At 35.2% G+C, this 115,343-nt stretch carries 117 protein-coding genes and 2 pseudogenes (2 of these 119 only partly in view); 17 read left to right on the forward strand and 102 right to left on the reverse strand.

From position 1 onward, the window contains the following. On the forward strand, positions 1–130 hold the final stretch of the coding sequence (gene msrA / locus PYW36_RS06525) for a peptide-methionine (S)-S-oxide reductase MsrA (protein ID WP_103158874.1). The gene continues 386 nt to the left of window position 1, outside the view; 130 of the gene's 516 nt are visible here — the last part of the coding sequence; the start codon falls outside the window, past its left edge; it ends in the stop codon at positions 128–130. Positions 131–322: 192 nt separating this feature from the next. Here msrA and mprF read toward each other — a convergent pair whose 3' ends face one another. The 7 genes from mprF to parE form a co-directional block, all read right to left on the reverse strand. Continuing rightward, the gene (gene mprF, locus PYW36_RS06530; RefSeq protein ID WP_103158875.1) at positions 323–2,842 is read right to left on the reverse strand and encodes a bifunctional lysylphosphatidylglycerol flippase/synthetase MprF; all 2,520 of its coding nucleotides are present in this window, start codon (positions 2,840–2,842) and stop codon (positions 323–325) included. Positions 2,843–3,025: 183 nt separating this feature from the next. After that, a complete protein-coding gene (locus PYW36_RS06535; RefSeq protein WP_037573552.1) occupies positions 3,026–4,249 on the reverse strand; it encodes an AI-2E family transporter in 1,224 nt (407 codons plus the stop codon). Positions 4,250–4,458: 209 nt separating this feature from the next. Next, complete coding sequence (ptsG, locus tag PYW36_RS06540) at positions 4,459–6,501, reverse strand: glucose-specific PTS transporter subunit IIBC (protein ID WP_103158876.1); 2,043 nt, start codon at positions 6,499–6,501, stop codon at positions 4,459–4,461. 108 nt (positions 6,502–6,609) lie between these two features. Continuing rightward, positions 6,610–7,461: a glucose PTS transporter transcription antiterminator GlcT gene (glcT, locus tag PYW36_RS06545; RefSeq protein ID WP_037573547.1), complete on the reverse strand. Its 852-nt coding sequence runs from the start codon at positions 7,459–7,461 to the stop codon at positions 6,610–6,612. Positions 7,462–7,624: 163 nt separating this feature from the next. After that, positions 7,625–9,094, reverse strand: coding sequence for a glutamine transporter AlsT (alsT, locus tag PYW36_RS06550; RefSeq protein WP_037573545.1), 1,470 nt, complete (start codon positions 9,092–9,094; stop codon positions 7,625–7,627). Between the two features lie 89 nt (positions 9,095–9,183). Further along, positions 9,184–11,610, reverse strand: coding sequence for a DNA topoisomerase IV subunit A (gene parC, locus PYW36_RS06555; protein WP_103158877.1), 2,427 nt, complete (start codon positions 11,608–11,610; stop codon positions 9,184–9,186). Further along, positions 11,610–13,604, reverse strand: coding sequence for a DNA topoisomerase IV subunit B (gene parE, locus PYW36_RS06560; protein ID WP_103158878.1), 1,995 nt, complete (start codon positions 13,602–13,604; stop codon positions 11,610–11,612). Before parE ends, parC begins: the two co-directional genes overlap by 1 nt. 213 nt (positions 13,605–13,817) lie before the next feature. Here parE and plsY point away from each other — a divergent pair, with 213 nt between their 5' ends. Both plsY and PYW36_RS06570 read left to right on the forward strand, forming a co-directional pair. Beyond that, positions 13,818–14,399: a glycerol-3-phosphate 1-O-acyltransferase PlsY gene (plsY, locus tag PYW36_RS06565; RefSeq protein WP_103158879.1), complete on the forward strand. Its 582-nt coding sequence runs from the start codon at positions 13,818–13,820 to the stop codon at positions 14,397–14,399. 83 nt (positions 14,400–14,482) lie between these two features. Then, positions 14,483–14,782 carry a HesB/YadR/YfhF family protein gene (locus PYW36_RS06570; protein ID WP_103158880.1) on the forward strand — a complete coding sequence of 100 codons (300 nt, stop codon included), beginning with the start codon at positions 14,483–14,485 and terminating at the stop codon, positions 14,780–14,782. A 154-nt stretch (positions 14,783–14,936) separates the two neighbouring features. On the opposite strand, the gene menI is transcribed toward PYW36_RS06570, so the two are convergent. The 3 genes from menI to PYW36_RS06585 form a co-directional block, all read right to left on the reverse strand. Further along, positions 14,937–15,389 carry a 1,4-dihydroxy-2-naphthoyl-CoA hydrolase MenI gene (menI, locus tag PYW36_RS06575; RefSeq protein ID WP_037573533.1) on the reverse strand — a complete coding sequence of 151 codons (453 nt, stop codon included), beginning with the start codon at positions 15,387–15,389 and terminating at the stop codon, positions 14,937–14,939. Between the two features lie 189 nt (positions 15,390–15,578). Beyond that, positions 15,579–18,281 carry an aconitate hydratase AcnA gene (acnA, locus tag PYW36_RS06580; RefSeq protein WP_037573531.1) on the reverse strand — a complete coding sequence of 901 codons (2,703 nt, stop codon included), beginning with the start codon at positions 18,279–18,281 and terminating at the stop codon, positions 15,579–15,581. A gap of 276 nt (positions 18,282–18,557) precedes the next feature. Next, positions 18,558–20,192: a BCCT family transporter gene (locus PYW36_RS06585; RefSeq protein ID WP_103158881.1), complete on the reverse strand. Its 1,635-nt coding sequence runs from the start codon at positions 20,190–20,192 to the stop codon at positions 18,558–18,560. 244 nt (positions 20,193–20,436) lie between these two features. Here PYW36_RS06585 and mscL point away from each other — a divergent pair, with 244 nt between their 5' ends. Continuing rightward, entirely contained in the window at positions 20,437–20,802 is a 366-nt protein-coding gene (gene mscL / locus PYW36_RS06590) for a large conductance mechanosensitive channel protein MscL (protein ID WP_037573524.1), read from the forward strand. A gap of 265 nt (positions 20,803–21,067) precedes the next feature. On the opposite strand, the gene sbcC is transcribed toward mscL, so the two are convergent. The 7 genes from sbcC to sosA form a co-directional block, all read right to left on the reverse strand. Further along, a complete protein-coding gene (sbcC, locus tag PYW36_RS06595) occupies positions 21,068–24,100 on the reverse strand; it encodes an exonuclease subunit SbcC (protein ID WP_103158882.1) in 3,033 nt (1,010 codons plus the stop codon). Between the two features lies 1 nt (position 24,101). Beyond that, entirely contained in the window at positions 24,102–25,220 is a 1,119-nt protein-coding gene (gene sbcD, locus PYW36_RS06600; protein ID WP_037573512.1) for an exonuclease subunit SbcD, read from the reverse strand. Between the two features lie 144 nt (positions 25,221–25,364). Then, positions 25,365–25,838 (reverse strand): CcdC family protein, encoded by a 474-nt coding sequence (locus PYW36_RS06605; RefSeq protein ID WP_037573510.1) that lies wholly within the window; start codon positions 25,836–25,838, stop codon positions 25,365–25,367. A gap of 179 nt (positions 25,839–26,017) precedes the next feature. Beyond that, positions 26,018–26,245: a YneF family protein gene (locus tag PYW36_RS06610; RefSeq protein WP_210433439.1), complete on the reverse strand. Its 228-nt coding sequence runs from the start codon at positions 26,243–26,245 to the stop codon at positions 26,018–26,020. 267 nt (positions 26,246–26,512) lie between these two features. Next, positions 26,513–28,501, reverse strand: a complete 1,989-nt coding sequence (gene tkt / locus PYW36_RS06615) for a transketolase (RefSeq protein ID WP_103158883.1) — start codon at positions 28,499–28,501, stop codon at positions 26,513–26,515. A 79-nt stretch (positions 28,502–28,580) separates the two neighbouring features. Beyond that, entirely contained in the window at positions 28,581–28,820 is a 240-nt protein-coding gene (locus tag PYW36_RS06620; RefSeq protein ID WP_037573504.1) for a DUF896 domain-containing protein, read from the reverse strand. A 228-nt stretch (positions 28,821–29,048) separates the two neighbouring features. Next, positions 29,049–29,273, reverse strand: a complete 225-nt coding sequence (sosA, locus tag PYW36_RS06625; RefSeq protein WP_037573496.1) for a DNA damage-induced cell division inhibitor SosA — start codon at positions 29,271–29,273, stop codon at positions 29,049–29,051. A gap of 143 nt (positions 29,274–29,416) precedes the next feature. On the opposite strand from sosA, the gene lexA reads away from it, so the two are divergent. Further along, the gene (gene lexA / locus PYW36_RS06630) at positions 29,417–30,040 is read left to right on the forward strand and encodes a transcriptional repressor LexA (protein WP_037573494.1); all 624 of its coding nucleotides are present in this window, start codon (positions 29,417–29,419) and stop codon (positions 30,038–30,040) included. Positions 30,041–30,291: 251 nt separating this feature from the next. Here the strand turns inward: lexA and PYW36_RS06635 are convergent, their stop codons facing one another. From PYW36_RS06635 to rpsN, 3 genes are all read right to left on the reverse strand, one after another. Next, positions 30,292–31,224, reverse strand: a complete 933-nt coding sequence (locus PYW36_RS06635; protein WP_103158884.1) for a CAP domain-containing protein — start codon at positions 31,222–31,224, stop codon at positions 30,292–30,294. A gap of 93 nt (positions 31,225–31,317) precedes the next feature. Next, on the reverse strand, positions 31,318–32,295 hold the full coding sequence (gene guaC / locus PYW36_RS06640; protein ID WP_037573492.1) for a GMP reductase: 978 nt from the start codon (positions 32,293–32,295) through the stop codon (positions 31,318–31,320). Between the two features lie 75 nt (positions 32,296–32,370). Continuing rightward, complete coding sequence (rpsN, locus tag PYW36_RS06645) at positions 32,371–32,640, reverse strand: 30S ribosomal protein S14 (RefSeq protein WP_037573490.1); 270 nt, start codon at positions 32,638–32,640, stop codon at positions 32,371–32,373. Between the two features lie 187 nt (positions 32,641–32,827). On the opposite strand from rpsN, the gene rpmG reads away from it, so the two are divergent. Further along, positions 32,828–32,977 (forward strand): 50S ribosomal protein L33, encoded by a 150-nt coding sequence (rpmG, locus tag PYW36_RS06650; RefSeq protein ID WP_014613994.1) that lies wholly within the window; start codon positions 32,828–32,830, stop codon positions 32,975–32,977. 137 nt (positions 32,978–33,114) lie between these two features. Here rpmG and PYW36_RS06655 read toward each other — a convergent pair whose 3' ends face one another. After that, a complete protein-coding gene (locus PYW36_RS06655) occupies positions 33,115–34,611 on the reverse strand; it encodes a catalase (protein WP_037573488.1) in 1,497 nt (498 codons plus the stop codon). Positions 34,612–34,818: 207 nt separating this feature from the next. Here PYW36_RS06655 and PYW36_RS06660 point away from each other — a divergent pair, with 207 nt between their 5' ends. After that, positions 34,819–36,276, forward strand: coding sequence for an amino acid permease (locus PYW36_RS06660; protein ID WP_103158885.1), 1,458 nt, complete (start codon positions 34,819–34,821; stop codon positions 36,274–36,276). Between the two features lie 115 nt (positions 36,277–36,391). Then, the gene (locus PYW36_RS06665) at positions 36,392–36,706 is read left to right on the forward strand and encodes a hypothetical protein (RefSeq protein ID WP_037573482.1); all 315 of its coding nucleotides are present in this window, start codon (positions 36,392–36,394) and stop codon (positions 36,704–36,706) included. A gap of 60 nt (positions 36,707–36,766) precedes the next feature. Here PYW36_RS06665 and PYW36_RS06670 read toward each other — a convergent pair whose 3' ends face one another. The 4 genes from PYW36_RS06670 to PYW36_RS06685 all read right to left on the reverse strand — a co-directional run bounded on the left by PYW36_RS06670 (position 36,767) and on the right by PYW36_RS06685 (position 40,941). Further along, positions 36,767–37,567 carry a Cof-type HAD-IIB family hydrolase gene (locus tag PYW36_RS06670; RefSeq protein WP_037573479.1) on the reverse strand — a complete coding sequence of 267 codons (801 nt, stop codon included), beginning with the start codon at positions 37,565–37,567 and terminating at the stop codon, positions 36,767–36,769. A 103-nt stretch (positions 37,568–37,670) separates the two neighbouring features. Further along, positions 37,671–38,588, reverse strand: coding sequence for a homoserine kinase (gene thrB, locus PYW36_RS06675; RefSeq protein WP_165806224.1), 918 nt, complete (start codon positions 38,586–38,588; stop codon positions 37,671–37,673). Next, entirely contained in the window at positions 38,588–39,652 is a 1,065-nt protein-coding gene (gene thrC, locus PYW36_RS06680) for a threonine synthase (protein ID WP_037573474.1), read from the reverse strand. The genes thrB and thrC overlap by 1 nt, the downstream gene beginning before the upstream one ends. Positions 39,653–39,657: 5 nt before the next feature. After that, positions 39,658–40,941, reverse strand: a complete 1,284-nt coding sequence (locus tag PYW36_RS06685) for a homoserine dehydrogenase (RefSeq protein ID WP_103158886.1) — start codon at positions 40,939–40,941, stop codon at positions 39,658–39,660. Positions 40,942–41,131: 190 nt separating this feature from the next. Between PYW36_RS06685 and PYW36_RS06690 the strand changes: the two genes are divergently transcribed. Beyond that, positions 41,132–42,481, forward strand: coding sequence for an aspartate kinase (locus tag PYW36_RS06690; protein WP_037573465.1), 1,350 nt, complete (start codon positions 41,132–41,134; stop codon positions 42,479–42,481). A gap of 151 nt (positions 42,482–42,632) precedes the next feature. On the opposite strand, the gene PYW36_RS06695 is transcribed toward PYW36_RS06690, so the two are convergent. After that, positions 42,633–43,223, reverse strand: coding sequence for a hypothetical protein (locus PYW36_RS06695; RefSeq protein WP_037573463.1), 591 nt, complete (start codon positions 43,221–43,223; stop codon positions 42,633–42,635). A 511-nt stretch (positions 43,224–43,734) separates the two neighbouring features. Here PYW36_RS06695 and PYW36_RS06700 point away from each other — a divergent pair. After that, a complete protein-coding gene (locus PYW36_RS06700) occupies positions 43,735–44,100 on the forward strand; it encodes a transcriptional regulator, SarA/Rot family (protein WP_037573462.1) in 366 nt (121 codons plus the stop codon). A 205-nt stretch (positions 44,101–44,305) separates the two neighbouring features. Here the strand turns inward: PYW36_RS06700 and nucI are convergent, their stop codons facing one another. Then, positions 44,306–44,812, reverse strand: a complete 507-nt coding sequence (gene nucI, locus PYW36_RS06705; RefSeq protein ID WP_037573459.1) for a thermonuclease NucI — start codon at positions 44,810–44,812, stop codon at positions 44,306–44,308. A 143-nt stretch (positions 44,813–44,955) separates the two neighbouring features. Between nucI and PYW36_RS06710 the strand changes: the two genes are divergently transcribed. After that, the gene (locus PYW36_RS06710) at positions 44,956–45,165 is read left to right on the forward strand and encodes a hypothetical protein (RefSeq protein WP_103159572.1); all 210 of its coding nucleotides are present in this window, start codon (positions 44,956–44,958) and stop codon (positions 45,163–45,165) included. A gap of 101 nt (positions 45,166–45,266) precedes the next feature. On the opposite strand, the gene PYW36_RS06715 is transcribed toward PYW36_RS06710, so the two are convergent. The 5 genes from PYW36_RS06715 to PYW36_RS06735 form a co-directional block, all read right to left on the reverse strand. Then, positions 45,267–45,869 (reverse strand): response regulator transcription factor, encoded by a 603-nt coding sequence (locus tag PYW36_RS06715; RefSeq protein WP_103159573.1) that lies wholly within the window; start codon positions 45,867–45,869, stop codon positions 45,267–45,269. Further along, complete coding sequence (locus PYW36_RS06720) at positions 45,866–46,957, reverse strand: sensor histidine kinase (RefSeq protein ID WP_051604957.1); 1,092 nt, start codon at positions 46,955–46,957, stop codon at positions 45,866–45,868. Before PYW36_RS06720 ends, PYW36_RS06715 begins: the two co-directional genes overlap by 4 nt. Further along, positions 46,947–47,684: an ABC transporter permease gene (locus tag PYW36_RS06725; protein ID WP_103159574.1), complete on the reverse strand. Its 738-nt coding sequence runs from the start codon at positions 47,682–47,684 to the stop codon at positions 46,947–46,949. Before PYW36_RS06725 ends, PYW36_RS06720 begins: the two co-directional genes overlap by 11 nt. 33 nt (positions 47,685–47,717) lie before the next feature. Beyond that, positions 47,718–48,335, reverse strand: a complete 618-nt coding sequence (locus PYW36_RS06730; RefSeq protein ID WP_103159575.1) for an ABC transporter ATP-binding protein — start codon at positions 48,333–48,335, stop codon at positions 47,718–47,720. Positions 48,336–48,518: 183 nt separating this feature from the next. Continuing rightward, positions 48,519–48,731: a Trp family transcriptional regulator gene (locus tag PYW36_RS06735; RefSeq protein ID WP_103159576.1), complete on the reverse strand. Its 213-nt coding sequence runs from the start codon at positions 48,729–48,731 to the stop codon at positions 48,519–48,521. A 218-nt stretch (positions 48,732–48,949) separates the two neighbouring features. On the opposite strand from PYW36_RS06735, the gene PYW36_RS11370 reads away from it, so the two are divergent. Next, a complete protein-coding gene (locus tag PYW36_RS11370) occupies positions 48,950–49,009 on the forward strand; it encodes an epsilon family phenol-soluble modulin (protein WP_105965347.1) in 60 nt (19 codons plus the stop codon). Between the two features lie 1,555 nt (positions 49,010–50,564). Here PYW36_RS11370 and PYW36_RS06740 read toward each other — a convergent pair. The 50 genes and pseudogenes from PYW36_RS06740 to PYW36_RS06985 all read right to left on the reverse strand — a co-directional run bounded on the left by PYW36_RS06740 (position 50,565) and on the right by PYW36_RS06985 (position 88,931). Further along, positions 50,565–50,834, reverse strand: coding sequence for a hypothetical protein (locus PYW36_RS06740; protein ID WP_142382083.1), 270 nt, complete (start codon positions 50,832–50,834; stop codon positions 50,565–50,567). Between the two features lie 509 nt (positions 50,835–51,343). Next, positions 51,344–52,081, reverse strand: a complete 738-nt coding sequence (locus PYW36_RS06745) for a hypothetical protein (protein ID WP_037571949.1) — start codon at positions 52,079–52,081, stop codon at positions 51,344–51,346. Positions 52,082–52,086: 5 nt separating this feature from the next. Next, positions 52,087–52,878 (reverse strand): HipA family kinase, encoded by a 792-nt coding sequence (locus tag PYW36_RS06750; protein WP_037573026.1) that lies wholly within the window; start codon positions 52,876–52,878, stop codon positions 52,087–52,089. A gap of 368 nt (positions 52,879–53,246) precedes the next feature. Then, entirely contained in the window at positions 53,247–53,981 is a 735-nt protein-coding gene (locus PYW36_RS06755) for a halocin C8 precursor-like protein (RefSeq protein WP_103159623.1), read from the reverse strand. A gap of 206 nt (positions 53,982–54,187) precedes the next feature. Next, the gene (locus tag PYW36_RS06760) at positions 54,188–54,865 is read right to left on the reverse strand and encodes a hypothetical protein (RefSeq protein WP_115346995.1); all 678 of its coding nucleotides are present in this window, start codon (positions 54,863–54,865) and stop codon (positions 54,188–54,190) included. 129 nt (positions 54,866–54,994) lie between these two features. After that, positions 54,995–56,464 (reverse strand): SH3 domain-containing protein, encoded by a 1,470-nt coding sequence (locus PYW36_RS06765; protein ID WP_103158797.1) that lies wholly within the window; start codon positions 56,462–56,464, stop codon positions 54,995–54,997. A gap of 1 nt (position 56,465) precedes the next feature. Then, a complete protein-coding gene (locus PYW36_RS06770) occupies positions 56,466–56,714 on the reverse strand; it encodes a phage holin (RefSeq protein ID WP_103158798.1) in 249 nt (82 codons plus the stop codon). Positions 56,715–56,763: 49 nt separating this feature from the next. Beyond that, positions 56,764–57,624, reverse strand: a complete 861-nt coding sequence (locus PYW36_RS06775; protein WP_103158799.1) for a hypothetical protein — start codon at positions 57,622–57,624, stop codon at positions 56,764–56,766. Between the two features lie 124 nt (positions 57,625–57,748). Further along, positions 57,749–58,042 carry a DUF2951 family protein gene (locus PYW36_RS06780; RefSeq protein ID WP_103158800.1) on the reverse strand — a complete coding sequence of 98 codons (294 nt, stop codon included), beginning with the start codon at positions 58,040–58,042 and terminating at the stop codon, positions 57,749–57,751. A gap of 26 nt (positions 58,043–58,068) precedes the next feature. Further along, positions 58,069–58,353 carry a hypothetical protein gene (locus tag PYW36_RS06785; protein ID WP_103158801.1) on the reverse strand — a complete coding sequence of 95 codons (285 nt, stop codon included), beginning with the start codon at positions 58,351–58,353 and terminating at the stop codon, positions 58,069–58,071. Between the two features lie 39 nt (positions 58,354–58,392). Further along, positions 58,393–58,536: a hypothetical protein gene (locus PYW36_RS06790; protein WP_172458440.1), complete on the reverse strand. Its 144-nt coding sequence runs from the start codon at positions 58,534–58,536 to the stop codon at positions 58,393–58,395. Then, positions 58,520–62,485: a phage tail spike protein gene (locus tag PYW36_RS06795; protein WP_103158802.1), complete on the reverse strand. Its 3,966-nt coding sequence runs from the start codon at positions 62,483–62,485 to the stop codon at positions 58,520–58,522. Before PYW36_RS06795 ends, PYW36_RS06790 begins: the two co-directional genes overlap by 17 nt. Before the next feature lie 15 nt (positions 62,486–62,500). Continuing rightward, a complete protein-coding gene (locus PYW36_RS06800) occupies positions 62,501–63,994 on the reverse strand; it encodes a phage distal tail protein (RefSeq protein WP_103158803.1) in 1,494 nt (497 codons plus the stop codon). Then, the gene (locus PYW36_RS06805; RefSeq protein WP_103158804.1) at positions 63,994–68,655 is read right to left on the reverse strand and encodes a phage tail tape measure protein; all 4,662 of its coding nucleotides are present in this window, start codon (positions 68,653–68,655) and stop codon (positions 63,994–63,996) included. Before PYW36_RS06805 ends, PYW36_RS06800 begins: the two co-directional genes overlap by 1 nt. 25 nt (positions 68,656–68,680) lie before the next feature. Then, positions 68,681–68,824: a phage tail assembly chaperone GT gene (gene gpGT / locus PYW36_RS06810; protein WP_172458441.1), complete on the reverse strand. Its 144-nt coding sequence runs from the start codon at positions 68,822–68,824 to the stop codon at positions 68,681–68,683. Between the two features lie 41 nt (positions 68,825–68,865). Beyond that, the gene (locus PYW36_RS06815; RefSeq protein ID WP_103158805.1) at positions 68,866–69,312 is read right to left on the reverse strand and encodes a hypothetical protein; all 447 of its coding nucleotides are present in this window, start codon (positions 69,310–69,312) and stop codon (positions 68,866–68,868) included. Between the two features lie 207 nt (positions 69,313–69,519). Further along, positions 69,520–70,137 (reverse strand): annotated as a pseudogene (locus PYW36_RS06820) (major tail protein); the annotation flags it as partial. A gap of 11 nt (positions 70,138–70,148) precedes the next feature. Beyond that, positions 70,149–70,511 (reverse strand): DUF806 family protein, encoded by a 363-nt coding sequence (locus tag PYW36_RS06825; protein WP_103158807.1) that lies wholly within the window; start codon positions 70,509–70,511, stop codon positions 70,149–70,151. Further along, a complete protein-coding gene (locus PYW36_RS06830; RefSeq protein WP_103158808.1) occupies positions 70,508–70,885 on the reverse strand; it encodes an HK97-gp10 family putative phage morphogenesis protein in 378 nt (125 codons plus the stop codon). Before PYW36_RS06830 ends, PYW36_RS06825 begins: the two co-directional genes overlap by 4 nt. Further along, the gene (locus tag PYW36_RS06835) at positions 70,885–71,217 is read right to left on the reverse strand and encodes a phage head completion protein (RefSeq protein ID WP_103158809.1); all 333 of its coding nucleotides are present in this window, start codon (positions 71,215–71,217) and stop codon (positions 70,885–70,887) included. The genes PYW36_RS06830 and PYW36_RS06835 overlap by 1 nt, the downstream gene beginning before the upstream one ends. After that, a complete protein-coding gene (locus tag PYW36_RS06840) occupies positions 71,198–71,488 on the reverse strand; it encodes a head-tail connector protein (protein WP_103158810.1) in 291 nt (96 codons plus the stop codon). Before PYW36_RS06840 ends, PYW36_RS06835 begins: the two co-directional genes overlap by 20 nt. Positions 71,489–71,497: 9 nt before the next feature. Beyond that, the gene (locus PYW36_RS06845) at positions 71,498–71,656 is read right to left on the reverse strand and encodes a hypothetical protein (RefSeq protein WP_172458442.1); all 159 of its coding nucleotides are present in this window, start codon (positions 71,654–71,656) and stop codon (positions 71,498–71,500) included. A 16-nt stretch (positions 71,657–71,672) separates the two neighbouring features. Beyond that, entirely contained in the window at positions 71,673–72,950 is a 1,278-nt protein-coding gene (locus PYW36_RS06850) for a phage major capsid protein (protein WP_103158811.1), read from the reverse strand. A 70-nt stretch (positions 72,951–73,020) separates the two neighbouring features. Next, positions 73,021–73,620 carry an HK97 family phage prohead protease gene (locus tag PYW36_RS06855; protein WP_103158812.1) on the reverse strand — a complete coding sequence of 200 codons (600 nt, stop codon included), beginning with the start codon at positions 73,618–73,620 and terminating at the stop codon, positions 73,021–73,023. Further along, positions 73,604–74,857, reverse strand: a complete 1,254-nt coding sequence (locus PYW36_RS06860) for a phage portal protein (protein ID WP_172458443.1) — start codon at positions 74,855–74,857, stop codon at positions 73,604–73,606. The genes PYW36_RS06855 and PYW36_RS06860 overlap by 17 nt, the downstream gene beginning before the upstream one ends. A 4-nt stretch (positions 74,858–74,861) precedes the next feature. Beyond that, a complete protein-coding gene (locus PYW36_RS06865) occupies positions 74,862–75,059 on the reverse strand; it encodes a hypothetical protein (protein ID WP_103158813.1) in 198 nt (65 codons plus the stop codon). A 13-nt stretch (positions 75,060–75,072) separates the two neighbouring features. Next, on the reverse strand, positions 75,073–76,776 hold the full coding sequence (locus PYW36_RS06870) for a terminase large subunit (RefSeq protein ID WP_103158814.1): 1,704 nt from the start codon (positions 76,774–76,776) through the stop codon (positions 75,073–75,075). Beyond that, a complete protein-coding gene (locus tag PYW36_RS06875) occupies positions 76,776–77,246 on the reverse strand; it encodes a phage terminase small subunit P27 family (RefSeq protein ID WP_103158815.1) in 471 nt (156 codons plus the stop codon). Before PYW36_RS06875 ends, PYW36_RS06870 begins: the two co-directional genes overlap by 1 nt. A 112-nt stretch (positions 77,247–77,358) precedes the next feature. Further along, positions 77,359–77,706 (reverse strand): annotated as a pseudogene (locus PYW36_RS11310) (HNH endonuclease); the annotation flags it as partial. Between the two features lie 4 nt (positions 77,707–77,710). Next, positions 77,711–78,073 (reverse strand): hypothetical protein, encoded by a 363-nt coding sequence (locus tag PYW36_RS06885; RefSeq protein WP_103158817.1) that lies wholly within the window; start codon positions 78,071–78,073, stop codon positions 77,711–77,713. Between the two features lie 182 nt (positions 78,074–78,255). Beyond that, the gene (locus PYW36_RS06890; RefSeq protein ID WP_103158818.1) at positions 78,256–78,651 is read right to left on the reverse strand and encodes a hypothetical protein; all 396 of its coding nucleotides are present in this window, start codon (positions 78,649–78,651) and stop codon (positions 78,256–78,258) included. A 10-nt stretch (positions 78,652–78,661) separates the two neighbouring features. Then, positions 78,662–78,817, reverse strand: a complete 156-nt coding sequence (locus PYW36_RS06895; protein WP_172458444.1) for a hypothetical protein — start codon at positions 78,815–78,817, stop codon at positions 78,662–78,664. 136 nt (positions 78,818–78,953) lie between these two features. Continuing rightward, positions 78,954–79,253, reverse strand: coding sequence for a MazG-like family protein (locus tag PYW36_RS06900; RefSeq protein WP_103158819.1), 300 nt, complete (start codon positions 79,251–79,253; stop codon positions 78,954–78,956). After that, entirely contained in the window at positions 79,254–79,502 is a 249-nt protein-coding gene (locus PYW36_RS06905) for a hypothetical protein (protein ID WP_103158820.1), read from the reverse strand. Between the two features lie 103 nt (positions 79,503–79,605). Further along, a complete protein-coding gene (locus PYW36_RS06910) occupies positions 79,606–79,923 on the reverse strand; it encodes a hypothetical protein (protein ID WP_209289910.1) in 318 nt (105 codons plus the stop codon). Further along, the gene (locus tag PYW36_RS06915) at positions 79,920–80,324 is read right to left on the reverse strand and encodes a hypothetical protein (protein WP_103158821.1); all 405 of its coding nucleotides are present in this window, start codon (positions 80,322–80,324) and stop codon (positions 79,920–79,922) included. Before PYW36_RS06915 ends, PYW36_RS06910 begins: the two co-directional genes overlap by 4 nt. Beyond that, positions 80,311–80,508: a hypothetical protein gene (locus PYW36_RS06920; RefSeq protein WP_103158822.1), complete on the reverse strand. Its 198-nt coding sequence runs from the start codon at positions 80,506–80,508 to the stop codon at positions 80,311–80,313. Before PYW36_RS06920 ends, PYW36_RS06915 begins: the two co-directional genes overlap by 14 nt. A gap of 51 nt (positions 80,509–80,559) precedes the next feature. Further along, positions 80,560–81,048, reverse strand: coding sequence for a nucleoside 2-deoxyribosyltransferase (locus PYW36_RS06925; protein WP_103158823.1), 489 nt, complete (start codon positions 81,046–81,048; stop codon positions 80,560–80,562). Continuing rightward, positions 81,045–81,455, reverse strand: coding sequence for a DUF3310 domain-containing protein (locus tag PYW36_RS06930; RefSeq protein ID WP_103158824.1), 411 nt, complete (start codon positions 81,453–81,455; stop codon positions 81,045–81,047). The genes PYW36_RS06925 and PYW36_RS06930 overlap by 4 nt, the downstream gene beginning before the upstream one ends. Next, a complete protein-coding gene (locus PYW36_RS06935; RefSeq protein ID WP_103158825.1) occupies positions 81,452–81,871 on the reverse strand; it encodes a hypothetical protein in 420 nt (139 codons plus the stop codon). Before PYW36_RS06935 ends, PYW36_RS06930 begins: the two co-directional genes overlap by 4 nt. A 1-nt stretch (position 81,872) precedes the next feature. Further along, positions 81,873–82,181, reverse strand: a complete 309-nt coding sequence (locus PYW36_RS06940) for a VRR-NUC domain-containing protein (protein ID WP_103158826.1) — start codon at positions 82,179–82,181, stop codon at positions 81,873–81,875. A 278-nt stretch (positions 82,182–82,459) separates the two neighbouring features. Then, positions 82,460–84,778, reverse strand: a complete 2,319-nt coding sequence (locus PYW36_RS06945; protein ID WP_103158827.1) for a phage/plasmid primase, P4 family — start codon at positions 84,776–84,778, stop codon at positions 82,460–82,462. Positions 84,779–84,808: 30 nt separating this feature from the next. After that, positions 84,809–85,306: a DUF669 domain-containing protein gene (locus PYW36_RS06950; protein ID WP_103158828.1), complete on the reverse strand. Its 498-nt coding sequence runs from the start codon at positions 85,304–85,306 to the stop codon at positions 84,809–84,811. Between the two features lie 16 nt (positions 85,307–85,322). Next, positions 85,323–86,657, reverse strand: coding sequence for a DEAD/DEAH box helicase (locus tag PYW36_RS06955; protein ID WP_103158829.1), 1,335 nt, complete (start codon positions 86,655–86,657; stop codon positions 85,323–85,325). Continuing rightward, positions 86,641–87,351, reverse strand: coding sequence for an AAA family ATPase (locus PYW36_RS06960; protein ID WP_103158830.1), 711 nt, complete (start codon positions 87,349–87,351; stop codon positions 86,641–86,643). Before PYW36_RS06960 ends, PYW36_RS06955 begins: the two co-directional genes overlap by 17 nt. Continuing rightward, positions 87,351–87,836, reverse strand: coding sequence for a siphovirus Gp157 family protein (locus tag PYW36_RS06965; RefSeq protein WP_103158831.1), 486 nt, complete (start codon positions 87,834–87,836; stop codon positions 87,351–87,353). The genes PYW36_RS06960 and PYW36_RS06965 overlap by 1 nt, the downstream gene beginning before the upstream one ends. Then, complete coding sequence (locus PYW36_RS06970) at positions 87,829–88,026, reverse strand: hypothetical protein (RefSeq protein ID WP_103158832.1); 198 nt, start codon at positions 88,024–88,026, stop codon at positions 87,829–87,831. The genes PYW36_RS06965 and PYW36_RS06970 overlap by 8 nt, the downstream gene beginning before the upstream one ends. 77 nt (positions 88,027–88,103) lie before the next feature. Beyond that, a complete protein-coding gene (locus tag PYW36_RS06975; RefSeq protein ID WP_172458445.1) occupies positions 88,104–88,256 on the reverse strand; it encodes a hypothetical protein in 153 nt (50 codons plus the stop codon). Positions 88,257–88,281: 25 nt separating this feature from the next. Continuing rightward, complete coding sequence (locus PYW36_RS06980) at positions 88,282–88,557, reverse strand: hypothetical protein (protein ID WP_103158833.1); 276 nt, start codon at positions 88,555–88,557, stop codon at positions 88,282–88,284. 146 nt (positions 88,558–88,703) lie between these two features. Further along, positions 88,704–88,931 carry a helix-turn-helix domain-containing protein gene (locus PYW36_RS06985; RefSeq protein ID WP_103158834.1) on the reverse strand — a complete coding sequence of 76 codons (228 nt, stop codon included), beginning with the start codon at positions 88,929–88,931 and terminating at the stop codon, positions 88,704–88,706. Between the two features lie 174 nt (positions 88,932–89,105). Between PYW36_RS06985 and PYW36_RS06990 the strand changes: the two genes are divergently transcribed. The 4 genes from PYW36_RS06990 (at position 89,106) to PYW36_RS07005 (ending at position 92,210) form a co-directional block, all read left to right on the forward strand. Next, a complete protein-coding gene (locus PYW36_RS06990) occupies positions 89,106–89,441 on the forward strand; it encodes a helix-turn-helix domain-containing protein (RefSeq protein ID WP_103158835.1) in 336 nt (111 codons plus the stop codon). A gap of 29 nt (positions 89,442–89,470) precedes the next feature. Continuing rightward, positions 89,471–89,947: an ImmA/IrrE family metallo-endopeptidase gene (locus PYW36_RS06995; protein WP_103158836.1), complete on the forward strand. Its 477-nt coding sequence runs from the start codon at positions 89,471–89,473 to the stop codon at positions 89,945–89,947. Beyond that, a complete protein-coding gene (locus PYW36_RS07000) occupies positions 89,937–91,013 on the forward strand; it encodes a hypothetical protein (protein WP_229717275.1) in 1,077 nt (358 codons plus the stop codon). The genes PYW36_RS06995 and PYW36_RS07000 overlap by 11 nt, the downstream gene beginning before the upstream one ends. A 66-nt stretch (positions 91,014–91,079) precedes the next feature. Next, positions 91,080–92,210 carry a site-specific integrase gene (locus tag PYW36_RS07005; protein WP_103158837.1) on the forward strand — a complete coding sequence of 377 codons (1,131 nt, stop codon included), beginning with the start codon at positions 91,080–91,082 and terminating at the stop codon, positions 92,208–92,210. A gap of 107 nt (positions 92,211–92,317) precedes the next feature. On the opposite strand, the gene glnA is transcribed toward PYW36_RS07005, so the two are convergent. The 4 genes from glnA to hflX all read right to left on the reverse strand — a co-directional run bounded on the left by glnA (position 92,318) and on the right by hflX (position 96,651). Then, positions 92,318–93,658: a type I glutamate--ammonia ligase gene (gene glnA, locus PYW36_RS07010; RefSeq protein WP_103158838.1), complete on the reverse strand. Its 1,341-nt coding sequence runs from the start codon at positions 93,656–93,658 to the stop codon at positions 92,318–92,320. 22 nt (positions 93,659–93,680) lie between these two features. Beyond that, positions 93,681–94,046 carry a MerR family transcriptional regulator gene (locus PYW36_RS07015; protein ID WP_037573443.1) on the reverse strand — a complete coding sequence of 122 codons (366 nt, stop codon included), beginning with the start codon at positions 94,044–94,046 and terminating at the stop codon, positions 93,681–93,683. Positions 94,047–94,165: 119 nt separating this feature from the next. After that, a complete protein-coding gene (locus tag PYW36_RS07020; protein WP_103158839.1) occupies positions 94,166–95,404 on the reverse strand; it encodes a methionine gamma-lyase family protein in 1,239 nt (412 codons plus the stop codon). Positions 95,405–95,418: 14 nt separating this feature from the next. Then, positions 95,419–96,651 carry a GTPase HflX gene (gene hflX, locus PYW36_RS07025; protein ID WP_103158840.1) on the reverse strand — a complete coding sequence of 411 codons (1,233 nt, stop codon included), beginning with the start codon at positions 96,649–96,651 and terminating at the stop codon, positions 95,419–95,421. A 121-nt stretch (positions 96,652–96,772) separates the two neighbouring features. On the opposite strand from hflX, the gene PYW36_RS07030 reads away from it, so the two are divergent. Next, on the forward strand, positions 96,773–97,246 hold the full coding sequence (locus tag PYW36_RS07030; RefSeq protein ID WP_103158841.1) for a glutathione peroxidase: 474 nt from the start codon (positions 96,773–96,775) through the stop codon (positions 97,244–97,246). A gap of 121 nt (positions 97,247–97,367) precedes the next feature. Here the strand turns inward: PYW36_RS07030 and hfq are convergent, their stop codons facing one another. From hfq to PYW36_RS07110, 16 genes are all read right to left on the reverse strand, one after another. Then, positions 97,368–97,574 carry an RNA chaperone Hfq gene (hfq, locus tag PYW36_RS07035; RefSeq protein ID WP_037573438.1) on the reverse strand — a complete coding sequence of 69 codons (207 nt, stop codon included), beginning with the start codon at positions 97,572–97,574 and terminating at the stop codon, positions 97,368–97,370. Between the two features lie 15 nt (positions 97,575–97,589). Continuing rightward, positions 97,590–98,525: a tRNA (adenosine(37)-N6)-dimethylallyltransferase MiaA gene (miaA, locus tag PYW36_RS07040; protein ID WP_103158855.1), complete on the reverse strand. Its 936-nt coding sequence runs from the start codon at positions 98,523–98,525 to the stop codon at positions 97,590–97,592. Position 98,526: 1 nt separating this feature from the next. Next, positions 98,527–99,462 (reverse strand): alpha/beta hydrolase, encoded by a 936-nt coding sequence (locus PYW36_RS07045; RefSeq protein WP_103158842.1) that lies wholly within the window; start codon positions 99,460–99,462, stop codon positions 98,527–98,529. Positions 99,463–99,750: 288 nt separating this feature from the next. Continuing rightward, the gene (locus PYW36_RS07050; RefSeq protein ID WP_037573436.1) at positions 99,751–101,424 is read right to left on the reverse strand and encodes a glycerol-3-phosphate dehydrogenase/oxidase; all 1,674 of its coding nucleotides are present in this window, start codon (positions 101,422–101,424) and stop codon (positions 99,751–99,753) included. Positions 101,425–101,547: 123 nt separating this feature from the next. After that, positions 101,548–103,050: a glycerol kinase GlpK gene (glpK, locus tag PYW36_RS07055; protein WP_103158843.1), complete on the reverse strand. Its 1,503-nt coding sequence runs from the start codon at positions 103,048–103,050 to the stop codon at positions 101,548–101,550. An 85-nt stretch (positions 103,051–103,135) separates the two neighbouring features. Continuing rightward, positions 103,136–103,951 carry an MIP/aquaporin family protein gene (locus PYW36_RS07060; RefSeq protein ID WP_103158844.1) on the reverse strand — a complete coding sequence of 272 codons (816 nt, stop codon included), beginning with the start codon at positions 103,949–103,951 and terminating at the stop codon, positions 103,136–103,138. A 216-nt stretch (positions 103,952–104,167) separates the two neighbouring features. Continuing rightward, a complete protein-coding gene (locus PYW36_RS07065; protein ID WP_308446699.1) occupies positions 104,168–105,196 on the reverse strand; it encodes a S66 family peptidase in 1,029 nt (342 codons plus the stop codon). 23 nt (positions 105,197–105,219) lie between these two features. Continuing rightward, entirely contained in the window at positions 105,220–105,753 is a 534-nt protein-coding gene (locus tag PYW36_RS07070; RefSeq protein ID WP_103158845.1) for a glycerol-3-phosphate responsive antiterminator, read from the reverse strand. 12 nt (positions 105,754–105,765) lie between these two features. Next, positions 105,766–107,757: a DNA mismatch repair endonuclease MutL gene (mutL, locus tag PYW36_RS07075; protein ID WP_037573425.1), complete on the reverse strand. Its 1,992-nt coding sequence runs from the start codon at positions 107,755–107,757 to the stop codon at positions 105,766–105,768. 16 nt (positions 107,758–107,773) lie between these two features. Then, positions 107,774–110,371: a DNA mismatch repair protein MutS gene (gene mutS, locus PYW36_RS07080; RefSeq protein ID WP_103158846.1), complete on the reverse strand. Its 2,598-nt coding sequence runs from the start codon at positions 110,369–110,371 to the stop codon at positions 107,774–107,776. Between the two features lie 138 nt (positions 110,372–110,509). Further along, the gene (gene thiW / locus PYW36_RS07085; RefSeq protein WP_037573420.1) at positions 110,510–111,019 is read right to left on the reverse strand and encodes an energy coupling factor transporter S component ThiW; all 510 of its coding nucleotides are present in this window, start codon (positions 111,017–111,019) and stop codon (positions 110,510–110,512) included. 4 nt (positions 111,020–111,023) lie between these two features. Next, positions 111,024–111,404, reverse strand: coding sequence for a YlbF family regulator (locus PYW36_RS07090; RefSeq protein ID WP_037573418.1), 381 nt, complete (start codon positions 111,402–111,404; stop codon positions 111,024–111,026). Next, positions 111,404–112,945, reverse strand: coding sequence for a tRNA (N6-isopentenyl adenosine(37)-C2)-methylthiotransferase MiaB (miaB, locus tag PYW36_RS07095; protein WP_103158847.1), 1,542 nt, complete (start codon positions 112,943–112,945; stop codon positions 111,404–111,406). The genes PYW36_RS07090 and miaB overlap by 1 nt, the downstream gene beginning before the upstream one ends. A 138-nt stretch (positions 112,946–113,083) precedes the next feature. Further along, positions 113,084–113,380, reverse strand: coding sequence for a thiamine-binding protein (locus PYW36_RS07100; protein WP_037573414.1), 297 nt, complete (start codon positions 113,378–113,380; stop codon positions 113,084–113,086). Between the two features lie 73 nt (positions 113,381–113,453). After that, positions 113,454–114,320, reverse strand: coding sequence for a 2-oxoacid:ferredoxin oxidoreductase subunit beta (locus PYW36_RS07105; protein WP_037573413.1), 867 nt, complete (start codon positions 114,318–114,320; stop codon positions 113,454–113,456). Beyond that, a protein-coding gene (locus tag PYW36_RS07110) for a 2-oxoacid:acceptor oxidoreductase subunit alpha (protein WP_103158848.1) crosses the window boundary here: on the reverse strand, positions 114,321–115,343 show its 3' portion. The gene runs 735 nt beyond the window's last position; only the last 1,023 of its 1,758 coding nucleotides appear in the window; the start codon falls outside the window, past its right edge — the gene reads right to left on this strand; it ends in the stop codon at positions 114,321–114,323.

Consider the following 115,343-nt stretch of genomic DNA (forward strand, 5'->3'; position numbering starts at 1 on the left):
AAAAGTATTACCCGCTTCTGAATTTTACGAAGCAGAGGCGTATCATCAAGATTTTTATAAAAAGAACCCTGAGCGTTACCAACAAGAAAAAGCCGACCGCGCCCGCTATCAATCTGACTCAATTTCGTAAAGAAAACTCAAGTAAATCTTCTCTTTCAGCTCTCCAGTCATTATGATGCACCGGCATACACATGATTAACAAATAGGCGTCGAGACATAATATCAAGTCTCAACGCCTATTTGTATGTGCCTTCTTTACTGCTTCTCACGTTCCAATACCAAAAGAAGTGAGGTACAAAATACCTCACTCCCATACTTCTATTTATGCATTTTTACGAATGACACGTGTCACCTTAATAAGACTTTCCCAAACATTTTGGCGACGATGATAAACTAAAAAGCGCGATTCCCATTGAGGATTAAACTTACTTTTATATTTACGTAGCCCTTGGAAACTGTATAGCCCATTGAAATGTTCATATAAGCGTCCAGCAAACTTCTCACGCATATGTCCATACGGCATTTGGCCAACGTTCGATAATGTAGCCATACCCATATTGAAATAAGCATATCCTGAATCTTTTGCCCATTGAAGCATATTCAAATATAACGCATCCATAAAAGGCACATCGATCGATTTATCCCAACGAATTAAATCAACAGAGACGACCCTTTCTCCATCTACAGGCATTAATGTAACGAAAGCATCAATGCGCCCTTCTTCAGTCTTTAACACGCCAATAGGTGCTGCATCCAAGTATTCACGTGAAAAATTTCCAACTGAAAAATAAAATTCTTTCTCTTGACCAAGCCAACCGTCACTCACTTCTTTTAAGCGTTTAAACGTCGCTTCATCAACAGGAGACTCAAGTATCTCAAAAGTATATCCCATCGACTCTACTTTATTTAAAGTCGCACGGAAACCACGTCGTTTTTTACCTGAGGTCGTGAACGCTTGTGCATCAATAAGCGCCTCTTCACCTAATTTAAAGAATTGGTTTCCAAAATCATGATAAAGTGATAAATGTTTTTCAGAGACTTGGTAAAATATGACTTCGGCACCTAAATACGTCGCATGCTCATAAAACTTTTCTAAAAGCGAGGCAAAGTGCGCTTCATTTCCGACAGGATCTCCTAACACAATATAAGAATTGCGGTAGTAACGATACATTAAAAAGGCATCCTGTGCTTCATTCACAAACATATTTTTATCGCCACTAAATAAAAGGTGGCTTAAATTATGTCCGCCATATTGATTAATAATATGCTGTCCCACTTCAAAATCTACACTTTCTCGCGGTGTCCGATAATGACGTTCGAAAATATAAATGATAATTCCTACAATTAAGGACATTCCAATAATAGAAAGCCAAAAAGCAGAACGCAAAATGAAATAATCTACTTTAGGCGGTTGCGTATCAATCACTAATAAAAATTCTTTCACTAACACTTGGTTAACAAATAATATCACTGCACTGATAACAATAATATAAATCAATGTCTTTAAACGTAGTGCACGTTTTAACACATGCGCCTTGCGGTATGCGAAAATTAATGGCGCGATTATAAGTGCCGCCGCAATCAACTCAATAGAAATACCGTATACATAGAAATTAGACACAATCAGTATACATAGCGCAACAATGGTAAATAAAATTGCCCGCTGACTCCGATCAAAAATCCCTCTCAGATTTAAAATTAAAATTAAGCTTGCACTCACATTAAAAATATACAAAACAATAAATATTAAATGATGTTTAGAATGTGCTGCATCGACAATAATTCCAAAATTCACTAATAAAAAGATTAAACTTGTCACACCTACTAAAATACTCAAAATAAAAGAAGGTAAGGCATTAATCGCATCTTTTTGAAAAGAGAACACAAATCCCGACACGTCACGTGCAGGTACGAAAAACCGTGAATCGGAAATATAATTTTTGGCATGGGGACCAAATTCGAATATTGTCAAAATTAATGAAATGAAAAGCGGGAAGAAATAATAAGCAAAACGATACACAAGCAGTGCTAACACAATTTTTTCTTCTGAAATGCCAATATATTTCAAACCTAAAAGGACAATTAAATCAAATGCCCCAAATCCACCAGGGATAAATGAAGCTAAACCAGAAATTGCTGCCACGATAAAGACGCTCAAAACGACAGGAAACGATGGGTTAGCCCCTACAATATGTAATGAAAAATAAAGAACGATACTTGCACAAATCCACTCTAAGCTCGAAATTAATGTAAATAATGAACCTAGCCAACGTGCTTTTTGATCAATTGGTGATATTAAAGAAACGATAATAAAGACAGGTAACAATAAAGCAACAATATAAAGAAGGATTTTAATCCAAATAGATGTGTGCTCTAAAAAGCTAACATCTAAAATATGTGTCACGATAAGCAATGATAAAAAGCTTAACCCCGTCAACATCGACGTTAGCATGTAAGAAATAAATTTCACGAGCTTTTTACGTTCATTCGAATAGTTACTATAGAACCATAAACGAACGCCTGCACCAATAAAACCACCAAAACCAATAATGTTATTGAATGCATTAATAATATAGCCTACACGTAACGCTTTAAATTTTGACACTGGGAGTTTAAAACGTGACACTAACACCCAATCAAAAAATGATAACAGTAAAAGTGCAAACGCCCCTAATAAGAATAAACCTAACAGTTCAAATCGGTTAATATGGTTAAAGAGCAAAAATGTTTTCTTAAAATCAATGTGCGATAGCTCTTTCACTAAAACCGTCGTCACGATGACAATGAGCACCATGACAAATGCTATTTTTAAGTACCTCATAATATTTTTATTTAAAGACATACGACACGACCTTTCTGACTGATTGAATACTACTAGGATCAAAGGGTGTAAAGCTTTGATACCTGCAATATTTAAACTGACTGAATTAAACATGCTACAGGATAAACCTAACGTTTGACAAGTACGATAGGCTTATCTCGCAACATATTTAAGCTAATTTTAAGTTCCTTGCATAGAAACACTTTAAAGTGTTTTTTGATTGGATTTTGTCGCCGCATATTCTTCTTCAGGCATTTCATAAAGTCCCGCATCATCAGCGTAGAATTTATTATAACGACGTTTAAATAATAAGAAGATATGCGATACAAGTACTTTCAAAATGGCATAAGCTGGAATACCTAAAATCACACCCACAATTCCTAGTAAGTTACCTGCACTCAACAATACAAAAATAATCGTTAACGGGTGAATTTTTAAAGTTTTTCCCATGACGTTTGGAGAAATAAAATGCCCCTCAATAAATTGTACAGCTGTCCATACAATGATTAATTTAATCAACATAAATGGTGATGTAATGATAGAGATAATAATTGCTGGTGATATGGCAATTGTCGGTCCTAAGTATGGAACAACACTTGTCACTGCAGCTATACTTGCTAATATAAGCGCATAATCAAGTCCAATAATGGAATAACCAATAAATAGTAAAAATCCAATACAAAAAGAAACGATGATTTGGCCTTGAATATAAGATCCTACTTGATGGCTCATTTTGTCTAATAAATCATGTGTATCTTTACGGAATTTAGGCGGGGTAATTTTATTAATAAATCCTTTAAATTTATGGCCATCTTTGAGCATAAAGAACAGTACAAATGGGACTGTGATGAGTACGACGGTCGCATTGACTAATGTTTCAGCAAACGTACGAATTCTAGGTGCGATATTGTCAGACATATTCGGCAAACGCTCTTTTAGGGTGGTCAATGTGCTTTCAATTTGTGTTGAATATTTTTCTAAAAATGGAAAATGCATGACCCGATTTGCAAACTCACTTACTTTTTGAATATAAAAAGGTGCGTTTGAAATAAGACGATCTAATTGGATGGAAACAAGTGGAATTAACAAATTAACGATAATCGTAATAATTCCAGCAATCCCTACAAACAGAATGGTAATCCCCCATATCCGCTTAATATTATAACGTTCCATCAAGTTGATAATCGGATTAAATAAATAGAATAAAATCAACCCAATAATAATCGGTGCAGCTATTGTATTAAATACAATAATAAATGGTTGGAAGACATACGACACTTTATCAAAAATAAAAATTACGATGCCTAATAAGATGAAAATCATTAGTGCAAAAAGTAAATCTTTTCCCCCAAAAAATTTCATAAAACGACTTTCTCGAAAATCAAGGTTTTGACGTTCAAACCCTTGAGATGGTTTGTGTTCCGACATCTAATCCTCACCCTACTTTACTTAAATTAATTATAGTGTATCGTTTTTTTAAATAAATTAAAACATATACCCGCTTCAGGAACATTAAATTTACCTTAGATTTGTTATGAACGATGTGCATTTTATCGTTCAATATACCACAAAAATAAAAGTCGAAACAAAAATACCTATGTAGTCGCTCACGCGGTACATAGGTATGAAATGAATGATTAGGCTTTAAATAAGCTTTCACCGAATTGTAAGGATTGACCTTCTGTTAAATCAACCTCTTGAATATTGCCTTGTGTCACGATGATAGGTGTAATATCACTTTTCGCATTTTCACGAATGTAGTCTAAATCAAATGTTAATAAAACATCACCTGGTTGAATGGTTTGTCCTTCTTCAACGTGCATTGTGAATCCTTCACCATTTAATTTCACAGTATCGAGACCTACATGAATTAAAAGCTCTACACCTTCGTTTGAAACAAGACCAATGGCATGCTTAGTTGGGAAGAACATTTGTACTTTACCACTGAATGGTGCACGGACTTCACCTTTAGAAGGTTGAATCGCAATGCCATCTCCCATCATTTTTTCACGGAACACTTGATCAGGAACTTCAGAAAGTGGAACGTATGTCCCTTCAAGTGGTGCAACAACCTGCGTATGTTTCGATGTTACGGTTTCATCAGCTGAATCTGTGGTTTCAACCACGACAGGTTCATCATCCTGATCGTCTAGAGAAACCGGTCTTACTGCTTTACCATCCATAATATGTTGCATTTCATGTTTAATTTGATCTGATTTCGGTCCAAATATCGCTTGCATATTGTTACCGACTTCTAAGACACCAGAGGCACCTAAATCTTTCAAACGCGCCACATCTACTTTACCTTTATCTGCCACTTCAACACGTAAACGAGTGATACAAGCATCTAAATGTTTGATGTTTTCCTGACCTCCCATAGATTCAAGAACGGCATAAGGTAGTTCACTAGCTTCTACTGAAGAAGTTTCTGCCTTTTTATCTTCACGGCCTGGCGTTTTAAAGTTGAATTTTGTAATTAAGAAGCGGAAGATTGTATAGTAAATGACTGCGTATACTAAACCAACAGGAATCACAAGCCACCAAGCTGTTTTGTTCGGTAAAATTCCAAGTAGTACAAAATCAATAAAACCACCAGAGAATGTATAACCTAAATGTAAATCAAGTAAATATAAAATTACGAATGAGAAACCATCAAGTACCGCATGAATAAAGAATAATAATGGTGCAACGAACAAGAATGAAAATTCTAATGGTTCAGTAATACCTGTTAAAAATGATGTTAAACCTGCTGATATCATTAAACCTGCAACAACTTTTTTATTTTCAGGTTTTGCCGTATGGTAAATGGCTAAAGCTGCAGCTGGTAAACCAAACATCATCACAGGGAATTCCCCTTGCATGAATTTACCTGCTGTTAAATGAGACCCTTCACGAATTTGTTCTAAGAAAATACGTTGGTCCCCTTTGAAAATTTCTCCTGCAGCATTTGTATATGAACCAAATTCAAACCAGAATGGTGCATGGAAAATATGATGCAATCCAAAAGGAATTAATAAACGTTTAATAAAACCAAAGAAAAAGACGGCAAGCCCCGTATTAGAATCCAATAAACCAGAACTAAAAGCATTCAACCCAGTTTGAATCGTTGGCCAAATTAATGCCATTGGAAACGCAAGAATAAATGAGAGTGTCGCCATCATAATCGGCACAAATCGTTTTCCTGCGAAGAAACCTAGATACGTCGGTAATGAAATGTTATAAAACTTGTTATAACACCATGCCGCAAGCGCACCAATGATAATACCTCCAAATACCCCTGTTTGAAGCGTTGGAATCCCAAGCACACTTGCAAAACCTTTATCGGCTTGACCTGCCATCTCAGGTGTCACATGTAAAAAGGCCCCCATCGTTTTGTTGAGAATCACAAATCCAACAAATGCTGCGATGGCTGCAACCCCGTCACCACCAGCAAGACCTATGGCAACCCCCATCGCAAAAATAATCGGCAAGTTATCAAAAATAACACTACCTGCCCCCGTCATCATAGAGGCGACGCTTTGTACACCTTCATTTTGAATGAACGGAAGATAATGTTGTAATGCTTCCCCTTGTAGCGCGACCCCAAATGCTAAAAGCAATCCGGCTGCAGGTAGAATCGCAACAGGTAACATTAATGCTTTACCTATGCGTTGCAACTGTCCAAATAGTTTTTTTCCCACTGTAATACCTCCAATTTTTATGATACCAACACAAAAAAGGCATGAGTAAAAATCTATGAATGGTTTTTCACAGATCTGAACTCATGCCTAATCTCACTTAGTAACACGTTACATATTTGATTGAGAAGTCGTAGAAAGTTGTTGAATATGCATTGTTAAATATGCGATTTCAGCTTGATACACCTCTACGCTACTTTGTGTTTGAATCATTTTTACTATTTTAACAGCTATATTGTAGCATAAAGGATATTGTGATTTCAATAACGTTTCAAAATTTAATTCGACGTGCGCACGCTCTCCATTACGAACACGTTGTAATAAAAAATGGATGTGTCTCACAAAACGTTGATATTGAATCGATTGTACTGGAATTTTAATTTGTAAATCATGTTCAATTATTTTAACTGCAGTTTTAATTAACTTTGGTACTTGTTGCGTTTGTTCGATGTCAATTTGATTCGTCTGTGAAGCAATATGTAAAGCAATAAATCCAACTTCATCATCTGGAAAATCAACATTTAACTGTAAATTGATTCTCGCTACGACACGCTTCGCAATTTTATAGGCTTCAGGGTAACTGTACTTCGTCTCACTTAGAAAGGGATTTTGTATAAATTGGTTTTGTTGATAACGCTTAAGTGCAAAGACAATATGATCTGTGAGCGATACGATAAATGACTCATTTTGACTCAAATCAAAGTGCGCCATGATAAGTTGTACAGATTCTATAACAACTTTAACTACGTCTTCATCTGTATGTTCAAGTACCATTTTATAATGGTCTTGTTCTTGTTTATTTTGTAAAGTGAAAATTTTTTCAATGACTTTGTCTGGTTCAATATACTTTCCTGCTTTTTGATTAAAGCCCAACCCTTTGCCAATGACAATGACTTCTTCTTTACGGTATTCACATATTAAGACATTATTATTGAGTACTTTTTTGATTAAGTATGATGGCATAATTTTTTCTCCTCTATCACTTAATAATGATTATATATGGAATATAAAAATAAATAAAGCCACTTTTAAATGATTCAGCGCTTTGGATATGTGATTTAGAAACGTGAAAAGGAGCTAGAACAAGATAATGTCCTAGCCCCAATAGAAAAGCAATTCACTATGTTTAAAATTTATCATATTGTTTTAATCGTTTTTGTGCATCTCCCCAACATTCAATACCAAACAAATTAATTTCTAATTCTTCTGGTCTAAAGATTGGACGTTTACCTTCTTTACGTTGACGTTGATAGTCTTTTGCAACCGCAAAAGCTACATTTGATAAACCAATAATCGCCACTAAGTTCACAATGGCCATCATTCCCATAAATAGGTCGGCTGCTCCCCAAACTGTTTCAGTTTTAACAACAGCACCCACAAATACTAGTAAAACAACAAAACAACGGAAGATGAAGAGTACAATCTTATTTTCAGACAAAAATTCAATATTAGATTGACCATAGTAATAGTTTCCAATTACAGATGAAAACGCAAATAACGTAATCGCAATAGTTAAGAAAATACCACCTGCTGACCCTAAATGTTCGTTAAGGGCGGATTGTGTAACTGCTACACCTTGGGTAGCCCCTTCACCAAACTCTAGGCCTGAATATAATAAAATCATAATCGCTGTCGCTGTACATACGAGTAATGTATCAAAGAACACCCCTAAAGATTGGATTAATCCTTGTTTTACTGGGTGAGGTACTGCAGCAGTGGCAGCCGCGTTTGGTGCTGAACCCATACCCGCTTCATTAGAGAACAATCCACGTTTAACACCTTGTAAGACTGCAAAACCAACAGCACCACCTGCTGCTTGATTCAAACCAAAAGCACTTTTAATTATGGTCATAATCATCGGCACAATTTGATCGATATGTGTCACTAAAATGAACAATACCATCAAAATGTAAATAATCGCCATAATTGGAACGATGAATGATGAGAGCGTCGCAATACTACGCACACCACCAAATATAATAATTGCTGTAATCACCGCTAAAACAATACCTGTAATCACTGGATTCACATTGTATTGCGTATTTAAAGATTCTGCAATTGTATTTGATTGAACCGTGTTAAAAACAAAAGCGAATGTAATGGTAATTAATATCGCAAATACCACACCAAGCCATTTTTGATTTAAACCTTTAGTAATATAATAAGCCGGTCCACCTCGGAAACCGCCTTCTTTATCAGGAACTTTGTAAACTTGAGCTAAAGTCGCCTCAATAAAGGCACTTGCTGCACCGATAATGGCAATAATCCACATCCAAAATACAGCACCAGGTCCTCCTAAAACAATAGCTGTCGCAACACCGGCAATATTTCCTGTACCTACACGTGATCCCGCACTAATAGCGAAAGCTTGGAAAGGAGAAATACCTTTTTCACCGGAATCCAAAGTTTCTGGCTTCTCCGTTAAGGTCCTAAACATTTCAGGCAGCCACCTAATTTGAATAAACTTAGAGCTAATTGAGAAAAATAGCCCAGCTGTCAATAGTAAACCAATTAAATATTGGGACCAAATTAAGTCATTACCTTCAGTAACAATTGTTTTGAACCAATCCGGAATTAAACTATCAAAATCTTTCACTTTAATCCCTCTTTACTTATCAAATTTTCAATATACTCATTTTAAAAAACAACTAGTATCATTCTATCATTGTTATAGAAAAGTGACTATCAATTTTTTAAATGTGCATCGATTTCAAGATGCTTTATTTCACCAAACGTCGTTACATCAACAACGAAACTACCATTTGTATATTGCTCTGATAAGTGGATATCACTAATTTGACCTTGATAATGTTCATTTTCTGAACATAATGTAAATGTATTATTTTCCGGATGACAGACGCGCGCCGCAACCACGCGATGAGGGTTCTTCTTAAGTTCTTTCAGTAAAGTCATGCCACGTTGTGCACGTTTAGCAGACTGTAATAGTGAGGCTTTAATACGTTTTAAAGCACCTCTTTGCGTAGCGATGAGTATGGTATCTTCATTATTAACCGTATCAACTAAAATCACAACGTCTTCATCTTTAAGATTAATCGCTTTAACACCTGCAGCACGTAACCCAGTATCTGGCAACTCAGAGAGTGGGTATGTTAAAGACATGCCTTTATGTGTTAATAAAGTTATCAACTGTAGATCGTTCGTCGCGTTCACTTTCATCACTGAAACAATTTCATCTCCAGCTTTCACTTTCGATGCGACGAGTGGCTTATTCGTACGTGTGGATTTAAAACCTGAAAGCAAGCTTTTTTTTATCATACCATTTCGCGTTGCTGTCACAATCGCTTCTTCATCTGTGAACTGTGACACGACATAGGCTTGAATCACCGTTTCATCTTCATCAATAGGGACAATTTGAGACACGTGCTGTCCTAAATCTTTCCATTTAATATCTGGTAATTTGTGGACGGAAATAAGTAAATAACGGCCTTTATTCGTAAAGACTAAAGCTGTATCTTGTGTGTTAACTTCTTGAATCGTAAGTATTGCGTCTTTGTCTTTAAGTCCAATTTCTTCTTTGCCACTTGCATTAAAGCTGCGTAATGATGTCCGTTTAATATACCCTTCACGCGTTAAACTCATGACCACCGTCTCACTTGGCACTATCACTTCTTTATCAATTTTGATTTCAGCGATTTCTTTTTCAATGACAGAAAGACGTGGGGATTTGAATTGTGATTTGATCTCACTCAATTCATCTTTAATCACACTAAGTAAAGCGTCATGATCATCTAAAATATGTTTAAGTTCTGCAATGCGTGCTTCCAGTTCTTTATGTTCATCTTGTAAAGCCACAATATCAGTGTTTGTCAAACGATAAAGTTGTAACATGACAATGGCTTCTGCTTGTTCTTGGGTAAAGTCAAACTCAGAAACAAGATTATTTTTAGCATCACTTTTATTCTTAGAATTACGAATAATTGCGATGACTTCATCAAGAATTGATAACGCCTTGATCAAACCTTCAACAATATGCATCCGTGCCTCCGCATGGCTTAAATCAAATTGAGTGCGTCGTGTCACGACTTCAATTTGATGATTTAAATAGCTATCGATCATTGGTTTGATGCCCATCAATTTTGGTCGTCCTTCACTGATGGCAACCATATTGAAGTTATATGCGACTTGTAAATCTGTATTTTTAAATAAGTAATTTAAAATCGCTGTAGCGTTAACATTTTTCTTAAGCTCAATCGCAACACGGAGTCCACTTCGATCCGTTTCATCACGCACTTCGACAATACCATCAACTTTTTTATCTGCACGAAGTTCATCAATTTTTTTAACGAGATTACTTTTATTGACTTCATATGGGATTTCAGTCACCACAATTTGAGAGCGACCATTTCGTAACGATTCTATTTCAGTTTTTGAACGAATAATAATTTTGCCTTTCCCCGTCTCATAAGCCTTTTTAATGCCATCAATTCCTTGAATAATACCTCCTGTAGGAAAATCAGGACCTTTGATGTATTTCATTAATTGACTGACTGAAATTTCAGGTTGGTCAATATATTTTAGAGTTGCAGTAATTACTTCTGCTAAATTATGTGGAGGAATATCTGTGGCGTACCCCGCTGAAATTCCTGTAGATCCATTGACTAGTAGATTCGGAAAACGTGCTGGGAGCACCATAGGTTCCATTTCAGTGTCGTCATAATTCGGTACGAAATCGACCGTTTCTTTATGAATGTCCCGTAGAAGCTGTGCGGATAGTACGCTTAGTTTTGCCTCTGTATAACGCATCGCAGCAGGAGGGTCATTGTCAATACTCCCATTGTTACCATGCATTTCTACGAGCACATGTCGCAATTTCCAATCTTGACTCAAACGTACCATGGCATCATAGACTGATGAATCACCGTGTGGATGAAATTGTCCAATGACATCCCCGACGGTTTTCGCACTTTTACGGAAGTTTTTATCATACGTATTGCCACTGGCATACATCGCATATAATATTCGACGTTGAACAGGTTTTAAACCATCGCGTACATCAGGTAAAGCACGTTCTTGAATAATATATTTACTGTAACGTCCGAAGCGGTCACCAATGACATCTTCTAAAGGTAAACTTTGGATGATTTCAGCCATTATGCATTCTCCTCTTCAGATTCATCATTTAAAATTTGAATTTCATCATTTTCTAAAATACTTTGATCTTCTTGCATACCAAATTGAACATGACGTTCAATCCACTCACGACGTGGGGCAACTTTATCTCCCATTAACGTAGAAACACGCTTAGATGACCGTACTTCATCTTCTATTTGAACACGAATTAATGTACGCGTTTCAGGATTCATCGTCGTTTCCCATAATTGATCAGGATTCATTTCACCTAAACCTTTGTATCGTTGTAAAATAAAACCTTTACCAAACTCTTTTTGTAAATCTTCAAGCTCTTCATCTGTCCAAGCGTAAGCCACTTTTTTATTTTTATTTTTACCTTTTTCTAACTTGTACAATGGAGGCAAGGCAATAAATACGCGCCCCGCCGCTACTAATGGACGCATATATTTAAAGAAGAACGTTAACAATAAGACTTGTATGTGTGCCCCATCAGTATCAGCATCCGTCATAATAATGACGCGATTGTAGTTACTATCCTCTATATTAAAGTCATTACCTACACCGGCACCTATTGTATGAATTATCGTGTTGATTTCTTCATTTTTAAAAATATCTTCAAGTTTCGCTTTTTCAGTATTAATCACTTTTCCTCGTAAAGGTAAGATAGCTTGAAACTTACGATCACGTCCTAATTTTGCAGATCCTCCGGCAGAGTCTCCCTCTACAAGGTATAATTCATTTTTTTCCGTATTTTTACTTTGTGCTGGTGTTAATTTACCTGATAATAAGGTATCTTTGCGCTTATTCTTTTTCCCTGAGCGGGCATCTTCACGTGCTTTTCGTGCCGCTTCCCTTGCTTGTTGTGCTTTAATGGCTTTTTTGACTAAAGCTTTAGACAATTGCCCTTTTTCTTCTAAGTAGTAAGGTAATTTTTCTGAAACTACTGAATCTACCGCACTTCTCGCTTCAGGTGTCCCTAACTTGGACTTGGTTTGACCTTCGAATTGTAATAAATGTTCTGGGATACGGACAGAAATAATCGCCGTTAACCCTTCACGAATATCATTACCTTCTAAATTTTTATCTTTTGCCTTTAAATCACCTGTGCGTCGTGCATAATCGTTAAAGACACGCGTCATCGCTGTTTTAAATCCAACCTCATGTGTTCCGCCATCTTTAGTTCTAACGTTGTTGACAAAACTCATGATACTTTCTGAATATTGGTCATTGTATTGAAAGGAAACATCTACTTCAATTTCGTTAGATTCTCCTTGGAAAAATACAACATCATGTAAAGTTTCTTTTCCTTCATTTACATACTTTACAAATTCTTTAATACCCTCTTCATAATGATAAACTTCAGTACGTTCCTTATCAGCACGACGATCCTCTAAGGTAATTTTTAACCCTTTAAGTAAAAAAGCTGATTCTTGTAGGCGTTCACTTAACGTATCAAAATTAAATGAAGTTGCATTTTTAAAGATTTCAGGGTCTGGTTTAAAAGTGACTGTTGTCCCTGTTTTTTTTGTTTTGCCTTTCGCAATAAGTTTTGTTTGCGGGATACCCCCATGTTTAAATTGTTGTTCAACAATTTTTCCATCACGATGAATTTGAACTGTGAGCCACTCACTTAAAGCATTCACTACAGAAGCACCAACACCATGCAAACCACCAGAGGTTTTATAGCCTCCTTGACCAAACTTACCTCCTGCATGGAGAACAGTGAATATGACTTCGACTGTAGGTTTACCTGATTGATGCATTCCTGTTGGCATTCCTCGTCCATTATCGGAAATCGTAATACTTTCATCTGCATTAATTGTGACATTAATTTCGTCACCATAGCCATTTAAAATTTCGTCCACGGAGTTGTCTACAACTTCATATACTAAATGGTGTAGGCCACGCTTATCCGTTGAACCGATGTACATCCCTGGTCTTTTACGAACTGCTTCAAGACCCTCTAGTACTTGAATTGCATCATCAGAATAGTTGTGATTTGTTTTCGCTGACACTCAATTCCCCTCCTACAAACATATGTTCGTTCATAAAACTATACAATAGTTATTCTTATATAAATCGCTTTAAAATGCAAGTCACAATTTGAATTCACGCTATGTTTCATAACACGAGATGGACAAATTACTTATTTAGTAACACCAAAAAACATGACGCTTGTCAAAATTTCAGGTAAAATGGTAGTAGGTACTAAAAGGATGTGAGTATACATGACACTTTTCCTAGTGATTATTTTAAGTTACCTTATCGGAGCAATACCAAGTGGTTATTTGATAGGTAAACTGTTTTTTAAAAAAGATATACGACAATACGGCAGTGGGAATACAGGGGCGACAAATAGCTTTAGAGTCCTAGGCAAACCTGCAGGCTTCACTGTCACTTTTTTTGATATTTTCAAAGGCTTCATTGTTGTATTTCTCCCCCCTCTATTTAACGTTGAAATACACGGCGTTTTAATTGGTATTTTTGCGATATTGGGTCATGTTTTTCCAATTTATTTAAAATTCCGCGGTGGGAAAGCTGTAGCAACAAGTGCAGGCGTCTTACTAGGTGTAAATCCAATTTTATGTTTAGTCTTAATTTCAATATTTTTTGCAATACTCTATTTAACAAAATACGTCTCACTCTCTAGTATTATTGCAGGTATTTGTTGCGTGATTGGTTCTTTCTTCATCCGCGATTATATTCTACTGTTTATCAGTATGGCAGTCGTCTTATTGCTTATTGTACGCCATACAAGCAATATTAAACGTATTATTAAAGGAACTGAACCTAAAATTAAATGGATGTAACCCATATCGATTTATTTTCACGGTAAATCCATATAAAATGTTGATATAAGTGATCAGCCTTAAATACGAGAGGAGTTTTATGTATGCAATTAGACATGACAGATAACGCAATTCAATGGTTTAAAAAAGAATTAGAATTACCTCAAGAAGGCAAAACGCTCCATTTCTTTGTAAGATATGGTGGAGAATTTCAGTTAAAACAAGGTTTTAGCCCGGCATTTAATATTGAAAATATTAATGACATTGATGAAATCGGCTACGAAGAAACATTAAATGGTTTAAAATTGATGATTGCTGAAAAAGACCTATGGTATTTTGAAGATCATCGACTAAAAATCGATGTACAAAATGATGAAGTCATTTATGAAGCTGAAGAAAATTAAAATATACCATCCATAAAATAGACGCTTTAATAAGTAAAGACCTGTTCAACATCATATATAACTGTTGAACAGGTCTTCTCTTTTTTAACCCGTGTGTTGATTAACTCGTGCGATAAAAATACATCTATTTTCCGCCATATTTACCAAGTTGTCCTTAGCATGTAAGCTCTTTTTCAACCCCAGCTTGATTTTGCTCATCCACGGAACGATAAACTTCAAACCAGTTAGGAAAAGCTTTATCCAGACGGATAGGTTTACGGCCATCTTTTGTAATAATGACATTATCTGTATAGCCAGTGGTCACTATTTCACCTTTTTCATTATATATCTCATACTGATATCTTGAACGTAATCGCGAAAATTTAGAAACCCATGTTTTGACAATCACTTTTTCAGGATATGTAACACTTTTTTTATAGTTAATATTTAACTCTGTCACAGGAGAAACAACCCCTGCATTTTCCATTTCACTATAATCCAAACCTAGTTTACGAATATAATCCGTACGTGCCACTTCAAACCAAGTAGCATAATTTCCATGATAAATCACACCCATTTGGTCTGTTTCTTGATATCTTGATTCGATTTCTGTTAAAGCATATAGCATGATACGTCCCTCTTTCTTTTGGTCATTATGTAACAGTGTATCATAAAGTCCCAACGAATCCTTTTAAGAACCTTTACTGCATGAGATAGCATTTTAAACAAATACAACGAAAACTAAAAATAATTTATGTATAGCGACAAAAAAAGACGAGGACATGAAGATGCCCTCGTTTTTTTCATAATTATATCATTAATTGGCTAACTTTTTACGAAGTACTAGTTGTAAGATACCACCATGACGATAGTATTCGATTTCAACTTTTGAATCAAATCGTGCAAGTGCATTAAATTCAATAATTTGACCGTCTTCTTTTTTCGCTGTAACTTTGACTTCTTGGCCAGGTTCGATATTTTCTGTAATATCAACTGAAATATGTTCTGTGCCATCAAGGCCAAGTGCATCAGCGGAATCCCCTTGTTTGAATTGTAATGGTAATACACCCATCATCACAAGATTTGAACGGTGAATACGTTCATAACTTTGCGCAATGACTGTTTTTACACCTAATAAATTCGTTCCTTTAGCTGCCCAGTCACGTGAAGAGCCCATACCATAGTCGTTACCAGCTAATACAACTAGACCTGTGCCATCTTCTTTATACTTCATGGCTGCATCATAAATGGACATCACTTCTTTTGTTGGCCAGTATGTTGTATAGCCACCTTCTGTACCTGGAGCTAATTGGTTTTTAATACGAATGTTTGCGAAAGTACCACGAACCATGACTTCGTGATTACCACGGCGTGAACCATAAGAGTTGAAATCACGTGGAGAAACGCCATTATCTAATAAATATTTACCTGCTGGTGTATCTTTACCAATAGCACCCGCTGGTGAAATATGGTCTGTTGTTACAGAATCACCGAATTTACCCATCACGCGTAAATCATTTAATGGAGCAATTTGACCCGGTTCTTTTGATAAACCTTGGAAGAAAGTAGGGTTTTGAATATACGTAGATGATGGATCAAAATCATATAAAGGTTGATCTGTCGTTTCAATTTTGTTCCACAACTCGTTATTTTCGTATACGTTTTTATACTCTTCTTTAAATAATTCCGGTGTAACTACGCTGTCTACTGCATCTGAAACTTCTTGAATAGAAGGCCAAATGTCTTTTAAGTAGACATCGTTACCTTGAGCGTCTTTACCAAGTGCTTCGTTTTGAAGGTCGATGTCCACTGTTCCAGCTAATGCGTATGCTACAACAAGTTGTGGTGAAGCAAGATAGTTCGCTTTTACTAATGGGTGAATACGTCCTTCAAAGTTACGGTTACCTGACAATACAGAAGTTACTAAAAGATCTTCTTTAGCCACTGCACGTTCAATTTCTTCAAGTAATGGTCCTGAGTTACCAATACATGTTGTACAGCCGTAACCTACTAGATTAAATCCTAATTGATCTAAATAGTCTTGTAAGCCCGCATCACGTAAATATCCAGTCACGACTTTTGAGCCAGGCGCTAAAGATGTTTTTACGTATTCAGGAACTTTTAAGCCTTTTTCAACAGCTTTTTTAGCAAGTAAACCTGCACCTAACATGACGTATGGATTAGATGTGTTCGTACATGAAGTGATTGCGGCAATAGCAATATCTCCTGTTTTCATTTCAGTTGTACGACCATCTTTGAATTCGATTGTAGCTTTTTTATCAAATTCACTCTTATCAAGTCCATGACCGTGGTTGCCTGCAGGTGCAGTCACTGATTTTTGGAAAGCATCTTTCATGTCGCTTAAGAAGATAAGGTCTTGTGGTCGTTTTGGACCTGATAATGAAGCTTCTACTGTAGATAAATCCAAATCAACAACATCAGTGTAATTTGGTTCAGCTGAAGCATCAAAGAACATATGATTTTCTTTTAAATATTGGTCAACTGTTGCAATTTGTTCTTCTGAACGTCCAGTTAAGCGTAAATATTTTAATGTTTCATCATCAACTGGGAAGAAACCACATGTTGCACCGTATTCAGGCGCCATGTTTGCAATCGTTGCACGGTCTGCAAGTGGCAATTTTTCAACGCCTGGACCGAAAAATTCGACAAATTTGCCCACAACACCTTTTTTACGTAACAATTCAGTCACACGTAATGCAAGGTCTGTCGCTGTTGAACCTTGTGGTAATTCGTTTGTTAAACGTACGCCAATCACTTCTGGAATTGGGAAATATGAAGGTTGACCAAGCATACCTGCTTCAGCTTCAATACCGCCAACGCCCCAGCCTAAGACACCAAGACCATTAATCATTGTCGTATGTGAGTCAGTACCAACAAGTGTATCTGGGAAAGCAACTTGATCTCCCTCAATGTCACGGACATGGACCACATTTGCTAAGTATTCAAGGTTGACTTGGTGAACAATACCTGTTGCAGGTGGTACTGCATTATAGTTTTGAAAAGCTTTTGTTGCCCAATTCAAAAATTGGTAACGCTCATAGTTTCTTTCAAATTCTAATTTCATGTTACGTTCAAGTGCATCAGGATTTGCATAGCTATCCACTTGTACAGAGTGGTCAATAACTAAATCTACGGGCACTTCTGGATTGATTTTCGTTAAGTCTCCACCCACATCATCCATTGCTTTACGTAATGACGCTAAGTCAACGACTGCCGGTACACCCGTAAAGTCTTGTAAGATAACACGAGATGGTTTAAAAGGAACTTCCCCTTTTTCATTTTCTTTGCCAAATGTAGATAAAGCTTTAATGTGTTCATCCGTAATGACAAATCCATCTTCTTGACGTAAAACCGATTCTAAAAGTACTCGAATTGAATAAGGTAAACGACTTACTTCTGTTAAACCTTGCTCTTCTAGAGATTTAAGGTCGTAATAAGTTAACGTTTTACCATTGACTTGAAATGACTTTTTAGCTTGCTCTTTTAATTTTGAAGCCATAGAATATCCCCCCTGATATTATTATATGCCGTTACTTCAATTGTATAATTATCCTACTCTGAAAACAACAGTCTACCTATGAAAACCCTTAATTCAATGTTTCGTCTTTTGAATCAGATATTATAAGTATAAATTATCAACCACATTGAGTGTAATAAGTATATTTTATCCAATCACCTTATATCTCCATATAAACTCTCGTCGTTAAAGTGAAATAAAGCATAAAAAAACTGATTACAAAGCGCATAAACTTTGTAATCAGTTGTTTAAAGTCAATTATCTTTCAGAATCTCGTAGTGACTTGCGTTTTGAGATCAGTTCTTCTTCGTAATCATTACGAGAATTTTCAACATATTCTTTTAAGCGGTGTTTATTGGGTGTTAACGTTAATCCTAAGAATTTACGTTCTTTGTTCGCATCTTTGTAGAAACTAATCATCATCAAAATGACGACAAATGAAAATGGCAACGCACTTATAATCGCAGCGTTTTGCAGTGCCGTAAGACCTGCTTCACCATCACCGCCACCTGATAATAATAGAACAAATGCAATTAGTGATTGTGCAACACCCCATGTCACTTTAACAAAAGCGCTTGGATTTTGAGAACCAAATGTAGTTTGCATTCCTAATACAAATGTTGCAGAGTCTGCAGATGTAATAAAGAAAGAGGCAATTAATAATAAAGCAATGATTGAGAGTACCATACCCATAGGCAGATGATGGAATACACCAAACAATTGCGTTTCAACTGACATATCGAAAATTTCTTTATGTTTTTTAGCCGTCTCAATACCTAGGACACCAAATACACTAAACCAGATAAAACTTACAATCACCGGTACTAATAAAACCCCTGAAATAAATTCACGAATTGAACGCCCTTTAGATACACGTGCGATAAACACACCAACGAATGGGCTCCAGCTTAACCACCAACCCCAATAATAGAGTGTCCAACTTGCCATCCACTCTCTTTTTTGAGGGTTAGTTGCAGCTGCATCAAAGCTATTAAATAAGAAAGAATTGAGCAAGCTACCTGTAGAACTGGTCAACATATTTAAAATTAAAATCGTCGGTCCAATAAATAATGCTGCGATTAATAAAACTGTACCTAAACCAATATTTAAATTACTTAAATATTGGATACCTTTACTTAAACCAGACCATGCACTCATAATAAATAAAATCGTAACTACGACAATAATAATTGATTGCGTAATGATGTTGTTAGGAATATTAAATAAATAGTGTAAACCGCCAGCAATTTGTAAGGCGCCCATACCTAGTGATACAGCGACACCTACAACTGTAGCAAAAACAGCTAAAACATCAATCAATGTACCAATTGGCCCATCGACACGGTCCCCTAAAATAGGTCTCAACGTTTTTGAAAGGAGACCTGGTTCACCTTTTCTAAATTGAGAATAAGCTAGTGCTAAAGCGACAACACCATAAACTGCCCAAGCATGAAATCCCCAATGAAAGAATGTTGAACGCAGTGATTCAGTAAAAGCTTCTGTCGATTTCGGATCGGCATTCGGCGGAGAAGCAAAATGCGCAATCGGTTCTGCTGCACCATAGAAAACTAGGCCAATTCCCATCCCTGCACTGAAGAGCATCGCAAACCAAGAAACCGTGTTGAATTCTGGTTTGTCATTAGGTCTTCCAAGTTTTAATTTACCAATTGGACTGAAAATTAAAAATACACAGAAGAATACGATAACCGTAGTCAAAATGAGATAATACCAACCTAATGTACTTGTAATCCAAGCAGTAATTGAGGAAGTAATACCTCCAAATTGTTTTGGTATAAGGACCCCAACTAATACAATCGCAAAAACAATAATTGAACTAAATATAAATACTGGTGAAAACTTCTTACCATTTTGCTGTGGATTTGAAGAATTCATATCAATACCTACTCCCTTTCACTCTATTAAATTTTCAAAGATTAGTGCATTTTTATTAATTCTGTATATTTAAAGTGCTCAAACGCTAAAAATGCAATCGTCATATATACAATAACAAAACAACAAAACATAATCAACGTGGCATTACTATTTAGGTTTTTATAAAAAAATTGCTTGTTGCAATATTATGTTATTGAGGTATAATTTTTAAAGTGTTTGAAATATGACAAACAGGAGGAACATCATGTTAAAAGAATTTAAAGAATTTGCATTAAAAGGGAACGTGCTTGAACTTGCTGTTGCCGTAGTTATGGGAGCTGCTTTCAATAAGATTGTCACTTCTCTCGTTGAAAACGTAATTATGCCAGTCATCGGTCTTTTATTTGGTGAAATCGATTTCGCTAAAAATTGGACGATTTATGGTATTAAGTATGGTATCTTTATTCAATCTATTATCGACTTCATTATCATTGCTTTTGCGTTATTTATCTTTATTAAAATCGCGAATACAATTGTTAAACCAAAAGAAGTTGTTGAAGAAATTGAAGAAAATACAGTTTTATTAACTGAAATTCGCGACTTATTACGTGAACAAAATAAAAAATCATAAAACGATCTAAAAATATTCAAGAAGTTTTTTCTTATATTAAGAACTTCACCTTTGCCGACAGTTTTTTTATGTTTTTTTCAGTGAGTGTTATAACCTAAGTCAAAGGTCAAAAATTTGATGATGTGAAAGTATATATATGAACATAAGAATAGAAAAATGAACTCCGCTTATAAACAGGCGGAGTTCAATGTTATGATCAACTATATAATTAATGTGCGCTAATATGTCTCAAGTGGAGATGAATCTCTTATCCCTTAAACTCATATTACTCATTATGCTTGATAGTTGTTGAGCTATAATATTGAGATGAATTTACCTCCAATATTAATGGAATACGATTTTTTAATTCTGTGACGTGTGAAATAATACCGACTAGTCGACCACTTGCTTGTAAGTGTATCAATGTATCTAGCGCTGTTTCTAATGTTTCTTGATCTAACGTACCAAATCCTTCATCAATAAACATTGCATCCAGTGAAATCCCTCCTTGTTCATTTTGAACGACTTCACTAAGACCTAATGCTAATGCTAAAGAAGCCTGAAAAGTTTCCCCACCAGAAAGAGAAGTAATATGTCGCGTTTGATTAGAATAATAATCGTAAACTTCGATTTCAAGACCGCTATAACCTCTACCTTTATCCCCTTTACGAACCAACTCGTAACGTTGTCCTGTCATATTAAGTAAACGCTTATTTGCCGATTCTAAGATATGTTCTAAATAATAAATCAACACATAGTTTTCTAATGTTAAATTTTGCTGATTTTTCCCAGAAATGACTTCTGCTAAATGGAATAGTGAACGGTGTTCAGACATCGCTTGTTGAATCTCATTCAATATTTGCTCAATTTTTTGTGTTTTAACTTTATTTTGTTGAATTTGAAATTGAGTTTCATTGAATTGTTGTGTGACATCCGCAAGCTTTTCTTGAACAGATGTATACTCATTTTGTAAAGTTTCAAGTGGTTGTTTGGGGAGCTCTTGCAATTTTTGATATACGGATTCTTTTTGTGCAGTATATTTTTGAAGTGCTTGATGATACTGTTGCACACGCATTTCTAATGCTTGAACTTCATGAGCTTCAGTCATTAATTGTTCCAATTCTGAAACTGACTTTATATTTAATTTTTTCATTTCTTCATGAAGTGTTGAATTTAATTTTTGTTCTTGCGCTTGAAGTGAAGTCGCACGTTCTCGTTGATGTTTTAAATCATTTTCAAATATATTGTAGTGACCCTGAAGTTCTTGTACTGCATTTTTTAATTCTTCATAAGTTTTTGTAAAAACGTTAACTTCTAGCTCCATTTTTTCATAAGTTGATTTGAAGTCATCATACTGATCAAAATCAGTATCGTCTTTAAATTGTTTTACTTTTTGCATGGCCATCTCAAGTTGATATTGATTCAACTCAATGTGTTGTTTCAATTCTTGATATTGTGCTTCTTGCTCTTGCTTTTTCGTTTTAAGCTTTTCAAAATTTAATTTTGCTTCCGCCATTTCTTCTAACTGTTCTTCGCATTTATTCTTTAACACCGTTAGTTCTCTCTTTTTTGATTCAACATTTTGCACATCTTTTAACGTTTCAAGCTGAGATTGAATTTGTTCTAACGTTGCTTTCTTCTTAATTAATTGCTTTTCAATTTGACGCAGTTGCTGGTCTATGCCATCATTTTCTTTTAGTTTTTCCCTCAAGGGTTCAACTTGGTGGACTGCATCTAATTCATGAACAATTTGACCACAAACAGGACACGGTTCGGCTAATTGTATCTCTGATTGTAACGTTTGAATCATTTTATCATGTGACAAGATGGATTGATCTGTTTTAGAAAATACATGCTTTTTCTCTTCCAGCTGTTTTGTCTTAATTTCCAGTTCATCAATTTCACTTTTAAGTGATTTTTGTTCGGTTTCATGTTTAAGTTTCAATTGATATTGTTGTTCAGTAAATTCGATTTTTTCTAACTCAGTTCTTAAACTAAAATGATGCTCTTTCAGACTATCCATTTGCTCGAAATCAAATGTTTGGTCTTTATATTTTTCCATCGTGCGTTGATATTGTTGTTCTAAATCAGTCAAATCCTTTTGTGACTGTTTAATTTTATTGCCCAAAGCATTTTGCTTTTCAAAAGCCTTTTGCATCTCACGCTCGTTCTGATAGTAATAATGCGTGTTCTTAAGTGTTTGTGTTTTTATATCTATTTCCGTTTGTTGTGAATCTAACTGCTTGAGCTGCTTTTGCTGTTCATTCATCTTATTTTTAAGCGCTTCACTTTTACTTTGAAGCGCTTTAATACTAGATTCATTGGTGGCGTGTTCTTTTTTTACTTCCTCTCGCTCATTTAATGTATGTAATGCGAACTGACTTTGTTTTAATATATGAATTTTTTGTTCTAATTGCTGTATTTGTTCTTTTTCAGTCTCTAACGAAGTCAATTGTTGTGTGACTGTATTGTACTCTTGTTGTAGTTGTCGTCTTAAAGTTTCTTGATCCAAACATTCCTGTATATGTTTTAATTGTTTTTCGAGTTCTAATTTCTTTTGAGATAAGCGTGATATCTTTTGTTCTCCAATCGCTTCAAAGATAGGAATGACCTCACGAATTTTTTCGTGCTGATGGATATCTATGTGTCGATATTCATTTAAAGTGTCGTCTTCTAAAGTATAGAGATCATGCCAATATGTCTCCAATTTATTTGAAGTTTTATCCATTTCATTTTGAATAGACTTCGTTTTTTCTTTTAGTTCATTTTTTAAATCTTCATACATTACTGTATTAAAGAGGGTTCTTAAAATTGATTGTTTATCCTGACTTTTAGAAACTAAAAATGATTTAAACTCACCTTGAGGGAGGATAAATAACTGCCTAAATTGATCCACTTTAAGATTCAATAATTCTTGTAAAAATTGATTGCCTGCATTGATTTTACTTTCAAGCAATATCTCTTGATTATTTTTGTATTGATAAACTTCAAGAATCCCTTTTGTTTCACTTTTTTTATTCGGTTTTGTAAAAGCGGCCGTACGTATCACTTTATACCGTTGTTGATGAATTTCAAATTCATAAGTGACTTTTAATGGCAATTCAGGTGATGCAAAATGGCTACGCAATTGAGCAACTTCACGAGAAGTCGTTGATGCTCTGCCATACAATGCATAGACGATCGCATCAAAAATCATTGTCTTTCCAGAACCTGTTTTTCCACTAATTAAAAATAGTTGATTCGTTTGAATTTGCTTAAAGTCGATAGATTCATTCAAAAAAGGACCAAAGTTTTCAAGTTTTAAGAATAACGGTCTCATCTTACTGCTCCTCTCCGTAATGATTCAAAAACGATGTAATGTTTTTTTCTTGCACATCATCAAGAGATTCCTCAGTTAAATCTTTATAAAATGAATTCACAATTTCCATAGGCTTCATTTTTTTTATATTCTTTGTCGCGCGCTCTTGTGATGAAATCTCTTTCACTTGTTGCGTTAAAGCAAGCGTATTCGGAAATTGTTGCTTCAATTGTTGCATAGGGTCTTTCACAAACTCTAATTCAGATAAATGAAAATGAAAATAATCTTCTTGATGATCAAATGAAAATTTACCATGTATGGCATTATGAAATGACGTCTCCACAAAAGAGAGTTTTCTTTTCGGCATTAATTGTATAAATCGTTGTGTCATTTCATCATCTAAAATTTGAAAACATCGAAAACCTTTAGGCTGGTTCACTTCAGAAAATGAATATTGTAGTAAAGAACCACTATAATAAATATTGCTTTGATTTAAAGCGAAAGGGTGATGAATATGACCTAACATGACCGCATCAAATCCCTCTAAAATGGAGGGGGCGACACTTTCAATTGTCCCCACTGTAATCTCTCTTTCAGAATCGCTTTTTGGTGCACCATACACTGTAAAATGCCCCACTAAAATATTATGAAATGATGCATCAAGTTTTGGTTTAATCATAGCAATCAATTGTGCTACAGCATCTTCGTAAGTCGTGAGCGTGACATCTAAATATTGACGTGCTTCTGCAAGTGTAAAAAATGGCATTGTAAATATTCGCACGTTACCAAATTGAATAGGATTTAGAAAATCTTCAATTTCTGTACGGATAAATAACTCATTTTTTTGAAACCAGTTGGAACCGTATCTTAAACGTGCTTTTCCATCATGATTACCATTTATGATCACAGTAGGAATACCCAATTCAATATTAATTTGCGCAATGGTTTCCTCCATCAATGTAATGGCACGTTTACTCGGCATAGAGGTATCAAAAATATCCCCTGCAATAATGACCACATCTGGACATTCTTTCTCTACTTTTTTGATAAATTCATCTAATATATAAGATTGATCTTCTAGAAAAGATTGGCCATTTAATACTTTTCCTAAATGCCAATCAGCTGTATGTATTACTTTCATATCCTCACCCCAGAACGTTTGTTCTAATAAATTTTATTAAAGTTTTTTCCAATACGCAAGCAAAAACCGAGCAAAGTGAATCACAGAACATCATCGTCAACTGTGAAGTTTGCTCGGCACACAATGAACTTATGCAATCATAAATTATAAAGATTGCGCTAAATTTCGTTTGATTTTGTTATATCGTTGTAGCATAGCGATGCGCCACGGCACCAACATACTAAATGCTAAGAGGAAAAACATCCCTGCTAACTCACCTGGATCAACTGAATTTCCAATAAAGACTTTTAAAAGCGTTCTAAGAATCAGTAAAGAAATTAAAATCACTGGAAAAGCTTTTGATTTTTTTAAATATATACGTTCATCTTTGACTTCAAAATGAGAAGTTAAAATTAACACTGATGAGAAAATGACTCCTAAAATCACTGATTCTAAAATCTCTGTCCCAGTCAATCTAAAATAGGGGACTACGTACATTAAAGCACCAGTAGCCATGAAAAATGGGGGTAAAATTATTTTTTTTGCATTTACTGGATACTTTTGCGCCTTCATACGTATAAAAATCACCACTGCCCCCATAAAAAAAGCGACTAAAATAGATAGTACTAAATACGTCATGAATACGTCTCCTTTAACAGTTAACCCTTAATATGCGTATTATATCATATTCAAACTCATAAATAACTTCAGGTAACCTCAAAAAAATCAAAGGAAAAATGTTACCTGAACCAAAATAGCAAGGAATTCAGAATTTTTACAAACTCTTGAATCCCTTGCTATTAGTGCGTTTAAGGATATTAAATCTTTTTATCCATATTTTTATTCATCATTGTCATCATTTGGTTAATCTTTTTCTGAGATGGTTTTTGACCCATTTGCATCATCATCATACGTAACATTTCTTCATTAATAGGTGGATTTTTCTTCAAATAATCCATCATATATTTACGCGCGAGAAAGAAACCACCCACAAGTCCAATGATAAGTGCAAGTACAATTAATAAAATTGCCAACCATGTAGCCATTATTTCACCCACTTTCTCTATCCTTTTGCATTTTACTAAAATTAATACAAGTTTTCAAGGTCATTCTAAATATTCACAAAGCCGCATCTCGTCAAATTGCTTTTCGATATTAATTTCTTCCTAAAAACAAGAAAGATGGAATGATGTTATCAAATGTAAGACATCATTCCATCTCTATATTTCTCACTTTTGATTTCTATAAATATATTAAAGTTAATCGTTAAACAAGAGCGTGGTCTTTGATATTAGCTTTATATTTAATAAGCCTTAAAGTGACTCAATTTGAGATAAAATATTTTCTTTAGTAAAGCCATATTTTTCTACAACTAAATCACCAGGAGCACTTGCGCCATATCTGTCAATACCAATGACTAGGCCGTTCATACCCACATATTTGTGCCATCCTAATGTCGCAGCCATTTCAACAGCTACTCGTTTAGAGACTTCTGGCAATAATATTTCATCTTGATATGCTTTTGATTGTGCTTCAAATGCATTCCAGTTTGGCATTGATACTACACGTACACCTTTGCCTCTTTGTTCTAAATCTTTAGCAACCTCAATCACTAAGCTCACTTCAGAACCTGTGGCCATGAGGACATATTCAGGACTTTTCTCTGTTTCATAAACGACATAGGCACCTTTGCGTACGCCTTCCTCAAGTTTAGATTCTTCAACATCTAAAACAGGTAAACCTTGTCGTGTCAATACTAATGCAGTTGGTGTACCATTAGATTCTAATGCGATTTTCCAAGCTACACGTGTTTCATTCCCATCAGCTGGTCGAATCACATTTAAGTTTGGAATCGCACGTAGACCTGCCAATTGTTCGATAGGTTCATGCGTTGGTCCATCTTCACCCACTGCAATGGAATCGTGTGTAAAAATGAATGTTGAACGTAATCCCATGATAGCAGAAAGTCTTAATGCTGGTTTGAGGTAATCACTAAATACAAAGAAAGTTGCTCCATAAGGGTGTAAACCACCGTGTGCAGCCATACCATTAACCGTTGCTGCCATTGCAAATTCACGCACACCAAACCATACGTTTTTGCCAGCGCCCTCTTCAGCAGAGAAATCGCCTTCTGCCTTCACGTTAGATTTATTAGATGAAGCTAAGTCTGCTGAACCGCCAAAGAACGAAGGAACAGTTTCAGCTAATGCTTGAATCACTTCACCAGAATCAGCACGTGAAGCCGCTTTATGACCTAATTCGAAACGTGGAAGTTCTTTATCGTAACCTTCTGGCAACTCACCAGCGATTGCTGTTTTGAATTCTTTAGCTAATTCAGGATACTTTTCAGTATAAGCCTCTAAATCTTTTTTCCATGCTGCTTCATGTTCATCTGCACGTTGAATCATCGTTTCATTAAATATTTCATAGACACTGTCATCAACTTGGAAAGTTTGTGACGGATCTAATTCATAGTTTTTAAATGTTAATTCACGCTCATCTTCGCCAAGTGGTGATCCATGTGAACTGTTGCTGTTTGATTTGTTAGGAGAACCATAACCAATAATCGTTTTAACTTCGATAATTGTAGGACCTTTTTGAGATTTTGCTTCTTCGATGGCTTTGTTAATTTCATCCATATCATTGCCATTTTTTACAAGAATATGATTCCAACCGTATGCTTCAAATCGTTTTTTAATATCTTCTGAGAATGATTTATTCGTTTCACCATCTAATGAAATATTATTCGAATCATATAAAGTAATTAATTTGTCTAACTTAAGGTGACCTGCTAAGGATGCAGCTTCATGAGAGATACCTTCCATAAGGTCTCCATCAGACGCCAAAACATACGTATAATGGTCAACAACAGAAATATCTTCCTTGTTAAATTTTGCTGCTAAGTGCTTTTCAGCCATAGCCATACCTACTGACATTGCAAAACCTTGTCCAAGTGGTCCTGTTGTAATTTCTACACCTTTTGTATGGTGATATTCTGGATGACCTGGTGTTTTGGAATCCCATTGTCTAAATTGCTTGAGCTCTTCTAACTCTAAACCACCAGACACGTGAAGTAAGCTATATAATAAAGCTGAGCCATGACCTGCTGACAACACGAAACGATCACGGTTAAAATACGTATTAGAATTTGGATTGAAATTTAAATGTTGTGTCCAAAGGGTATATGCCATTGGCGCAGCACCCATCGGTAATCCTGGGTGCCCTGAATTTGCTTTTTCAATTGCGTCGATACTGAGGGCACGTATCGTATTTACTGCATGTATATCTTTTTGTCCAAACATATTATGACTTCCTTTCTATTCGCTACTAGAGCTATTATACCTTATAAATGTGAATAATATCTAAAATTTCACAAGATTTTTACTTTCCACGCGTGTGGTTCTTTTTTTGAATCTCTTTTAATTTATCAGGTGTAACATCATTTCCTTCTGGATCAATGACTTTCGTGTGTTCAATTTGATCTTTGAAACTATTACGAAACGTCGTTAAATATTCACTTCTTAATTTTGATTGTTCTTTCGCTTCAGCTTCAGTCAATCCTTCATTTTTCTTTTTCTTAGCCAATGCATTGATGCGATTTAATTTATCTTGACTCAGCATATTAGTAAACCTCCGTCATTATTCTCTACAAAATATAACAGAAACGCCTTATAAAACCAAACACCACGACTTAATCCGTAGTATATAAAAAGGACAATGTAACCGTTTATGACTCAGTTACATTGCCCTTCGTAATTTTCCAAAAATCTCATGCCTCATTTTTATATGACTTGCCCCCTAAATTCTAGTAAGTGCATCAAAGATGTTTAAACAAATTGAATAAAGATTTTATCTTAAACTTACTGCGAGAACACTCTGTTGGTCGTTTGCTTTTTGTTCGTATTTTTGAACCTGTTCGGATGAGTTAGATTTAATTTGATGGTCTGTCATTTCGTACGTTTGTTCTGTATATGCTGTTTGGCTCGCCATTATAAAAAAGACAAAAAAGAGAACCATAGAAGCAATAAAAACAGATAAATATAGATATAATTCATTTAATTTAGTTTTAATCATAATCAACATCTCCTAGAACATTTGTTTGTGTTATCACTTTAACAGAACGAATGTTCTATGTCAATACTAAAACGAACAAATGTTTGTTCTGTTCGGATAACTATGCTATAATGTACATAAATCAAGCAAAGGAGTGCTCACATATGAGAGAGTTAACAAAAAGACAAGAAGAAATATTTGAGTTTATTAAGCATATTGTTCAATCGAAAGGTTATCCACCAAGTGTTCGTGAAATTGGAGAAGCTGTAGGGTTAGCTTCAAGTTCAACTGTTCATGGTCATTTATCTCGACTTGAAGAAAAAGGATACATTCGACGTGACCCTACAAAACCTAGAGCTATTGAAATTGTGAGCGAACTTATGGGGGACCCAGTTAATATGGAAGAAACGATTTATGTTCCAGTCATTGGGAAAGTTACTGCTGGTACTCCTATTACTGCAGTAGAAAATGTTGAAGAATATTATCCTTTACCAGAACACTTCACCTCTACTCACAATGGGCAAATCTTTATTTTAAATGTTGTCGGTGATAGTATGATTGAAGCGGGTATTTTAGATGGTGATAAAGTCATCGTGAGAAGTCAAACTATAGCAGAAAATGGAGATATTATCGTTGCGATGACTGAAGATGATGAAGCGACTGTTAAACGTTTTTATAAAGAGAAAAACCGCTATCGTTTACAACCTGAAAATAGTAGCTTAGAACCCATTTATCTTGAAAACGTTACTGTTTTAGGAAAAGTTGTAGGTCTATTTAGAGAACTTTAATTAAAACATCTCCTTTGCTAAATAAACAAAACCACCCGTGTGAATGGGTGGTTTTTTGGTTCTATGTTAAAAAGCGCAAAGCGGGAAATACCGCCTTACGCTTCTTTCTTTTGTAGTATTTCTTTAACGCGTTCTAATATATCTTCGTTTTGTTCATCTACTTCTGATATATTCTGTGTTTTTTGGTTATCATCTTTCATCTTATCAACCTCATTTGATTGATAATTTCCCATATCGTACAAATTTAAACATTAACCCGTATAGTTTTCTGTCCAGTAAGGTTGTTTCTTAGTATTAAAAGCAACACCTACGCCTAAAGTCGTTACGTTTCCATGTAAAATATTCTTACGATGTCCTGCAGAATTCATTAATCCTTGATGGGCAAATATTGCGCTTTGTTGTCCGTAGGCTAGATTTTCTGCAGCTGCATTGAACTGATGATGATCATTTTTCATACGATCAAAAGGTGACTCCCCTTTTAAGTTAGTATGATCAAAATATTGATGCTCAGCCATGTCTTCACTATGTTTGCGTGCGGTATTTGAAAGTGAATCAGAGGATTTTAACGTGTTCAATCCATTTTGCACACGTGTCGCATTCACAAGATAAAAGTCCATCTTTTCATAGCTTTTAGCTAAACTTGTAGATGGGGCGGCATATTGATTTTGCAAGCGATTTTCCATATCTTTGCTGACTTGTAAGAGCGCCGTTAAATGGTTGTTATTATACTTGTCATAAAATGCCGTCGTGTAAATGTTATCTTTGTCAAATACATCATATTCGTCATTATTTTGACGATATATCGTATTTCCTTTTCGAATTTCCTCTAAAGGTTTACCAAGTTTTTCACGAACAACGTCTTTAGGTGTATTATATTTGATTCCAGACTTAGAAGTAATAAGATTTTGATTACTAAATAGACCATGTACTTTACCATCAATATAACTTACTAATACAAAATCTCGGTAATCTTGATGGTAGACATACCATTTTGTCCCATACTCATTATCTAAAGTATCTACCGGGGAACCAAGTTGTGTTTCTACCTCTTTTTGCGTCATATTCATTTGGATATTTCGTACTGCAAAGGATTGTTGCTTTGGTGTTTTTAATTGCGTGTGTGACGTGTTACCTTCTACAATATGGTCTACTTTTTCAGTAAGTGGTCGTGTAAGTTGATGCATCGCTTCAGTGGGTTGTATAGGTACAGAAAGAATCAGTATACAACCTAGGATTAGAAATGATAAAAATGATCTAATAGAAATCCACTCCTATATTTAGTCTCTATCGCCGTTAAAAATTGAATTTCTCACTACCACATAATCCACTTTACGTAAAGCATCAATATCCTTGCCACCTGCATAAGAAATTGAGCTTTGTAGATCTTCTTGCATCTCGATAAGGGTATCTTTAAGAGAACCTTTATGTTCGACAAACATTTTTTTGCCTTCTACATTTTTACGTTCTCCCTTTTGATATTCCGAAGCACTACCGAAATATTCTTTATATTTCTTCCCATCGAGTTCTACAGTTTCGCCAGGTGATTCGTCATGAGCAGCGAAAAGTGAACCAATCATCACCATTGAAGCACCAAATCGTACGGATTTAGCAATGTCTCCATGCGTTCGAATCCCTCCATCAGCGATAATAGGCTTACGTGCAGCTTTACTACAGTGATTAACAGCAGCAAGTTGCCATCCACCTGTACCAAAACCTGTTTTAATTTTTGTTATACAAACACGTCCAGGCCCTATACCTACTTTTGTTGCATCCGCGCCAGCGTTTTCTAATTCACGCACCCCTTCAGGTGTCCCTACATTACCTGCAATAACAAACACATCAGGAAGTAATTTTTTGATATGTTGAATCATCTCAATTACTTGATCTGAATGACCATGTGCAATATCAATCGTAATGTATTCAGGAGACAAGTTAGCATCTTTTAGCGACTCAACGAACTTAAATTCTCCTTCTTTAACACCCACTGAAATAGATGCGAATAAGCCTTTTTCCTGCATTCTCTTTACAAAGGGTAAACGTGCAGCTTCATCAAAACGATGCATAATATAGAAGTAATCATTCGCCGCAAACCACTCTGCAAGGGTCTCATTCATTACCGTTTGCATGTTCGCAGGCACGACAGGTAATTTAAATCGTCTTGGTCCAAATTGAATGGATGTATCAATTTCTGAGCGACTCTTTACAATACTTTTGTTCGGTATAAGCTGAATGTCTTCGTAATCAAAAATTTTCATTAGTCTAATCTCCTTATTCACAATATTCCAAAAGATAATATACTATCTATTGGACATATTGTAAATAAAAGGTGCTTACCAACTTGATTTTTTTACGCCAGGAATTTGACCTTTATGTGCATGTTCTCTAAATGCAATACGAGACATTTCAAATTTACGCATAACTCCTCTAGGACGACCTGTCACTTTACATCTACGTGTGAGACGTGTTGGAGATGCATCTCTTGGTAATTTTTTTAAGCCTTCATAATCTCCTTTCGCTTTTAGTTCACGTCGTAACTCCGCGTATTTAGCAACCATTGCTTCACGCTTTTGTTCTTTGGCAATTTTAGATTTTTTAGCCATATATATTCTCTCCTTCGATTTCAAATCGTAATATTTACGATTTAAATGATAGCACATCCTTTCTTTAGGAATCAAGTCTGTTTTATTATTTTCATTATAATAGAAAGTAAATTTATATTGGCAAATGGCCAAAAACGTGCTAAAATAACAAATCGTAATAGTTTCAATTTAAAAGGAGGTCGACCCTATGCGCGTTAATGTAACATTAGCATGTACTGAATGTGGTGACCGTAACTACATCACTACGAAAAACAAACGTACGAATCCTGAGCGTATCGAAATGATGAAATATTGCCCAAGATTAAATAAACATACGTTACACAGAGAAACAAAATAATCTCTAAACGTTTAGCAGTTACGAAACACACTCATCAAAATACGACGTAGCTACAGCCCGAATCTGTCGGAGTTGTAGCTTTTTTTATTAATAAAAAAGGAGCAAAAGACCTATACCGGTCTTGCCCCTTATAAACTCTATTGAATACCTTTTAAGATATCCTCTAAATCATCAAGCATACCAAGTGCTTTTGCAACACCTTTTCCATAATTAGGATCTGCTTGGTAACAGTTTCTAATGTGGCGATGTTTCACTTCATCTGTTGTACCGTCCATTTCGTTTGCTGTATTGATAAACATACGTTCTTGTTGTTCTGGCGATTGTAAACGGAATAATTTACCCGGTTGTTCAAAGTAATTATCGTCATCTTCTCTGAAATTATGTTCATATGCATCTCCGTTTAACTCTAGAGGTGGACGTTTGTATTCTGGTTGACTTTCATGTGTACCATAACTATTTGGATAATAATGTGTTTGACTTCCTTGGTTGCCATCTAAAATTCTCATTTGACCATCACGGCTGAATGGGCAAAGGTTTTCTACACCGACGCCTTTAGGTTGGTTTACTGGAATTTGCCAGTGGTTTACACCTAAACGATAACGTTGTGCGTCTCCATATGAGAATAAGCGCCCTTGTAGCATTTTATCTGGTGAAAAGTCTAAACCAGGAATGATATTTGTTGGCGCAAAAGCAGCCTGTTCAACATCTTGGAAATAGTTGTCAGGGTTACGATTAAGCTCAAACTCACCAACTTCGATTAAAGGGTATTCCCCTTTGTACCAAACTTTGGTTAAATCAAACGGGTTATCTTTATGATTTTTAGCTTGTTCTTCTGTCATCACTTGAATGTACATTTTCCATTTAGGGAAATCTCCGTTTTCAATGGCATTATACAAATCTCTTTGAGAAGATTCGCGGTCTTCACCTACAATTTTAGCCGCTTCATCAGGCTGTAAGTTTTCAATGCCTTGTTGTGTACGGAAATGGAATTTCACCCATACACGCTCATTATTTGCGTTAATCATGCCATACGTATGTGAACCAAAACCATGCATATGTCTAAAATCTTTTGGAATCCCTCTATCAGTCATTAAAATTGTTACTTGATGCAATGCTTCTGGTAACGATGTCCAGAAATCCCAGTTATTTTGGGCACTTCTCATATTTGTTCTTGGATCTCTTTTTACAGCACGGTTTAAACTTACGAATAATTTCGGGTCACGGAAAAAGAATACAGGCGTGTTGTTACCTACTAAATCCCAGTTACCTTCTTCAGTATAAAATTTGAGGGCAAAACCACGAATGTCTCGTTCTGCATCGGCTGCGCCACGCTCTCCAGCTACAGTTGAGAAACGTGCGAACATCTCAGTTTGCTTTCCGACCTCAGAAAAAATTTTAGCGCATGTGTATTGCGTAATATCGTTCGTTACAGTAAATGTACCAAATGCACCTGAACCTTTCGCGTGCATTCGGCGCTCAGGAATCACTTCACGGTCAAAATGTGACATTTGCTCTAAGAAATAAGGATCTTGCATTAATAAAGGACCACGCGGACCAGCTGTAGCAGTGTTTTCACGATCTCCAATCGGGTGCCCAAATAAACCTGTTAATTTTGATGGCTCTCTTCGATTCATAGTTAAAACCTTCTTTCTTCCTTGTTTATAATAATTCTAATCTGTCACTTACTTTGAATTATACTTAAAAATTCAAAAAAAAGGAACTATTTCGCCTTTTTTAACGGTTTCTTTTTATTTTAGGACTTTAAAGTTATAAAATACTATTGAAACCCCTAGTATTTGCAAGTACAATAAATAGAACAATTGATTAGGGAGAAGATGCTTATGGAAGAAAAAAGTTTAAATCGAGGACTCCAATTGCGTCATATTACAATGTTCGCTATTGGAGGCGCAATTGGTACAGGCTTATTTGTTGCAACAGGCGGGGTTATCGCTCAAGCAGGTCCTGGAGGCGCAATATTAGCTTATTTAATCATTGGTACAATGCTCTATTTCTTAATGTCATCGATTGGAGAAATGGCTACTTTTTATCCTGTATCTGGATCATTCAGTAGTTATGCCACTCGCTTTGTCGATGCATCACTTGGTTTCACGATGGGATGGCTTTATTGGCTCATTTGGGCACTAGTGACAAGTGTAGATATCATTATTGCCACAAATGTCCTAAGTTATTGGGATGCATTCAGTTTCTTCTCACCTATGGTTTGGAGTATCATATTTTTAAGTCTTTTACTTCTATTAAATATATTCTCTGTAAAAGCGTTTGGAGAAGCAGAATTTTGGCTGTCTTTAATTAAAGTAGTTACCATCATTGTATTTATTGTTCTCGGTCTTCTTATGATATTTGGTATTTTAGGAGGCCACACCTATGGCTTTGATAATTTCACACATGGAGAAGCACCATTTGTCGGTGGCGTGTCAGGTTTCTTAAGCGTGTTGCTTATCGCCGGTTTCTCAGTGGGAGGAACAGAAGTAGTTGCCGTTACTGCCGGAGAATCAGATAATCCAAAAAAATCTATGCCACGCGCAATTAAACAAGTATTTTGGCGTATTTTATTATTCTATGTCCTCTCGATTGCAGTCATTTCAGCTATTATTCCTTATACTGACCCAACCTTATTAAATGAGAGTGGTTCTATTACGCAAAGTCCATTTACAATTGTTTTCGACAAAGTAGGGATTGCCTTTGCGGCTTCAGTGATTAATGCTGTTATATTAACGTCTTTATTATCTGCATCGAACTCTGGTTTGTTTACAACAAGTCGTATGCTATTTTCACTTAGTCAACAAGGATCTGCACCTAAAGTTTTAGGGCGTATCAATCATGCAACAAAATTACCACTCAATGCATTAATAACAACATTTGTTTTAATTACAGCTGTGACAATATTTGCCAATTTTAAACCCGAAAGTGTCATGGGGTTATTAAATATTATCGGCGCTTTAATTACTTTTGTTTGGGCTTCTAGTATTATTTCTCAAATACGTATGAGAAAAGCAATCAAAGCACAACGGAAAGATATTGATCAATTATTACCTTATAAATCACCCTTGTTCCCAGTTGGTCCAATTATTGTCTTGATTATTATTGCATTTTTAATTTTTGGAAGTTCTTTCAACGCCATTTTAACGTTAGATATTCCTAAACTCGCACAAAGTTTCTTACCTATTATTCTTTTAATTGGCGTGTATTTCGGACATAAATTGATACACAAAACTAAAGTGATTCCACTTGATCAAATCGATTTATCAGAACACGAAATGTATACACAACATAAATAAATGAATTCGGTAAAGTTGGATGTTCCTCTATCCGCTTTACCGATTTTTTATACCGTTTTCAGTAAAGGTAAAATCATGTATAATTAAGTAAACAAACAGTAAAGGGCGGACGTATATGGTTGGACAAACAAACCTTTTTGATGATGTTTTAAAGCAAGAGGAACGCTTCGTCATTGTTGTTCAAGCTTTTGAAGACAAACATCATCAATTAACAAAACGTACATTACGTGAATATGCGAGCTTAACACATGAGCAAATGGAAAATTTATATACCCATTTAAAAGAACTCTATTTAGAACAACCCTTCGAAAAGCATCAAACGGCCTTTTCAATTACCGTTTATACAAATCTTGACTACGCGGCAGACCAAGTATACGCGCATATCAAACGTCATCGCGGGAAACACGAATGGACGCATACAGCAAAATAGTAAATAACCAAAAACGTTAAGTGACAGCGCCGTCACTTAACGTTTTTTACAATTTATAGGTTATATGAGTTGTTTTAAGGCAAAAGGAATACCATCTTCATCATGACTTTTGGTCGTCATCGTCGCACGTGATTTTAATAAATCAATAGCATTGTCCATCGCAACAGAGGTCCCAACCACCTCAAACATTTCTTTATCATTTGCGCTATCTCCAAAAGCGATCATTTTTTGAACATCTAAATTTAAGCGGTTGGCTAAATCTTGAATAGCCTTACCCTTTGAAACACCGCTACTCATAAATTCTAAAAAGAATGGCTTACTTGTAGTACATGCGATCTCATCATTAAAATGTCCATCGAGAGTATTAAAAATCTCAGAAATATGTTCCTCATAGTCAACACCCATCGCTTTAGGTACGGGCCCCTGAATATAATCTTTTAAATCTTCGACCTCTTTCATCGGTAACCCCGTTATTTCTGATTCAATAGACATGTATTCATGTTGGCCTTCATAAACAATATGACCTTCATGGTAAGTTAAAGTGAATAATCCCTTTTCTCGGCAAAAATCCACAATTTTATCAAAACTTTCTTTGGAAATCATTTTACTCGCGATAACTTCTTTCGTTTTTAAATCAATCGTATTCGCTCCATTATAAGACATAATATAACTTTCAAATTGATCCATTTTTAAAGTATGAGCCACAGGAATCATACCTTCCGTAGGTCTTCCAGAGGCAAGGGCAATGGAATAACCTGCTTCTTGTATCTCAATAAGATAATTTTTTGTTGTTTCAGATACAATGTTTTCAGAAGTCATCAATGTATCATCCATATCCATAATGATTAAATCTGGTTTCATAATTACGCTCCTTCCATTTCAACTTAATATTACACCATTCCCAACTTAAAAAATAGAAAAAAAAGCCAGAACACTTGATAGATGTTCTAGCTTGATCTCTACTTTAATAATGAAAAATAACTTTCGATTTGACACCTTGAGTATTTACCGTCACTAACTCTGAATGGCACGTTTTGACATATTTCCGTAACGCACGCACGAGTGGACCACTTTGTTCTTTTTTAATCATCGTTAAAATCGTTGGACCCGCTCCAGATAGGACAGTTGCATAGGCATCGAATTGTTTTCCTAACTGTTTGACCACTTCAAAGTCTGGAAGTAGATGCTGTCGATATTGTTCATGTAACCCATCTTGCTCCATCATTTTTCCAGCTAACTCGTAATTATGTTGAATGAGTGCACTGATCATCGTATTACTAATAGCACTAAATTTAACCGCATCTTTATGTGAAATCGATTCAGGTAACACGCTCCGTGCTTTTTCTGTTGCTAATGGATAGGATGGAATCGTAACAATAAAATCTACATCTGGTATATCAATGTGTGCGACATCTGTTCCCAAAGTTTCAGCATTATGATATCCAACCACGAGGCCACCATATATTGTGGGCGCTACATTATCAGGGTGACCTTCAATTTCAGTAGCTAATTGTAACAACTCATATTTAGACAGTTCAATGTCCCCAAAATAATTGGCAATATAAAGTGCACCGACAAGTGCAGATGCTGAAGACCCTAATCCTCTCGCTAGCGGTATATCACTATACATTTTAATTTCCAACGAAGGCAGCTTTACATCAAAACGTTCGGCCACTTGTTGCGCAATTTTATAAACGTAATGGGATTCGTCTGTCGGTAAACCTTCTAAACATGCTCCATCATGCACAAATTTCCAAGAGTTACTTTGAATAGGTTGTGCCTCAATAATAAGATATTTATTTAACGCCATACCCACAGAATCAAAACCACATCCAAGATTCGCCGTTGAAGCGGGAACCTTTAAAGTTAATTTATGTTTAATCATTGCAACGCATCCTTAATATATTGAATGATACTGGCTTTATCATTTGGCAAGGCTTGGATAGGATTTTCAAGTAAATTAATCGCTGTATCTGGATCTTTTAGTCCGTTCCCTGTTAAAACTGCTACAACTTTTTGTCCTTTGACCAATTTACCTGCACGGTGTAATTTTATCAAACCTGCGATAGATGCATTGCTTGCTGGTTCACTAAAAATACCTTCTTTTGACGTCATGAGTTGATAAGCTTCTAAGATTTCATCATCTGTAACTGCATCGATTAACCCGTTCGAGCTATCTATTGCATCAATAGCTTTATCCCAACTAGCAGGATTCCCAATACGAATGGCCGTTGCGATTGTTTCAGGATTTTTAACCACCTTATTTTGTACAATAGGTGAAGCTCCTTCAGCCTGAAAACCGTACATGTATGGTAGCCCTGTTTGCTCACGCTCATGATATTCCTTGAATCCTTTCCAATAAGCTGTGATATTACCGGCATTACCCACGGGTATCGCCAATATGTCTGGTGCTTCTCCCTCTAATTGCTCCACGATTTCAAATGCCCCTGTTTTTTGACCTTCGATTCGGTAAGGGTTTACAGAATTAACTAATTCAATATCTCCATCTTGGGCAACTTCTTTAACAATTTCTAATGCTTCATCAAAGTTTCCTTCTATGGACACGATTTCAGCACCATACATCACCGCCTGTGACAATTTGCCTAGCGCGATTTTCCCTTCCGGAATAACTACAATAGATTTTAATCCTGCACGTGCAGCGTAGGCAGCTGCAGAAGCAGATGTATTGCCGGTAGAAGCACAAATCACAATTTTACGTCCTTGTTCTTTCGCCTTTGTTACAGCCATCACCATTCCACGATCTTTAAATGAACCTGTCGGATTAGCCCCTTCATATTTGACGTATAATTCAATACCTAACATTTCAGACATTGCGCCACAATAGATTAAGGGTGTATGACCTTCATTCAATGACACGTGTGGTGTATTTTCATCTACAGGTAAAAAAGAACGGTATTCTTCAACTAAACCTTTCCACATTTTCATAGTAATCAAGCTCCTTCAACTGGATAAATTTTCGTAACGTGATACCCTTCCTCAGCATCAATATAGCTTTGAGGATGACTGTCTAAACCCCCGATAATTAATGCCACAGTGTGATCATTGATTTCTGCGACTTTCAATGATTTATGGAATGGGAGACAACCTTTGATGACGGATTCTATTTGTTTTAAAGAAACTGAAGGTGTATCTACTACAACATAATAACTTTCTTTTTCTATTATGGAAATAGGTTCATTACTATCCATCATTTCTTTTGTTTGTTCTGTTTTCAATTCAAAATGAGGTGGTAATGTATGTAGATTTGATTCGAATTGTAATGATACATTTAGTAAATCACTGACAACTGCACTACCTGTAGCAAGACTTCCTGCACCTTTACCGTAAAACATCGTTTCTCCTACCGCATCGCCCACAACATAGATAGCATTATATTCATTTTCAACAGAGGCTAATTGATGCTCATTAGCCAATAAGGTCGGTTTAACAGAGGCTTCTACACGACCATTCGTATAGCTCCCCTTACCGATAAGCTTAATCTTGTATCCTAATATTCGTGCTGCTTCAATATCTTGAGGTGTCACATTTGAGATGCCTTCAGTTTCGACATCTTGCAAATTAATGACCTGATTAAATGATAAATAAGATGTAATCACTACTTTTCGGGCCGCATCAATGCCTTCAACATCATCAGTTGGATCAGCTTCAGCAAACCCTAAATCTTGTGCCTCTTGTAACGCGTCCTCGTAAGCACTTCCTTCTGCAGTCATTTTTGACAATATGAAATTTGATGTTCCATTAAAGATTCCCATAAATTCACTAATGTTATTCGCGTTCAAACCATTATTAATCGCATTAACGATTGGAATTCCTCCCGCCACACTCGCTTCATATTTTAAAGCGACCGCATGCTTTTGTGCCAAATCTTCAAGATCACGTAAATGCACTGCGAGCAAGTCTTTATTTGCTGTGATAACATGCTTGTTTTGTGTTAATGCTGCCTTTAGCCAATCAACAGTAGGCTCAATTCCTCCCATAACTTCGATAACAATATCAACTTCAGCGTCGTTTAAAATATCTTCTACGTTTTCTGTGAGATGGTATTTTTGTATATTAATAGGACGATTTTTATTTTTATCTCTTACTAGAATATGTTTGATTTGAATATCTTTTTGGATGGTATCTTTAATTTGTTGGTGATTTTCCTCTATAATTTTGACTACACCTGAGCCAACAGTGCCTAATCCTAGTAATGCAACATTCAGTTGTTTCATAAAAAATCCCTCCGTATTAATCTTTCGATATGTGTTGTAATGTTGAATTCTATGTAAATATGGTTTAGTATAAGTGCATTAATAAAGTTTGTAAAGTTCTAAAAATTTAGAAAACACAGACTTAGTTGGACTATGAGAATAGTTTATACTAAAAATGATGTTAATCATGAAAGAAAGGTTGTCGAATGAAATGAAAGTATCCAAATTTGGTGGTAGTTCTGTTGCAACTGCTGAACAAATCATAAAAGTGTTAAATATCGTAAATAGTGATGATGAAAGGCAAATCGTAATTGTTTCTGCACCCGGTAAAAGGCATCAAAACGATACGAAGACGACCGATCTTTTAATTCGCCTGTATGAAAAAGTCATTAGTGATTTAGATTATTCACATAAGAAAGGCGAAATTTTAGAACGCTTTAATGATATTATAAAGGGTCTTGATTTAAAAACCAATATTTTAGAGGAAATTGACAGAACATTAGAACATCTTATTGAAGAACTCAAAGATCAACCTGAACGCTTATTAGACGCATTAAAGTCCTCAGGGGAAAATTTCAATGCCCAAATCATCGCAGCATATAATACACAACAGGGCTTTCCAACAAAATATATGTCCCCTAAAGATGCCGGAATCATCGTCACTGACGAACCAGGTAACGCACAAATACTTGAAACTAGTTATGATAAAATCAATACTTTAAATCATTCAAACCATAAAATTATCATTCCTGGCTTCTTTGGCTATTCCGAACAAGACAATATCGTCACTTTTCCAAGGGGAGGATCAGACATCACAGGTGCTATTATTTCACGCGGAGTAAGAGCTAAATTATATGAAAATTTTACGGATGTGTCTGGTATTTATCGTGCCAATCCAAATGTGATTCATGAACCTGAGATTATTAACGAAATTACATATCGAGAAATGCGAGAATTGTCTTATGCAGGTTTTGGGGTATTTCATGACGAAGCTTTACAACCTCTTTATCGTTATCGCATTCCAGTCGTCATTAAAAATACAAATCACCCAGAAGATCCAGGAACATTTATCTTACATGATCGTGAATTTGATCGAAAAAAAGTTGTCGCTGGCATCAGTTGTGACAAAGGATTTACGAGTATTAACATAAAAAAATATTTAATGAACAGACAAGTTGGTTTCACAGTTAAAATATTGAATATTTTAGCTGAAAATAATATTTCTTTTGACCACATGCCATCTGGAATCGATAATATTAGTATTATCATGAGAACTGCTCAAATACGAGGTAAGGAACAAAAAATACTAGAAGCCATTCGCCAACAATGTGATATTGATGAACTTAATATTGAACAAGATTTAGCGATTTTGATGGTTGTTGGAGAAGGCATGAGTGCCACTGTCGGAACGGCAAACAAAATAACTACCGCTTTAGCAGATGCGAATATCAACTTAAGAATGATTAATCAAGGTTCTTCGGAAATATCTATGATGTTTGGTATTTCGAATGATGATGCAGAAAATGCTGTCAAAGTTTGCTACGATAAATGCTATGATTAACTACTTGTGATAAATGAAAAAATTAAATATTCCGTATGACTTAACAAAACAAACCACCCATTCACACGGGTGGTTTTGTCTGAAATTCAAATTTATGGGTCCTCCAATTTGCTTTATAGAAAATTTTAAAACGGATATCCCCACAACCTGTTTATTTTGAACTTCTTTCTTGTATCACTTTTCTTAAACGCTCTTCGCCTACAACAGTCTTCAACGTGACGAATTGGAAATAACTCATACGATCTATTAAATGTCTAATATACCTAACTTGTTGATCGTTTATCGTGTCATACAAATGAAACATTAAAATAATTTCAGGCTTAATAAAGTCGACATTCCATTTTAACGAGTGATAATAAATGTGCTTTTCCGGGATACGAATCTGGTTATCTAAACGAAAAATCCATTGGTCATCGTCGACATCATATATGCGAATTTTCAAGATACATTGCGTCCCTTTTTTAACAGCGATGAAGTAAATTTGATTTAATTCAATCTCATCTTTATGGATACGTTCACCGTTTTCATCAATTCCCTCGATTTGATAAGTTTCAGGAATGGCATCAAGAACAGTTAATAAATGTTGCCGTTTTACACTAATCGCTATCTTTTTGGATATATCTAATTGATCGTTTAAAAACAATTCTGTTGCAACATCACCATAAAATTTAAAATATTCTGGAACACGTGCGATTAGAATATCCATTAATTCTCTTGTCATATGTTGTGGTTTATTGTTCATCTTCATGCCCTCCTTTCTGGAAACCGCTTACATCACATAGGTCATTATATTAAAAAGTAGAATAATAAGCAATGTATTGAGATGTGTTAACTTGGAAATCTATAAATTGTTTAATTTTGATACAATTCTTCGTTAAATATTTGAAAATGGGTACAAAATGTCATCATCGAAATTAGTGAATCATGACGACAATGAACAATTTCTTTTAAAATATAAAAGCTATAATGTTAATAGTCAAATGCTATAATTTTATGACTTTTAATTTACTTTTTAAACACCCACTCTAAATTCACCCCCTTTCATCTTGATTAAATATTTTTTTATTATTTTATTGATTATATATTTTAATACCGTTAAAATGGTAAATGATTCAACCAAAACTGCTTTTGTGCTATATTAAAATTTTTTCGTTTTTGTTGCACATTTCTAAGAGTATTCCATTGAAAAGTATAAAATTTTTAATATAATATAGTATAGGTTCTCAAAAAGATTAGAAAAAAGGAGTGAAATAATGACTAAACAATACGATTTAGATATTAATAAGGTTTTTTTCTACGAGTCACACCGTAAAAAAATAATAAGTGAACTAAAAAAACGACATAATTTGAAATTAAATGACATTCTGTTTTTACATCATCTTAAGACAACTGAAAGTCGCCGTATTTCCTTACATAAAGTTAAACAATCCATCGATTTTAGTCTCATGGAAATACATAAATCATTAACCGCTCTTACTGAAAATGGAATCATTGGTAAAGAACGCTCAACAGAAGATGAACGTAAGGTGTTCATTACTATTAATGATGAGCAAGAAAAGAAAATGACTGAAGTTCTTGCTAATTTTGAAATCCTTATTAAAGATATCGTACAGTCATAACTCGATAATTTAATGTATATAAAGAGAGTAAGAATAACCCAATTTGTTATTTGGGTTTGTATCTTACTCTTTATTACTTTTCTTCAAAATAATACGTTGTTATAGTGTTTGCGCTATTTTAGAATACGTACAACCAAATGAATAAAAATATCATTTTAACAGTAATAAACACTAGCCTTCGTTAATAGATAGGCTAGTGTCTCTTTTATCTTTCCCAAATATTTTTTTGTTGCTTTTGAGCTTCTTTTTGTGCTTGCTCAATACGAATTTGATATTTATCGTTTGGACGATAAAACTTCGCACGTGCCAAGCCTTCTTTAACAATCTTTTCATTATACATTTCATTTCCAAGCCATACATAAGCTAAAGTTCTACCATAACGGTCTTTTTCTTCACGATCGTATTCTAAACGTACATTTTGGTTAGTCAAATGTTGTTTTGTATAATTTGAAGCGGCCTTACCATAGGGTTGAACGGGTGTATTAGGTTTGACTGTTTCTGGTGTGTCCACACCAATTAAACGAACCCTTGTTTGTTCACCGTCTTTATCCACAATAATTGTATCACCATCTATGACACGCAAGACTTTATAAGTCTCTCCATTCGTTTGTCCGCTAGACGCCTTAAATGGCCCACTATCTGTCATATATTGAATTGACAGAACAATAATTGCAACAATAACTACTAAAATTCCAGTTGTAATTTTTTTCATATGTCCACCCTTTTCTTATCGTCTCATCTATCATAATGAATTTGATGAGACAGGTCAATCCAACTCAAATCGAAAATTTAATAAGAATCTCATTTCATTCTTTAGGAGTAATGATATAATTTAATCAATAGGAGTGAAAATAAATGAATACATTACGTGAAAACAGTCTTTCTATCATTATAATAATTTTTGCGATTGCGCTTGGATTTTTCTTACAACATTTTTATCATTTACCCCTCATAGCTGGCGCTTTTATTGGCGTATTATTAGGTGTGTTAGGTGGTTTTATCATACAGTTGATTAAAAGTAAACAAAACAAGTCCACCGATAAAAATGACAACTCCCCAAAATGATACGTGATACATTCCTAAATATCACTTTTTAACAAAACGCAAAATTGCGATTCAATCAAAAACGGGAGTTGTTAATTAAGAATTGCAACTCCTGTTCTTATTTAAATCCACCCTGCTTCTTTTGCTTTCTTCCAAGCATCAAATCGATTTTCTGCTTCTAATTTATCTATAATTATAGAAGCATAATTTCTCACTGTCCCTTCAGATAAGTACAATTTATGAGCAATATTTTTAAGACTTAGCCCTTCACCAATTTCCATTAATATCATTTGTTCACGATGTGTTAGCGGATTCTTTTCAGTAAAATAGCGCGTCATCAATGCTGGACTATACGTTTTTTTATTTTCAAGCGCGCTAAAAATTGTATATATTAAATCTTCAATGGGTTGTTCCTTTAAAACAAATGCATCCACGTCGTTTGCTACAGCTTTTTCAAAATAACCTGGTCGTTTAAATGTCGTTAGAATAATGACTTTAACATCATAATGTTGTTCACGAATTAAACGGAGGACTTCCAAACCATCCATTTTTGGCATTTCTATATCTAGAATAACGACATCCAGTGATAATAATTTTATATGGTTCCAAGCATCTTCTCCATCTAAAGCTACGTGTACAACTTCTATTCGATGATCGAGTTCTATTAACTGTTTCATTGCATCAGCCACCATTTTTTGATCTTCCGCTAGCAATAACCGAATCATTTAATGCACTCCTTTTGAAAAGTCATATCTAAAAGTAATCCTTCTTTATTTGAGTGGACCCCAAGTTCACCCTCTAATTGTTGAACACGTTTCTTAATACTTTCTAATGTTGGAATTTCTTTTAGCTTCATTCCATTATCTTGAATTCTAAGATTTAATAAAGTGCCACATTCTGAAATGGCCACTGTCACGCAACTTGCATCTGAATGTTTTATGATATTATTTATGGATTCTCTTAAAATCATTGCTAAAAGTGTTTGGTTCTCTTTTGAAATGTAATGGATATATTCATTGGAAAAATAGACAAATTCAATTTGTGCCTGTTTTAGCAATTGGTTAACACGTTGCACTTCTGATTCAAAAGTGACCCATTGTACATTTTCAACAATTAAACGGACTTGATTGAGTGTCTCAGTTGAAATTTGTTTAATTTCTTTGATTTGATTCACAGCTTGATTAGGTTGTTTTTCAAATAATTTTTCTGCGAGATTTGCTTTAATACTAATACTCGCGAATACATGTCCTAAAGTGTCATGAAGATCTTGAGCAATCCGTTGTCGTTCTTGGTCAGCTACAAGTTCTTCAATAATATCCTCTTGTCGTCGAATTTTGGCTGTTAAATGATCTTTTTCGACGTTTCTAATATTGACAACAAAACAAATCACCAAAATGATTTCTATAACTAATACATATAATGTATATTCACTATTAAAATTCAAGGTTAATCCTAATATGAGTATTAAAGTTCCGAAATAGATCGTCATAATTAACTTTGATAACGCTTCGTAAAATTGCATCGGTAAATAATAGGTCAAAAATACGAGTAAAATAACTGTTGTCGGATTAAGGAGGAAAGCTAAACCTAGAATACATAGACATTGTATTAAAACTAAAATTTTTAAATTTTTATCTAACTCATCCAGAGTGTATATTGAAAGTAGCACTGTTGTTATCATAATAATACTCCATAATCCAAAGGCAATTAACGATGAATAAAGTTGTTTGTGACTTATAATTGCAACGAGTGGGATGAGTAAATACGTTAAATGAACATAAGGGTATCGTTTTAATCTTTCTTTAAATGTCAATGTCATCTCTCCATTTGTGTCGACAGATAATGTTGAGTATTATCATGATTATACTAAAAATGAAAAGTTTTAACATAGATAACCATAAAATTCCACCATGATTTATATAATAAATGACAACATGTCGCATATGGGTGGTCGGTACCCATTCTGAAAGCATACGAAGCAAATTTGGAAATCGATCTAATGGTATCCATAACCCACCCAAAAAAGCTAAGATGAAGTAAAGGCAGTTGCTTAACGCAACAACTTTAGAAACATCCTCAATTAAACTTAAGAGATACGCAAAAGGATACAATGTCATTAATACTAAGTTAATAATGGCAAACATTCCTACCCATTGCTGTAGGCTAAGACTCACCCCATTTAAAGTGCCAGTCACGAGCAGGACACTTGCCCCTATGATAGATAAAGAATGCGTCTTTAACGACTTGCTCAAAAAATACGTATTATACGATACACGGGTATTAACGAATCTTTTAATCCATTCTAACTGTCTTTCAATCGCAAGTTCTTGTGGAAAAAGGATTAATACAAAACTCATCGCACTATATAAAGCCATAGAAATCATATAATTCTGTCTAAATGCCAAGCCTTTTAACACATCATCATTTGGGAGTGCTTGTATAGAAATAAGATAAAAACAGAAAGACAGCAATATGAACATAGCTAACATAAGCTTCTGTCTACATAATCGATGAAATTCAAAAATCAGTATAGGAAGCATTTTAAACCTCCTCCTTTCTTAATAGCAGTTTTATCATCTTTTGAAAGTGTTCATTTGCCATATCAATTTAATTTTTCCATTTTCTAACATGTAAATTCGATCACAAAAGGACTTTAATTCCTCAAAATCATGCATAATAATTAATATGGATGTTTCTGGTTTTAAAAAGGTTTGGATAACCTTCCAAAATTTACTTTTAGTTTTTTCATCCAAGTGATTTGTGGGTTCATCTAAAATTAAAAAGTCGGGGGTTTTAGATAATGCTAGCGCAACATCTAGCATTCGTTTTTGTCCTCCTGAAAGTGGATGTATGAATTGTGATGTATTGTCTATACTACATATCGTTTGTAACTCACTGAGCGTCAAGCTTTGGGAATTGAGTCGGTGAAAAAGTTGCAACACTTCTCTGACTTTTATATAAGGCGGAAATTGACTCGTTTGATATAAAATGGCCTTTTTCAATGATGATTGCCATAGAATCTCACCCTTTGTATAAGGTTTCATCCCCATAAGAATGTCCAAAAGTGTGGATTTACCTGTACCATTTTCTCCAGTTATCCCTACTTTTTCGCCGGCATGAATTGAAAAAGAAATTTCATCTAATATCTCACATTCACTGATTTGGTACGAAAGATTTTTAACAGATAACATCTCATCCCTCCTTTTACTATAGTTTAGAACATCTAAGGGAGACTTTAATGTCTAAAATGTCATTGACTTTATATGACATTTGTCATAAAAAACGAAATTAATGATAATCAATTATGAACATGACGCGGCACATTCACTTTTCGGAATAAACACTAAAAAAACTAGGTTGACTCATACTTCAACCTAGCTTTCTTCAACATTATTTTCTAATTTCTTTTGATACAGATACAATTTCTCTGCCGTTGTCAGTGTTAAATCACTCACCATATTCTTCTCATTTCTAAGCCTTCCTATTTTGGCACGACTTACACCTGTTTCTTTTTCAATTTGATACGAAGTTATATTTGAGTTCAACAATTTCAAGATACTTTCTTGAATCATATAGAAAGTGTTCATATTGCCCACCCTTTCACCATCATTTAAAAGAGCAACAAGAAATTTCATTCAATTTAGCATGCCGAACTGTTAAATTTCGAAGATTTTTCAGAAAAACAACCTTATTTTTCTGAAATTACAGACAGTTATGAATGAAATTCATCTTAATAGATCATATCGCTCATATCTTTAAAATTTTATTCTATACTATCATTAAATAATTAATGGAGGTGATAAACATGTTTATCATTAGCTTAATTAAAAAAGTTATTGAATTCTTTAAAGGGTTATTTAAATAATAGCCTTTCAAGCCTCTTCTTAACGGTTGGTGGGCCAACTCACTAACCGTTAAGCTTTTTCATTTTATCCAATATTTTTTCGAAATAATGAAAATAACGATGATATTAGTCATGATTGTTAATAATGACAGTATTGTAGAATTTTCTTGCATTTAAGGACCTCCTCCATATTTATTTAATTTCTCTCTTTTAGATGACACTCAATCAATTGAAAGAATTAAGTAGCTTTCGCAAAACTATGGCCTCTACTTTATCATGCTCTCCTTGCACTCTATTATAATCATGTAAAATATTATACCACACAACGTAAATAGTCAGAATTATGGTTCTATACTTTTAATGGTTGGTGAGTTCTTCACTAACCGTTATTTTTGTTTTAAATACAAAAATAGCACAAATATCTCTTTAATTGTAAGTGCCTAAACAAACTAAGGAGAGATATTCGTGCCTATATATAAATATATATCAAAAATGATTGAAATGGAGGTTCCAAATGTAAAATTCACTCAATGCTAAGCATTAAAACTTTAAAAAAATTCTGTCATTATTCTATGTTGGAACTTTCCACATTTATACTTAATGCTTTCTTCTATCAGATTTCTTATCAGAACTAAATATAAATAAGACAAAGAAAGCAAAAGGAATAATACCAAATGATCTAGTTATGATATCGTAGTTCCCTGTTATTTGTGGCAAAATAAAAAAGGCAAGAGCTGTAACTATAAGTAAAAATAAATATATCTTTCTTTTCTTATTCATAATTACAGAACCACTCCAATAAATACTCTTGCTATAACACCTACGATTTGACGATTGAATCCATTTTGTCCTAAATATTCAGTTATACCATCAGATAATTTCCCTTCAAATCCAGTCAAATAATCTCAAAATTTATTTATAGATTGATAATGAAGAACAACCAATTCAGTACCTGTTCTTTTTTCTACTTGCTTAACTATGTTATCCCAAGCTTTTTGCCCTACTTTATTAACCACAGCTTTAATAGATTTAGCCTAGCTTTAGCAGTCATTCGTAACGTCTTCATTCACCGGCAGACATTACTACGAAATCAAATAGATTTCTATAATGCTCCCAGAATAGCGAGGCTTTATGGAACAATCAAATAAATGAAGATATTTTTACATCAGTCCGATTTATTATAGAACCATAAAATAAAACCCTCAAAGCCTATGACTTCAAGGGTTAAATAACTTAATATTGTTTCATGTATTGGTCAACTTCCCATTCGCTAACTTGCGTACGGTAGAATAAGCTGCGAATTATGAGTGTACTATATTTTATTAAAACCTTTTATTTCAATATTCCCTGTATATTGCAGTGTATACTTTTTTAAATTCGGTTGCCCAATTAGTTGCCCATTTCTATACCAACACTAAATTTGGGCAACTTTTTCATAAATCAATCACCTTGATATAACTGAGGGATTAATAAATCCTTTTGAAGGTAATAAAAAGCGACCATATTGCAGGTCGCTCTTTTTTATTCAATGATACCTAATTTTTAGTTTTTCAAAAAAACACCGCAATCACTAGGATTACGGTTGGTTTATGTATACAGTATCATTACCTAATTTAACAGATAACGCTACTTTTCTATCTAGTTTTCTTTTTATCAATTCCTCTGTGAACTTCCACCTTACTGTATCTCTTCCTACTTTATGCATATTTCTATATATTTCCTTTTCTTCATCAACCATTAAATCAACAAATTGCACTGTACTAGGTTGCATTTGTAGCGCCTTTTCAATCATTCTGTGAGTATCTATTCCGTGTACCATAGCATCACCTCGATTAAATGATAACATAAAAAAACCCTACATAATTGTAGGGCGAATATGTATCGAGTGAGAGGCAAGGAAGAAGTCTCCTGCGGGACCAACAGTCAGATATATGGCCTCTGCCGGGCTATATAGCTCACTCCTGCTATATAATAATACATCACATTAACCTACCCTCTTCGAGGACACAGAGCTATGTCACTCGTCAGCAACTTCATGTGAATGCTCAGTTAATGTGATGTAGGCACTTTAAGCGGTCTGTGCCAGTGACCGAGTCGTTTCACGGAACAACTATTTCATAAGTCTATTGTAACATAAAAGCGACCCTTTTACAGGTCGCTTGATTTTTATTTACGATAACTTTCTAAATTACTTTTAACTTCTGCCAATGTATAGTCAAATTCGTCAGCATCTTCCACAAGTTCACCATCAAATAATGATTGTAAATCCTCATCTTCGATTAGAATTATGATTTATACAAAATATGCAAAATAAAAAACGTTGATTTAATGCGCTTTTTGCCATTGGTAAGTGGTTTATTGTGTCACTAAATCCTTTTCTAGCACAGCATTTATTTCTGATTCTTTGTTTATCTGATCCTTTAAATCAAAAATAAACTCCCTTTCTTTTTCCATATTATCATCCAGAATGAATGTTATATTTTCTTCGTTAAACATGGCATGAGCTATATATGATCTAATATTAAAAATAGCTTGCGGAGACTTATTTACAACTTTATAACCTATCTTTTTCCCATTTTTGGTTTCTACCATAAAATCAACCGTTATTTTATCTTGATTTTTACCACCTTGAAATACATAAGATTTTTGTACAGTATTGAATTTTTTCGACAAATAGTTGTTTATATATTCTTTTTTCTCTTTTTCAGTCATTTTATTTTTAGGATTTTGTGATGGGTGGAGAATGTATCTAGTTGTATCGTTTATAAATATATTAACTTCATCTAAACTATTGAATTCTCTAATTTGTATGTTAGTGAATTTAAAATTATTCACATAAAATCTAGTAAATTCTTTTATTTCACCTTTGAATTTAACAAAATTGTCTCTTATACCATTTAAAAAGATTTTAGTAAATTCTGGATTAAGTTCTTCGTCAAAATTAAAAAGTTTGCTCTTTCGCTGCATAAGGTTAAATCTGTTTTCATAATAGTTATTATTATTTTCAATTTGAAAAATAACACCCACTGCAATGTTAGAAATCAATAGTGTATCTGGGTAATAATTGAAACTTGAATATTTCACTTTATACATTTTCCTCACCTCACTAAATGCTTTATTATTTCTTCTATTATATCATCAAACTCATTTTTGTTTCTTTCAACAAACTTTTTCAATAATTTAATGTCTTGTTCTTGATGTCCACTTTTAATTTTAAACGGTATAGAATCGATTATAGCATCCATGTCAATATTACCTAATTTATTTTTAAAGTCAGAACCTACTTGTTGAATTTCTGCAGAAGTAAAAGTTTTGTTTTCTATTAGCAACTGATAGTTACCAGTATTAAAAACATCTTCTATCATTGTTTTTATTGATGGATTTCCTTTTTTTAGAACGTCAAACCAAATACATTCACCAGGAAATATATGCGTGTAGTCTATTGGAAACAATTCTGCTTTTTGTTTCTTTTTAGGCATCTTTATTAATAAGTTACCTTTATTCCTATCTGTATTTGAAATAAAACAATCAAAAATAATCAATTCAATAATATTTTTATTTTCAACTGTATTTAACATGCCTGGAGCATCAATAGGTAAAACAGCATTTTCTAATACGGTATATGTAAATAATTCTGCGTGATCAAAACTTACTCCACTTGAAATATGGTTTTTAGTTAGAAAACCATCATACTCTGCAAATCCAAATTCAGGATGTGGAAATTCCAAACTTTCTGCTATATAATAACCCGTTGCTTCATTAAATAAAGCATAGAAACCCTCATCATTTTTTATAGATTTGATTACAACCGCTGATGAATTTATCATTGCATAATAAGGTGTAGTGGCTCCATTCCCAACCTTGCTTGTTATTTCAGTTATTTTTTCCATTTTCCACCCACTCAACACAATTATATATATAATATACAACTTATTTAAAAAAAGAAATAGACAGAACATAAAAGCGAACAAAAATACCACCCAGTGACATGAATGGGTGGTTGTAAATAAAGTCAAATATTCACTGATATGAGCTAGTAAGTACTATGCGTCTCAATTGTAATATAAAAGGAAAACGATTATAAGTTTCAGTTACCTTTATTATTAATATAATAAGAAGCTCATTTTAAAATTCAAAATCCCGAGTAACTCGAGGCCTCAAATATATTACTTCTTTTTATTAAAATACATCAATGTAATTACAATAGAATATACAAAGAGAAATATCATTATAAACATTGTCATGTAATCACCTTTTCCTATTTACAAATATAGTTTGTTGCACCCGTACAACCAAGAGATGTTATTAGACCACAAATTGCGGCTAAGGAAAATCCTCCCCAACCGGTAGTTATACCTAATGCTGCTGCAGCTGCCCAACATCCTCCTGCTCCACCAGTACCACATAACGCACCGACTGCCCATTCGCACCATCCACGTTCTTTTGGCGGTAAATTCTTAAAGGATTCTTCTTCTATTTTATCTTTAGAAGTAATTTTAAAATTTTGATCATAGTAATGGCCTTTTTGGTCTATGTTAAACTCATAGTATGGTTTGTCATTTAAAATACCTTTCATGTTAATATATTCTTTATTATTGTGTTTAACAAATTTTGAATACATCATGTGATTATAAAAAATATCTTTGTTTGCTTCATTATATTTTAATTCAATCATAGCGAGATTATTGTTCTTTTGAGCTAATTCTTTACCAAATATAAAATTAATTGAGTATACATTAGTGTTTTCACCTTTATCTAAGTGAACAATAATATTTTCATCTTTTATCGAATTAATAGAAGTTGATTTTGCATGCTTCTTATAAATATCTGATTTTTTAATCTTGTTAATAATATCTTGCTTAGTTTTACTATCAACATTACTTGTAGGTTTACTTACCGCTTTACTTTCAGCACTTACATCTTGAAAACCTAGGGAAAAACAAAAACTTAAAAGCATGACAATAGACAAAATAGAGAAAACGACTTTTTTCATTTTTATTACTCTCCTTTAATAGTAATATGAAACCACTTTCATATTAGCAAAATTTAAAATTCATTTGGATTAAAATTCTCAAGTGTTGCATTTTTATTCTTAAGTGTTATTTTTATATCTATGAAAAATCTTTTATTTAATTAAAGTAACTGATTTTATTTAATATACATTAAAATTTATAAAAATAAAAAAGGCAACCAATTTATTCAGCTGTTTTTTGACATATCGATATAATTTTTAATATCTTCCACAAATTCTTTTGCCATGCCCTCAATTTTGTTCAAGAAAGTAAAAACTTCATCAACTTTTTCACCCTTGTAATAGAAGTAATACTTCTCTTCATAATAATGTTCTTGCAAATTAGATGAACCTTTACTCATTTTAACAATATTTGGGTCTTCTTCACCTGTAATAGAATCAATTTCAGAAACGCTATCATTATAAAAAGAAAATTCAGTTACATGTGTTACTTCTTTATTATGAGTATTAATGTGGACGTGTTTTTCCTCATTTTGCATTTCATTAAATATTTCATAAGTCTTATCTTTAAATAATTCATCAAAAATCTTGAATATTTCTTGGTCTACAATATTATTATCCATTTCTAGTTTTTCACTTATTTTATTTTTAAAAAGCTCATCTGTAAGATTCTTTTTCCGGAATGGGATGCCAACCCTCCGTGACGGGTTATCTGTAAACAATTTTGCTAACTCTAAGTTTGCATAGTCCATTGGAGATTTTAAAACATTTAAAAGTGTGTTTAATTTTATTTCATCGTAAATATCTAATTTTTCTTTGTTTTTAAGTTCTCCGACTTCACGATCTACATATTTAAATTTATACTGGCAATTTTCGTACCAATCTACATAACCTAATGACTTCAAACCATGATCACTCCACTCTCGAAAATTTTAAAAAAAAGATATAGTTTTAACTGTTTATTCTTTTTGTGATACTTATGTATTTTAACACAAAAAAACAGGCCAACCATTTCGGCTAGCCTGAATTTATTGTTATTTAATTGTTCCCCACAACTCACCTAAACCATGATTAGGTGGTGCAACGCCGTTCCATTCTCTGACCGGTAAATACAGACGTTCTCCTTCAAAGCTATCATAACCTACCCACACGTGACCATCTTGTAACATTACTTCATCATAATTGATAGTTGTGCCAGGTTGTAGTTTTCCTGCTTCGTTACCTTTAATTCTAAAAGGTCCTTCTGTCCAAACTTGAATTTCTTCATTTCCATTTTTAAATGTGGCTTGTTCATTCTTCCACCATGTACCGTACTTATTCTTATTCCAATCAGTTTTTGTAACAACTTGCTTTTTCTCTTGCTGCTTAACCTTTTGTTTAACATCTTCTTGTTTGATTGTTTCAGATTTATTTACTTTTAACGCTCCACCATCATAGTAATGTTTAATACGTTTAATAAAGTAATCTTTCATCTTATTAATATTTGCAGTAGTGTACGATGCATTTTTACCGACGTGTATTTCCCATGATCTATGCGGGCATGAAGTGCCAAAGAATTCATTGTGCAATCTTACTGTCGTTCTGTTTACCGCTAAACCATAAGATTTCATTACATCTGCAACAACTTTTAACGTTGCTTCTTCGTTCTCTAAAAATAAAGCATCTGAAATACGTCCTGGATAGCTTTCACACACTTCAAAGCCGATTAAGTTAGCATTTGCCCATTGATTACCACAATGCCACTCTACGTAATCTGTCGGGTGATACCAAAGTACTTCATTTCTATTTGCATAAACACTTGCCCAACCGTTAACGTGTGTCCCGTTATTCTCACGTGCATATAACCATGGCAAATATTGGCTAGGCGTCATACTACCATAATCATTGTGGATGACTACGCCTTTAATACTTGGTTTTGGTGCTGTAATCTTATTACCCTTTATATGGTTTGAATAGATATGTTTCAACTCTTTCACGCTCCCATTCTTCGATTTATCTTGTTTTTTATTTAAATTACTAATGTCGTATTTTTCCATTGGTAGTCCACTACACACTTGTGACTTTTCATCTTTAGGCGCGTCTTTTGGTCTAAGTTGTAAATGTAGGTGTGCAGACATTGGATTGTCATAATAGTTACTGCTACCTTGCAGCCCTACAATGTCACCTTGATTGACTTTATCATCCACAATAAATCGCAATGAACCACGTTGTAGGTGACCGTATATCCAATCATTGCCGTTAGCATCTTTAATTACTAAAGTACCGCCGAAGTTACCGTAGTCATTAGATTCAACCACAGTACCACTTGTGACTGCAGGCACATCATTCGTTTCATTCGTATATAAATCAAACGCACGGTGATAGCCACCACAGAACGCATCGTAATTAATCCCGTTTTCAGTGTAATCGCGGTATCCATAGTTTTTAGGATAATTATCATAAGTGCGTGGATCAGATGAAATAATCCAACCTTTTTTAGTTAAATAATCAATAGCAGTTAGCATGTTATTTCAAACCTTTCTCTTTTAGATATTCTTCTTGCGCACGCGCTGATTTTTTAACGATAAATGTATTTTTCCAAATACCGTAACTTACCATTATTAAAGGTACACCCGTGTTTAAAACATTTATCCATGCGTCCACCGCTTGTGGATTAATCCATTCCGCACTGATTCCACTTGCTTGTAACGCAAGGTAGAATGCGGCTAGAAAACCACCGATTAATGCAATGAATTGTTTAACTTTATCTTCCATATAAATGCCTCCTTAAAAGTAAAACCCGCCAAAATGACGGGTTTAAAGTTTATAATGTAATATCTAGTTCAAGTTTGTTTTGTTCAATTGGATTATTATTAAATACGTGTCTAACCACAATTTGATTGCGTTCTCCTTTAACTGAATTACCTACTGGAATTAGGTAATTATTCTCATATCGTTCTGAAACGTCTAAATCATATGAATCCACTTTTAAATCATATTGGACTGGGAAAGGAGTTCTGAAATCAGGGTCATTTTTTACACTCTCATAAAATTCTTCAACATTATTTGGAGTATTGAGTGTGATTAAATTCTGTAGTCCCTCTTGTTTGACTTTTTTCCAATCTTCATAGCTTAAATTTAGAACTCCTTCATAAGCTGATTTTGCAAATACAAAAGGTAGAATTTGGAAACCGTCATGCCAATTTAAAAACATCACATCCAACTCACCTACACTATTTGCGTAATCTTCTTTAACTGCATTGACTATTTGCTCATCAGTTAACTTTAAACTATCGAATGCCCCGTTCTCTAAACCATATTTAATTAAATCATCATACAAGTTAGCACTTTCCACATTATCTGCAGCTCTACCTAAGACGCTAGGCGTTACAGTAATGCGCACTGTATTGTCAGACGGGAATACATAACCATTTGTAACTACTTCCACATCATACGTGCCACTAGGGATAATTTGATTGATAACTAAATCAACCTTATTTTCTTTAATTGTTGAATCATATTGATATACATAATCACGCTTTGATAAATAAACTTTTGCTGTTTCCCCTACATCTAAAACATCGTTGTTACTGTCAGATAATTCAAATGTAATCTTTGATTTATCCCCTTGCTTAATTTGGTTACCGTCACCTTTATTAGTTAAATTTAAAACGTTTTTATTCATAATTTTAATTCCTTTCGATTAAAATAAGCCGACACCGAAGTGCCGACTTTCATATAATTACTTGCATCTGCCAAACCAAAAGCAGCTCCAAAAGCTATATCCAAATAACATGGCAATCACCTCCTTAAATTCCAAATAATGTGCGTAAAATTGCGATGATTAATGAACCTACAATAGTACCCACTAAGCCAATTACATACATCTTCATTTCGCGGATGTTCTTTTTATTTGTTTCTTTGTTTTCTTTATCAATTTCTCTTTCTCTATTGATTGAATCTAAAGTAAAATCCATTTTTTGATTGATAAGATTTTGACTATGCTGTGTGTTTTTGATTTCATTTAAGGAGTCAAAAATTTTATCATCATTTTCTTCTAAACGAGAAAGCCGACGTTCTGTTTCTCTTTGATAAGACTCCAATTACAATACACCTACTTTACTTTAATTTATGATGAACTTGGTTCCTCCCTAACATACGGCTCGCCACTTTCATCGAACTTACTACGGTCAATTTCTTGCTTAACGTAATAAGTTTTAGATCCATTACCAAAAATCCCTGCTAACATATTCTGCATAGCACATACTTTTTTAACTTGCTCCTCATCTTTAAATTTGTACGCATTATTTGGTGATGCACCACGTACAAAGCTATTTGAGTAATTCTGCATCAAACAACTTTCTTCGCCACGCTTGTCCACTTCTACGAGGTAAAACTCTGTGATTTTTTCCATAACTGATTCCTCCAATAAATTTATTTATAATAAAAACGCCTAACGATTTTCGTCAGACGTTTCATTATCCTTACTTTGTAATTGTGTAATTAATGCCCGCAGTATTGCGTTTTCTTTCTGCAAATCTGCATTAGCAGTCGCTAGGTTATCAATAACCAATTGTGGATTAACTTGTTCGTTCATTATTAAGCTCCTTCCAATTATTAGTCATAACATCAAATTTATCTTTCAAATCTTTAATTTGGTTATTCAGCGCTTCATTTTCTTTAATAAGTTCTTGTATCCCTAAAATAGCCCATGTAGCTATTTTTTGAACGCTAATTGCCTTTCCGTCATCAACAGATATTGAAGGGCTATCTTCAGAAATAAATCCTATATCACCACTTGTATTACCTTCTTGTAAATCTGAAATATAATCATAACTAACGGGCTTTAATTCTTTGATAGTAGCTAAGCCGTTTTTCAAATCTTTTATATTAGTTTTTAAGGCACGGGATGACGCTTTCACAAAATCTTTAGCTTGAGCTGTTACAAAAGTGTTCGATTTATATCTTGTGAACCTCACTCCTGTTTGACCTTGTAAATAGGTGTCTCCACCTTCGAAAACAATACGACCAACGCCCGACAAATCAAAGTCAGATGCTGTAATAGTAGCAAGTGATGTACCGTCAGAATTAAGTGCTTTCGTTTGAGTACCTCTCAAATGCACTTCTCCAAAAGACGATTTTAAGCTCAGATGTCTATTGTTGGAAAGAATACCTAAATGACCATGCTCTGCGCCATCAGATGCTTGCAAACTAATATATTGACCACCTGAACCAGCTTGACTATTAAAAGCACTTTGACGTTTTAAAACTAAGCTAGCGCCATCATTAGCGACCTCCACGCCACCGCCTAGAAATTGAGTGTACCAAGAATTAGATGACTCAAAAGATAAACGATAACCTGCCTCAATCTTTAAATCCTGACCTGAATAGATGTGCATACCCTGACCATAAACATCACTACTATATGTTTCTTCAGCAAAGAAATCAATGAATCTAGCGCCACGTTTGTCGGGAGACTTTGAATGAATCTCACGCTGCGTTGTAATCCCCTTATCTGTTAACGCTAACCATCTTTCTATGTCCAACAACTTTCTACTTCCGTAAGTTTTAGAAATTAATCCAGAGCGATATACACCATTCCATGATTCCGTGAAAGCCTCATAAGTAACACTCCCTTCCGGAAACGTACGTACGAATGAACCGGTCGAACGTATTTTTCCACCACTTAAAATCGTTGATTCCCCATCTTTAACGCCACTTACAGTTGCTCGGTTCAAATCAATATCAATCGCTTTAAGATAATCGATTGTTGCTCGCTTACTGAACAACTTATCGATATAAGCGTCTTTAATTGTGGTTATGCCATTTTGAACGATAACATCACCGTCATTAATAACGAATTTTGAGGTATCAATTTTAATCCCCTCAGGGCCAATATTCGCTGATTGAATATTACCGTTATCATCATATCTAAATGTCATACCGTCAGATGTATTATTTACAAATTCTGATACAACACGATTTAAGGTTTGACTACTTGCGTTAAACACCTCACGTGATACACGTTGCGATATTTGTTCGCCGTCTTGTAAGATTTCAGTTTTTGCAACAGACAACTTTTTGTCAGTACTACGTGTCACATCAGATGGCGCTTCCGTATAATCGGTAGCTTTGTTACCTTTTTCAAGCTTTAAATTACGTATTTCAACTAAATTCGAATCACGTTGCGTGCCTAGTCGTCCATCAGGTGTATATAATCCCGAATACGCCATAAATCTGTGGTCAACAATTTCAGGCGCAACAAATGTTTGTGTCACTTTAAATTTATTGTTTAATATCCGTTCAATTAATTTATAGCTAGTTGTGATACGATCTTTCGGAACTGATTGACTATAAAGGATAATGCCATGTTGTGCTGAGTATTGAATGTTGTAATCAGATAAACCGACAATTTCTAATTCATAAGAATACGTGTATTCTTCACCGGGTACTAACACTTTTTTTAGATAATCTGCAGTGTATAACGTTGTCGCCCAATACTTGCCTCTAAATGATTGTGTGGACGTAATAGATGGATGCACATTATTACCATGTGTTGCACTGTCATATGATTGAAATAAGTTTACGCCACCGATTTTAATACTATCTAAGCCACTTTGATATTCTGATTTAGTGACTTTATCACTAATTTGACCGGCAAGTGTCTTACGTTCTGCATCTGCCGATTCCATACGTTCAATTAAGCCTTGTTGATTTGTTTGATAATCGACTGATTTAACGTAATCCCTAAGTTGTTCTTTCGTATCTTCACGTGATGCAATAACCGCTTTTTCAACTACATTCGGTTCACCTACAAGTTGATTCTCACTATTTACTTGTAGGCCGAATTTATCTGCAATTACTTGCAATGCGTCTCTAAATTTTTCTTCAGTATACTGTGACTGTAACAATTTAAATCGTTCATCGATGGCTACCTTTACACGTTCAACCACATTGTATAGATTCTGCATTGCCGTTCGATAATTTAAGAATAACGTTTGTGTATCGATTAACTTACCTATAGTAGCAGTTTCATCAGTCATGCTTTCAAGATTACTTTTGATGTTATTAAAAATAGAGACTGTTGCATCAAGTTCGGTATTTAATTCTTCTTTTAAATCAAAGTCCACTAAATACTCACTGTTGATGACATCGTGCATTTCCTTCAACAATTTACTATGTTGAATGGATAGGTTAACGAAAGTATTAGTTAACTCGCTATATAGTGCTTTTTCACGAGTAATAGCACCAATATCTTCAGCTTTTTCTGCCGTCGCATTAATCCATTGCCCCTCCCAGTAACGTCGCAACACTGCCACATCAGGATTACGTGTATCTAGCCATAACATATCGTTAACCGGGTTATCAGGAGGTTCACCCCCCTTGAATATCTTGCGTTCAAAATATTCAAGCTTACCTTCAACCACATCTGCAACAATAGTATTCACATTTGTAAACTTATCATTCAATTTTTGTTGGATGTCTGATAATTTACTACGGAAGAAAGCTTTTACATCATTTTCTTTATATTCAACATATTGCCCGAAAGTCCAATCACTTTCACCACTAATAAGATTGTATTTTTCTCCGATTATTTCAGCCTCTATATATAATGGAGGTGTAAAGTCTGTATCTTTAATTCTAACCAAATCTCCGAGTGCTATTTCATCTTGCGGGTATATCTCACGCGCATCACAACTTGATACTTCGTAAGATACGGCTTGTTTTTTTCGTTTGTTAAGTTCAGTTGTAGCTAAAGTACGTAAGCGTTGTTCGGTCATATCCTCATCTTCAGATTCAGGTTCGTATATACCCCAAATATAATGTTCGGGTAAGCCAAATTGATCTTGAGCATCATCATCTTTAATTTCTAATTGAATACGATTGCCGTTATCTTGTTCTGGTCCTAAAGCAATTAACGCCGTTTTAACTTCAGATGTATCGACAGTTCGTTTCACCGTCAACAAGTCTTTACCATAGGCAATTTCTTTTCCTTTAAATAGGGGTTCAGGCTCTTTCAAAACAACATATCTACCTTCGACTTGATTTCCGGTTATTTCTATATAAAAGTCTAACTTCATTGAATAAGTTGTACGTAACTGTAATAAAAGTTCATACCTATTATGATATCCAGTCCAAGATGTAGTCCTATCTACACTGAAATCAGTAAATTCAGAAGGTGTCCAGCCTGTACTTTCTAACACATATTCTAATGCCTCAATAGGTTTTTTCTTTTCTATTTTACCGGGCGCAACAGGTTTAGCTTTAACGATGTCTTCTAAATAGGATGCAACACACTCTACTGTAGTGTATGTTCTATCTTGTTCTATTCTTTCAATGATGAATTCTCGGTATTTTTTATTGCTATCTTGGATAATAACTCTATTACGTTTTTGTACATTTTCAGCACGTTCTGACAAAATACTGAATTCAAGCGTTTCTGAATTATCATTAAGATTTCTTTCTTGTGTCGCACTTAAAATTACATTATCATCTCGACTTATAAAATCTATAATCTCTTCATCATAATTTAAAATGTGAATCATTAGTCACCCTCCTTTCTAGAAGTATCTGTCTTGCCATTTCACTGTGGTATCAAAGCTGTTGAAAGGGTGGACAACAAGTTCAGTATGCCCTGGCTTTACTTTAAAAAAATCACTTCCAAAATCTTTTAAATCTAAAGCGGGCATTCCTTCAATTGTAATAGAATGTGATTGTGTATCTACATACACTAAATCACCACGTTTTATAATATAATCTGCTACACCTTTTTTCTTAGGCAGCTTTTCGTACAAATAAACACCTAACCAATTAATTTCTAAGTACTCTTGATAATCCGCATAAGCACCTAAGAATAAAGTTATGTGTCTGATTTTCTTTTGGAACATTTCCCCACGGTCAACGTATTTCGAACTATTAACATCTAAAGGCGTAGAGCGTTTGTCTTTAGATGGTTCATCGTATTTCCAAGATTTTATAAAAAATTGCTTCCCAGTTCTAATAACTTGAATATATACTGCCATAGCTTTAAATTTCTTTATACTATAGTGTGTTTTATGCTCGTAAATCAATTTTGGTTCTTCTAAATCGTTGTATGCATAAACAACAACTTTGCTTTCGTTCTTAGATTTATATTGATTAATAAAACCTATAACAAACTGTAATTTATTACTTTCATCGTATACATAACTAAAGGCTTTGCCTGCACTAATAGTCCTTTGATTAACATACATCTTAACTATTAAATTAAAATCTTGCACGCTTCTATCAAAAGTCTTTTTAGATGCCGGACCATGATAACCAACACCCGTCCCAGCATCCTTTATAGCAAAGCTTTCGCCATTATCCCAGATTTTAAAACTACCCGAGACCGTACCACCAACAATGTTATCTACCAATTGAGTGCCAGAACCAACTGTATTCCATCCATTGAAGCTTGTTAATTCGTCGGTCAAAACTGTAGGCGATAAATTTTCTACAGTTTTATTAGTATCATCTTCGCCTATCATAAAATACTCTTCATCATTTTTAGCAATCATAAAATACGGTACATCTTTTAACGCCCTTGCCTCAACAATTATTGGTGTGTCTGCCGTACCTGTATTAACCACACTTACTGAATCACTAATTGCGGTATTCTTGCTACCTTCAGTTGAATACTTATAAGGGTCAGTTAACACGACTTTCAAATTAACCACATTGATATGGTTTTCAGTTTTACTTAACAATTCGATTGGACCTTCAAAATATGCGTTCCAGTACCATTCTTTTGATTTAAATTGAAGTTTAACTTGTTTATCGTAGTTAAAGAATTTAACCAACTCATTCAATATGTCATCATGTGACTTTATACCACTATGTGATAAATAGTCATTATGGATGATCATTGGTAATTCAAATTCGTATTGTTTCAACTCTCGCCCTTGATAAACTGAACCACTTCTACCGGGCACTTCTTCAGTTTTTACCTCAAAATTAAAAGAGGGTATTTTAAACCCTCTTTCAATAAATAACCACGGAAGCGTTTTATCATTTACTATTACTGTATCGTTCATTAAGCAAATACACCTCCTGCATTAAATCTTTGTTTACGTAATGTGTCACGTTCTCTTTTATCTACGGTTTTATTAATAAAATCACCTAAACCAAAGTTATCAATCACTGGTTCGTAATCTTTATTTGCAATTTCTTCGTTAGATCCTACAAGTTTTATTAATAAACCAATCATAGTGTCTAACTTTTTCTCTAAATTACTATCGCCGTTGCTACCTACACTATTATTACTAAAGTGTTTAGGTCGTTTATTCTTACTAATATCATTACTAGCCAAAGCAAGTAATTTAGCTGCGTCATCTGCACGACTAGGGTCTGTAGGGATAATCCATTCAGGATAACCATCTTCTCCTAAGTGATATAAACCATTGTGGACAAGTCCGCCAGTTTTATATGCATAAGCTGCAGCTCGATTAAAGCCACCCCAACCATATGTTCTAACAATATATCGCAAAGCAGATATACCTTGATGTAACGGATTATTAAAGTTTGTATAACCCGATTTAGCATTAGACATAAACGTCGGTTGAATCATTTGGAATAAACCTTTTGAAGGTGTGCCACGTTGAGCATTTATATCCCAATTATTAACCGCATTCGGTTGGTAATTAGATTCACGTTTAGCCAGTCTCATCATTGCATCATGAATGTAGTTAGATTTGTAACGACCACCCAATATATTTTGTGCTTGTCTAATTACTCGACTTGCGTATGCTGCACCACTACCTGAAGGGTAACCTTTACCGCCACCTGTTTTGTCATTTTTACGTAACCATCTTTGAGGTTCTACAGAATAACGGTTTGCTTCTCCACCTTGGTTAACTTGGAAGTGTAAATGACGGTAATTTGTCATAGAACCTGTATTACCTGATTTACCAATAAGTTGTCCGGCCTTAATTTGTTCACCAGTTTTACGTAATTGTTGACTTAAATGCATAAACCATAAGAATGTCTTACCTTGTTGTACTGTTATGGCTTTACCACCACCATAATTATCGTACCAACTTCTAACACGTCCACCCATAGGCGTACGAATAGGTGTGCCAACTGGGGTGTCGTAGTCGATACCGTGATGCACACCTCCGTTAAATGGATAATTAGGATTTGGTGGATATGGAGGCGCAGAATAACGTTGTAGTATTTTAAATCCGTCAAATACAGAACCGTCTCCTGCTTGTGCTTCAAAACCATTAGTTATCCAATCAATCGCACCTTTTTTTATCTTCTTAAAAGCAGCTCGAGTAATTTCTCCAACGATACCCATACCTTTTGTTAATGAAGAAAAGTTTACGCCCATAAGCGACATTACTTTGTTGAATAGTTTACCTGGATTATCCATATAATCCATAACGTCGCCTACTTTATCTGAAAGCCATTTAGCACTATTGCCTAAGGCACGACCGACACCTTGCATTTTATCGCCAATCCAATCTTTAGCATTGCCAAACCAAGTACCAACACTAAATCGTGGATACATACCTGCACCTTCTGCTTCTTCTAAGCTTTGTCGCACTCCGCCACTTATTACACGTGACCCTTTAGGTAAGAATGTAGTCGTATCTTTCGCAGGAGTTAAAGCGGTACGTCCGTTAGGGTATTGAATTAATTCACGACGACCATCAATACCTATGCCGTTACCAGGACCTTTATCTCCCACAACTGCCATAGTGCCGTGTTTTAATCGACCATCAGATGTAGTGCGTATATGTCGGTTTATACGTTGCGTCCCTGTAGATAATTTAGGTATTTTAGGCAAGCTTAATTTAGAACCTACCCAGTTTAAACCGTCAATTAATCCATTCAAACCTTTCTTAATGGCGCTAACCATTCCACCGATATGATTTTTGATTTTACCAATAATATTCGCAAGCCCATTTTTCATGTTGTTAAACGTATTGCGGACTGAACGCCATAATGCACTAGCAATACCAGTGACTGAACGTTTAATAGAATCCCATATATTTACAATAGTAGTTTTAACTCTATTAAATATATTTCGTGTGCCAGTACTTAAATTATTCCACGTATTGCGCACGCCGTCCCATAAAAGTCGAGCAAAACGAGTAACACTATTTTTAATTTTCGACCAAGTATTAGTAATCCATGCTCTTAAATTCGAAAAAATATTACGTGTAGAACGACTAAGTGCATTCCAAATACTCCTAACCAATTGATAGGCACTACTTGCATATCTATATATTGTGGATTTAATAGAACTCCAAATATTTGTTATGAACGATTTGACAGATTTAAATATGAATATCGTAAAATTTTTAATATTATTCCAGTTATTCCTAACTGTATTCGCTATGGATTTAGCAATTGTAGTCACCACAAACTTGATAGCATTCCAAGTATTTAAAAATGCTTGCTTATATAAAGATAATATTTTTCGAATTACAAATAATAAACCATTAAAAATAGCTGTAGCACCTGTTTTCAAGGCATTTATAATAAATAACGTACTAGTCTTAATAACTTTCCAAACGCCTATTACCGTATTTTTTATGGCATTAAAAATTGTAGTAATTACAACCTTCCACATATTGAAGTAGGCTTTCATTAACATCCACCAATTTTGAATGATAAACATTACACCATTTTTCAAGCCATTCCATACGGCAATACCAAATGATTTAATGCTGTTCCAAATCACTGATAGTGCATTTTTAATACCATTCCATAATTTTATGACATTATTTCGGAAGATCTCATTATTCCTCCACAAATGAATGATTGCAGCAACTAATAATCCTACTGCAGTGATTACGAGTCCTATTGGACCAGTCATAAATCGAATTGCTAAACCTAAACCTTTTGACGCAATTGATGCTGCTTTAGTAGTAGCAGTCCATATTTTAATAGCAGTCTCAGAAAGTTTTGTTTTTATCGCCGCTATTGTTTGTGATGTGGATAATCTAGCAACTGCATACCTGTATCCATCTGCTATAGCTTTTGAAGTGGTTACTATACCATTCCATATTTTTTGTGTTCCTGACCACAATTTTGTTGCGCCGTTTGCTAATTTTGTAGCAATCGTAAAGTTACGTATCCCTAACATCAATGGTCCTAGCACTGTCATCGCACTACCTATAGTAGATACCATAACGCCTAAAGCCATAAGTAATGGTCCTATTGCAGCCGCTAGTAAACCGAATCCTACAACTACTTTTTGAGTACCTTTGGGCATTTCATTTAATTTAGTTGCGGCATGAGAAACCCATTCCGCTAGCTTTTTAATGTACGGCGCCATAACATCGCCAATACTAATTGCTAGGGATTCAATGGCCGATTTCATCTGACGAATTGAACCACCGATTCCGCCTTCCATTTCATCTGACATTCGCTTTGAAGCGCCTGTTGAATTATCGATGGACTTGGTTAGTTTTTTGTAATCCTCATCAGATGCATTAATAACAGCTAACGCTCCACTCATTGCTTCTTTGCCGAATATGGTAGCCGCCGCACTTGCTTGTTGTTCCTTAGAAAGACCTTTAAACTTCCCACGTAATTGATCCATAACATCACGCATCGGCAACATATTGCCACTACTATCGGTAATAGATATACCTAATTCATCCATTTTTTCTTTCATTGCTTTAGTCGGGCTAGATAAGTTAGTAAACATTGTACGTAGTGCAGTTCCGGCTTTTTCTCCTTTAATACCTGCATTAGACATCAAACCAATTGCTATAGATGTATCTTCCACAGTGTAACCTAAAGCCCCGGCAACTGGTGCTGCATATTTAAATGCCTCACCTAAACCACGTACATCAGTGTTAGCTTTAGAGCTTGTCTGCGCTAGTACATCTGCAAAGTGACCGCTATCTTTAGCTTTCATTCCAAATGCAGTTAAACTATCCGTTACAATGTCACTTACTTGTCCTAAATCTTCACCCGATGCAGCAGCTAACTGCATAACACCATCAATACCACCTAGCATATCTTTAGTATCCCAACCTGCAAGCGCCATGTAGTTTAATGCATCGGCGGATTCACTGGCACTAAATTTTGTTTTAGCGCCCATTTCAAGTGCCTTATCACGTAATTGTTGGAATTCACTTCCCGTAGCACCTGAAGTCGCTTTAACTTTACGCATTGAGTCGTCAAAGTCTATACTTTTTTTAACTGCTGCACCAAACCCGGCAACAATCGGCGCACTTACATACATACTCATATTACGCCCAACAGACTGCATTTTACTGCCAATTTCTTGCAAGCGTGGTCCCAACTCACTAAATTTATTACCAATCTTACCCATAGTCGTGTTTAAAACTTGTTGTTGACGCTCCAAAGCTTTCATTTCAGCCGTTGCTTGATTCAACTCTTGTTCATATTTATTTAACTCTGCATAGGCTTGATTGTATTTAGCAGCAGCCGCTTGTGTTTTAGCGCTGTTTTCTCCTGTTTCTTTCGATAATTGGTCATAATTATTTTTCAATTCTCTGACTTTTTGAGCTTGAATTTGTTGTCGTTTAGTTAATCCATCGACTTTCACTTTAGACTTCTCAAGTGATTGATCATAACGCCCAAATTTAGAAAGGTTAGCGCTCATTTCACGAGAAACCATGCGCATTTGTCGATTTAATCCAGTAATACCACGATTAAACCCCGAACCGTCTAAATCAACTTTTATGACCATATTACCTATAGGATTTGCCATTTAGTTTCCTCCTTTCTTCAAAAAATTAGCCGAACACTTGAGCAAAGCTTGTTGCTTTTTTCTTGTGTTCAACTCTTGAATTTAGAATTTCTAAAAAGAAATGAATTGGCATGTTAGCCACTTTCTCAGGGTCCATGCCTTCATCGATTAATTGCTTTGCAACTTTCATGTAGTTGTTGTATCTACCCTCAGGCGTTAAGTCATCAGGATTTATTTCTTCTTCTCGGTCACGAACTTTTTTGTGTCGTCCACATCTCCTGAAATGAGCTGTTCTAGCACATTAATTAAATTTGTAAGACCTTCAAAACCTGCAGGAATACCTTTTTGTAATTCTTCAGACGTAAATTGATTACCGAAACCATCGGCAATAAACGCAGTGATTTCTTCAATGATTTCAAATTGTTGAACAACTTGCTCTTGATACTCATCTACTTTTGCTTGATGTTCTTTTTGCTCTGTTACGCTTAATTTTTCGAATTCTTCTTGTGTTAGTTCTTCAAAATCAGGTTCTTTAAAAACTTTTGTCACACGCGTTGACAACTTTGAACCTTGAATAGTGTCAAAAAGTGACAACATAGGCTTTGCATAATACTTTTTAGTTTGTGGTTTACCTGTCTTTGTGTAACCTGTAATAAGTTCGATTGAAGTTCTTGCCATTATAAATTCCTACCTTCATTTTTATTTTTGCGCAAAAATAAAAGAGGGGTCGGATACCCCTCTTGCTTATACTTCTTGAATGCCATCGGCAATGCCTGATAGATTATCAGCTAGTGAACCTGGTTCAGGCGAATCAGATTCACTAATCGACTTTCCCGGCATCGCTTTTGTATCCTCATCTAACGTTAAAGTTTGATCTAAATCTTGAACAAACTCATCAAAAGTCTTACCAAAAGTTTCAGTAAATACATAGTCACGTCCAGTAGTGGTACCTTTTTTATCGAAACCAGTTACATGTGAAGATTCGTCAAATAAACGGTCAACGAATGAACCTTCCACTTCGTCATTTTGGAATTCAACTTTATCTTGTTTAGTTTGACCTGATAAGTTTGGACGAGTGAATTTACCTTTAAATAAACCAACCCATTCGGATGAGCCGTCATGATTAGTACGTTCAAATACAACCGCTACATCAGGTGGAATATCATTCGCACCATATTTAAAGCCGTTAGCACCTTTTTTAGCACCTGCTAAGAATGCTTTTTGTTCAGGTGGGATTGATACGAATGTTGTTTTAACTGATAATTTACCATTCGATACTGCAGTTGCAGCAACCATATTGTCGCCGTATTCTTCTTCAACTTCTTGTGGACGGTCAACTTCGATTTCTTTTAAAAATCGAGTACGGTGACCTGATTTAACCTTCCACGCTTTATCTGTATCACTTTCAATCGGCGCCCAATAAAAGTTAGTAACACCAATGGCAATACCTGACACACCTGTATTATCTGCAAAGTGTTGCAAGTTTAACTTTAATTTTTCCATTTATAATCCTCCTAAAATAATAGAGAACCTGATGCACGAATGATTTCTCTAAAAGTTAGAGTTTCAACTTCGTACATCGGTTCTCTGTAATATGATTTAAAATTTAATTGCTTTAGATTCTCCACAATCGCTTCTGCTTGCTCATGCGGTTCATCTGATGACCACCAAATATCAATTTGGAAGTCGAATTCTCTTGAGAATTCCTCGTTGTCTGCATATTCATCAGGGTTATACGGTAACGGGGTAATCCTTACAATTGGTTGATTTGTTGATTCGTGAAAATTCTCAGGAACCACATATTTAAATACGTTATCCTCAACCGTAATACGTTTGTCGGCGATGAGTTTCTTGTAAATCACATCAGTTACATTCATTTCATCACCCTTCTCATAGCGGTTAGCATTGCTTTATATACTAGCTTACTACCGCTTTTTTCTGTTTTAGTAATCCACAATTGTGGACGTTGATACATAGTGCCGAATTCCGTTGCATGTATCCGGTGTGAATAGCCTTTTGTATATCCAATAAGGACATACTTTTCACTTGAATCACGGTCAGTTCTAATATTCGATACTGCTATATTATCCTTAGCATGTCGCTTTCTATCACTGACTGGCGTGTTACGTTTAAGTAAAGGTGTAAGTGCTAATGCACCGGCTCTTAACACACGATTCTGTGACGCCTTAAATTCTATCTGCTTTCTAACCAAACCTTGTTCAATGTTATTCTTCTCAATCTTTGCACCCATTAGAAAACCACCTCGCAATAAACACGCACATAAGACTTATCTTCATAGTCTTTTTTGACGTATTTGATTTGATATTTATCACCGTCATGGATTACATAATGTTTATTGTTCGGTTTATAATCTCCTCTTGGATCACGTATGATGATTGTTTTAATGAACTGTGAACCTGTCGTTAGACTTGTCTGCATATCTGATTCTCTTGCATCTTGAATACATGCATAGCAACTGTATAACTCTTCTGTAATCGGCTTTTGTGGAAGACCATTGATTGATTTACTGGTATCTTGGCAAAAAGTTACTCGTTCATTTAACCTATTCGAATTGAACTTCATACGCATCACGCAACTTATGCACAACACTTAATACCATATGCGGTGCATAGTTAAGGTTCCTTTCCGAAAAAGCCAAACGATTTTCAAAGTAATAAGCAGTGAGTGGGAATACTGCAGTCTTAAATAATCTTTGCTCCTCTAACCAAGCCATATCATCAGTAACCGCACTCGCTATATCTTCTTTTGCCCATTCGTAGTACATTTCCAGTAAATCGTCTTCTGAACTATGGTCTATTTTGCAATGCTTTTTTAATAGCTGTAAATCACTCACTGCTATCACCTACTTAACATCAATACGTTGTAACATACCGTTTTGTGGTTTGCCTTTTTTATTGACTTCATTTGCACGTCTTACAGACATTTCAACCACATCATTTACATTAAGTACTTTACCGAGTGATTTATCTTTATACTGTGTCAATACTTTGTATTTAGCCACTATAAATCACTCCTTATTAAACTTCTTGAATACCGTCTGCAATACCTTCGAGATTCTTCTCTAATTCTGTTTTGTCGAAATCTACTACAATTGCAGCTTTGTAATCTAAGATTCGGCAATCTTGACGTACCGCAACCATTAAGCATTCACCGAAGTGCATGTAGTCAGTCCAACCAGCTTGATATTGTGAACGATCAAATAACACGATAGCGTCTTTTAAGTTACCAATAATCATCTTCATTTGACCTGCTGTACCTAATAATTCATCAGGCAAGATTTCAACTTTAGCGCCTAATAAACGTTTTTGCGTAGGTTCTTTCACATCAGGTTGAATTAAGTAGTTACCTTGCTTATCTTTTAATTTATCAAGCATTGCAAATAATGATTGAGATACAATCGCAACGTTATGCTCGTAATTTGGTTTTACATTTAAATTAACTGCATCTTTAAGGTCGTCTAATGACTTCGCTTTCTTAACTTCTAATTTAGCGCCTTCTTTTTCAAATCCAGTTGTTTTAGATCCAGTAGAACCGTTAGTGATAACATCTAAAATAGCTTTGTTACGTGTAGCTGCAATCGTACGCGCCATCCATAATTTTAATTCTTGTAACACGTTAACTTTTGCATCTTCAATTGCTTCACGAGAAATTCGGAAGTAACCACGACGTGTTTGAATGTCATAAGCTAATTCGAAGAAAGGTTTAACCGCTAATTCAGGGTTCTCTGCTAATTCTTCCACAACTGGTAAAGCTGCAACTTCTGATTGACGTACAACTGGGTATTTACCTGAACCATTAGTAACACGTTTTACAGTGACGTATTTATCAAGGTTAAACTCTACTTCTTTTAATTTAAGAATGTCAGTTACAATTTCTTCAGGGATTAATACAAATCCTGAATCAGTTTTAAGTGAACCACCTTTAATGTCTTCACGTGTCTCTAAATAATTAGTGAAGTCACGTACTTCTTGTGATGTCACTTTAGTGTCTTGAATTGAAATACCTAACTCGTTTAAGTTTGGTGCTTGACGATATGCACGTGTAGATTCAACCACAACTGGTTGTGCATCCGTTTCATCAGAATTGCCTTCTTCTTGTTGGTCTTTTTCTTGTAACTTTTTTAATTCATCTTCTTTTTCTTTAATCTGTGTGCGTAGATCAGCAATTTCCTTTTCTAAAGTTTCTGCTTTCTCTAATTCATCATTGTCCAATGCACGTGTAGCGTATTTAATTTTTAAATCAACACTACGCTTTAAATCCGAAATTTCGGAACGTAAAATATCTTTTTTATTCATTTGAATTCCTCCTAAATTTTTGCATAAAAAATAGACGTCGCTTTTTAAGCACGTCCAATGGTTGTATTTGTTAATGGTGTTCAACTTCACCAAGCTTATTTGTAATAGAATGTTTTTTGAGTTTTAACTCTAACGCCTTTTTGCGCTCCTCATTTTCAATGTTTTCAATACTACGTAATGCTGGTTTTACATCAGTATCTTTGTATGCCGGATAAGTTACAACGGATACATCTGTAAGTTCACGAATCGCTTTCAAAGTACGTTTATAGATGTTTTCTTTCTCGTCAAAACGCATTTCATCGCCTTGCTCATCGAGCATAAAACCAAATGAGCATTGATTGATGTTACCCACGCGCATATTTTCGTATAAATCACGTGCAAATGTTGTATTTGGTAATTTACAACGGTATTTCAAACCAACATCATCAGTTTCAAGCTCCAACGTCCCCGATTTCGTTCTGCCGATAATTTGTGATGGTACATGGTCTACCAAACAACGCACATCAGATAAATCAGTGTTTTCTAAAGCACTTCTTGAGATTGTTTCTTTGAATCCACCTAAATTTTCTGACCATGTATCAAATTTTAAAGCGTAACCCTCAATAACCATTTCATTATCGTCATTCGAACGAACTTCAGTAATGTTACCGACTCTAGTTTCCTTGCCCATCTTCCTCACCACCTTTCAATTTGTTGTCAGTGCCGCGTGATTTATTCATTTGGTACTCATCAACAAGCGCTATATTCACGTGGTTGAGGTCAACACGATGAATACTACCGTAGCCACCAGGAATAGGCGGTAAGCCATCACGTTTACGGACTTCATCAATGTTTGTTTTACCTGAATCGATATTGATTTTATCGATTTCAGCTTGTGTTTTTTCATCAACCACACGTATTTCAGTAGTATCAAATTTAAATTCACAGACTTTATCCGTATATTCGTCATTGAATTTGAAATTTAACTCTGCACAAACGCATGTAATGTAAGGTTTTAGCGTTGAAAGATAGTCCAGGTTCGCGTCTGTAATGCTCATATTCGTTGTTTCGATACCGAATTTGTGTAACGGTATGCCAAATACTCCGGCAATCTCACGTGTGGATGATTTATTCTCACGAATGAGCTTTAACACTTCAGTATCGACTTCTAATTGGTCAAATGTCATCGATTCATCTAGCACAACCACTTTACCGGCTTGTTTAGTACCACTAAATGCTTTGTGGAATTCCTTTCTCGCACGGTCTCTCGCTTTTTTATCGTTTAAGACGCCTTTCATCTTAAGTATTCCGCCTGCATGTGTACCATTGCGTAAGAAGTTATTTAAAAAGTCTTTACCATTGTTATCAGAATCAATCGTCCTACTCAATGTATCGAGTAAAGATAACCCATGAATGCCGTCTAACGAGTAGAATTTAATGTCTAACATATCTTCATATTTAATATTCCGACTAATAAATTGACCGTTATCATCTGTACGTTCATGTAGATAGTATGGACGTGCCATTCTGTCAGATTTCAATTCAACTTCAGAAGTTTTTCTGAAAGTTAAACTAACCGGATTACCTAATTTATCACGTGTGATCTCAACATAACCATGCGACGTCAATAAAGCACTGGCAAACACGACTAATTTAAAAATGTAGCCGTTGTATAGAGAATTTGGTCGTGTGTTTAACAAATGAACAACCTTATTACTATAATCAATCTGACCGTTAACATTTAATCTAATCGGCATACGTGCTAAATCCGACGCAATCATCATAACTGCAGTGAATATATCACTATGTTTAATAGCCTCCACATCGGTATACTGCCTTAAACTAGTACCTTGAAAGCCTGGTAATGTCTGCACCATCATTTGCAAATCATCTTCGTTGTATTGTAAATCTCGGTAGAAAATACCCACTTAATCACCTCCTCTCCCGTGATTCGTTATCAATAATTAACGCAATAATCACAAGAAAAGCACCTGTGTTAGCAAGTCCTAACTCAACGCCAAATGCTAAGTAAGTTGCGGTATTCATTACGATTAAACCCAATAAAAAAAGGATGCTAACAATGTTAACAACCAGTAATTTTAACGGTATTAAAATTTTATTTAACTTCATCGTCCCACCACCTTTAAAAGCCAAATTCTTCACTTTCATAAATCGACGACCAATCTTCACTAAACTCATGCATGCTCGCTTCACTGAATGCAGTTATAACAGAGATAATAGGGTCAATCTTTTGTCGATTCATCTTTTTATTAATTTTTACGTTGTCCTCACCGTCATAAATTAATACGGCATTGTTAACAGCTATAGTTAGTAAGTTATTGCCAAAGTGTTTGATTGTCTTTTCTGCAACCCACATTCTAAACGTTTTAATCGGTTGTGATAGACTTCTAAAGTTTTGACCAACTTCAATCATCTGCCAATCAATCATCATAGACTCTAATGTGGTTATAAAAGATTGGGCATTCCATGGATCATAACATAACGCTTTAACGTTTAATTGATATTCATCCACAATATCAAGGATATACTCAATAACCCGCTTATAATCAATCATGCCACTTTCAGATGTGGTCACTTCTGCTTCTCCTAAATTGATTAATTGTGAATAGTTTATCTTGTCACGCTTTGACTTCTGTTCTAAATCCGTTCTTAATCCTATAAACGAATGGCTATCGATTAACATATCGCCGTCATCTGTCGGAAATATAAATCCTACAGATGTTAAGTCGTCAAGTCGTGATAAATCGACACCGATATAAACATCTTTGCCGTATAAGTTATAATCTTCACGCTTAACCTCGATTGATTCCCACTCATTAATATTGATTAAACTATCTTCCTTATTCGCTTGCCAAAGGTTGAAGTTTTTAATCAAAATCTTATGAAATGATGTACCTTTTTCTAATTCGTCTTGAATGTCTGATTTAATGTTACGTAGTATCGTATCTCTATGTTCGTCCGATTCCAGTAACGGCATTGCTTTAATCCACAGTGATTCATCATTTACTTCATCTTCAGAATCCATTTCAGCGCAATAAACAAAGTAATTATCCGCTTTAACTTCGCCCGATAATATTTTAGTAATGTATTTATACTCTTGATACATCTGACTATTCAAATTGTCGCCTGCCGTCGAAATCAAGAGAGTGAGAGGGTTCTTTTGCAACGTCATACCAGTTTTAAATCTTGAATACATTTCATCGTCTGGCATGCTTGCTAACTCGTCCAGTATAGCCACAGTTGGGTCTTTACCATCAACTGCTTCCGGATTATTAGAAAGTGGTTCAAAAACGCTCTCTGACGTTGTATGGGCAAGGTCTGTTTTACGTACTTCCGTCGATTTACGTATTAAATTACTTTTCTCACGCAACAACCTTATTTGTTGACTTGCCATCTTAAATATTGTTTTAGCTTGTTTATAAGTTGATGATGATACATATATTTGTCGGTTGTATTTCGGATATTGACCAAATAACAATTCATTTAGCGACATCCCAGACACTACTAGCGATTTACCTTGTTTCCTCGCCATACTTACATAGCATTTAGTAAATCGTCTAAAACCTCCATCACGACGCCAACCGTAAATGCTACCAACAATAAACTTTTGAAATAACATTAATGGCATAGGTTCGTTCGTTTTAGGGTCAGGCAACATCTCTATAAATTTAATTGCTTTATTTGCTTTCTCAACGTCCCAATAACAACCGTCAGGGGGATTCTTTAAATCATTTAAGTGACGTTTAGCTACTGCGTAATTCTTTTTACTAACGAGTATGTCGCCACTTACAACCTTTTCGGCGTAAAGTGTTGCATAATCAATCATTATTCGTCACTCGCAAATTGTTTGAATGGATCATCATCTTCTTTTTCATCAGGTACGATAATACGCAATCGACTATCAATTGTTAAACCTAATGTGTTAGCCGTTTGTTGCATACGTATACCGGCTTTCTCCTTTACGTTAAATGCCGGGTTTACTTTCTGATTGCCTTTATCATCCACAATCATTATGTCCTCTTGTTCTAATATGACACTAGCTTTAACAAAATCACTGTAAAAGCTACAATATTGTGCAATTTGACCAGTGTCTAATTTAGATATAGGCAATTCTTGCATATGTGGGATGATACGTTTGTATTCTTCTTTTGCGATTTCGTCTAAAAAATCAGGTGGGGTTGCGTCAATCTTTGAAAATTTATTTAATTCCGCTTCTTGACGCTCTTTTTCAATTATTTCTTCTTTTGTATAATTTTTATTCGAATTTAATAATAATTTTTTCGGTCTGCCTGCCAAAATTAGCACCTCCTACTAAAAATGTTTAAAAAAAGGGAAATCTTTGAGAAGAAGAGTGCGCCTCGTTCTTCGTCGCCTTCCTCACTGCCCCCCGTTCTTTGATGTGGGGGACTTCCTTTTGCTCTCTTTTCGTTTTTTGATTGTGACATTCGTAACACAATGGCTGTAAGTTTTCTTTTTCCAATCGTTTTGACCAATCAACTTTCGTCGGGATAATATGGTCAACCATTTGTGCTTGTCGTCCACACGATCTACAAATATAATCATTCTCCATCAACACAATTTCACGCATTCTCTGCCACTGCCTAGACTTATAAAAACGTAAGTATTCAGGGGCATTCCGACGTCTCACATCATTATATTTATCGTTTACATATGGTTTATGCTTATCACAGTATGACTGATTAAATGATATAAGTGCATTGCATGTAGGATGATTGCATCGTCTCATTACTGCCATCCAATCACCTTCCTATGTCTTTGATGTCGACCACAATATCTTTAGTTTGGTTTGCAATCAGTACTTGATTACCAATGATGTCATGCACAATGTACTTGTCTTTGTTGAAAGTAACTGCATCACCTTTATTAATAACCTTGTGTAAGTCAGGTTGATACGTATTCACATTAAGTCCTGCCACTGTATCTAGCGTTACATTATTAAGCGATGCCATACATGTAATATGTTCTAGCGCATCACCTAGTAACATCGTTACTGTTTCATTGTCATCGTTATCTACCAACTGACCTGCCACAGATACTAATGACAGTAGATGTTTATTGTAGTCAGTGGGTTGTTTCATGGATTGATACTTATTTAATTCCATAGTTCACCTCATAATAAAAAGACACTGCAAATGGGGGTGCAGTGCCTTAAGGACTAAGGGATGTATATATAGTATGACTAGAACGTTATTGTTCCTAAGTTGATTATAATAAATAAAGTAAGATAAACCTAACACTGTGTAAAGTGTGTAATCTGTGTAATGTGTGTAATTTATACCCTTAACTATTGTTGATTCATATACACACTCACGATGTCATTTAACCTATTGTATATATTCTTTCTACTCATCATCATCAATACTTCTATTCGAGAGAAACTCTCACCTTGTTTGAGTAATTGCAAAATGTGATAGTTCTTATCATTAGTAATAAGATGCTCGTGCTCATCGATGAACGATACCTTGTCGATTAAGTCTTGTGTCTTACGTCTATCCTTATCATTACGTATGACACGTACCAGTACTTTGTCTCCAGTACCACCCTGTGCTTTAGGCATTGCTGATTCAATACCATACTGTCCAATAGATGTACTGTCATATTCATAAACCTGATGGTCAATAAGTCGACGCATCCAGTGATAATCCATTATTAATTGTTTAACTTCAGATGGTGTGTACATTCGTTACCTCCTACTTAATAAGTTTGTCAATGTTATCTTCAGAAAGTACCCGACGTGCTAATGTCAACATTGTGTATTCCAATTCATCTATATACTTAGTTAAGTAATAATTACGTGTCAGTAGTGCGATTGATAATAGTGATAGTAATATAACTAATATGTGCATTACTTATCCCCCAGCATATCATTCATTAGTGCCTTAGCACCCTCATAAATCAGAATCGTTACCAGTGTGTGTAAAATAACTTTCATATGATCACTCCTTGTTTAATATGTCTTTAACAATTTGCAGTATATCTTTACTACAAGTCGTCGGATTTGATGAATGTTCCATTTCTTGTTTCGCCTGTTCTGTCTTTAATCTCGTCATACGCATATTGTAAACACTCCTCTAATGTCCAGCCGTGTTGTTGTGCCAAAATTATTAATGTAACTACTGTGTCGCCTATACCGTCTTTTAATTCCTCTATACGGTTACGTGACATAGCTTTTGCAATTTCTCCTGATTCCTCCCACACTTTCAGCGCTTGTCTGTCAGTGTTTCCATTGTGTAATCCTTTATCAATACTCCACTGTTCTACTTGTTTGATTAATTTATCCATTTATTTGTCCTCCTTTGTAAGATTAAGTGTTCTAATTTCGTATAACACATTTACAATAAAAATTGCCGTGACAAAAGCTAATCCTTTTATTCCTTCAAACTTAGTAACCGAGATGAATAGCACCATCACAATCAACATAAAAACCAAACTACAAATCCTACCTACGTACTTGTTGTTGAGTCGATGATGGAGGAAATGTTCCGTCAATACACAAACAACAAAAGTAAGTATAAGCGTCCATGCAGTCATTCACTCGTCCTCCTCGTTACTCTTCATTTACTCTTCATTTACTCTTCATTACTCTTTGTTAATGCATTCTAAATTTAGTATCTATTAATGGAAGTTTTAACATTTACTTGTCCCCCTCATTCCATTTACTGCCTTCCTTAACTAACCCACGTACAGTTAATTCATGACTCAATCTAGTGTCATTCTTAAGCACCTCATCTAGTTTATGTCGCAAGTTGATGTACCACGTGTTGTGACTAACTGATAGCTTATAATTGATGTGGCGAGTGAATAAATCCACCACATCGTCTAGTTTTCGTCTGTATTCATCACGTTCTGCACGTAAACGGGTAATATCTTCGATGAGTGTGTCTCGTTCCGCTTTGTATGCGTCACGTTCTTTTTTTAGTCGTACGTGTTCAAATTCGATAAGACCTTTCATTCTACAAATTCCCCCTCGCGCCATATTAGCGTCATCGTATAGTCGTCATTCAATATATAAAAGGCTTTTGACAACGCCTTTGCGTCATCATCAACATCGCCTATAGCGCCGTTAATAGACTCACTAAAATACATATGCATGATTTGACCGTAATCACTTACAAACAACTCAATAAGGGTTGGTATTATAGTATCTTCGTCGATTTCTTCTTCAGTTTCTACTGTGAAAATATCTTCAGGCTCTACCAAAGTAGACTCATCAACACCAATCCAACTATCTTCATCAAAATATACACGCCCTCCTCGACTGGCTAGAAAACTTTCATTTTTTATCCCATTCTCCCAAGCCCACTCAATAAGTTCAGGTAGCGTCATTTCCTTTTTCGTTTTAATCTTTACCATTCCGCATAACCTCCAAATTAGATTTACTGTACTGCTTTTCTATCAACATCGTGACTTTGTCTTTATTTACATTGACGACAAAGCCCCTAATGCCTTTTACACTCAACTCATTCTGTACCTGCGTCGGCGTCTTGCCTGCACAGTCGTAAATGTAGTTAACACGTTTGATTGCCGTTAATTCCATGTGTCACGCCCTCTTTTCTCCACACGATCTAACCACGAATAAATAGATTCATCACTTTAAATCTTCCAGTATCTCATCGAATGTCTGAATCCCTCTGCCCTCTGTAATTTCTAAAATTACGCCATACACATATTGATTAATCGAAAACTCTTGTCTGTCCTGTTCTTTCGAAATATGTCCTGTACCTTGTCTAACATCTGTACATTGGACATATACTTTAGGCATTGCATAAATAGGCGTACTTAATCTTGATAAATCTTTAAGCATATACTGTACAAATCCCATTTCGCAAATTGTACCTTGATTGTGTGGTAAGTAATCGAATATTAGTATTTGACTTGTCGTCATACCTAGCGTGTCGTTATCCACAATTCGTTCTGCTAAATTATCTTGATTTGCATTGTCTTTATCATTAATATCTTTATCATCTTGCGGCGCATAAACTTCGTAACCTAGTTTAGTAAGTTCTGCTTTCTCATATGCACGTCGCATTTGGTCACCTAGATCTAACATGCCACCGCCTAAATATATTTGTTTCATCGCTTGTCCTCCTGCAAGAAATCACGATAACGTGTCGCATAATCGATAATCTTATTCAGTTCCTTCACTTCATCGTCTTTATAGCCTAAACGATCAATATACTTACTAATTTGTGACTTAAATGCGCCCCTAAGCTCATCAGGATTATAACGCTGGCACCAGTAATCAATTAAATCTGTTTTGCCATTTCCGTAATGATTAGGACGTTTATTCTCATATAATTCAAAATCATCTTCATCAGTTATCGTTTCAATCCCATGAGCGCAGTGAAGCTTTGCCCATCGCTTGTCATTCGGCATTTCCCTTACATAACCTTGTATTGGATAAGCGTTAATGCCATCAGTTTTGTGTTTATAATCCACATATGCCATGACTTTGTCGCCCAGTTTTAAATCTTGAATTTTCATAACTTCACACCCTTTTTCTCCATTAATTCTTCAGGTGTTGCACCGTTACGCAATCTGCTATTCACAACTTCGTAACGCATGTTCAACAACTTAGCTAACTGTCTTACTGAGACTACGTAACCGTTAATAATAAACTCACGAGAATGATCACCTGGAATTTTCGGTAATTTCTTTTCTTTCGGTTTAGCAGCATAACGTTTAATTTCTTTCTGCTTCACTGGTACGCGGGCAAATCTGCATAAATCATAGTAGGCCCTGCTAGGCTTAACCGATTGTGGTACTGTAGTTAACCATGGTTTCTCTTTTCTTTTCGATTTATATCTTTGATACGCTTGCTCCATTTTCGATTTCTCAAATTCATCATGAGACGTTATTGTCGGTTTCTCTCCATTACGATGTAAAGCTAATGTATGCATATTAATCACCTTCTATAATTTTTAATGCGTCTTCCACACTGTATGCTATGCCTGCCAATGCCCCGTTTTGTTTGACCACATCTATAAATTTGTATTGGTCATCACGAACACGACCACCAGGCTTTTTAACTTCTATAAAAAATATCTGTCCATCTTTTCTAAATCCGAATAGATCACTAAAACCTTTAGGCAATCCTGTATCAAAATATCTACCGTCTTGTGTTCTAACTTTTCCTACGTTAGCTCTAAAGATTACGTTCTCTTTAGATGCAGCTATTCGAATTAAGTTCTGAATATCTTGTTCGGTCATTTAAACCTCCATAAAATTAAACTTGGAATACCTTACAAGGGTTATGTGTAAGGGTTCGTTCCTACTCTCCCAAAGGATTGGATGACTTTTATAAGGGTGGAACCCTTTTTGAAGTTTTTTACTATATAAACCTATATCTTTTTATTAGTTATTACTTTTCTATATAACTATTCCAACTATTACTAATAAGTAATAAAAAGTAGTATAAGTATTGATATATCAAGTCTTTCGGACTGGAAGGGTTTTGTTTAACCCCCTCCAAAACTCCTCCTAAACCCTTACATCTTCAATTTGAAATAATTAGGATTATGTTCTTTTAGTAATTCAACTCCTAAATAATGAACGCCATTTGAAGTTAACCACTTTAGCTTTTTCTTCATTTCTATTCCAAATTTAGTATTTGTCATTCTGTATTGATTATTTTCTTTCGCCCAATCATCGTAAGCCTGAAATAACACACTACTTTTAATACGTGTCATCTCATTTTTTCTGACACAACATTCTTCTAAAAACATTTCTATAGGGTCCATTTCCGCTCTGTACTCATCTCTCTGCTCTTTTACAATTGCGGGTTCGGATAATCCGATACGTTGCCATTCAAGGTAACCATCAACACACCACTTAATGATTGCAGGCAGTTCTTCTTTTAACTTTTGAGGCAACTCACGATCTACTTCATGAAGCGGTATTTGTTTAGCAAATGGAATAATTACAAATCGTCTCCAAATCCCTTCATCAGTACCACGTACATATGGTTTATGGTTAGTTGCCATCCACAGTTTTAATTGTGGTGTAAATTCGAAACTGTTCTCATGTAATTTACGAGCAGATATTCTGTCACCACCGGTAATCTGTTTTAACAATCCTTCGTCGAATCTGTCGCCCTCATTAGGTTCTGTTGTGGTAACAAATCTCGCTCCATCTAACTTTGCCAATTCAGGCGTAGGACCACCGTTGTTACCTAACTTCGATGTCATAATCACCTGTGGTTGAATATTCGTTGAGTAGTCTCCAAACACTTCATTAATGACATCTAAGAATACTGATTTACCATTACGACCGTTACCATATAAAACGAACAAAACTTGCTCTGTGGTATATCCTGATAGCGAGTAGCCGATGCAACGTTGAATAAATTTAATCAACTCTTGATTTCCTAGAAAAATATCATCTAAAAATTGCTCCCACTTCGGACAATCCGCTTTATCTGTATATTCAATATTGGATATTTTAGTAAAATATTTATTTTTATCATGGTCTAATAACTCACCATTGTTTAAATTGATGTAACCGTTTTGTGTATTAAATAGGGAAAAATCTGTATCGAAATTGTGGTTGTGAATAGGTAGTAAATGCTGGCATTCTTTCATCATGTTTTCTTTTTTATTGTGATTACGTGAATCTTTCCAGTGTCTCGTTCTAAACTTTTTAATTTCTTCTTCTTTGTAACCTTCGTAATGTTCAGCTGCTATTTTTTCATCTTTAAGGCTTGCCACTATCTTATCTACAAGTGTCTTCATCTTTCCTGAATCGTCTACTTTCCAACGTTTACCGTCGTAGTACATCCATTTTTTAGCGGTATAGTTGTAACGAATAAAGTCTCCGAATTTATCTTTCAGTCTTTCTGCATTTCCAGTGTCATCGTACGAATAGCGTTTATTCTTTTTAGCAGGTTTTACGTCTTGGTCCATAACATATATTTGAAAGTCATTATCCGGCGACACTTCAGGTATGAACTCGTTCTGACAACCATCAATAGCCTTACTGATAGTTTGATTGCCATATGTGTCATCGCCATGTGTGTTATCCCATTTATCACGATATAGTACTGACTTTCTAAATATTTCATCCATTTTATGTGGATCACGTGCAGTCCAAAACGCTAAATCATTACAGAAAGCTAAGTCTGCTTCTGACTGTGAGCTATAGAACTGTGACCAGTCTCCCTCAAATAATGTGGTAAAACGTAGTCCATTCTTTGACTTTTTAGCAATATCAATAATTTGGTCTGCGGATAAATCATTACCAAAACCTTTGCTCGTATTAATGACTTTCTTTTCAGTATCAGGCTTTAAAATATACTTACTATGCAGATATGAGAGTTTATTCATTTCATCTTCTGCAATACCTTGATAACCACCGATATTATTACCAGTCATCGTAAAGAAACGACCTTTGTCATAAATCTCGACGTTTCCACGTCTGCGTCCTTTAGGTGGCAATTCACCTTTAAGAATTAAATGGATTCCATTTCCTGACGGACTAATTTCTGCATATGTTTCAAGCACATCTATAAACTCCGAAATAATGTTGTCCGAATCATCGTTTTCTAAATATTCAGTAATCTCTTGACTTACGTCATCTAAATCCACACCTATATAAGGTTCTTTAAAGAAAAATCCTACTCCGTCATAATTGACTGATAAACTTGCAGCATCTTCAAAAGACACCCACGTTGATTCATCATTCGACTTTGCTAATTCATTGGTTAGAGGGTTATACGGACGTTTTGTCTTACGTCCGTTTGTACCCTGTTCTATTTTGAAACAACACCAATGATCCAATTCTTGTAACTCATAAGGGATCTTGTCGTACATAATAACCCTCCTTAACTTTTACCTTATGAATTAAAATGGGTAGTCAGGTTCAGGTGCCGATTGACCTACATTGAATGGATTAGAACCGTCTTCAGTTTTAAATTTGTGATTTAATTCAGGGAACTTCGTATTCTCCCAACGCTTTACATTTAAGTTTTCATACGTTTTACCGTTGTACTCTGATGTCTCGTTTTTAACTGACACTCTCACTGATTTTCCTAAGAAGTCTGTGAATAATTCTTCAATTGATTTATAAGCCTTGCCTTGTTGTAATTGTGCAGCTGCTCCAATTGTGTTAAAGAAACGCATGTCGTATTTACCAGTAGCTTTTGCTTTCCAAATCTTGTGGAAGATTTTACTGTTCTTATTCTTTTGATCAATATCGTTACGAATTGTTAATTGTACATCCACATATTCAGTACCTGATTGAGTAGCGTTTTCCTCAAATTTAGTAATTACTGTTTCATAAGTACCGTCTTGAATACCTCCGTCGAAAGTATCTTCCATGTTTAAAGTAAAGTTTGTCATAATTTTATTCCTCCAATTAATTTATTAATCCTAAAATTTTGCCTTGATAGTAAGCCCAACCAGGCTTGTAGTTAAGTGATTCTGCAAGCTCGTATAATTCTTTCATCGACTTGCATTCACTAGGTTTTTTGAATTGCAATCTGATAATGTTTTCTTCAGTAATTTCTTCAAGTTCTACATCTTCGACTGCATAAGCAGTTTCTTTAGTTTCTGTAGTAAAATCGTGTCCACATTCAGGACATTCTTTTTGATTTGAAAATATAACGTTTAAACATTCAGGACATTCTTTCACATGTATTTCAGATTTTTCACGAGGTGGTTTACCTTCAAAATATTTCAACCAATCTCTATCAGAATCAGGTAATTCATGAATGCTCCAATTGTTAACCAAATCAATAATGATTGCTTTTTTATTAGGTTGATAACGCATAGCGCGCATGGTTTGTTGAATGAATAAACTTAACGATTCAGTTGGTCTAAGCAGTATCACGCAATGACAATCAGGTATATCAAATCCCTCACCGAACAATTCAGCGTTAGTTAATATATCAATCTCACCTTCCCTGAATTTCTCAACGACCTCTAAACGTTCTTGTGTTTTAGCCTTGCCGTCTAGGTGATAAGCTTTGTAGCCTTTTTGTTTAAACTGCTCTGCAACACGTTTACTGGATTCAACATTGTATGCATAGATAATTGTCTTTAACCCTTTGGCATACTGCTCATAATTTTTAAGTACATCACCATATATCTTTTTATCGAAAGCTTCTGAAATAGATTTCTGCGAATATTCACCACGTTGATGTTTTAATTTTTCGTGATTTATTAGATCAATTGATAAATATTTATAGGGTGCTAAACGTTTATTATCAATCAACCATTTAACAGTTTTACCTAGCACAATATCGTCGAATAAATCTGTAAACCCTTGACCATTCAATCTGCACGGCGTTGCGGTGAACCCTATTACATAAGCGTTCGGGAATGCATTAATAATATTTCTATACGTTTTAGATAATGCGTGATGTGCTTCATCTATAACGATGATTGTCGGTTCTATTACTGTGCCTTTTTTAACTCTATTTGAAATGGTCTGCACCATGCCTACTTGAGATAAATTCCAATCAACATTATTTGCAGAAAAGGTTTGTGATATTTGCGACACTAGTTCGTTCCTGTGAACGACTGTCAACACTCGATTATTCTTTTCGTTTGCACGTCTCACAAGCTCACTCATTGTCACCGTTTTCCCACTGCCTGCAGGGCTTTGTACCATTATCCGTTTGTTATTATTCGCCATACTTTGATGAATGCCATCTAGTAATTCATGTTGATAATCACGTAGGGCTATCATCACTGCCACCCACTTTAAATAAATCCTCTTGTAAACAGTGTTCTCTGCTATCTAATTGATTTTTAGCGAATATCTGATTCGTTGGCATCAGGATAAATCCTCGTTTACCCGATTCTTTATTTACGATTAATCTAGCGACTACCTGGCATAACCCTGCAACGTTATCACGTATTGTTTTACGAATATCAGGTACAGATTGTGTGATTTGTTGTCCGGCAGGTGTAAAAAAGTCGTAGTTTGTTTCCCACGCTAGCAATACCAAACGTTTGTTTAATGATTGCAGGTATCGCAAGCTATCAATTGTAAAAAAGTCTACTCGTTGATAATGCGACATTTCAGGGACACGATGGTTTTTACCGGAACGACCTAAATCAGCAAGCATTGATCTAAACAATTCCGATAAGTTATCAATAACGATGTTATCGTATTTATCAAGTATCGATTTATTCTTCTTATCAGCAAACCATTTCATTAATTCGCCCCATTCTTCCCATGCTTCGTGAGAATTAAATTCTAAGATGTCAATGTTCTCATTGCCTTTTAGGGGGCGTTCAGACTTGTCTACGTTGACGTATAGCGTTTTACCAGGTAAATAATTAAGAGTATGTGTCTTACCACTACCTGGTTTACCGTAAATAAAGTAAGTCGCCTTATCTGTTGTAATATCTTTCGCACTTGATATATTGAAAGCCATTACTTAATCACCAAACTTTCACTGTCACGCAATTCCGCACCCTCTACTGTGATGCCTGCTTTAATATCTTCTTTTATTTGTTTTTTATTCAGTTTCGGCGATTGTGATATCCAGTAATCACTACCGATTAACTTTTCATTAGTAATGTGCACACTAGGCGCATTCTTACGTTTGTAGATGTAATTTGTAGATGTTCTAAATTTCTGTAACCCTTGAATGTCCAACATCTCTTGAAGATAATTTTTCAATCTTTCAGAGAAGTTTTGTTTCTGTTGCTTAAGTTCTTGGAGACGCTTGATTTCCTTGTCGATTGCATCGATATCAGCGTCCACACTGCGTTTGAGTCCAATTGTATTATCGACCTTTACATTCAATTCGACTTCAATTGAGTCGAGTGTATCTTTTAAATATTCAGGGTTCATACCTTGTTCGATTAAATCAAGTACTTGTTGATAACTTGTTGATAATTGGAAAAGGTTAGTCATCGATAAGTTCCTCCTTATCCTCATCTACATGTCCGTTTTCAATTTGAAACAGCTTAATGTCGAGTCGATCAACTTTGTATTCCAGTTCTTGAATTTCCTCTTCTAAAGTTGCAATTTGATTTTTTAAGTTAATTTCCTGAGCCACAAGACGTTTGAACTCTGCGTAAGGTATAAATACTTTATCTTCCATTTTAAATTCCTCCATTTTCTGATATACTGGAGATATAAATTAACTCCAGATTGTTTTTGACTGTTAGCTAACGGCAATTAGCTAGCGGTCTTTTTTAATGTATTAACTACATGCTTAGTTAAGTGATACGTCAGTGCTTCTGCGAGTATTACGATGAATAGCAGTGTCGTAAAGTACACACCTGCAAAGGCAAGTATTGTTGTTAATATGATTGCGACTGCTACTGTCATAAAAATTGCTAATATGTGTGTAATGTTAATCCTCTCCTAACCTATCTATTACTTTCGTAATGGCTTCAACCACATCAGGATATTTATACAGTACTCGGGTTCCAATTCGACGAGTGACTTCTACTACTTCAGGTTGATTTGTTATTTCAGTGGTTAATGTTGATCTACTCAATCCTGTCATCTTAATCAAATCTTTCATGTCTACTGTGACTAATGTTCTTTTATAAGTAGATAAAATTTCAGTAACTTTTTTATCTACTAAGTCGTTTATTAAGTCTTCATTAATTTGTACGTTTAGCATTTTATCCCTCCTTTTTCTCCTCAACGCCCACATTCAACAGACGGTCATCGCAATGACTGTTAAATGTATTTAAGCGTGGCTCATATCTTCGCGCACTCTCGCTCACATCTGCTCAATGCAGGCGTTGAACATATTAAATTATAATCCTAGCGTCTCATTTTTGAGACATCATGAACAAAAAAATATTCGTCCATAGATACATTTAACACGTCGCAAATAAGACTGGCCTCTGCTAAAGTAAAATCACTTTTATTACGGTTAATTTTTTGGCTAAACTTTGCTGGTGTCATTCCTATCATTTTGGCTACTTCTTGATGTTTTAAACCTCTTTTTTCAAGTAGCAATCTCAAATTGACATATCTTCTAGTACTCATATTTGCACCTCCTATTTCTCATTTATGAGATTACAATACACATGATACATTCCCATTTATGAGATGTCAACAAAGAAATTTCATTTTTGAGAAAAAAGTTTGTAAAATATGTTGCAAAAATGGGAACAAACTTATATAATAAGTTTGTAAATTACAAATTAAGGAGAAAATAACATGTCAAATTTCGGAGAAAACTTAGTATCGTTACGAAAAAGTAGAAATTTATCATTAGTTGAACTTACAAACCAATTAAATAATAGATTTGATGTTAAATTTTCTAAAGCCTCTATCGATAGATGGGAAAAAGGTACTACCTCTCCATCAGTATCGCACGCTTCAGCACTAGCTCAATTTTTCGGAGTAACATTAGATGAATTGAGTGGTAGAGAAGAAATAGATATGGAACACCAAGAAACAATAGCAGCACATTTCGATAAGGATAATTTGACTGAAGAAGAAATGGAGGAAGTACGTCAATTTATTGAATTTATTAAAAATCGTAAAAAGTAACTAGTACATAGGCAAAAGGATGATGTAAATTGAAGTATGAAAATTTATTAATAGAAAATGGCAACATAGATGTGGTTGAGACATCTTCCCTTCCACACTTTCAAAGCGGTCTATATTACGAGGGAACAATTTACATAAAAGAAAATATGAGTGCGTATAAAAAGCATGAAACGCTTGCTGAAGAAATCGCACATCATAAAATTACATATGGTAACATCTTAGATCAGTCAAAAATTCTAAATAGAAAATTAGAAAATAAAGCGAAACGTAAAGCTTACGAATCAGTAATAAGCATTCAAGGTATAATCGATGCTTATGAATATGGCGTTCATAACTTGCACGAGATGTCTCTTTTTTTTGAGGTTACAGAAGGTTTTGTGCAAGACACTATAAATCATTACAAACAAAAATATGGTTTAATGGTTCAATACAAAAGCTACAATATTTGTTTCGAACCTTTAATAATATATAAGGATATTCAGGGGAGGAATTTTGATGAAGTTTAGGTTTTTTATTGGTTTAATATTTATATGTTTGGTATTTTTGTCAGCTTGTGGAATGAGCGAAGAAGAAAAAGAAAAGAAATTCTCAGATGCAAGTCAGAAATATGTTAAAAATATCACTGGAACTTTTGAAAGAATTGATAACATTGAAACTGATAACCCACAAGTAATAAGCAAAAAAGCTAAACAAGCTTCTCAAGAAGTCGATAAAGCATACAAAGAGTACAAAAAAGAAGTTGATAGTAAATTATTGAAAGACAATTATGAACGTGAAGAACTTGATAAAGCATTTAAATATATTAATGAAATATATTCAGATTTATACATGAGATTCGATAAAGTAGGTTCTATTGATGGTGTTACTAAAGAGGCCTTCTTTAAAATAGTATCTAAAGATGCGTATATTACACAACAAAGTTTAGGAAATATTGAAGAAAACGTTAACGCTATAGACACTAGAAAAATTCTAGGTAAAGAACAAAATAACAATTTATACTATATTCTCCACACTAACGAGGAAGACCAAGAAGAAATAATCAATATTTTCGCATCATTACAAAACAAAAACTATGTTATTGACGATACAAATGAAATCCCGAAAAGAGATATGGTTAAATTAAACAAGTATGCTAACGATAAACACAATCGAACAGTATCATCTGCAGAATTCAACGAACTTGTTGACGATGTAAATAAAAGCTTAGACAAAGATTCGTTAATAAACCATGTCGATGACGAGGTTAATGTATATGTATACAATATTCTTATGGAAATTAATAACGCTTTAACAGATGTTCATAATGAAGAAGTAGAAGCAAGAGATAAAGCAGAAATGGAGAAATATGAATCTATGGAAGAAGAAGCCGAATCTGACATAAATTCGTCTGAATCCGAAGATATGTCAGAAGAATTTGATAGTGATAGTGAGCAATCATCTCGTGAGGCAGAATTAGAAAAAGAATATTTCGAGCTATCAGACAAAATGTATGAAGATGGAGTTAGTGAAGCTGAATATAATTCTATGGAACAACGTCAAAACGAAATTTTAAATGAAGTTGAACCTTACTAATAATACCGGGTACTTCCACGTACCCTTATTATTTTTTACATTTTTACAGGTAAAAGGAGAGATTTTATGGCATCTTTTGAAAAAAGAGGTAAAACTTGGCGTTTTAAAGTGCATTATATTGATGAACAAAAGAACAAAAAATATATAAGTAAAAGCGGTTTTAAAACTAAAGTGGAGGCAAAGCGTGCTGCTATCGAAGTTGAAAATTCTTTAAATAAAGGCATGAAAGAGAACAAAAATTATCTGCTTAACGATTGGCTAGAATACTATTTAAAAACATGGCGCAATGATAAATTAAGCCAAAGTACTATTGAGATTGAAAAATTTTCAGAAAAACGTGTAATGAGCTTTTATGGCAACATATCTCTCAAAAACATCACACCTTCAAAACATCAAGAATTTATCAATGACTTAATCAAAAAAGGTTATAGTAAGTCAACTATCAAGAAGTCACATGGATTTTTAAAAAGAGCACTGCAACGCGCTATGTATGATCGCCTTATACATTTCAATCCGTGTGACGGCATCGAACTTAAACACAGTGATTTAAACGAACCTCAAAAAGCGCAATATTTACCTAAAGAGCAAATCAAACCCTTTTTAGAGATGGTTAAGAAAAGAGACGTTCATCAATATTATATGTTTAGAACAATGATTGAAACTGGAATACGGGTTGGTGAAGCAAACGCGCTACAATGGTCCGACTACAACAATAAAGATAAAACGCTATCTATTACAAAATCCTATGACCAAAAGCATGACAGATGGAATACCACTAAAAACAAAGAGCATAGAACCATTTATATTACCGATGATTTAGCCAAAGAGTTAACCAAATTAAAATATCTTCAAAATGCAAACCGAATAGTTAATGAAGATATTTATAATCAGGCTAATGACTTTATATTCTGTAATGCTTTCGGCGACCCTCTCCCACGTAGTACAACACACAATACAATGGTGTATGTAACTAGTAAATTATTAGGAGAAGAAAACAAACTGAGCATTCACAAATTAAGACATACACATGCAACACTTTTGTTGGAAAGTGATGTACCTATGAAAGTTATTCAGGAACGGCTTGGACATAAAACGATGGCTATCACCGAACAAGTTTATAGTCATGTAACTGAAAAGATGAATCAAAAAGCAAAAGAAAACTTCGAAAAATACATCAATGAAAAAAATATTTTCTAGTATTGAGTTGCCCAAATTCTGCCCAAAACATCCTTTCTAGGTAATTGGGCAACCGCAAATCATTAAAATAAAACCCTCAAAGCCTATGACTTCAAGGGTTAAATAACTTAATATTGTTTCATGTATTGGTCAACTTCCCATTCGCTGACTTGCGTACGGTAGTAATCCCATTCAATTGATTTTGAATTAATGAATTGATGATAAATATGGTCACCTAAAGCTTTTTTAATTGCTTCATTTTCACGCATTGCTTTAAGCGCTGTGTATAGTGTTGACGGTAAATCTTCAATTCCTACCGCTTCACGTTCTTCACGATTCATTTCATAAATATTTTGATTTACCGGCTCTGGTACTTCGAGTTTATTTTTAATACCCTCTAAACCAGCTTGTAAAATCGCCGCTAATGCCATATAAGGGTTTGCCGCTGGGTCTACAGAGCGTACTTCTACACGCGTAGATAAGCCACGTGAAGTTGGAACACGTACTAATGGAGAACGGTTTTTACCACTCCAAGCAATATAACTTGGTGCTTCGTAACCAGGCACAAGGCGTTTATAAGAGTTTACAAGTGGGTTACATACGGCAGTAAAACCACGCGCATTTTTCATAATTCCTGCAATGAAATGGTAGGCATCTTGAGATAATTCCATTTTGCCATTTTCATCAAAGAACGCATTTTCTTTACCTTTAAATAATGATACGTTAAAGTGCATACCGCTACCATTGACGCCAAATAATGGTTTAGGCATAAACGTTGCGTGTAAGTTGTGTTGACGCGCAATTGTTTTAACCACAAGTTTAAACGTTTGAATGTTATCACATGCTGTAATCGCATCTGCATATTTAAAGTCAATTTCATGTTGACCTGGTGCTACTTCGTGATGACTCGCTTCAATGTCAAACCCCATGTCTTCTAATTCTAGTACAATATCACGACGGCAGTTTTCACCTAAATCTGTTGGTGCTAAGTCAAAATAGCCCCCGTGGTCGTTTAGTTCCATTGTCGGTTCGCCTTTTTCGTCTAACTTGAATAGGAAAAATTCTGGCTCAGGTCCAAGATTAAAATCAGTAAACCCAAGTTCTTCCATTTCTTTAAGTACACGTTTTAAATTACTACGTGGGTCTCCGTCAAATGGTTTTCCTTCAGTTGTATAAACATCACAAATTAAACGCGCAACTTTACCTTGACCTGCTGTCCATGGGAAAATAACCCACGTATTCAAATCAGGTTTTAAGTACATGTCAGATTCCTCAATACGCACGAAACCTTCGATAGAGGATCCATCGAACATCATTTCATTATCGAGTACTTTTTCTAGTTGACTTACTGGGACCTCTACGTTTTTGATTGTTCCTAAAATGTCAGAGAATTGCAAACGGATATAACGTACGTTTTCTTCTTCTGCAAAGCGGCGGATATCTTCTTTCGTAAATTCTTGTTTTGGCATTGAATCATAGCCTCCATTTAAATTATTTGAAAAAGCGTGATAAGTCTCCACGGTTAAGCGGAATAGATTCTCGTTGCGGTTTTTGAGTTGTATCTACAAGCATCTGTTTTCTTAAATGCGCTTCCTCTTGATTTAATGTTTCATTTTGTTCTAACATGATTTGTTTAATCCCTTTCATATTAAACCCTTTTTCTAGTAAATGCTTAATTGAAAGTAACGTTTCCAAATCATTTAATGAGAATAATCGCTTATTTCCTTCTGTTCTAGAAGGAAAAATGAGTTCATGTGTTTCGTAATAACGAATTTGTCTAGGTGTTAAATCCGTTAACTTACTGACAACACTCATCGGAAATACAGGCATGTTACGTCGAATTTTATCGTTGTCCATTTCCTACATCTCCTTGATTATTTTGAACTTAACGTAACCATATCATATCTATTCTGACAATACAAAAATATGTAAGGAAACCTGACATAAACTTCAAAAGTACGTCAGGTCTTAAAGGGTTAGATTAAATTTTTGTGCATCATTTCTGTGATAGCACGCGTAACCGCAAGTTTCACGTGTTCGTATGTCAAACCACCTTGAACATAGACTTCATAGGGTGGACGTATAGGGCCATCGGCTGTTAACTCTATAGATGCCCCCTGAATAAAAGTACCAGCAGCCATAATGACATCATCTTCATATCCTGGCATATAGCTTGGCTCAGGACTAAAATGCGCATTAATAGGTGAGTTATGTTGAATACTTTGACAAAATTGAATCATTTGCGCTTTCGTATCAAAGCGCACCGTTTGGATTAAATCCGTTCTTGGGACATTGTATCTTGGTGTCGTCTTCATATTTAATTTTTCTATTAAAAGACTTGTAAATAATGCCCCTTTTAAACTTTGGCTGACCACGTGAGGACTTAGGAAAAAGCCTTGATACATTTCGTGAAGTGAGCCGAGTGACGCTCCTGCTTCTTTTCCGATTCCTGGGGCAGTGAGTCTATAACCACAGCGTTCCACCAATTCTTTACGTCCAGCGATATATCCTCCTATTTTAGCTAAACCCCCACCCGGATTTTTAATAAGAGATCCGGCCATAATATCTGCACCAACTTCAATAGGCTCACGCGTTTCTACAAATTCTCCATAACAATTGTCTACAAAGATAATTTTGTCTGGAAAATGTTGTTTAATGTCTTTGATGACGTTTTCAATTTCATCTATATCAATAGAAGGACGCTGGTCATAGCCTTTTGATCGTTGAATGGCGATGACTTTTGTTTTATTATGGATGGACTTTAGAACTTCCTCTATGTGAATATGTCCATCTTTTAAAGCAACATCTTTATATGAGACACCGTGTTCTTTTAAACTTTCAATCCCATTACCATTAATCCCTATGACTTCTAGCAAAGTATCATAAGGGCGTCCAGTAATGTATAAAAGTTCGTCGCCATATTTCAACGTGCTTTGAAGCGCCAATGTTATAGCATGCGTCCCAGAAATGATTTGAGGTCGCACTAATGCATCTTCTGCTTTGAACGTTTCGGCGTAAACCGCTTCAAGATGATCTCTGCCAAAATCATCATATCCATAACCTGTTGTTCCTTGTAAGTCACTTTCTGAAATTTTTACATGTTGAAATGCATCTAGAACACGTGCTTGATTTATAAATGCTCGGTGCTCTATTTCTTTAAAATACGGTGCTAGTTCCGCTTCAACTTGATCTATTAATTTTGTTAAATCTGTCATGCTTTCGCTTCTTTCTAGTTATTTTTATATCCTTTAATATGATACGTTTCCGTTTCTTCATCAAAGTTTATTTCAGTAATTAAAGTATGTCGTTTTAATTCGTAAAGTTCGTGCGCTTGATAGGCTTGGAGTGTAGTTGTATACGCAGTCATTTGACGTTTCAATTGTTCAAATATAAATTGCCGAACGTGCGCCTCATCCTCTTTATTTTTTGATGATACAAATAAAGACGGATGATGACTCACAGGTGATTCGCCATAGCATTTATCTTTTTTATTAAATAAGACCACTTGAGGTATTTCATCCATACTTAAATCTTTAAGCAATTGGTTTACAGTATCGTATTGAATTTTGTATTTCTCATGACTTGTATCGACGACATGAATTAACAAATCAGCACGACGCGCTTCTTCTAGGGTAGACTTAAATGCTTCAATGAGGGTTGTTGGCAATTTTTGAATAAATCCAACTGTGTCAGAAATCACAAGTTGAAAACCTTCTTTAAGGGTCAATTGGCGCGTTTTAGGGTCTAATGTTGCGAAGAGTTGATCTTTTTCATATGTGCCCTCTTCAGTTAATGTATTGAACCATGAAGATTTCCCTGCGTTCGTATAGCCGACGAGCGCAATTTGAAAAATACGATTGTTCTCACGTTGTTGACGGTATCGTTCCCGATGTGATTCGACTTCTTCAAGTTTTCGTTTGATTTCATTCATTCGCGTACGTATATGGCGTCGATCTGTTTCTAATTTTGTTTCACCAGGACCTCTCGTCCCAATTCCGCCTCCTAATCTAGAAAGACTTTTTCCATGCCCCATCAGTCGAGGAAGTAAGTAATCTAATTGGGCAAATTCGACTTGGAGCTTTCCTTCTTTACTTTGAGCACGTAAAGCAAATATTTCTAAAATCAATTGCGTTCTATCTATGATTTTCACGCCAAAGTAATGATTTAAATTTTTCGACTGTGCTGTCGTTAATTCATCGTTGGCTACAATGACATCAATATCGTGAAATTCGATCGCATCTTTTAATGTTTGGAGTTTCCCTGTCCCCATATAATATTTAGGGTGAACATGCGTTAAATTTTGTGTGAACGTTTCAACGACTTCAAGTTCACAAGTCGCACTTAATGCTTCTAGCTCCTCCATCGTACTTGTAAAGTCAAATGTTGAGTGGAAGGCATTCACCCCAATTAATATTGCCTTTTCTTTTATTTTTTCTGTAGAATAACTTTGTTTATATGTCAAAGTTTCACCTCTCTAATTTCGAAACAATCTCTTGAGTATTTTATCATAGTCCCCTTGTTAAGACTATGTTCTCAGAATATGTTATAGTTTGGATGATAAATTAAAAGATGAGGTGCTTTTTATGAATATTTATGATATCGAAGTAGAATTGTCCAATGGCACAAGTTATCCTCTATCCAATTATAAAGGTCAAGTCATGCTCATCGTGAACACTGCGAGTGAATGTGGCTTTACCCCTCAATTTAAGGAGCTTCAATCCCTATATGAACAATATAAAGATCAAGGCTTCGTTGTTCTAGGATTTCCTTGTAATCAATTTGGGCATCAAGAACCTGGATCAGGCACTGAAGCACAACAAAACTGTCAATTAAATTACGGCGTCACTTTTCCAATGCATCAAAAAATTGATGTGAATGGTGCTCAAGCACATCCGCTTTTTGACTTTTTAAAGTCTCAACAAAAGGGAATGTTGGGGGACAAAATCAAATGGAATTTCACGAAGTTTTTAGTTAATCGTGAAGGTGAAGTTGTACAACGTTTTTCTCCTCAAAAGCAACCCGCACAACTTGCGAGTACGATTGAAGAATTACTATAAGAAAGAAAAAACATCACACCTGTGTTAAACACATGGCGTGATGTTTTTTCATGCGGGGTCAATTTCAATCGATGAATTGATGCAAGCTTCATTCAATCATTGAAAGACCCCTTTCCAAATGTTAGTTCGTACCTTCCAAGAATGTACTAATTGCATGCTTGTAAATTAAATGGTGTTTTCCTTGAGAAAGAAAGTCTACCACTTGTTGGTCATAGTCTGCAATCGTACCTCTTAATTGAAATCCGTTTGTTAAGAAAACTGTTAATTCTTTCTCCTCTTTCTTAAAGTTTTCTAGGTACGTTTCTTGAATGTCTTGTTTGTCAAACATGCTCATTACTCCTTATCAGTGTATTCGGGCTAAAATATCATCTAGCATTTCTGGAAGTGACATTCTCTCTCTATCTAACCAATGAACGTTTAGTTTGTTTTTAAACCAAGTCAACTGACGTTTCGCATAGTTTCTAGAATGTTGCTTTAACAAATCAGCGGCTTGTTCAATTTCCATTTCATCATGCACGACAGGTATAAGTTCTTTATATCCTATTGCTTGCATACTTTGACATGATTCATATCCTAATTCAATTAGTCGTTCCACTTCAGCTAATAAACCTAGAGACAACATAATGTCGACGCGTTTATTTATTCTACGATACAATGTATCACGCGACATTTCTATCCCTAGTAATAATGTATCATAATTTTCAGTTAATTGGTGACTTTTCTTGCGATTACTTAAAATTTTTTTTGTCTTTAGGTAATAAGCAATGGCCCGTTCCACTCTTTGGCGGTTATTTGGGTGAATATTTGCTTGTGATTCTGGGTCAAACGTCCCTAAGTAATCATGTAGTTCTTCATTTGAATAGTTTTTTAAAACTTCCATTTGATCTACAACTTCACGTTCTTTTTCAGGAGAGACCTCTTCTTGTTCAAATTCGTAATTATAGATCACAGATTGAATATATAAGCCAGTTCCTCCAACAATGATAGGGACTTTGCCTTTTTGAGTAATGTGATGAATTAACGGTTTAACACGTTGTTGAAAATCGAAAGCTGTAAACTGTTCATCAGGTGAAAGGATGTCAATTAAATGATGAGGGATGCCTTGCATTTCTTTAGGTGTTATTTTAGCAGTCCCAATATCCATTCCTTTATAAACTTGCATAGAGTCTCCACTAATAATTTCTCCATCAATTTTTTTCGCAAGTTCTATGCTTAATTCTGTTTTACCGCTCGCGGTGGGTCCGACGATGACGATCAAAAAAGGTTTTTCCTTTATCACATTATTCACTCACTTTTTTCTTTATAATTTGACGACTCATCCAGTCTAACATATGTCGCCATACTGTTTCCTTATCTTTTTCAAAAAGAATTTCATGTCTTTTTTGTTTATATAATTGCACAGTAATGTGGGTAATACCACCTTTTTTTAAGATTTTACCTAACCGTCGTACGCCTTTACCATTGTCACCGAATGGATCTGCTTTTCCCGAAATGAGCAATATAGGTAAGTCAGAACTCATTTTAGAAATTTCATTTAACTGTGCTGTTTTCATCATCGTTTTCATTACACTATAAATTAATTGATTGGACACTAAAAATCCTGAATAGGGGTCATGGACGTAAGCATCCACTTCATGTTCATCTGAACTAATCCAGTCACTTTCAGTTCGAGTGGGTTTAAAACCTTTATTAAAGGACCCAATGACAAGGTTATTCATCCATTGCAAACGACGCTTCTTTCCTGTGACTAAAGTGATGATTTTCAACATAAAGACTAATAATGTGCCTTTCCATTGCGAGAAGAGACCTGTGCCTGTCAAGATTAAACCATCCATATCCTTTGGGTAGAGCTGAACGTAACGACGAGCAATAATTGAGCCCATTGAATGTCCTAATATGATATAAGGTAAGTGATCATTCAACGTAGGTTGAATCGTTGTTTTAATTTCATGAGCGTCTTTCACGACTTGTTCGATTGAATCAAAATGTCCGCGTAACGTATTGATTTCTTTACCATGGCCACGATGATTATGACGAATCACATGATATCCCTGTTGATTCAATTGATGTACGAGACGATCATAACGCTCCATATGTTCTGCCATTCCATGAAAAATATGAACAATACCTACAGCATCGGTACTCGTACGGTCAATCGTCACCTCTAACATTGTATCGTCAGACAAAGCCATTTTCATGGTTTCTTTTTTTACCATCAAAAATCCACCTTTCAGTACAGTAACTTTGATTACACTTTACCACAGAGATACTTTGGAAACACGTGCAACGTATTTGATACAATAAAGAAACTTTCTTTTTTACATTAATACATTAAAAAGTGGAGGTTTAACTATATATCCCTCATTTTTTAAGCAATCCTATTAAAGTGATGCTTCCTTTTTAAATCATATAAAATAACGGGGAGGATTTATATCCTTACCCCGTTGTTTTCTGCATTTATTCATTTAGTCAAATCAATTTACTTCATTTTATTAACATCTATCTTAAGCATTTGCACTTTGATGTTGACCATGGATAGCATGTGTAATCGCATCTTCTAATTCTTGTTTATATACAGCTTTAGTATTATCGTCATAACCGACTAAATCTGCTAAAACGTCTGTAACGATATCTTTATATTGTTGTACCATAGCAATGTCAAAGTAGAGTGCGCCTGTACGACGAATTAAGAAATCAGTAGGTTTAACGACAAGTTCATTTTGCACTCCATATAGAAGTTCAACATAAATTTCGAGTGGTAAACCTGTGTTTTGATGTTGTGCTGCTTGTGTTAAAGCGAATAATTCATCCACATTTGAACCATATTTTTTAGCTAATTTACGTGCAAGTGTTTCATCTAAATTATAACCTTTAGCAAGTTTAACTTTTTCTTCAATAAATTGATTAAAGTTTTTGCTACCGCCGACATCTCCACCGGAAATTTTAATATTTTTTGTATCCGCAGGTTTGAATGTCAATTTATATTCTTGTTTTAAACGTTTTGCAACACGCTCAACGATTTCGTAAGCCATATGGCGATAACCTGTTAACTTACCTCCGGCGATTGTTAGAAGACCTGAGTCACCTTCCCAAATTTCATCTTTACGTGAAATTTCAGATGGGTCTTTGCCTTCTTCTAAAATTAATGGTCGAATACCTGCCCAAGTCGATTCAATATCTTCATCTTTAACATTTACAGTTGGGAACATGTAGTTAATAGCATCGATTAAATAATCACGGTCTTCTTGGTTTACTAACGGACTACGTTTGTCATTATTATAAAAAGTATCCGTTGTTCCTACGTATGTTTTTCCTTCACGTGGAATTGCGAAAATCATACGACCATCATTTTCAGTATCGAAATAAACAGCTTGATGTAATGGGAATTTAGATTCATCAAAAACAACATGAACCCCTTTAGTTAAGCGTAACTGTTTATTGTTTTTTGAGTAATCATTACTGCGCACTTCATCTACCCATGGGCCTGTAGCATTGACAACTTTTTTACCTTTAATTTCAAATTTTTCATTTTTAATGCGATCAATGACAGAAACACCATTGACTTTGTTTTTATTGTCATATAAAAATTGATCTACTTTAGCATAGTTGATAATATCTGCACCTAAGTCGGCTGCTTTTTTCATAACTTCAATTGTCATACGCGCGTCATCTGTGCGGTACTCAACATAGTAACCGCCACCTTTAAGTCCATCTTGTTTCACAAGTGGTTCTTTATCTTTAGTTTCTTGTACACTTAACATACGTTTACGTTCAGATTTTTTTACACCTGCCAAACGGTCATACATTGCAAGACCAATTGAAGTTGAGAATTTGCCGAACGTACCGCCTTTGTGCATTGGTAATAACATCCACTCTGGTGTTGTCACATGTGGTCCATTTTCATATACAATCGCACGTTCTCTACCTGTTTCTGCAACAACTCCAACTTGGAATTGTTTTAAATATCTTAACCCACCGTGAACTAATTTTGTTGAACGAGAGCTTGTACCTGAAGCAAAGTCTTGCATTTCAACTAATGCGACTTTCATACCACGCGCAGATGCATCTAATGCGACACCTGCACCTGTAATGCCGCCCCCTACAATGACTAAATCATATTCCTGATGTTGCATTTTTTCTTTTACTGACTCACGTTGTAACGTTGATAAACGTCCCATAATTACGCCTCCTAATATGATAAAAAGAGAGACTCCGCCCATATACTTTACATAAAGTTTTACGAACAAAATCTCTCTTCTTCTCGAGTAATCTATTAACTTAACTACAGTATAGCATACTACCTATGCTTCGTCTAACTTAAAGACTTTTGTCGCTTCAACGGCTTTTTGCCAACCTTTATAAAGTTTATTTGCTTCTTTTTCATCCATTTTTGGTTCGAAAGATTTTTCCAATTTCCAGTTGTTGCTGACTTCATCTTTATTTTTCCAGAAACCTGTTGCAATACCTGCAAGATATGCAGCACCTAAAGCTGTTGTTTCACTGATTTCTGGACGTTCTACAGAAACATTCACAAGATCTGCTTGGAATTGCATTAAGAAATTATTTTTTACTGCGCCACCATCGACACGTAATCCGTTTACTTCAATGCCAGAATCTTGTGCCATGGCCTCAATAACGTCTCTTGTTTGATAACATAGGGATTCTAAAGTTGCACGAATGAAATGTTCTTTTTCAGTACCTCGTGTTAAACCGAAAATAGCCCCACGTGCTTCAGAATCCCAATAAGGTGTACCTAACCCAACAAATGCAGGGACAACATAAACACCTTCAGTTGAGTCTACACGTTTAGCATAATCCTCAGATTGTGGTGCCGAATTAATCATTCTTAATCCGTCTCGTAACCACTGTATCGCTGAACCTGAGACAAAAATTGATCCTTCAAGTGCATAGTTGACTTTACCATCAAGACCGTAGGCAATTGTTGTTAATAAACCATTTTCAGAAGCGACTGCCTCTTCCCCAGTATTCATTAACATAAAGCCACCTGTGCCATATGTGTTTTTAATGTCACCTTTTTCAAAACATGCTTGACCAAACAATGCAGCTTGTTGGTCACCTGCTACGCCCGCAATAGGGACTTTTTGACCGAAGAAATGATAGTCAATTGTTTCGCAATAAACTTCACTTGAAGGTTTTACTTCAGGTAACATTGCTTTAGGAACGTCGAGAATTTCTAACAACTCGTCATCCCATTTCAAGTCATGAATATTGTACATTAAAGTACGACTCGCATTAGAATAGTCAGTAATATGAGTACGACCACCGGATAATTTCCAAACAAGCCATGAATCGATTGTACCGAAAAGGATTTCGCCTTTTTCTGCTTTTTCACGGGCACCATCAACATGGTCTAAAATCCATTTTACTTTAGTACCTGAGAAATAAGGGTCAAGGAGCAATCCAGTTTTTTTACGAAATGTGGCCTCATGACCATCCTTTTTCAATTGTTCACAGATAGCTTGTGTTTGACGAGATTGCCATACGATAGCGTTGTAAATTGGACGTCCTGACTCTTTATCCCAAACCACTGTTGTTTCACGCTGGTTTGTAATACCAATTCCAGCAATTTCAGAAGCTTTTACGTTATTTTCATTCAACACTGATGCAATAACAGATAATACTGATGTCCAAATTTCATTTGCATCATGTTCTACCCATCCAGCTTTTGGAAAGTGTTGTTTAAATTCACGTTGTGCGACACCAACGATTTCGCCTTCTTTATTAAATAAAATGGCTCTTGAACTTGTAGTCCCTTGGTCAATTGATAATATATATTTTCCCATAATAAGTTAACCTCCCAAATCCACACACATGCTGTTTCAAATGAAATATACCCATAATTTTATTCATGTATGCGTGATTCATTTGTTAAATCGCACCAAAGTTTTCGTGCTTAATTTTCTTATTTAAAATGCTACCCACAACTAATGTGCCAATGACAAGAATTACAGCTACTATAGTCCATATGTCAAAACGACCTTGGTAGGCCAATCGATAAATTGCTGCACCTAAAATCCCTCCAGTAATCGGACCGAGAATAGGGACAATCGCATACTGCCAGTCACTTTTACCTTTACCATGAATAGGTAAAATAGCATGTGCTATTCTTGGACCTAGGTCACGGGCAGGGTTAATCGCATAACCTGTTGGGCCCCCTAAACTTACACCGATTGCGACAATGAGTAACCCCACGATAACAGGGTTTAAACCATCTGTAAATTTGTTTGTTCCGATAAATAGTAATGCTGATGTAAGGACAGCAGTACCGATAATTTCAGTAATAAAGTTTGCAGTGAAGTTACGAATTGCCGGCGCTGTTGCAAAAACACCTAATTTTGCTTCTTTATCTTCAGTTGCACGCCAATGAGGTAAATATGTGAGCCATGTTAAAGCTCCCCCTACTATCCCTCCTAAAACTTGTGCAATAATAAAACCTGGAACTTGAGACCATGGAAAATCACCTGTAACGGCAAATGCTAATGTCACTGCAGGATTTAAGTGTGCCCCAGAGAAATTACCGACAGCGTAAATACCTAATGTAACAGCAAGACCCCAACCGATAGCAATAACAATCCAGTCTGCGCCTTCACCTTTTGATTTGCGTAAAACGACGTTCGCAACAACCCCGCCACCCATTAACAGTAGCAATGCTGTACCGAGAAATTCAGCTAAGTAGATATTCATTCTTTTTCCTCCCTTTAAAAGACAAAAAGACTCCTTGCCTAACCGTATTACAAAAAAAAATAACACGTGCGAAGAAGTCTCTCATGTCTCGATTCATCTATTAACTTGTTTTTAATATTACAACTGGATGAAAGCGTTGTCAATCCATTTTCGAGGCAAAATTAATTTATATTCAATTTTTCTAACTCAAAACTCAAAAACTTTCAATTTTTTAACTTATAGAACTGCTAATTCATTGATATATAAATGACCTATCTCTGTTTCAATGGTCGCTTGAATACCATAGGGAAGTGTCGCTTTAGGTTCATTATGACCAAATGAAACATTTCCCAATACGATTAAATCTAAATGATGAATTTCTTTCAAAATTTTCTTGATGGCTTGATGATATTCCTCTTGATATACCCCATCATGTGGACGACCCACGATAAGTCCTTTAATCCGATCAAATATGCCCATTAATGCCCATGATCTTAACGATTCTTCAAACGACCACGGTTCTGAATGAACTTCACTCGTTTCAATAAATAAAATAGCGCCGTCAAAATGGGCTAGTTTCGGAAAATATCGTGTTCCTCGTAACTTATCTAGTGATTCAAAACAACCGCCAATGAGATGCCCCGTCACGCGTCCCTGTCCATTTAACACTTGAAAAGTTCTTGCAGGTAATTTTTCTCTTTCATAGTGACGTAATTGCTCATCCCATCGCAAACCAAATTTTCTAACGAAAGGTGTTGGATGCACTTGACCGAATGGCTTTGCATTTTGAATTAATTGAAAAAGCGCATCCATCGTGTATGCATCATTGCCACCATTTTCAGCGAAATCTGTCAACAAGGCAGGACCATAAAAAGTCGTTATCCCTAATTGATAGAGGTGGAGGTGTAATGCTGTTATATCAGAATAACCAATAAATATTTTAGGGTGTTGTTGAATGACTTCATCTTTTAAAAACGGAATAATTCTTACAGATTCATTGCCACCAATAGTGCATAAAATAGCTTTAACAGATTCATCCTCAAAAGCAGCCATAAGGGAGGATGCTCTTTCTTTAGGATGGGAATAATTCCATTCCAACCCATTTAATGCATTAGGCATGACTTTTACTTGATAGCCCATATCTTTAATACGACGTATCGCTTCATCTGTACGCCAACGAATCTGAGACTCTCCTGCGAGTCCAGAAGAAGGAGATACAATTGCGATCGTATCTCCTTGCTTTAGTTTAGGTGGTTTTAACATCATTTATTTCCCCCTTTATTCTATTTTTACCAAAGACGCTCTTCGCTTGTGGTCACGTACGTCGCGCCACTCTCAATCGCCTTTTCTATTTCTTCTTCTGTATTGATTAAACCTCCAGCAATCACTTTGACGCCTGTTTCATTATAAATACGCTTAATCACTTTATTAGCAATACCTGGGAGCACCTCTACATAATCAGGCTCAATACGTTGGATAAGTGCGATACTGCGTTCTAACGCTTGACTATCAATGATAAAGACACGAAATATCGTAATTACACCCAGTGACTTTGCTTTTTTAATGATTTTTGTTTTCGTGGAAACAATCCCTTTAGGCCGATAGGATTGGATAATGTATTCACAAGCAAACTCATCGTGACTCATGCCCTTAATCAAATCAATATGCACAAAGGGTTGTAAGTTATTTTGTTCAATTAACTGCATAAGGTTTTTTAAATGGCCAATATGTGTATCTAATAGGACACACGTTTCATAATCCGTGCGAATCAATTTTTCGAGACTTTTTACTGAGCGTATTGCAGGTAATATATTGGGATGCATAAGGGTCCTCCTCTATTGAATACGTTTAAACAAACGTTCCAGTTCGTAATTCGTAAAATTGATAATGATTGGACGCCCATGTGGACAAGTGAATGGATCTTCCATTTCTCTCAGTTGATCTATCAAATCTGCCATTTCGTGATTTTTTAAATAGTGATTAGCTTTGATTGATTTTTTACAACTCATCATAATCGCTAAGTCTTCTCTAAATTTTGCAATATTGAGCTTTTGGTGTTCCAATACGTAATGCACCATATCTTTAATCATTTCTTCGACGTCATCTTTAGGAAACCAAACTGGATAACTATTCACAATGTAATCATGCCCTCCAAAAGGCTCTAAAAAGATACCGGCACGTTGTAACTCGTCTTTATTTTCTTCAATAATGAACTGTTCATCTTTTGTAAAATTGAAAGTGAGAGGAATTAATAAGTTTTGATTTTCATTCTCCACTTCTCCAATTTTATCTCTAAAATATTCATATTTAATACGTTCTTGTGCAGCATGTTGATCTATAAGATACATGCCTTCATCATTTTGAGCGACAATATAAGTGCCATGGACTTGCCCAACGACTTCCATATATGGCACACGTCGTCGAAATGCATTCTTGCTTGTAGGAATGTCTTCTTGAGAAGTTGGCGCCTGATCATTTGAAGTTTCAACGCCCTCATCACTATCTTCCATCGCAGCGAGTACCTCCCGTTGCGTACGTTGATAATCTGTACCTGCAGACTCTTCAATTTGCGAAGACGTATCCGTTGTTGAATTTTCATTTGAAGTCGTCATCGCTGAAGACACCCTAGGTTCATTTGACTCATGTTCCTCTAAATGTTGCGGTATTGCAGAAGAACTATTCGAATTTTCATTGCTTTTCTCTTCTTCTAATCGCTCAGTTGATGAGCCATGCTGATTTTGCGTCGCTTCACGTTGGTCGAAAGCTAATTTTTGTTGTTCAAATTTTTCAAGTACTTTTTTAGGCTCGTATTTGCGACTCAAATCATTTTTAGGAATCAATATTTTATCTTTAAAGGCCGCTTGAATTTTTTCAACGATAAGCGCATATAACTGTTCTTCTTTAGACAGACGGACTTCAAGTTTCGTCGGATGCACATTTACATCCACTAAAATAGGGTCCATTTCAATGTTAATATACACAATTGGAAAACGCCCAATCATTAATAAGGTGTGATACCCTTCAACAACCGCTTTGTTCAATACAAAGTTTTTAATATAACGACCATTTATAAAAAGGGAAATGTAGTGGCGATTGCTTCGTGAATGTTCTGGTTTCGCTACAAATCCATGAATGTGATAATCACTCGTATCCCCTGAAATTTCAATGAGATCTTTCGCCACTTTCATTCCATATATTTCTGCCATGACCTCATTTGTACGTCCAGAGCCATTTGTTTGTAATAGCGTTTTACCATCATTTTTTAAAGACATGCGAATATGAGGGTGACTCATTGCCATTCGATTGACAATATCTGTAATTTTACCTAATTCTGTATATAAACTTTTTATATATTTTAAACGTGCGGGTGTATTATAAAATAGTGAAGCCACTTTTATATCTGTTCCACGTTTTGCTTTGGCTGGTTTTTGGTGAATGATTTCACCTTCTTCAGCATAGACTTCAAATCCTTCGACACCATCTGTAGAAGTTTGCAATGTGACTTTAGCCACTGATGCAATACTCGCAAGCGCTTCTCCTCGAAACCCTAATGTGCGTATATGAAATAAATCATCATCCTCAACAAGTTTACTTGTCGCATGTCTATGAAACACAAGTGCTAAATCATCTTGTTCGATACCTGAACCGTTATCTACTACCCGTATTTCTGCAATTCCAGATTCTTGAACTTCAATATTAATCTCCGAAGCGCCTGCGTCGATACTATTTTCTAACAACTCTTTTACGACAGAACTTGGTCGTTCAACAACTTCACCTGCTGCAATTTTATTCGCAAGAGAGGTATGCAAGGTTTTAATATGACCCATTGTCATCACCTTCTATTTATAATTTGTTTTGAAACTCACTTAATTTAACTAATGCTTCAATTGGGGTCATCTGAGATAAATTCAATTGTTTTATTTCTAGTTCTATTTCACTTTGTTCAGACGTGCTCTCAAATAAATCAAAAGTGGCCTGTTCGATTTTGGGTTCTTGTACTTTTGGTGGTTGTGTTTCGAAATCATCGTTTACAACTTCGAGATGTTTCGGATTTACCGATGGTTCAGAAGTTTGCGTTTTGGCATCCGCTTCAAAAGCTTCTAGGATGACTTGCGCTCGTTCAATGACTTGTTCTGGTAAAGCCGCAAGCTTTGCAACCTGAATTCCATAACTATGTTCCACTGCACCTGGTTTAACTTTGTGTAAAAATATAAGCTCTCCGTGATACTCATTTGCCGCAACATGGACATTTTTTAAACTCGGAAGTGCTTTTTCTAACTCTGTTAATTCATGATAGTGCGTTGAAAATAGCGTTTTTGCTTTGGACGTTTCAGCGACATATTCAATCATTGCTTGTGCAAGTGCTAAGCCATCATAGGTCGACGTGCCTCGACCGATTTCATCGAAAATAATTAAACTATTCGCTGTAGCATATTTCAGAGCATTTTGTGCTTCCAACATTTCAACCATAAATGTACTCTTACCTGAAACCAAATCATCCGCGGCACCAATCCTTGTGAAAATTTGATCAAATATAGGTAACGTTGCACTTTGACATGGGACAAATGCACCCATTTGCGCCATGATGCTAATAATGGCTACTTGACGCATATACGTTGATTTCCCTGACATGTTAGGCCCAGTAATTAAATAAATAAACTCATCTTTATCTAAATAACAATCATTCGGAACATAGTCATTATAATCCATGACACGCTCAACAACCGGATGGCGTGACTCTTTTAAATCAAGCGTTTGCGTTGTGCTAAATTGAGGTCGAACATAATTATAAGCTTGTGCTATTTCTGCAAAGCTTTGTAAACAATCAAGTTCTGATATCATTTTCGCTTGTTGTTGGAGACGCTCGGTAAATGTTTTGACATAATTTCTTAATTCCGTAAACAACGTATATTCTAATTCAACCGATTTTTCTTGCGCGCCTAAAATCATCGCTTCTTTTTCTTTCAACTCATCAGTAATGAAACGCTCCGCATTGGAAAGCGTTTGTTTTCTTTCATAACCATATTTTTCAGGATCAAATTGTGATAAATTGGCACGCGTGATTTCGATATAATAACCAAAGACTTTATTAAAACTAATTTTTAAAGATTTAATCCCTGTACGTTCGCGTTCTTTCATCTGAAGTTCCGCAAGCCATGTTTTTCCATTTCTTGAAGCATCTAAATATTCATCTAGTTGTGGATGATAGCCTTCTTTAAATAGGCCCCCTTCTTTAACGGACAGAGGCGGTTCATCAACTAAACTGTCTTGTAATGTTTGTAATAAGTCGTCGAGTGGTTCTAAGTCATTAAAATGCGCAATGGCCTTTGAGTCTATTGATTGAAGTAAGGCTTTAATATGTGGAATTTGTGCAATTGAATGTTTAAGTTGAACTAAATCTTTGGCATTGACATTTCCGAAGCTTACGCGCCCAACTAAACGTTCAATATCATAGACTTCTGTTAAATAATTTCTAAGCGTATCTCTTTCTATAAAATGATTTAAAAACTGATCCACAGCGTCATGACGTTGTTCAATATCCTCTTGTTGAATTAATGGGCGATCTATCCATTGTTTTAACCGTCTAGCACCCATTGGCGTTTTTGTTTTATCCATGAGCCATAACAACGTGCCCTTTTTCGATTTCAAACGGATACTTTCTGTTAATTCTAAATTTCGTTTTGCATAGAAATCCATTTTCATATAATCTAACGCTTGGTAGGTGATCACATCTTCTATATGAGATAAATCACGTTTTTGCGTCTCAAAAATATAATCTAACAAAATCTGGACAGCTTGGGCCATCAAAACATTTGAAATGGTATTGACTTTGTAATCTGTTTTTGAGATTGTTTCTCTAACTGTGACCGTTTCAGTAATCATACTAAACTGACGTTTCAAATGGTCTGTTAATGGTGCGTTGACCACAATTTCATTGGGCTGTATCGTTGTCACTTCATTGATCAACGTACTTTCATCTTCAAACTGCGTGACTTTCAATTCACCTGTGCTCACATCACAATAACTTAACGCATAACCCTCGTCTTTTATGAAACTTACAATATAGTTATTTTGAGTTTCATCTATGCCGCCCTTTTCCATTAATGTCCCGGGCGTGACCACACGGACAACTTCACGCTTTACCATACCTTTCACTTGGCGTGGGTCTTCCATTTGTTCACATATCGCAACTTTAAATCCATTTTGTATTAAAGTCTCTATGTAACCATCTGCGGAATGATAAGGCACTCCTGCCATTGGAATAGGATTTTCTTTTTTGGCATCACGTTTTGTTAACGTGATTTCGAGTACCCGTGAAGCCGTCACGGCATCATCATAAAACAATTCATAAAAGTCCCCTAATCGGAAAAAGAGTAGGGCATCTTGATGCTCAGATTTAATTTGTAAATATTGTTTCATCATTGGCGTGACATTTGTCATTTTTTCACTTTCCTTCTATTTCTCATCTCATAATGTAATTAGTTTAACAGATTTCCTTATCGGACTCGAATCATCGTCTGCAGTTTTTATGTATTTGATATTTTATAAAAAAAGAGATGGAGCCCCCATCTCTTTCATTTATTTTAATTTTCTTTTGGACTTGCTTAAATCCGGTAATTGATTTCGTTTTTTTAAAACGAGTAATAAAATATAACTGAGTGATGCTCCAACACAACTTGATAATAAAAACGTGGCCATTAAAGGTTTAATGGCTAGACTATCAAGGCCAAGTATCCAAGCGAGCGGTATACAAACCAAACTTCCGATAACACCAGTGCCAATCACTTCTCCAATTGATGCGACGAATAAATGACGATTCACATAATAAAATAAGCTAGCTAATAACACGCCAATCATACTTCCAGGAAAAGCAAAGGGCGTTCCGATTCCAAATAAGAGTCGAATCAATGAAGATAAAAAGGCTTGAGCCAGGCCAAACCACGGCCCTAATAGTACCGCACTGAGTACGTTTACAAAATGTTGAACAGGTGTTGCTTTAAACGGACCAATAGGAATGACAATAACTGTGCTCAATACGACATTAAGTGCAATAAATAAGGCAGTTAACGTCAATTTTTTTGTATTCATTGTCTCACTCCTCCTGATGTTGATCTGAACTTGGCAAATTGGAATCTCCTTGCAATCGATGGGCTAATGTATCAATCACAAGATGAAGAATCTCATTGGCTTCTTCTTGTGATTGTCTAAATTGCGTCACTATAGGATAAGCATCAATTTCAGATTGAATGTGCGCAATCGTATCTTCAGATTGACGATACGCTACTGGCTTATCATAATTTTGAAAGTTTACGGATTGTTTTTGATTTTGCTTTAAATCTTTCATATATTCAGCAATTTTCGAATGTTGATGAATTTGATGTTCAATTTGTTTATACTGCTGAATCACTTCTAAAGATTGTAAGTCTTGACTAATTTGTGTTGCCTGACTGAGAATTTCTTGGCGGTTGAACATTAAATCGTCACCATTTTAGGTTCAGCAACACCGACAAATTCCCCGTTTAAAGAAAATTGTTTCGCTTCAGTAATTTTTACATCGACAATTTTACCGATAACATCTTTAGGGGCACGGAAATTCACAAGTTTATTCTTTTCAGTATAACCTGCTAATACCGCTTCATCTTTTTTACTTGCACCTTCACATAAGACTTGAACGGTTTGCCCTTCATATTGTGATAAGGCACGTGCTGAATATTCACCTACAAGTCGGTTTAAACGTTGTAAACGTTCTTTTTTAACGTCAGTAGGTACATTATCTTTCATCTTGGCCGCTGGTGTACCATCACGTTGTGAATATAAATACGTATAGGCATGTTCAAAGCCAACTTCTTCATATAAAGTTAATGTTTCTACAAATTGTTCTTCTGTTTCATTTGGATAACCGACAATAATATCAGTCGTTAATGCAACATCTGGAATGGCTGTTTTAATTCGACGTACGAGATCCAAATAACTTTCACGAGAATATTTACGTCCCATGATTTTTAAGACTTGGTTATTTCCTGATTGTACTGGCAAATGAATGTGCGGTACGATGTTTCCACCTTTTGCGATGACTTCAATCATGCGATCAGTGAAATCCCATGGATGGCTCGTTGTAAAACGAACACGTGGAATATCAATTTTAGAAATATCCTCTAACAAATCACCTAAACCATACTCTAGATCTTCTAAATCTTTTCCGTATGAATTGACATTCTGGCCAAGTAAAGTAATCTCTTGATAGCCTTGTCGTGCCAAATCGCGTACCTCATCAATAATATCTTGCGGGCGACGGCTACGTTCTTTCCCTCTTGTAAACGGAACAATACAATAGGTACAGAATTTGTCGCAACCATACATAATATTTACCCATGCTTTAATGTGGCCATCTCTGACTTTAGGAAGGTTTTCGATAACGTCTCCTTCTTTTGACCAAACTTCGACAACCATAGCTTTTGAAAGATATGCTTCTTCTAAAATTTGAGGTAATCGGTGAATATTATGTGTTCCAAAAATCATGTCCACATTTTGATAAGATTTCAAAATTTTATTCACGACAGATTCTTCTTGTGACATACAGCCACACACACCAATTAAACAATCTGGGCGTTGTTGTTTAATATGTTTTAAATTTCCAATTTCACCAAACACTTTATTTTCAGCATTTTCGCGAATCGCACATGTGTTTAATAAAATAACATCCGCTTCATTGACATCTTCTGTAGGTGTATATCCTAATGCTGTGAAAATACCAGCCATGACTTCAGTATCATGCGCATTCATTTGACAACCATAAGTTTTTATTAAAAATGAGCGGCCTTTACCCATACCACGGTATTTTTCATCGATTTGGAAATCTCTATTGTAAGCCACTTCTTCTTTTCCACGTTTTTTGGCTTCTTTTAAATTTGGTGGCTGATAGACGTGTTCAAAGTATTTACTGTAATCTTTTTCTTTATCGTTTCGACGCGATAGCACATCTAGCGTGCCTGCTTTTCTTTGTTCTTCATTCACATGCAAAACCCTTTCTGCCCATATATCATTAGTACATTATATTAAAATTTGCGTAAAAGTGCAAAATGAAATTGTCATTCTAATGGCTCGCTTATCACGAGCAACACATCATTGTGTGTATCGCCAATTAAATTTTCTTTAGTCTTCAGCATCATATTTTTCAGTCAATGTCGACATACTTATACCTTCTGGGACATGATAAAATTTCACTTGGCTAATAATACTTTCAACTTCTAATTCTACCATGCGCTCATTCATTTTTTGTATTAAAATGAGCAACTCACTCATATCCCCTTCGACAGTCGTTTCAAGTGGACCTACGCGATAATTCAAACCAGAGGCATCAATCACTGCGATGGCTTCATCAACAAACGGAATGACGTCTTTACCAGGCGTGCTAGGGATTATCTGTATACTCATTAATGTATCAATCATTATGAACACCTCATTTTTAATTTAAAAAGCACTCATTTCTTAAATATTCTAAAATGAGTGCTTTTGATTATTATTATACAAATTGTTTCGTGAAGGATTCAAATTGGCTCGCATCTAGTTCTAAACTTTGATGAGCTAATGGTGTACTTTCAAAATCTTCAATTTGAGATTCATAAGAAGGTGTTTCTGTATCTTGATAAACAATACCTTTAATTAATGAATCATACTCTAAAACAGTTTGAATCGCTTGTTGTTTATTAGAAGTATCATAACCTTCAATCTCATCAAGGCTCGTTAGATGTTCTTTAAACCAATCATACGTGTTTATTTTATTGTAAGTAACACATGGCGAAAAAACATTTACAAATGAAAAGCCATCGTGTTGGATTGCATCTTCAATCATTTTTGTTAATCCTTTAATGTCATTTGAAAATCCTTGAGCTACAAATGTTGCCCCAGATGACAACGCTAATTCAAGCGGTGCGACATTTTGTTCGATATTGCCTTTAGGCGTCGTTTTCGTAATAAATCCGGGTGCTGAAGACGGTGAAGTTTGACCTTTAGTTAAACCATAAATTTGATTGTCCATGACGATATAAGTCATATTCATATTACGTCGTAATGCATGAATTGTATGTCCCATACCGATGGCATATCCATCGCCATCACCGCCAGAGGCAATGACTGTTAAATCTTTATTGGCCATTTTAACACCTTGAGCTAATGGTAAGGCGCGACCATGAATAGCATGGACCCCATAAGAATTCACATAACCAGATAAACGTCCTGAACAACCAATTCCAGTAATTAACGCCACATCTTCTGGCTCAAGACCGACATTCGCCGCTGCTTTTTGGATCGCAGCTTGTACTGAGAAGTCACCACATCCTGGACACCAATTGGGTTTGACATTATTTCTAAAATCTTTAAAAGTTGCCAATTAAACTCGCTCCTTTAATTGATTCACAATTTCTAAACCTTTTGTTTCAATTTCTTTTGGTAAAAACGGTGTACCATCATATTTCGTTTGTTTGATAAGTTTATCACCTAATTGAACATTCATCTTGATGATGTTTGCTAATTGCCCTTGATAGTTATGTTCAACAACGATGACTTTTTGGGCTTTATTCACTGCATTTTGCACTGTCTCTGTTGGGAACGGATGAAGTTGACGTATTTGCATATGCGCTGCAGTGTGTCCAGCATCTTTAATACGTTGTACGCCTTCTTCGATCGCTCCTTTTGTAGAAATAAATCCTATAAATAACACATCTACTTCTTCTTCAACTTGACCTTCTACAGGTGCTTCAATGAGGAGTTGTTCCGTTTTTTTCATTCGTTTATCCATTTGTGCTTGGCGATTATTCGCCGCTTCACTTGGTTTACCTTCTTCATTATGTTCCACACCTGTCACATGATGAATGCCCCCTTTAACGCCCGGTATTGGACGAGGAGAAACACCACTTTCAGTGAGAGCATAACGTTTAAAATAGGCTTTATCGTCAGCCTCTCTCTCGATATCTTCAGTAATTGTAGCACCACGACGAATTTCAACACGTTGATAATCTAAATTTGGCACTGTTTGTTTACCTAAAGAAAGTTGTAAATCACTTAATACAATCACTGGACATTGATATTCTTCAGCGAGGTTAAATGCTTCAACCGTTAAATAAAAAGCGTCTTCAGCATCCGTTGGTGCAAGTACAATCTTCGGAATATCTCCATGTGTACCATAAATCATTTGCATTAAATCTGATTGCTCTTGTTTTGTTGGCAAACCGGTTGATGGGCCTCCACGTTGCGTATTGACAATCACAAGAGGGGTTTCAGTCATTCCTGATAAACCAATCGCTTCCATCATTAATGACAACCCAGGACCTGCTGATGCTGTGAAAGCACGAACACCTGCATAATTAGCACCAATCGCCATAGTTGCTGCAGCAATTTCATCTTCTGTTTGAAT

The organism is Staphylococcus chromogenes, assembly GCF_029024625.1.
GTDB lineage: Bacteria > Bacillota > Bacilli > Staphylococcales > Staphylococcaceae > Staphylococcus > Staphylococcus chromogenes.

Bases quoted from the DNA above. Each gene is read 5' to 3' on its own strand.
- mprF (WP_103158875.1), bottom strand. From the start codon at position 2,842: ATGTCTTTAAATAAAAATATTATGAGGTACTTAAAAATAGCATTTGTC.
- PYW36_RS06535 (WP_037573552.1), bottom strand. From the start codon at position 4,249: ATGTCGGAACACAAACCATCTCAAGGGTTTGAACGTCAAAACCTTGAT.
- glcT (WP_037573547.1), bottom strand. From the start codon at position 7,461: ATGCCATCATACTTAATCAAAAAAGTACTCAATAATAATGTCTTAATA.
- parC (WP_103158877.1), bottom strand. From the start codon at position 11,610: ATGGCTGAAATCATCCAAAGTTTACCTTTAGAAGATGTCATTGGTGAC.
- plsY (WP_103158879.1), top strand. From the start codon at position 13,818: ATGACACTTTTCCTAGTGATTATTTTAAGTTACCTTATCGGAGCAATA.
- PYW36_RS06570 (WP_103158880.1), top strand. From the start codon at position 14,483: ATGCAATTAGACATGACAGATAACGCAATTCAATGGTTTAAAAAAGAA.
- menI (WP_037573533.1), bottom strand. From the start codon at position 15,389: ATGCTATATGCTTTAACAGAAATCGAATCAAGATATCAAGAAACAGAC.
- acnA (WP_037573531.1), bottom strand. From the start codon at position 18,281: ATGGCTTCAAAATTAAAAGAGCAAGCTAAAAAGTCATTTCAAGTCAAT.
- PYW36_RS06585 (WP_103158881.1), bottom strand. From the start codon at position 20,192: ATGAATTCTTCAAATCCACAGCAAAATGGTAAGAAGTTTTCACCAGTA.
- mscL (WP_037573524.1), top strand. From the start codon at position 20,437: ATGTTAAAAGAATTTAAAGAATTTGCATTAAAAGGGAACGTGCTTGAA.
- sbcC (WP_103158882.1), bottom strand. From the start codon at position 24,100: ATGAGACCGTTATTCTTAAAACTTGAAAACTTTGGTCCTTTTTTGAAT.
- sbcD (WP_037573512.1), bottom strand. From the start codon at position 25,220: ATGAAAGTAATACATACAGCTGATTGGCATTTAGGAAAAGTATTAAAT.
- PYW36_RS06605 (WP_037573510.1), bottom strand. From the start codon at position 25,838: ATGACGTATTTAGTACTATCTATTTTAGTCGCTTTTTTTATGGGGGCA.
- PYW36_RS06610 (WP_210433439.1), bottom strand. From the start codon at position 26,245: ATGGCTACATGGTTGGCAATTTTATTAATTGTACTTGCACTTATCATT.
- tkt (WP_103158883.1), bottom strand. From the start codon at position 28,501: ATGTTTGGACAAAAAGATATACATGCAGTAAATACGATACGTGCCCTC.
- PYW36_RS06620 (WP_037573504.1), bottom strand. From the start codon at position 28,820: ATGCTGAGTCAAGATAAATTAAATCGCATCAATGCATTGGCTAAGAAA.
- sosA (WP_037573496.1), bottom strand. From the start codon at position 29,273: ATGATTAAAACTAAATTAAATGAATTATATCTATATTTATCTGTTTTT.
- lexA (WP_037573494.1), top strand. From the start codon at position 29,417: ATGAGAGAGTTAACAAAAAGACAAGAAGAAATATTTGAGTTTATTAAG.
- PYW36_RS06635 (WP_103158884.1), bottom strand. From the start codon at position 31,224: ATGCATCAACTTACACGACCACTTACTGAAAAAGTAGACCATATTGTA.
- guaC (WP_037573492.1), bottom strand. From the start codon at position 32,295: ATGAAAATTTTTGATTACGAAGACATTCAGCTTATACCGAACAAAAGT.
- rpsN (WP_037573490.1), bottom strand. From the start codon at position 32,640: ATGGCTAAAAAATCTAAAATTGCCAAAGAACAAAAGCGTGAAGCAATG.
- rpmG (WP_014613994.1), top strand. From the start codon at position 32,828: ATGCGCGTTAATGTAACATTAGCATGTACTGAATGTGGTGACCGTAAC.
- PYW36_RS06655 (WP_037573488.1), bottom strand. From the start codon at position 34,611: ATGAATCGAAGAGAGCCATCAAAATTAACAGGTTTATTTGGGCACCCG.
- PYW36_RS06660 (WP_103158885.1), top strand. From the start codon at position 34,819: ATGGAAGAAAAAAGTTTAAATCGAGGACTCCAATTGCGTCATATTACA.
- PYW36_RS06665 (WP_037573482.1), top strand. From the start codon at position 36,392: ATGGTTGGACAAACAAACCTTTTTGATGATGTTTTAAAGCAAGAGGAA.
- PYW36_RS06670 (WP_037573479.1), bottom strand. From the start codon at position 37,567: ATGAAACCAGATTTAATCATTATGGATATGGATGATACATTGATGACT.
- thrC (WP_037573474.1), bottom strand. From the start codon at position 39,652: ATGAAAATGTGGAAAGGTTTAGTTGAAGAATACCGTTCTTTTTTACCT.
- PYW36_RS06685 (WP_103158886.1), bottom strand. From the start codon at position 40,941: ATGAAACAACTGAATGTTGCATTACTAGGATTAGGCACTGTTGGCTCA.
- PYW36_RS06690 (WP_037573465.1), top strand. From the start codon at position 41,132: ATGAAAGTATCCAAATTTGGTGGTAGTTCTGTTGCAACTGCTGAACAA.
- PYW36_RS06695 (WP_037573463.1), bottom strand. From the start codon at position 43,223: ATGAACAATAAACCACAACATATGACAAGAGAATTAATGGATATTCTA.
- PYW36_RS06700 (WP_037573462.1), top strand. From the start codon at position 43,735: ATGACTAAACAATACGATTTAGATATTAATAAGGTTTTTTTCTACGAG.
- nucI (WP_037573459.1), bottom strand. From the start codon at position 44,812: ATGAAAAAAATTACAACTGGAATTTTAGTAGTTATTGTTGCAATTATT.
- PYW36_RS06710 (WP_103159572.1), top strand. From the start codon at position 44,956: ATGAATACATTACGTGAAAACAGTCTTTCTATCATTATAATAATTTTT.
- PYW36_RS06715 (WP_103159573.1), bottom strand. From the start codon at position 45,869: ATGATTCGGTTATTGCTAGCGGAAGATCAAAAAATGGTGGCTGATGCA.
- PYW36_RS06725 (WP_103159574.1), bottom strand. From the start codon at position 47,684: ATGCTTCCTATACTGATTTTTGAATTTCATCGATTATGTAGACAGAAG.
- PYW36_RS06730 (WP_103159575.1), bottom strand. From the start codon at position 48,335: ATGTTATCTGTTAAAAATCTTTCGTACCAAATCAGTGAATGTGAGATA.
- PYW36_RS06735 (WP_103159576.1), bottom strand. From the start codon at position 48,731: ATGAACACTTTCTATATGATTCAAGAAAGTATCTTGAAATTGTTGAAC.
- PYW36_RS06740 (WP_142382083.1), bottom strand. From the start codon at position 50,834: ATGTTATCATTTAATCGAGGTGATGCTATGGTACACGGAATAGATACT.
- PYW36_RS06745 (WP_037571949.1), bottom strand. From the start codon at position 52,081: ATGTATAAAGTGAAATATTCAAGTTTCAATTATTACCCAGATACACTA.
- PYW36_RS06750 (WP_037573026.1), bottom strand. From the start codon at position 52,878: ATGGAAAAAATAACTGAAATAACAAGCAAGGTTGGGAATGGAGCCACT.
- PYW36_RS06755 (WP_103159623.1), bottom strand. From the start codon at position 53,981: ATGAAAAAAGTCGTTTTCTCTATTTTGTCTATTGTCATGCTTTTAAGT.
- PYW36_RS06765 (WP_103158797.1), bottom strand. From the start codon at position 56,464: ATGCTAACTGCTATTGATTATTTAACTAAAAAAGGTTGGATTATTTCA.
- PYW36_RS06770 (WP_103158798.1), bottom strand. From the start codon at position 56,714: ATGGAAGATAAAGTTAAACAATTCATTGCATTAATCGGTGGTTTTCTA.
- PYW36_RS06775 (WP_103158799.1), bottom strand. From the start codon at position 57,624: ATGAATAAAAACGTTTTAAATTTAACTAATAAAGGTGACGGTAACCAA.
- PYW36_RS06785 (WP_103158801.1), bottom strand. From the start codon at position 58,353: ATGGAAAAAATCACAGAGTTTTACCTCGTAGAAGTGGACAAGCGTGGC.
- PYW36_RS06790 (WP_172458440.1), bottom strand. From the start codon at position 58,536: ATGAACGAACAAGTTAATCCACAATTGGTTATTGATAACCTAGCGACT.
- PYW36_RS06795 (WP_103158802.1), bottom strand. From the start codon at position 62,485: ATGATTCACATTTTAAATTATGATGAAGAGATTATAGATTTTATAAGT.
- PYW36_RS06800 (WP_103158803.1), bottom strand. From the start codon at position 63,994: ATGAACGATACAGTAATAGTAAATGATAAAACGCTTCCGTGGTTATTT.
- PYW36_RS06805 (WP_103158804.1), bottom strand. From the start codon at position 68,655: ATGGCAAATCCTATAGGTAATATGGTCATAAAAGTTGATTTAGACGGT.
- gpGT (WP_172458441.1), bottom strand. From the start codon at position 68,824: ATGAAAGTTGCAAAGCAATTAATCGATGAAGGCATGGACCCTGAGAAA.
- PYW36_RS06815 (WP_103158805.1), bottom strand. From the start codon at position 69,312: ATGGCAAGAACTTCAATCGAACTTATTACAGGTTACACAAAGACAGGT.
- PYW36_RS06825 (WP_103158807.1), bottom strand. From the start codon at position 70,511: ATGAATGTAACTGATGTGATTTACAAGAAACTCATCGCCGACAAACGT.
- PYW36_RS06830 (WP_103158808.1), bottom strand. From the start codon at position 70,885: ATGGGTGCAAAGATTGAGAAGAATAACATTGAACAAGGTTTGGTTAGA.
- PYW36_RS06835 (WP_103158809.1), bottom strand. From the start codon at position 71,217: ATGAAGTTCAATTCGAATAGGTTAAATGAACGAGTAACTTTTTGCCAA.
- PYW36_RS06850 (WP_103158811.1), bottom strand. From the start codon at position 72,950: ATGAATAAAAAAGATATTTTACGTTCCGAAATTTCGGATTTAAAGCGT.
- PYW36_RS06855 (WP_103158812.1), bottom strand. From the start codon at position 73,620: ATGGGCAAGGAAACTAGAGTCGGTAACATTACTGAAGTTCGTTCGAAT.
- PYW36_RS06865 (WP_103158813.1), bottom strand. From the start codon at position 75,059: ATGAAGTTAAATAAAATTTTAATACCGTTAAAATTACTGGTTGTTAAC.
- PYW36_RS06870 (WP_103158814.1), bottom strand. From the start codon at position 76,776: ATGATTGATTATGCAACACTTTACGCCGAAAAGGTTGTAAGTGGCGAC.
- PYW36_RS06885 (WP_103158817.1), bottom strand. From the start codon at position 78,073: ATGGAATTAAATAAGTATCAATCCATGAAACAACCCACTGACTACAAT.
- PYW36_RS06890 (WP_103158818.1), bottom strand. From the start codon at position 78,651: ATGTACACACCATCTGAAGTTAAACAATTAATAATGGATTATCACTGG.
- PYW36_RS06895 (WP_172458444.1), bottom strand. From the start codon at position 78,817: ATGCACATATTAGTTATATTACTATCACTATTATCAATCGCACTACTG.
- PYW36_RS06900 (WP_103158819.1), bottom strand. From the start codon at position 79,253: ATGGATAAATTAATCAAACAAGTAGAACAGTGGAGTATTGATAAAGGA.
- PYW36_RS06905 (WP_103158820.1), bottom strand. From the start codon at position 79,502: ATGACTGCATGGACGCTTATACTTACTTTTGTTGTTTGTGTATTGACG.
- PYW36_RS06910 (WP_209289910.1), bottom strand. From the start codon at position 79,923: ATGAAAGGTCTTATCGAATTTGAACACGTACGACTAAAAAAAGAACGT.
- PYW36_RS06915 (WP_103158821.1), bottom strand. From the start codon at position 80,324: ATGGTAAAGATTAAAACGAAAAAGGAAATGACGCTACCTGAACTTATT.
- PYW36_RS06920 (WP_103158822.1), bottom strand. From the start codon at position 80,508: ATGGAATTAACGGCAATCAAACGTGTTAACTACATTTACGACTGTGCA.
- PYW36_RS06925 (WP_103158823.1), bottom strand. From the start codon at position 81,048: ATGAAACAAATATATTTAGGCGGTGGCATGTTAGATCTAGGTGACCAA.
- PYW36_RS06930 (WP_103158824.1), bottom strand. From the start codon at position 81,455: ATGAAAATTCAAGATTTAAAACTGGGCGACAAAGTCATGGCATATGTG.
- PYW36_RS06935 (WP_103158825.1), bottom strand. From the start codon at position 81,871: ATGCATACATTAGCTTTACATCGTAATGGAGAGAAACCGACAATAACG.
- PYW36_RS06940 (WP_103158826.1), bottom strand. From the start codon at position 82,181: ATGACCGAACAAGATATTCAGAACTTAATTCGAATAGCTGCATCTAAA.
- PYW36_RS06945 (WP_103158827.1), bottom strand. From the start codon at position 84,778: ATGTACGACAAGATCCCTTATGAGTTACAAGAATTGGATCATTGGTGT.
- PYW36_RS06950 (WP_103158828.1), bottom strand. From the start codon at position 85,306: ATGACAAACTTTACTTTAAACATGGAAGATACTTTCGACGGAGGTATT.
- PYW36_RS06955 (WP_103158829.1), bottom strand. From the start codon at position 86,657: ATGATAGCCCTACGTGATTATCAACATGAATTACTAGATGGCATTCAT.
- PYW36_RS06960 (WP_103158830.1), bottom strand. From the start codon at position 87,351: ATGGCTTTCAATATATCAAGTGCGAAAGATATTACAACAGATAAGGCG.
- PYW36_RS06965 (WP_103158831.1), bottom strand. From the start codon at position 87,836: ATGACTAACCTTTTCCAATTATCAACAAGTTATCAACAAGTACTTGAT.
- PYW36_RS06970 (WP_103158832.1), bottom strand. From the start codon at position 88,026: ATGGAAGATAAAGTATTTATACCTTACGCAGAGTTCAAACGTCTTGTG.
- PYW36_RS06975 (WP_172458445.1), bottom strand. From the start codon at position 88,256: ATGACAGTAGCAGTCGCAATCATATTAACAACAATACTTGCCTTTGCA.
- PYW36_RS06980 (WP_103158833.1), bottom strand. From the start codon at position 88,557: ATGCTAAACGTACAAATTAATGAAGACTTAATAAACGACTTAGTAGAT.
- PYW36_RS06985 (WP_103158834.1), bottom strand. From the start codon at position 88,931: ATGAGTACTAGAAGATATGTCAATTTGAGATTGCTACTTGAAAAAAGA.
- PYW36_RS06990 (WP_103158835.1), top strand. From the start codon at position 89,106: ATGTCAAATTTCGGAGAAAACTTAGTATCGTTACGAAAAAGTAGAAAT.
- PYW36_RS07000 (WP_229717275.1), top strand. From the start codon at position 89,937: ATGAAGTTTAGGTTTTTTATTGGTTTAATATTTATATGTTTGGTATTT.
- PYW36_RS07005 (WP_103158837.1), top strand. From the start codon at position 91,080: ATGGCATCTTTTGAAAAAAGAGGTAAAACTTGGCGTTTTAAAGTGCAT.
- glnA (WP_103158838.1), bottom strand. From the start codon at position 93,658: ATGCCAAAACAAGAATTTACGAAAGAAGATATCCGCCGCTTTGCAGAA.
- PYW36_RS07015 (WP_037573443.1), bottom strand. From the start codon at position 94,046: ATGGACAACGATAAAATTCGACGTAACATGCCTGTATTTCCGATGAGT.
- PYW36_RS07020 (WP_103158839.1), bottom strand. From the start codon at position 95,404: ATGACAGATTTAACAAAATTAATAGATCAAGTTGAAGCGGAACTAGCA.
- PYW36_RS07030 (WP_103158841.1), top strand. From the start codon at position 96,773: ATGAATATTTATGATATCGAAGTAGAATTGTCCAATGGCACAAGTTAT.
- hfq (WP_037573438.1), bottom strand. From the start codon at position 97,574: ATGTTTGACAAACAAGACATTCAAGAAACGTACCTAGAAAACTTTAAG.
- PYW36_RS07045 (WP_103158842.1), bottom strand. From the start codon at position 99,462: ATGGTAAAAAAAGAAACCATGAAAATGGCTTTGTCTGACGATACAATG.
- PYW36_RS07050 (WP_037573436.1), bottom strand. From the start codon at position 101,424: ATGGGACGTTTATCAACGTTACAACGTGAGTCAGTAAAAGAAAAAATG.
- glpK (WP_103158843.1), bottom strand. From the start codon at position 103,050: ATGGGAAAATATATATTATCAATTGACCAAGGGACTACAAGTTCAAGA.
- PYW36_RS07060 (WP_103158844.1), bottom strand. From the start codon at position 103,951: ATGAATATCTACTTAGCTGAATTTCTCGGTACAGCATTGCTACTGTTA.
- PYW36_RS07065 (WP_308446699.1), bottom strand. From the start codon at position 105,196: ATGATGTTAAAACCACCTAAACTAAAGCAAGGAGATACGATCGCAATT.
- PYW36_RS07070 (WP_103158845.1), bottom strand. From the start codon at position 105,753: ATGCATCCCAATATATTACCTGCAATACGCTCAGTAAAAAGTCTCGAA.
- mutL (WP_037573425.1), bottom strand. From the start codon at position 107,757: ATGGGTCATATTAAAACCTTGCATACCTCTCTTGCGAATAAAATTGCA.
- mutS (WP_103158846.1), bottom strand. From the start codon at position 110,371: ATGACAAATGTCACGCCAATGATGAAACAATATTTACAAATTAAATCT.
- thiW (WP_037573420.1), bottom strand. From the start codon at position 111,019: ATGAATACAAAAAAATTGACGTTAACTGCCTTATTTATTGCACTTAAT.
- PYW36_RS07090 (WP_037573418.1), bottom strand. From the start codon at position 111,404: ATGTTCAACCGCCAAGAAATTCTCAGTCAGGCAACACAAATTAGTCAA.
- PYW36_RS07100 (WP_037573414.1), bottom strand. From the start codon at position 113,380: ATGATTGATACATTAATGAGTATACAGATAATCCCTAGCACGCCTGGT.